Origin of the sequence: Herbaspirillum sp. C9C3, from assembly GCF_013359625.1 — a bacterium.
Classification (GTDB): domain Bacteria; phylum Pseudomonadota; class Gammaproteobacteria; order Burkholderiales; family Burkholderiaceae_D; genus Herbaspirillum.
In genome coordinates this window covers 57338-171355 of record NZ_JABFMQ010000001.1, presented here as the reverse complement: position 1 = coordinate 171355, position 114018 = coordinate 57338, and the positions used below count along the sequence as shown (strand labels likewise).

The following is a 114018-nucleotide window of genomic DNA, read 5'->3' as shown; positions in this document are numbered from 1 at the left end:
CTCTGCGCGCCGGCACGCCCCTGCGCCTGGATGCCATCCGCAACCAGCGCGTAGTGCAGCAGGGCCAGGCGGTGCGTGTGGTTTCGACGGGACCGGGTTTCCAGATCTCCACCGAAGCACGCGCCCTGACCAATGCCAACGAAGGCCAGATGGCCCAGGCCCGCACGGCAACCGGCCAGGTCGTCAGCGGCATTGCCAAGGCCGGCGGGATCCTGGAAATCAATTATTGAGCCGGCCAGGCCGGTTTCTTTATTGATATGAAGCAATTTCCCGGAGAGCAACGCCCAGGCGGAACGCAGCGGATCGCCCTGGCAGGAATGTGAAGAAAAGTACCCGAAATGCGCTGATTTCAGGTGCGGGAATGTTAAAGTTTGCCCAGAACTGGTCGATAATCCATACGACAGGCGGGTGCGCTGCGCCCCCACCCTACAAGGAATACTGCCGTGAACGTTAACGACGCCCTCAAATCCGCTGCCCTCAACACCGAGCAGACGCAGACGCAAGCCCGCACCACCGCCCAGGGCGGCGCTGCCGCCGGCAACGGCGCGGCTGCCACCGCCGCCACCTCGGACAGCGTGCGCCTGTCCAGCACCTACCAGGCGCTGGAAACCAAGGGCGACAGCAAGAGCAGCAGCTTTGACGCCAAGAAAGTGGCCGAGATCAAGGCCGCCATTGCCAATGGCACCTTCCAGATCGATCCCGAGAAGGTCGCCAATGGCCTGATCGATACCGTCAAGACCCTCATCAGCGCCCGCCCGGCCTGATCACCTTTCGTTTTTGCAGAGGATCTTTCGCATGAATCCGGCCAGCAAACTGTCCCAGGAACACGCTGCCATGTCGCGCCTGGTGGAAAAACTGACCCAGGAACAGGCTCTGCTGGCCGAAGCCACTGCGGAAGGGCTGACCGACATCATTTCCGAAAAAGCTGCCATCGTTGCTGAAATGTCCACCCTGGCTGGCAACCGTCATGCCTTGCTGGGTACGCTGGGCTACAGCGCAGATGAAGCCGGCATGCAGAAGTGGATGAATGAACAGGCCAGCGAGGCCGACCGCGATCTCTGGGCCGGCCTCTTCGAACTGGCCCAGGATGCCAAGGAACTGAACCGCGTCAATGGCCTGCTGATCGGCAAGAAGCTCTCCATCAACCAGAGCGCACTCACGATTCTGCAAGGCAAGACCGGCACTGGCAATTTCTATGGCCCCGACGGTCAGAACAGCATCAAATCCTCGGGCCGTCGACTGGGTGTGGTGTAACGCTTCCCGCTCAGGCGCGGTGACCAGCAAAAAGCCCGGCATGGCCGGGCTTTGTCGTTAACGTGTCTGCAAATGTGGCATCGGCAAATACGGCATGCTGCTCATTGTCGTACTGCGGACTCAGGCCACCCCGCTCCAGGAATGCTCGCGCAGATAGGTACGCATGCGCGAAATCGCCTGGCTGTGCAGCTGGCATACGCGCGATTCGGAGACACCCATGACCGCACCGATTTCCTTGAGGTTCATTTCCTGCTCGTAGTACAGCGCCATGAGGAGCTGCTCACGCTCGGGCAGGGCCTTGATGGAATCCACCACTGCTTCACGGAAACCGCCGTTGATCAGGCTCTGCAGCGGATCATCCTCACCCTCGCCGGTCTGATAGCGGTCCAGGAAGTGCTCATGACCGCCCTCGTCGTCGTGAAAGTCCTCGTAATAAATCAGTTGATGGCCACCACAGTCGGTCAGCAGGGCCTGGTAATCGCTCAGACTGATCTTCATGTGCTGCGCCACTTCCGCCTCCTGCGGCTGGCGGCCCAGTTGCTGCAGCAGGGTCTGCATGGCCTCTTCCACCTTGCGCGCATTCTGGCGGATGCTGCGCGGCAGCCAGTCGCTGCTGCGCAGTTCGTCGAGCATGGCGCCACGGATACGCTGCACGGCATAGGTCTCAAACTGCGCGCCATGGGTTTCCTCATAGCGGTTGACGGCGTCGAGCAGGCCCATCATGCCGGCCTGGATCAGGTCGTCCACCTCTACGCTGGGGGGCAGCTTGGCCTTGAGCTGATGCGCCAGCTTCCTGACCAGCGGCGCATGCTGCTCCAGCACGTCGTTCTTGCCCTTTTTTCCCTTGACGTTATACATGCACGTCACACTCCCAGGCTGGCACCGTCGGTGGCCATGCGGTAGCTGCTGCCGGTCGCGTCCGGGGTCGCCGTAAAGCGCTTGGAGAGGCGCTGGAACGCCAGCGCCGCCCCGGCGAAGGGAAACACGTCCATCACTGCCCGGCCCTGCCCGGTGGCCCGGCGGATATGGTCATCGGCCGGAATCGACCCCATGAAATTCAATTGCGCCGCCAGGTAACGGCTGGCAGCCTGGGCCATGTTGGCATAGACGGTGCGGGCTTCGGCTTCGGTGGCATCGTTGACGATGAGACTGAAGGGACGGCGACCGATACGGTCGCTCAGGCTCTTCAGGAGCACATAGGCCGATTTGATCGACGAGGCCGTGGTCGACACCTGAATCACGATCTCACCCATTTCCATGGTCGGCACCGGCAGCGACAGGTCGCGCGCCAGCACGCCATTGACCAGGGTGATCTCGGCCTGGCCGATCAGGCTGTCGAAGATCTCGGCCAGCCGTCCTGCGTGCGGGTCGGTGGCCGAAGGAACGCTGCGGCGGGCGATGCGCGCCATCGAAAATCCTTCCGGCAGCAGACGAGTAGCCTCGATCAAGGGACGCTCCATGCGCGCCACCTCCTGCAGCGTGGCCACGTCATGGCGCAAGCCGATGCGCGTCAACAGTCCGGTACTGGCCACGTCGCCATCCACGACCAGCACACTGTGCTTGGCCTGGGACAGCGAGGCCGCCAGGTTGATGAGCATGGCGCTCTTCTCTTCCTCGCCGAGGACGGAGAAGAAGGTAAACAGTCGCGGCACCGGCCTTTCCAGCATCCGGCGCAGTCCTGCTGCCTGGTCGATGTCGTAACTAGCCAAAGCTCACCTCGCGCAGGCCCTTGTCATTCATCGACATCGCGGTCGGCCCGATCACGCCCGGCAACTCGCCCTCCTGGAACTCGAAGGGCGCGGTTTCGCGCTTCTGCTTGAAGGCGCGGTCGGCCAGATACAGCTTGTTGGCCACGTGCAGATCTTCCGGCACGCGCTGACCATTGGCGACGTAATGCAGATTGAGCTTGTGGCGGATCACCACATCGAGCACATTGCCGATGGTGGCGGCTTCATCGAGTTTGGTGATGATGCAGCCGGCCAGACCGGAGCTGGAATAGGCATGCACTACTTCGTTCAGGGTCCCGCCGGTGGCGGTGGCGTTCAGGCACAGCAGGCGCTTGATGTCCACGCCGGCACCGGCCAGCATGGCGTCCTGCTCGGCCACCATCTGATCGCGCTGGCCCACGCCGGCGGTGTCGATCAGCACGGTGTGCTTGCCTTTCAACTCTTCCAGAGCGATGCGCAGGTCGGTCTCATCCTTGACCGAGTGCACCATCACGCCCAGGATCTTGCCGTAGATGCGCAGTTGTTCGTAACCGCCGATGCGGTAGCCGTCGGTGGTGATCAGGGCCAGCTTGCCGGAGCCGTGGCGCATCACGCAGCGCGCCGCCAGCTTGGCGGTGGTGGTGGTCTTGCCCACGCCGGTGGGGCCGACCAGGGCGAAGACGCCGCCGTTTTCGAGCAGCTCGTTTTCGTTGGCCAGGGTATTGAGGTTGCGTGCCAGCACCGACTTGACCCAGAACATGATGTCCTGCGACTTCGAGTTGGCGGGCAGGTTTTCGGTAATCAGACGCGACAGGCTGGCCGAAAAACCGGCCGCCAGCATTTCCTTGAGGACTACACCCTTGAGCGGGTCGCGCTTCTGCGTGCCGCCCCAGGAAATCTCGGCCAACTGGGTTTCCAGTACACCGCGCATGGAGCGGATTTCACTCATGACCTCGGACAGGATTTCATCATAGTCCTTGCCATCGAATTCGGGCAGCGCCGAGCGCGGGCGCATATCCTGCTCGCCGGACTCCTGCGCCTGCTGCGCCGAGGTCGCTGCCCGGCCGCCAGCGGCCTGCTCGGCGCGGCGGCTGCGCCAGACGCGGGCGTCGCTGGCCGATGCAGGTTCTGCCGCGCGCGCCGGGGTACGCGCCTGGGCGGGCTGATCCAGTAGTGGCGCGTTCTCGGGGCGTGCTGCGCGAGTGGGCTGCTGCGCCACCGGGGAGGACAGCAGGGCCGGACGCCGCGGCTGCTGGGCGCTGGGCAAGCCCGACTGCTGCTGCAGCGAAGCCGCCTGGGCACGTCCGTTCGGATCGCGCGCGCCGGTCGGCGCCACCAGGGTGGTCATGTCCTCGTTGGCCATGGCCAGGATCTCCACCCCGTCAGGAATGTTGCGGTTGGAGAGAATGACGGCATCCGGACCAAGCGCCTCGCGAACCTGGCGCCAGGCCTCGCGAGAAGAATTGGCGATAAATTTCTTGACGTTCATGCTTGCCCTCCAACTAGGCTGGTAACTTTAATCGTTTTCGACTCGGGGACTTCAGCGTGCGACAGCACGCGCAACTGCGGCATGGCGCGGCGCAAGAAGCGCGCCAGCAAGGTCCGCAGCGGTGCACCGACCAGCAGCACCGGCGCCAGGCCCATCTGTTCCTGGCGTTGCGCGGCCATCTCGGTCTGCTGTACCAGCGAATCGGCCAGGCCCGGCTCGATACCGCCGGTCTCGCCGCTGGCTTGCAGTGCCTGCATGAGCAGGCGTTCGAGCTTGGAATCGAGGGCCATGACGGCCAGCTCGTTCTCGCCCGGGAAAATCTGTTGCACGATGGCCCGGCCCAAGGCAATCCGCACAATCGCCGTGAGGTCGGTCGGGTCCTGAATGCGCGCGGCATGCTCGGCCAATGTTTCGATGATAGTGCGCATATCGCGGATATGCACCCCTTCCAGCAAGAGGTTTTGCAAGACCTTCTGCAGGGTGCCCAGCGGCAGCATCTTGGGCACCAGGTCTTCCACCAGCTTGGGGGCTTCCTTGGCCAGGTGGTCCAGCAGGCTCTGCACTTCCTGGCGGCCCAGCAGCTCGGCGGCATGGGTGGTGATGAGGTGATTGAGGTGGGTCGCCACCACGGTGCCGGCATCGACCACGGTATAACCCATGGTGGAAGCCTGTTCGCGCAGGCCGCTGTCGATCCACACGGCCGGCAGGCCGAAGGCCGGGTCCGAGGTCATCATGCCCGGCAGCGGACCGGTCACCATGCCGGGATTGATGGCCAGGTACTGGCCGGCATGTGCCTCGCCATTGCCCACTTCCACGCCCTTCAAGGTGATGCGATAGGCCGAGGGTTTCAGTTCCAGGTTGTCGCGGATATGAATCGGCGGCGACAGGAAACCGACCTCCTGGGCGAACTTCTTGCGGATACCCTTGATGCGCTTGAGCAGTTCCCCGCCCTGCCCCTTGTCCACCAGCGGAATGAGGCGATAACCCACTTCCAGGCCCAGGGTATCGACCGGCATGACGTCGTTCCAGGTGGCCTCCTCGGCCTCGGAGGGCGCGGCGGCCGAAGCCGCTGCCTGGGGCGCCGACGCAGCAGCCTCGGTCTTGGCCTTTTCGGTACGCTTGCCGATGGCATAAGCGCCGCCCCCCATGGCCGCCGCCAGCAGCAGGAAGGCAATGTGCGGCATGCCCGGGATCATGCCCATGCCGCCGATGATGATGGCGGTGATGTAGAGTACCTCCGGCTTGGCGAAGAGCTGATTGATCAGCTGTCCGCCCACGTCCTGATCGTTGGCCACGCGCGAGACCACCACACCGGCGGCCGTCGAGATGATCAGCGAGGGAATCTGCGCCACCAGGCCGTCACCGATGGCCAGCAACGTGTAGTTCTTCAGGGCTGCATCGAAGGCCAGGTCATGCTGCACCATGCCCACCACCAGGCCGCCGACGATGTTGACCACGGTCACGATGATGCCGGCGATGGCGTCACCGCGCACATACTTGGAGGCACCGTCCATGGCGCCGTAGAACTCGGACTCCTGCGCCACTTCCTTGCGGCGGGCGCGCGCCTCGGGCTCACCGATGAGGCCGGCGTTGAGGTCGGCGTCGATGGCCATCTGCTTGCCGGGCATGGCGTCCAGGGTGAAGCGTGCGCCCACTTCGGCGATACGACCGGCACCCTTGGTCACCACCATGAAGTTGATGATGGTCAGGATCACGAACACCACGATACCGACGGTGTAATTGCCACCGATGAGGAAGTGACCGAAGGCCTCGATCACCTTGCCGGCCGCATCCGGGCCGGTATGTCCTTCGGTGAGCACGATACGGGTGGAGGCCACGTTGAGCGACAGGCGCAGCATGGTCGACACCAGCAGCACCGCCGGGAAGGCGATGAAGTCCAGTGGCTTGACGGTGTAGAGCGCAGTCATCAGCACGATCACCGACAGCGAGATGTTGAAGCTGAACAGCAGATCCAGCATGAAGGCCGGCAAGGGCAGCACCATCATCGCCAGCATCATGATGATGAGGATGGGCGCCGCCAGCGCCCGACCATTCTTGATCGGGACCCAGGCCGGGATTTTCATGGTGTTGAGTTTGGTTGCCATTGTTACCGTCTGTTTCTATTCTTGGGTCCGCGCGGTTTCTTGGGCGCGGTCGCCGGATCGAGCTCTCTGGGCACGGCCAGATCGGTCGGTTCGACCGGACGATTGCCGCCGAACTGCCCATAGGTACGCAGCTGGAAGACATAGGCCAGCACTTCTGCCACGGCGGTGTAGAGCGCCTCGGGGATCTCGTCGCCGATCTCGGTATGGGTGTGCAGCGCACGCGCCAGGGGCGGCGCTTCCAGCAGCGGAACCTTGTGCTCGCGGGCCAGTTCGCGGATCTTGGCGGCGATGTCATCGGCACCTTTGGCCACGACCTTGGGCGCGCCCATCTTGCCTTCGGCGTACTTCAGGGCCACCGCATAATGGGTCGGGTTGGTGACCACCACGTCGGCAGTGGGCACTTCAGCCATCATGCGGCGACGGGCCATGGCGCGCTGCATCGCGCGGATCTTGCCCTTGATGTGCGGGTCGCCTTCGGATTCCTTGTGCTCCTGCTTGACCTCTTCGCGCGTCATGCGCAGCTTGCGGCCGTAATTCCAGATCTGGTAAGGCACATCCAGCACGGCGATGAGGATCAGCGCCGAGACCATGGTGATGAAGCTGAACCACAGCAACTGCGCCGAATGCGCGCCGGCGGTCTTGAGCGACTCCACCCCCAGCCCCAGCACGGCATCGAGCTGGCTGCGAATGGCCATCCAGGCCACGATTCCCACCAAGAGAGTCTTGAGCACGGCCTTGCCCAGTTCCACCAGCGAATTGACCGAAAACATGTTGGACAGGCCGCTGATGGGGTTGAGCTTGCTGAATTTGGGCGCCAGCGACTCGACATTGAACAGCCAGCCCCCCAGCATCAGCGGGGCCGCGATGGTCGCCAGCACCATCATGAAGGCGATGGGAATGAGCGCGATGGCCACATCCAGCAGGTGCGCGGCGAGCATGTCGAACATCACCACCGGATCGAAAGCGGCCGCCCGCTCAAAACTCATGGTCGCCACCAGCACGCGATCCAGGCTGGTGACCACCGAACCACTGAAGAGCCAGACACAGCTGCCACCAACCAGCAGCATCAAGGTCGTGGCCAATTCACGCGAACGCGGGACATCCCCCTGCTCACGGGCACGCTCAATGCGTTTGCCCGTGGCGGGTTCGGTCCGCTCCATGTCGCTGTCTTCGGCCATCCGCCGTATCCCCCTGCTAAACCGCTTTTCCTCCAGCACTGCACGCGCTGGACGGATTTCTAGAACAATAGGCTAGGATTATTGGCGAGCAAGCGCCCCGAGCATCAGGGGAATAAGGGCGAAAAGCTGCCCCATTTCGGACTAGGCAAAAACCCAAGGGTCTGCCTGCGACAAAACGCTGCGTATCGGTTCAGCAATAGATGAAGAAAGTCAAGCCGGACGGGCCCTCGCGGCCACCTGCCCGGCCCGGAAGGCAGGTCCCGCGTGGCGTACAGGCCACATCAAGACAAAACGCTCCGAAGTTGCCTCAATGGCAAGTCACGGAGCGTTTGCGGGTAAAACGGCAGGAAGAGAACGACTTCAGAAGCCCAGGCTCTCCAACAGGTCGTCCACCTGGCCCTGGTTGGCGATGACATCCTTGCCGGCCGGATCGATCTGCGGACCGTTGAGCAGGCCGGTATCTTCGCGCTTGGTCTCGGACGGGGCATAGTCCACCAGCAGTTGCACCAGTTGCGACTCCAGGTCATGCGCCAGCTTGGTGACGCGCTTGATGACCTGGCCGGTCAGGTCCTGGAAGTCCTGGGCCATCATGATGTCCAGCAGTTGCTGCTTGGTGAGGCTGCTGTCCTCGCTGGTCTGGGCCAGGAAGGCCGAAGTCTTTGCCGCCAGGGCGCGGACATCGGCTTCGGCAAAGCTGCCGGTGGCCGCTGCATCCCATTGCGCCTTGAGTTCGCTGGCACCCTCATTGATGCGCTCCTGCAGCGGACTGGCCAGTTCGGTGGCATTGAGCACGCGCTGGGCCGCCTGCTCGGTCATGCGGGCCACGTATTCCAGGCGGTCACGCGCGTCGGGCATGTCGCTGGCGGCCTTCTCCAGAAGCCGGTCGAAACCCAGACCGCGCAAGCTGTCGTGCAGGTTGCGCGTCATGTGGCCGATGCGGACCAGCACCTCGTCGTTGACCCCGGCACCCTCGCCGGAAGCGGTACGGGCAGGATTGGCAGCGTTGTCCACCTCAGCCACCTGCGGCCATCTTTTCGAAGATCTTGCCCAGCTTTTCATCCAGCGTGGCGGCGGTGAAAGGCTTGACCACGTAGCCGTTGGCACCGGCCTGGGCGGCGGCGACGATGTTCTCCTTCTTGGCTTCGGCGGTCACCATCAGCACGGGCAGCTTGGAGAGGGCCGGATCCTTGCGGATTTCCTGCAGCATGGTCAGGCCGTCCATGTTGGGCATGTTCCAGTCGGAGACGACGAAGTCGAACTGGTCGCTGCGCAGCTTCTGCAACGCCTGCACGCCATCTTCGGCCTCATCCACGTTGGTATAGCCCAATTCCTTGAGCAGGTTGCGCACGATGCGGCGCATGGTCGAAAAATCGTCGACGACTAAGAACTTGGTATTGGGACCCGACATGCTAAGACTCCATCTGAACAATTGAATTCTTGGTTATCGGCAAGTGCATGAGCCAACTTGAACCGATACCTCTTTTCACCTCAGCACGGGCTGAGCGCCCGTGCTGCCCCTCATCTGCCTCGCATTGTAGTGCAGCAAAACAAAATCGGCAGAACAATCCGCGCCGAAACCCGCTTCAGACGCGCAGTGCGCGACTTCCGTGTTCCGCCAGCCACGCCAGCACCCTGCCCGGCATGGCCTGCAGCGACAGGACTTCGTGCGCGGCACCGATGGCGATGGCTTCGCGCGGCATGCCGAAGACCACACAGGACGCTTCATCCTGGGCAAAGTTGTAGGCACCGGCATTGCGCATCTCCAGCATGCCCTGGGCACCATCCTTGCCCATGCCGGTCAGGATCACGCCCACCGCATTCTTGCCGGCACAGGTGGCGGCCGACTGGAACAGCACGTCCACCGAGGGGCGATGACGGTTCACCGGCGGTCCCTGATCGAGCTGGGTCATGTAGTTGGCGCCGCTGCGCACCAGCTTGAGGTGCGAGTGGCCCGGTGCGATATAGGCATGGCCGGGCAGCACGCGTTCATTGCCGGCCGACTCCACCACCGAGATCTTGCACAGGTTGTTCAGACGCTGGGCGAAGGAACGCGTAAAGCCCTCCGGCATATGCTGGGTGATGAGGATACCCGGGCAGTCGGAGGGCATGCGGATCAGGAATTCCTTGATGGCTTCGGTGCCGCCGGTGGAGGCGCCAATGATGATCAACTTTTCGCTACTGGTGAGCGGATTGCGAATCTGCGGCAAGGCCTCGCCGGGCGTGGCGGCCTGCTCGGCCGCGCGCGACGGACGGGCGCGTACGCGCGCCTTGGCGGCGGCGCGGATCTTCTCGGCGATCATGTCGGCATACTCCTGCATGCCGCTCTGGATCGAGATCTTGGGCTTGGTCACGAAATCGATCGCCCCCAGCTCCAGCGCGCGCAGGGTGATTTCGGAGCCGCGCTCGGTCAGCGAAGACACCATCACCACCGGCATGGGGCGCAGACGCATGAGCTTTTCCAGGAAATCCAGGCCATCCATGCGCGGCATTTCCACGTCCAGCGTGAGCACGTCCGGATTGGTCTGCTTGATCAGCTCGCGCGCAATGATCGGGTCCGGCGCCACGCCGACCACTTCCATGTCCGGCTGGCTGCTGATGATTTCGCGCATGACACTGCGGATCAGTGCCGAATCGTCGACGATAAGAACTTTAATTTTCATCACTCAGTCACTCAAACTCAATATTGCAGGTTGCCCCGGTTACGGCCGGGCAGTGCCCGCCCCACCCCGTCAGAACAGATCCACCTCGCCACCGACCGGCTTGGTGACCAGCTTGCTGGCGTAGGCTTTTTCGCGATTGACCAGCGTGTCGTTGTGCATCTGTTTCAGTTTCTTGACCAGCACCTTGCCGGTCCGCGGGAAAAAATAGACCTTGCGCGGATAGATGTCGTTGAGATCTTCCGCGACCACGCGGATGTTTTCCGCTTTAAGGTAGCGCCGCACGAATTCGGCATTGCGCTCGCCCACATTGATGGCCGAGAAGCCCCGCAGCACATTGCCTCCACCAAATACCTTGGCTTCCAGGTTCTCGCGTCGCGCGCCGGACTTGAGCACGTCGTTGATCAGCACTTCCATGGCATAGGTACCGTAACGTGCCGAGGCCGAGACCGGGCTGCCGTCGTCGCCGCCGCCGTCGGGCAGCATGAAGTGGTTCATGCCGCCGATGCCGGAGACGCGATCACGGATGCAGGCCGACACGCAGGAGCCCAGCACGGTGACGATCATCATGTCCTTGGTGGTGAAGTAGTACTCGCCCGGCAAGATCTTGGCCGCATCGCAATCGAAGGTGCGATCGTAATAGAGATTGGTGGCAATCTGCTCCGAGGCCTGGCTCATGGCTTGGTCCTTGCGACGCGCTGCGTGGCATTGAGTTCATAGACCGTCTTGCCCTTGAGCTTGAGGGCATCGGAGACATACAGGAAGTTCTCCGAATGGCCGGCGAACAGCAGGGCATGAGGCTTCATCAAGGGGACGAATCGGGACAGGATCTTGCTCTGGGTCGGTTTATCGAAATAGATCATCACGTTGCGGCAGAAGATCACGTCGAACTGACCGCTCAGGGGCCAGCCGTCGCCCAGCAGATTGAGCTGCTTGAAGGTAATCAGCTTGCGCAGTTCAGGACGCACGCGTACGTAGCCCTCATGGCTACCCTTGCCGCGCAGGAAGAATTTCTTGACCCGCTCGGGCGACATCTTCTCGATGCGCTCCATGGGGTAGACGCCATTGGCGCCGGTGGCCAGCACATTGGTATCGATGTCGGTGGCCACGATCTGTACCGGTGGCGTCATCGAGCCATAGGCTTCGCAGGCGGTCATGGCGATGGTATAGGGCTCTTCTCCGGTGGAGGCCGCCGAACACCAGATGGTCGCGGGTTCCTTCAGGGTCTTGAGGAAATCGGCCAGGATCGGGAAGTGATGCGCCTCGCGGAAGAACGAGGTCAGATTGGTGGTCAGCGCATTGGTGAAGGCTTCCCACTCGTCGGAGTCGTGGGTGCGCTCCAGCATGTCCAGGTATTGCTGGAAGGAGGTGATGCCGGTGGCCCGCAGGCGCCGCGCCAGGCGGCTGTAAACCATTTCCTGCTTGCTGTCGGCCAGCGCGATGCCGGCCCGCTGGTAGATGAGGCCACGCACACGCTCGAAATCACGGCTGTTGAAATCGAACTCCTTGCCGGATGATTCGCCCTTGCCTGGTACCGTCGGCTTCACTGTCTTTCCTTCCCTGGCGCAGCGCCCCTTGAGACGCTGCTTGCTGTCTATCGCCCGCCCTATCAGGACGGACACCCCCTTGGCGCATAATCTATCAGCCGTCTGGCGGGGTCAAGCGAATCAGCCGTGGAAATGAAACGGTTTTACCCCCCTATTGCGGCAAGTCAATCAGGGGCCGACGTGCATAGGCTTCTCAAACCTTGGAAATCCTCACCGGCCGCGCGGGACGCCCACTCCCCGGCGAGCGTGCTGCGGCCTTGCTGACCGGAGCCGCAGCCTCTGGAGCCAGTGCGGAAGACTGCGCCGGAGTATGGCTGGACCGATACCCTACCCGGAACCCGCCCCAGTGCTTGCCGTTGACGTAGATCGGCACCGACAGGTCGTGCATCACCTCGCCGGTATCGCGTCTATAGGTCTGCAACAGGAAGGGTCTGGTGTTGGCCCCGCAGCGCTTGCCGGTGCGGTCGCTGAAGATGCGCTTGGTGCGGTTGTTGACCAGGTCGGTGTCGTAGTCACCGGTCAGGGGCTGGGAGAACTTCTTGTTGTGGGTTGGAAAGTAACCGTTATTGTCGACGGCACCCGCATAGGCCAGTTGCGGCATGCTGGCCAGCAGTGCTTCCTGGATCGCCGGCAGGACGCGGTCGGTAAAACCGTCGAACTGGCTGGAATGCTTTTGTGGCGAGGTGTTGGGAATGGGCTTGTAGCTGCGGTCGAACAGGGCTGCTTCGCTGATCTGACCGGACCGGATCGAGGCCTCGAAGAGCTTGCCCACCGCCTGCGCGGCACCGCTTGCTGCCAGACGAATGGCGTCGTGTCCGCTGCGCGCACCGCCATCGATGATGGCCTCGAACACGGCCTCGGCCCGCTCCGAGAGCAGCATGGCCGACGCCGCCACGCGCGGCAGTTCGTGATCAGTCTGCAGCATGCCGTTGCGAATGTCGGTGATGGCCTCGGCGATCTCCTGGGTAGTCTGCACGTGTTCGCGCGAGGCTACCGCGATTTCCTCGATCTGTTCCTGCGACTGGCTGGCGGAACGTTCGATGCTGTTGAGCAGCCCATGCACCTTTTCCACGTTCTGCGCCGCCTCCAGCACGCGGCTGCTGAGCGAATTCATGCCCGTGGCGGCACGCTCGGCTTCTTCGGTGATGGCGCGCACCATCACGCCGATATCGTCGGTGGCTTCCTTGGTGCGCTGGGCCAGCTGGCGCACCTCCCCGGCCACCACGGCAAACCCGCGCCCCTGCTCGCCGGCACGGGCCGCTTCGATGGCCGCGTTCAAGGCCAGCAGGTTGGTGCGGGCGGCAATCTCGCTGATCACTTCGGTGATGCCATGGATGCGTCGCGACTTTTCCTGCAACTGCGCCATCATCGACGACGCCGACAAGGCATCCGTACGCGCCTGCCCGATCTGCTCCAGCCCTCGGTCGACCTCGGAACGGCCGCTGACGCTTTCGGTACGGACTTCTGCCGCAATGGCCGAGGCGCGCTCGGCATTGGCCGCAATCTGTTCGGTGGTGGTCGCGTTCTGCTCGGCACTGGCCGTGATGCGGTCGGCAGCGACCACGTCCTTGCTGATCTTGGTCTTGATGGTATCGACAAAGAAGGACGTCTCGGCCGCCCCGATCATGATGTGATCGATCTCCCCACCAATCTTGTCCACCAGTTGCCCATCCCCGGTCTGCCCGCGCCGCTGCGCCAGCGAAAACGCCAACAGGCCCAGCAGGACAGCTACGCCGCTGCAGCCTGGCGCGCTCAGCCACTGCGCCGCACCGGCAGCATGCAGCGCCAGCGCCGTTGCGCCGCCCAGCACCAGGCCCGCCATCCAGGGCAATGCGCCGCTCCATGTCCGGGCGGATGCACCGGTCTCCGTGATCTTCCCCATTCTTGTCTCCTCGCGGATTTTTCCGCTTTTCTTCACCTGATCCCACACAGGCTTGACTGCGGACGGAACACGCCGCAGTCATTAGAGGCTATAGCGGCCAGCTTACGCCTAACTGAACGACCAAATCTTCATATCCCATATTGCCACATCACAACAGGCCCGATACCTCGCGCACCGGGCACCCAACACTTTTTCTCCGGTACGACTATAATCGCCTCACTTTATAGGATAGGGGGGTATGGTATATGGCTCATCTGACACAGCACACGGATGCCCTGCTCAATCGTGTGCGTCGCATCGGTGGGCAGTTGCAGGCGCTGGAGCGCGCGCTGGAAGGTCAAGCCGACTGCGCCAGGACCTTGCACCTGGCGGCGGCCATTCGCGGTGCCGTGCACGGCCTGATGGATGAACTGATCGAATCGCATGCCCGCGAACACGTGGCCCGATCGGGTCTGAGCGACGAAGAACGCCAACAGGGGCTGGAAGAGCTCCTGGAAGCGATCCGCCGCTATGCCAAATGAGATCAAAGGAGACAGCATGAACAGCCACGCCACTTACCGCCACGACCACAACTATCTGGGCGCCAACCATGACCGCAACACCCGCCGCACACTGTGGGTGGTCGCCCTGACGGCGGTGATGATGGTGGCCGAAATCGCAGTGGGCTACCTGACCGGCTCCATGGCCCTGCTGGCTGATGGCTTCCACATGGCTACCCACACGGGGGCGCTGGCCATTGCCGCGGGCGCCTACGTGTTTGCCCGTCGGCATGCGCACGACGAGCGATTCAGCTTTGGCACCGGCAAGGTCGGCGACCTGGCCGGCTTTGCTTCGGCGCTGGTACTGGCGGTCATCGCCATCGGTATCGGCGGCGAATCGCTGTGGCGACTGGCCAGTCCCAGCGTGGTGGATTTTGGCGAGGCGATTCCGATTGCGGTCGTCGGCCTGATCGTCAACATCGTCAGTGCCCTGTTGCTGATGGAGGGGCATGGGCATGGTCAAGATCATGCCCATGAAGCGGCGCATGCACATCCCGCTCACGAGGATCACCACGGGCATGGGCACGATCATCACGGCCATCATCACGAAGGGCAGGACAACAACCTGCGTTCGGCCTATCTGCACGTGGTGGCCGACGCCCTCACTTCGGTGCTGGCCATTGCCGCTCTGCTGGCGGGGCTCTATCTGGGCTGGACCTGGCTGGATCCGTTGATGGGGGTGGTGGGCGCGGTGGTGATTGCACGTTGGTCGTGGAGCCTGTTGCGCTCCAGTGCGGCAGTGCTGCTGGACGTGACCGATGCGCAGGTGGCGACGCGGATCGAGCGGGCGCTGGCCGATGCGCCGGTGCAGATCGAGGACCTGCATGTCTGGCGCATCGGTCCTGCGGCGCGGGCGGCCATTGTCAGCGTATCGGCCAGGCAGGTCATGACGGAGGCGCAACTGCGCCAGAAACTGGCGACCGTGACCGAGCTGCGCCACCTGACACTGGAACTGCATCAAGCCCGATAAACAGGTGGCACCGGGTGCCGGGAGGGATCAAGAAAAAACAGCGGCCGAGGCCGCTGTTGTTGCGTCTGGCCCATCCGTTGGGCTCAGGTTCAGCGCCAGCCGCGATGCCAGCCGTAGCGCGGATGATGCCAGCCCCAGCCATAGTGGGCGTGATATTCCCAGACCCAGCCGGGACCGGGCGAGGCATAGGTGGGCTGCACGTACACTACGCCGGGCGGTGCCACGTAAGCCGGCTCGGCCACATAGGCCGGCCGCACCGTGGGCGGGGCCACGACGCAGCCGCTCAGGCCGAAGGCCGCGGCCAACGCCGGTATCAATACGAGGGATTTCATGGGCTTGCTCCTGATTTTGTTTGGCGGAAAGGGCCGGCGCCCGAAGGCGCCGGAACCACTTGGGGGTGGTGATCAGGTAACGAGCTCAAGCATTCGGCAGAGGACGCCAAATTGTGTGTTTGTGTAACGCGTCAAGCAACGCCGTAAAAATATACCCGAGCTCATCAGGGAACTACTCGGCCAGCATTGCTCAAATTGCCAGCAGCTTCGACGCCCGGCTCAGCGCCGCGCAGTCAAGTCAGGGCAATTGAACAAGAACCGCGAGCTGAGCATGACCCACAAAGATCACTTCCTCACCCTGGACGGTTTCCGGGGCATTGCTGCCATTCTCGTGGTTCTCCGTCATACCACTGCGTATTTCGGTGACAACCCGTTCTTTTCAAGCTATCTGGCCGTCGATCTTTTCTTTTTGCTCAGTGGCGCAGTGGTGGCGCGCTCCTACGAGCAGCGCCTCAAGACTGACATGAATCTGCCCCGGTTCATGTGGATTCGCCTGCTACGGCTCTATCCGCTGTACTTTCTCGGAATCTGCATCGGCATCTTGGCGGTACTGACCGGTTTGTCAGCCTTCCAGGGGAAACTGCCGATTGCGGCCATGGCGGGCCTGCTCATGCTGCCAGCACTGTACTCCAGCCTGCTCTTTCCACTGAATGGCCCGGCCTGGTCGCTGTCCTCGGAAATGATCGCCAACTTCATCTATGGCTGGAAAGTGCGCCGGCTCAACGACCGCGCCTTGGCGGCACTGATGCTGACTTGCTTGGCCGGAATGATTCTTTTTGTGGCCATGTCTTCACAACATAGCCTGGACGCCGGCTTCCATCGACGCACTTACCATGTCAGCCTGTTACGTGTGGGATTTTCTTTTGCGGCGGGCGTTCTGCTGTACCGCTGGCTTGTACGCGTCAACCATCGCGCCGTGCTCGGCAATGGCAGAGCGGGCCTGGCCATTATCGCGGTGACCTTGACGCTGATGGCATCACCCTCCGCTGGTATTGTCCCCTTCTACGATGTGGTGGCGGTGTGCCTCATCTTCCCGCTCCTGGTCTATGCGGGAATGCGGTACCAGCCATCGGGCAGTCTGGCCCGGATCTGCCAGTTCCTCGGCGTGATTTCCTATCCGATCTACATCGTCCATAGTCCACTGGCCGAACTGATCAGACACGCCTTCCCGATCTTCACGAGCGGTCGCCTGGTGTCCGAATTTGCCCCGTGGGCTGGAATCACGTTTCTTGCCCTCCTGATCGGGATCGCATGGGTGCTGCATTACTTCTATGACGCGCCCGTGCGCAAGGTCATCGGAGAACGAGGACGGGCATTTTCGGCATCTGCGACCAGCGGGCAGTTGAAATAAGCAGCGCGGCAAGCCGAGGCTTGGACGGGCTGATCTTTGAGGCAGCCATTCTTCTGCCAGAAGCAGACCGCGAGATCATCCACGACCACGCGCCATCGATAGCCAGAAACAAAAGCGACTAAGGAAATTCGTTGCGTCGCCCTCCTGTGTGCCAATTGCTGACGCACCTTAGTTTTCCAGGTGAGAACAGAGATGCAGCACCTAGTCTTGGCACGGGCTTCTTTCTCGCCACTCTGAGCTTGTCAGGCCCCATCACGACCTCCTCCGTCAAGACTCTTCAACTGGCAGTGCATTTGTCGTCACAATCTGACAATTAACTGACAGTTAATCAATTTGCAAGTAATATTGCGCGGCCAAGCACAACTGCGGGCACTCGGGGACGGAGTAGATTAGGGGCAACAGAATATGAACACGCGTGAGGAGCAGGGACCTGCAGTTCAGGAAGCCCAGGAGAACAAACTCATTCTTAGGGAAAGGATGAATGCCCATCCAAAGCTCGGGGTAGCATTCATTTTAACGGGCGTGACGGGCTGCACTTTGCTATCCCAAGAATTTGATCTTGCTGAAGAAATTTTCATCCTAGGAATGCTGGCTGGAAATTCGATAGCAGCGCTTGGAGCACTTCTCGTAGCCCTTTGGTTTGATGCCCAAAGGTGATGTGTGCGGCACCATTTGACCTTTCATCGAACTACGTAAATGCTCCTGGGTGAAGCTGATTGCTCAGTTTCCCAAACTTTGCAAAACACATCGATTGGCGCTAGGCGCGCTGCGCTCAAGACTTACGTCTTCCGCCAAGATACGTTCGCGCCAAGCATCCCCAAAACGCAGCGACAAGCAATCAAGAGTAAGTCCAAATAAAAAGCGGCACCACGAAATTCGTGATGCCGCTTTTTTGTGCGCCGATATTGCTGACGCCATTTCATCTGTTGGTCGGGACGGTGTGATTCGAACACACGACCCCTTGCACCCCATGCAAGTACGCTACCAGGCTGCGCTACGCCCCGACTGAAGACAAAGATTATAGAGCGCCTGTGTTATTAAATCAACTGTTTCTGCAAAACATTTTTAATCATTTATCGGGAGGACTCGCGCGCATCTGTCCGCACGCTCTCCCCTTCCACAAGACTCAAATACTCACCGCTCGCCAAAGAATTCATTGAGCAGGAAATTCTGCAATCCCTTGGTATCTTCCAGTCTGGCCGACAAGGTCACCACCCGCCCCAGCTTCTGTGAATCGAAATTGAAATCACCCTGATAGTACCGACGGATCAACGCGATCATGCTGTTGACCACCGCCAGCTGCACGTTACCGCCAAAACCGGCGTCCACCTCGATCAACTGGTTCTGGCTGCGCCGCTGGTCGGTCGTCCAGCCACGGAAGCTGTATTGCGCCACGCGCGGGCCCATGCTGATGATCTGGAAAACGCCATTGGTGCCGCGACCACGCCGATCCTGGAAGGCGATGTTGGCGCGCGCAATATCGTTGGCAGACGGGTTTTCCGCCGCCCGCGCGGCTGCATTTTCCTGGGCAGCGGCCTGCTCGGCCTCCTCGCGCTTCTGACGATTGCGGTTGATCGACGTCATGAAGTCTTCCGCCGGCGCTGCAGGCGCTGCCGCGGCTTGACTGCCGGGCGCCTGCTTCACCGGCAGCGGCGTACGCTGCGGCACAGAATGGCGCACCGCTGGCGCGCTGTGGCGCGGAGCCGGCCTGGAAACCGGCTTCTTGTGGACCGGCTCGGGCTTTTTCGGCTCCGGCACAGGCTTGGGAGGCTCAGGCTGGACCACCGGAGCCGCAGGCCTGACGAACGTGACCTGCAATGGCGCATCCGGTCGGCCGGGCGCATCAAATCTCGGGGGCGCTTCATTCAGCTTGGCGCGCACGAACATGAACAGTGCTGCGTGGACCAGCACCGACGAGGCAATGCCCAGCGCAGTGCGGCGCCGGGATCGGGAAATCACCTCTGTTCGGGTCGACGAAACGGAAAAACTCATACGGTGTGAAGACGGCTGCGGCGCAACGGCCTGCAATCAGTGCCGCAGAGCTCGGATACGAACGCCCCATGCGCCTCGTCCCGCTCTTGCCCTGTCCTGCATGCCCATCGGCAAAGGCGCCATTTTAGCCGGTTTTGTCATGGGAACCGGACAACATTGCGAACAAGCACCTCGCCCTCCCTAACGCCAGCGTCGGTGACCACCCCAACCACTGCTGTACCCAAAATAGAAGGACGAAGAGGGATAACTGTAAGCCGGGTAGGCAGGATAAGCGGGATAGCCGTAATAAGGAGAATAGACCGGCTGCGCCGGATAAACCGCCGCACCGCTGTACGGGCTTGCAGGGACTGCCACGCAACCACCGAGCAGCAGAACCGTCGGCAATGCACACGACAAGAGCGCAAGACGCGAAAGATGCTTCATATGAATGGCTCCTCAGGCGCTGCAGCGCCAACGTGACACTATCGCCCAGCGGCCCCGGCGCAGCCATCACGCTTACCCTTTGTTACGCGCTCTACCTGTCGGCATATGAACATGTCGGCAGGCAAACGGATCTTCACCAGGTGTTTTTACTGCCTATACCCGCGCAACCATAATGCAGGATCACGCAACTTATATAATGGCGCAGCAACAAGCCATGCCGCACGCCAGTGCGGCGCCATCATAAAACGAGACCTCCGCGCGCCTTGCCCTGCACGGTGCCGCGCTTCAGAACAAGCCGCTCAACATGACCATGCCAGCCTCCTCCCACCGCGCCCCCGTTGTTGTCATCGCTCCCGATTCGTTCAAAGGTTCACTCTCGGCTCAAGAGGTGGCCGCCGCCATCGGCGCGGGCATCAAGCGCGCCATCCCTGATGCCGAGGTCCGGCTATGCCCGATTGCCGATGGCGGCGAAGGCACGCTGGATGCGCTCATGCACGCCGGTGGCGAGCGCCTGACCGTAACCTGCCGCAATGCGGCAGGAGACCCCTTCACGGCGCCAGTGGGCATCCTCAACAATGGCAGTGCAGTCGTGGAATCGGCGGCCATCGTCGGCTTGACCGATGCAGCCGGCACCGCGCTGGCCGTCGATGAGCGCACCACCCTGGGGGTGGGGGATGCCATCCTCAGCCTGCTCGATCGCGGTGCCCGTCATTTCCTGGTGGCCCTGGGCGGGAGCAGCACCAATGATGGTGGCGCCGGCTTGCTGGCAGCGCTCGGCGTGAAATTCCTGGATGCTGCCGGCGAGCCTGTGCCTCCGGTTCCGGCACAGCTACAGCGCATTGCCCGGGTAGATGCTTCCTTGCTGGATCCGCGGGTGAAGCAGGCGCAATTCGTGGCCATGTCGGATGTCGACAATCCCCTCTGCGGTGAAGAAGGTGCGACCGCCGTGTTTGGTCCGCAAAAAGGCGTACAGCCGGAACAGGTGCCCGTGATCGACCGCGCCCTCGCCCATTTCGCCCGCGTGCTGGAGGCTGCACTGGGCCACCAGGCGGCCACCCGGCCGGGTGCCGGGGCTGCAGGCGGCCTGGGCTACGCCTTGCTGATGCTGGGCGCGCAATTCCACTCAGGTGCAGAGACCGTGGCCGACCACATCGGACTGGATCAGGCCCTGGCCGGTGCAGACTGGCTCATTACCGGCGAAGGCCGCAGCGACGCCCAAACCCTGCACGGCAAGGCCCCCTTCATTGCCAGCCAGCGGGCGCGTCGCGCCGGAGTTCCAACGACTCTGCTCTCCGGCGGGATCGACCGCAAGTCACTGGAAAAACTGCAGACCAGCTTCTCCGGCTGCTTTTCGATTGCCTTCGGTCCCATGAGCCTGCAAGAAGCCATTGCACAGGCGCCTGACCTGCTCAAGGACAGCGGCGAACAACTGGCGCGCCTGTGGCACGCCAGCGTCGACCAATAAGCTTGAGCCGCTCTGGCGGTACCAGGGCAGACCGACCGGTCTGCCTTGGTACCACCCACCTCCCCCTCCTCACCTCAACGCTCCCTGCCTCCATCGGGAATGCGTTCGCATCTTCCGGCCCGACGATCTAAGCCCGCTCTTCTGCGCTGAATGCCAGCGGAGAAATCAACGTACGGATGCTTTATCAATAAAACAACACCCCGCCTCTCTCAATGCAATTTGGATGTCATTCTGGCAATCCTGATACTGGTAAAGATCACTTCTATTTAGTTTTCATTTAGACATTATTTAAAATGCAATTTTAGATGTTATTTAATTAACTAAATCTGCTAAAATCGTTATCAATAAAACAAAATAATTGCCATACGGATTTCTTAGTTTCCGCAGTGCACAACTCTGCATTAGTGCCCGGCAGAAATTGTTGAAATCCTTTACTGGAGCGGGTTTCCGGCCGATGAAAAAAATCAGGAAAAGTGAATTTTCAGCCTAAATTTCATTGCTCAGCTGGGGTCAGAATGTTATAGTTCCGACATCAGCACATTTTTTGTAACATTCGTCAGAATTTGTCAGGAATCGATTGATTTCAGGCAATAAAAAGATTGGCCACGACGCAAGTGTCCGAGGGCAATCCGGCAGCAAAGTGAGTTGATCTGCTTTTGAATGGAGAGCGCCACGCGCAATCCTCATTACACATAGTTACAAACTTAAGGATTGATCCCATGAAAAAACTTCTCGCCACTTCCGCAGTTGCCCTGGCACTGTCGATGGCCGGCACTGCGGCCCACGCCACCTCCTTCGTACTGGACACCACGGGTGGCACCGCGTCCATCAGCTCGCCCAAGTACCTGGCCAACCAGTCTTTTACCGATAGCTACACCTTCACCATCTCCAGCCTGACCGACATCTCGTCGGCGGTGACGGCGACCTTCGTTTCCACCAATGGCGGCGGCCTGACCAGCTATAACCTGGTCAACACCACCACCAACGCGACCATCGCCACGGGCGTGTCGTCGAGCTCCACGGCGGGCAAGAACACCATCATCACCTTCAGCGTGGACGCCTCGCGCCTGAGCGCCGGCAACTACTCGCTCAACATCACCGGCAAGGGCACCTACGGCGGCAACCTGACCCTGACCTCGTCGGTCCCCGAAGTCTCCACCACCGCCATGATGCTGGGCGGCCTGGTCTTCGTGGGCATGATGGCGTGGCGTCGTCGCCGTGGCGAACAGAAGCTGTCGATGCCCATGGGCATGACTGCCGCCTGAGCCGCCATTCGGCCGATATGAATAAAAAAGCCCGGGCACAAAGTGCTCGGGCTTTTTTACGTCCGCGATATAGAGGCGGGACCGGCAGCGTAGCGCTACCGGATGTGCAGCCACTGCCCCTGCACAATTGCCCCCCTTGCGGACAGGTGAAGCTTTATTCCAAAAACCGCTTATGCCGGCGAATCCGCCGACGGCATTGCCACGATCCTGGCAGGCGCCCCCACTGCCGTGGCTCCGGCGGGAACGTCGTGCAATACCACCGACATTGCCCCGATCTTGCAACCATCTCCTAGATGAATCCCCCCGAGCACCTGGGCATAGGCTCCCAGTTCGACATCATCGCCAATGACCGGCGAAGGCCCGTCCGCATGGCGATTGCCGATGGTCACCCCCTGCCGCAGCGTGCAACGTGCACCGATGACCGCCTGTTCATTGACGAAGATATTGCCGAAGTGCCAGATCCGCAGTCCGGGGCCAATCCTGGCCCCCCGCGGCAGGCTGATGCCGAATGCGGTTTCAGTGAGGCGAAATACCGGCCAATAAAATACATTGTGCAACTTGCGCACCCATCCGGCCGGTCGGGCCTCGATGCGCCGCCCCCAGCGATAGACCCAGATGGCCCAGATCGATTGTTCTTTCAAGAACGGGCGGCGCAGGTTGTAGCGCTCCAGATCAGCCCTCCAGTCAGGATCCCGCGACATCCATGTTCCTTTCAAAATCGGTCATTGATCAAGCTTTTATCAGCATCAGCCGCGATCTTGTCGCCTTGTCATCATGAAGGTCAAAAACTTCACATACAGACAACAAAAACTTCGCAGCGCTTCACAACGGTTTTTTGCGTCAAAAGACGACTGTGCAGCGCAACAATATGATAAATTTGCCGAACAAGCCAGCAACTGCGAGTAATTGCGGCGAAAAATTTCCGATCGGAAAATCGTCACGGAACTTTTCGTTCAGCTTCTGATCCGTGCAGCTGGCTTCACGAAGCATCACAATTCCTCACTGTGGCACCCCAGGGATGGCACGCTGAGGAAGCGGCTCCGACTTCGATTCATGATAAGAGCAAATGCCGTCACGCCGGACCAGAAGAACGATGCAGGGAGCTTGGCCCATGGGTTCTTTGAGCGTTGTTACGAAGGCGGCTGAGACCTGAACAATCGAATCCGGGTGGCCGGCCGGCATCATCGGCAATCCCGATGAAGGCGGCGACCGGTGCTTCCGCAAGGCATTCCCTCTCATCTGAAAGCGCTTCCATGACCACGGTATCGAACTGGCCCGAGACATCCCTCTTCCTGAGCATCACCTGCATTGCCTTCATCGCCGCGCTAGTTCGCCCTCTTCTTCCTCTTGGTCTTCTTGCCCCTTGTCGCGCGCTTGATGCTGCCCAGACAGGCCGCATTGCCTCTGCGCATTGCGGTATCTGCGCGTGAGCCCCGCCATGCGCTGTATCGCCGTCATTCCCGCCCGATTCGGCTCCAGCCGCCTGCCGGGCAAACCGCTGGCCGACATCCTGGGCAAACCCATGATCCAGCACGTCTACGAGCGCGTCAAAAGCATCAATGAACTGGCCGATGTGGTGGTGGCCACCGATGATGAGCGTATTGTGGCGGCCGTGAGCTCCTTTGGTGGCAAGGCCCTGCTGACCTCGCCCGATCACCCTTCGGGCACCGACCGTCTGCGCGAGGTCATGCAGCATCATCCGGCAGACCTTTATCTGAACGTCCAGGGCGACGAGCCGCTGGTCAATCCGGCCCACCTGCGCAGCCTGCTCCAGGCCATGCTGGCAGCACCACAGGTACAGGCTGGCACGCTGTGCCACCCGATCAGTGCAAGCGAGGCCGAGAACCCCAATACCGTCAAGGTGGTGCGCAATCGCGCCGGCGACGCCCTGTATTTCAGCCGTGCCCGTATCCCGTTCGAACGCGAGTCCACCGGCAGGACGCGCTATTTCAAGCACATTGGCGTCTACGCCTATCGCGCCGAACTGCTGGCCGCCTTCCCCGGCCTGCCGCCGAGCGAACTGGAAGGTGCCGAGATGCTGGAACAGCTGCGCATCATGGATGCCGGCTGGCAGATCCGGGTGATCGAAGTCGATCACGCTGCTCCCGGCGTCGATACCCCGGCTTGCCTGGAGCGGGTGCGCGCGCTCATGTCCGGGCAGCCCGATCCGGCGCTCGAGGCCGGCAGCCTGGCCGATGTCAGGCTGGTCATCACCGACATCGATGGCGTGCTTACCGATGGCGGCATCTGGTACGACGACAGCGGCGAGTGTCTGAAGCGTTTCCATGTGCGCGATGGCATGGGCATCAAGATGCTGCAGGAAGCCGGTGTCAACGTCGCCGTCATTTCCGGGCGCGACTCGGCCACCCTGCGCCGCCGTCTGGCGGACCTGGGCATTACCGTGTTCCACCTGGGTGCCAAGGACAAGGCAGCAGCTTGCCGGGCCATCATGGAGCACTATCAGGTCGGCCCGCACGCCACCGCCATGATCGGCGACGACAGCATCGACCTGCCCGGCTTTGCCGCCTGCGGCTGGCCGGTGGCCGTGGGTGACGCACCGGATTACGTCAAACGTCACGCTCGCGTGGTGCTGGCCAAGGCCGGCGGCCACGGTGCCTTCCGTGAATTTTCCGACAGCGTATTGAACGCGCAGAACCGTTCTGCCATCTATGACAGCGTCGCTGGTTATGCCCAGGCCATGAGCCGCATGACGCAGTGAACTGCCCTACAACAAAGTGAGCACAGCATGAGAACAACCGGAATCCGGGTCTTCCACGAACAGGCGCAAGCCTTGAACATGATCGCCGAACGCCTGGCCAATGAATTCGAGCAGGCCGTCGACTTGATGTACCACACCCGGGGGCGCGTGATCGTCTCCGGCATGGGCAAGTCCGGCATCATCGGCAGCAAGATCGCGGCCACCCTCGCCTCCACGGGGACGTCCTCCTTCTTCGTGCATCCGGGCGAGGCCTATCACGGCGACCTGGGCATGTTCACCGAGGCCGATACGGCCATCCTGATCTCCTACAGCGGCGAGACCGAAGAGGTCATCCGCCTGATCCCCTCCCTGAAGCATTTCGGACTGCGCATCATCGCCATCGTCGGCAAGCGCGCTTCCACGCTGGGCAAGAACGCCGACGTGGTGCTGGATGTCTCGGTGCCGCGCGAAGCCTGCCCCAACAACCTGGCGCCCACCACTTCCACTACCGCCACGCTGGTGATGGGCGATGCGCTGGCCGTGGCGCTGATCGAAAAGCGCGATTTCAAGCCCAACGACTTCGCCCGTTTCCATCCCGGTGGCAGCCTGGGCAAGCGCCTGCTCACCCGCGTCAAGGATGTGATGCACACCCAGTTGCCGTGGGTCATGCGCGATACCGCCATCGTCGACGTGATCAGCCAGATGACCGAAGGCGGCCTGGGCATGGCGCTGGTGAGCGCCGATGGCAACCGCCAGGCGCTGTGCGGTGTGATCACCGACGGCGATTTGCGCCGTGCCCTGGCCGCGCGCAAGGACATCTATCACATCACGGCTGCCGACCTGATGAACAGCTCGCCCAAGACCGTGTCGGAAAACGAGATGTTCGTCGATGCCGAAGCCAAGATGCTGGAATTGAACATCACCGCCCTGGTCGCGCTGAACGAACAGCAGCATGTGGTGGGCGTACTCAAGCTGCTGGATGCCAAGCGGCTGTGATTGCGGCGCAAAACCACGTATTCTCCCCTCCGGGCGCCGATGCACAGGCGCCGGAATTTGAAAATAACCTCCTGCATGAGGAAACGGAACATGATCAAGATCAATGAGATTCAGGTTGGCAACGAACTGCCCTTCGTCCTTTTCGGCGGCATCAACGTCCTGGAATCCGAACAATTCGCCGTGGATGTCTGCGGTGAATACGTGCGCATCACCAAGGAACTGGGCATTCCCTATGTCTTCAAGGCGTCCTTCGACAAGGCCAACCGTTCTTCCATCAAGAGCTACCGGGGTCCCGGTCTGGAAGCCGGCCTGAAGATCTTTGAAGCCGTCAAGAAAGCCCACGGCGTGCCGGTGCTGACCGACGTGCACGAGCCCTACCAGGCCGCCGAAGTGGCCAGCGTCTGCGACGTGCTGCAACTGCCCGCCTTCCTGGCGCGCCAGACCGACCTGGTGATCGCACTGGCCAAGACCGGCAAGGTCATCAACATCAAGAAGCCGCAATTCGTCAGCCCGCCGCAGATGAAGAACATCGTCGAGAAATTCGAAGAAGGCGGCAACACCAATGTGATGCTGTGTGACCGTGGCGCGCAGTTCGGCTATGACAACCTGGTGGTGGACATGCTGGGCTTTGGCGTGATGAAGCAGGTCAGCGGCAACAAGCCGGTGATCTTTGATGTGACGCACGCGCTGCAACAGCGCGAATCCGGTGCCGCCGCATCGGGTGGACGTCGCGGCCAGGTGACCGAACTGGCCCGTGCCGGCATGGCACTGGGTCTGGCCGGTCTGTTCCTGGAGGCGCACCCGGATCCGACCAAGGCCTTGTGCGATGGTCCGAGTGCATTGCGGCTGTCGCAGCTCAAGGCGTTCCTGGAACAGGTCAAGGCCGTCGATGACCTGGTCAAGAGCCTGCCTGAGCTGGATACGCATTGAGCATGGCCGCATCGACCCAGACGCACCCGACCGCACTGCGAGGACGCCCGTGAGCGCCGCCGCCAACGCCCGCTGGATTGCCCTGACGCAGGTCGTCAAGATCGTATCCCAGCTGGTCAACATGTTTGTGTTGACCCGGCTGATCGCCCCTTCCGAATATGGTCTCATGGCCATGGCCGGGGTGGCGACCAACCTGGCCTTCGTGCTGCGCGACATGGGTACCGCTGCGGCCATCATCCAGAAAGCCGAAATCAGCGAGGCCGATACCTCCTCGGTGTTCTGGCTGAACATGGCTGGCGGAACTCTGCTGATGGTTTTGCTGTTAGCCACTGCCCCCTTGCTCGCAGGAACGTTCCACGAACCACGTCTGACCGAAGTGCTGTGGATACTGTCGTTGTCGTTCCCGATTGCGGCCAGTTCGACCGTGCACCAGGCGCTGCTGGAACGCGTTTCGCGCTTCCGGCTGGTAGCCGGAATTGAGTCCGCCTCCTCGTTGATGGCCCTGGTGATCGCCCTGGTGCTGGCCTACCGTGGCCTGGGGGTATGGAGCCTGATCGCGCAGGCGCTGCTGATGGCGGCTTGCACCACGGTGCTGATGTGGTGGTTCTCGCCCTTCCGTCCCAAGGCGGTATTTGACAGGGAGGCACTGCGCGGCGTCTTCAAGTTCAGCGGTTCCATGGCCGGTCATCAGTTGGCCAGCTACCTCTTCCGCAATGCAGACAGCTTCATCGTTGGCAAGATGCTCGGCATCACCGTACTGGGCAACTATTCGCTGGCCTACAAGCTCATGCTGTTTCCGGTCCAGAACATTTCCTGGGTCGCGGTACGCTCGCTGTTCCCCGTGATGAGCCGACGACAGGATGACAAGCCCTACATGGCCGCGCTGACGCTACGCTCCCTGAAACTGGTTTCGTTCATTTCGGCCCCGATCATGTTCGGCGTGGCCGGCGTCTCGGATCTGTTCGTCGACAGCTTCCTGGGTCCCAAGTGGTATCTGGTGGGCGGCATCCTCACCTTCCTTGCGATGGTCGGCTACGTGCAGGTCATTTCCAGCATCGCCAGCCCGGTGCTGATGGCACTGGGCAAATCCGACTGGCTGTTCCGCATGTCCATGGTGGGTACCCCACTGCACATCGTCGCCTATGTCACCGGCGCCTGGATCGATGGTGCCCGGGGCCTGGCGATAGCCTATTTGGTGGCTGCCATCATGATGGCGCTACCGGGCTTCTATCTGGCAGGCAAGGCCTTGTCGATCAGGTTTAGGGATTTCTTCCGTAGCCTGATGCCATCGGCGCTCAGCGGACTGGCCATGGCGCTGTTGCTGCAGCTTGCCCGCAAGCAGTTGCCGCAGTATTCGGGCCATCTGCTCTTCGCCATGCTGGTGGGCGGGGGCATCCTGTTCTGGGCTCTCACGGTGGGACTTTTCCAACGGCGGGAAGCGGGCGAGTTCATCCAGCTTGCCTTCCGTCGCCTCAAAAAATGAAGTCGTCCGGCGACAGAAAACCTATGGAATACCTTGCGCTGATCCGCACGTTCAACAGTCTTCCCCTGGTCGAAGAAGTCATTGGCTGCCTGCGCATGCAGACCTGCCCGCCAACGGCCATCATGGCTGTCGATAGCGGCTCCGATCCGGGGCAGGCACAGGCGCTGCGTGCGCTGGTAGATGTCTGGCTGGATGTATCGGGCCAAGCTTTCAACTACTCTCGCTCAATCAACTTGGGAGTACAGGCTGCCACGCTGGAGAACGTACTGATCATTTCCTCTCACGTGGTGTTGCGTGAGCAGGACGTCATGGAGCGCTTCTTCGCCGAGCTGGCCAGCAAGGGCGATCGTGTCGGGTCGGTCATTTCCAACAAGTCCCAGGCCTGGCTGGTGCGCCAGGTGAACAATGCCAGCTTCACCGGCGTCAACGGACTGACCAATTCGTGCAGCTTCGCGCCGACGGCCTTGCTGCGTGAATTGCCGTTCCGGGAAGAGGTGTTCGCTTCGGAAGATCAGGAATGGACCAAGCGCTTCCTGGCCATCAAGGCTGGTAGCCTGACCGTCGTCGAAACCGGCCAGATCGACTATCTCAACAAGCATTTCAGCTACAAGAAAAAATACAATGAAGAAATGGCCTTGGCCAGCTTCGTCGATACCCGCCGCAAAGGGCTACCGGCCATTCTGACGTGGCTGCTCAAGTCGATCTGGTCGATCTGCTTCCGCGGTGACAAGGCCAAGGCCGGACATCGCTTCAGGGTTGCGATGGGACTGTGCAAGGCACGCTTCAAGAAACCGGACATCAACTCCAAGTATTACTAAGCGACCTCTCCATGAAAATCGCCATCTTCGTCCTGGCCGACATGTTCGTGCCGCTCATGCTCAGTACCGGCAGTTGCCTGGAGCAGCACCATGGTCATCAGGTACGCTACCTGAACTTCCTGCCCCACGATCACAAGCTGCTGGCCAGCAATACCGACCAGCTCTACCCGCGCAATCTGGAAACGCTCGATGGCAGCAAAGAGGAGGCCAGCACCCTGTTCTCCCCGGACGAAGTGAAGGAAATGGTCGGCTTCATGCAGACCAAGCACGGCGGGAGCCTCAATGAATGGCATGGTCGCGTCAATACGGTGGCGCGCTATGTACATCGCTTCCTTGAAGAGCAACAGCCCGAGCTGTTCGTGGTCTGGAACGGGCAGGACCATATCGGACAGATCATCACCGTCTTGTGCCGTCGCCGTGGCATTACCGTGGTCTATCTGGAGAACGGCTACTTCGCCAACACCTTGCAGGCCGACCTGGGCGGGGTCAACGCTTCGGCCACACTGGCCTCCATGGACTTCGACGCGGTGCTGGCACAGGCGCGATCGCAAACAGCTGCCGTGGCGGCAGAGAAGGCGGCGCCCTCCTTGCACCTGCGTCCCCTGACCCGTACGCAACTGGCTGCGATCGCGCTGGCGCACCGCGCCAACCTGTCCTACTACGCGCAATATCCCGAGCAACGGGGCTTCAGCCGGATCAAGACCTGGAAGATCAAGCGCCAGCGCGCCGCCATCGCCAACGATGAGGCTACGCTGCCGGCGCAGTTTGCCTTCATCCCGCTCCAGGTGCACGACGATACCCAGGTGCTGCTCAATTCGAAGCTGGTGCACTCGGTGGAAGAGTTCTTCGAAACCGTCCATGCCGCGATCCGCCGCACCTGCGGACCGGACTACCCCATCATCGTCAAGGAGCACCCTGAAGACCTGGGCCGCTACGACTACAGCCAGTTGCGCCAGAAATATCCGGATGTCCTGTGGCTGCGCAAGTTCGACGTCGAACTCCTGCTGGATCGCGCCACCATGGTCTTCGTCATCAATTCATCGGTGGGCCTGCAAGCGATTCGCCGCAAGAAGCCGACGGTGGTACTGGGTGAATCGTTCTACTCCAAGCCGGAGATCGCCTTCGTGGTCAAGCGCCTGGACCAGCTCGATGCAACCGTGCAGCGCGCGGCAGCAGGTGTGGATGAGCAGATGTCCGCACGTATCGACGATTTTCTTGATGCCCTGGACCGGACTCTTTTCGTCAAAGGCACCTGGAAGCATCCCGCCTGCCTCCAGGCCGGACCGGCGCTGGCAGAAAGACTGCTGGCATTGCACGCCCGCAGCAGCAAGGCAGCCATCACGGCGCACGCAACGTCGCATCAGCGCATTGGTAACGTCTGAGACAGCGGCCCCGGCAATAAAAAAAAGGAGAGCCTGCAAGCTCTCCTTCCTTTTTTCATGGAGACTTCGCAGTCTCAGGCGCGCTTGTAGACGTCGTCAAAGCGCACGATGTCATCCTCGCCGAGATAGCTGCCCGACTGTACCTCGATCAAATGCAGCGGCAACTTGCCCGGATTCTCCAGGCGATGGGTGACCCCGATGGGCAGATAGATCGATTCGTTCTCGCTCAACAAGGTCACCTCCTCGCCACGCGTGACCAGGGCCGAGCCGCTGACCACCACCCAGTGCTCTGCCCGATGGTAGTGCATCTGCAGCGACAGCTTCTCGCCCGGCTTGACGATGATGCGCTTGACCTGGAAGCGCTCGCCCGCGTCGACACTCTCGTAGCTGCCCCAGGGACGGAAGACGCGTTTGTGATGAACGTGTTCGGTTCGCTTGGCTTGCTTCAACTTGTCGACGAAGACCTTGACGTCCTGGACCTTGTCGCGATGAGCCACCAGCACGGCATCATCCGTTTCCACCACCACCAGATCTTCCACACCCAGCACCGCGACCAGACGACTCTCCGCACGCACCATGGTGTTCTTCACCTGGTTCAGGTGCACGTCGCCACGTACCACGTTGCCATCGGCATCGGCCGGCAGCACTTCATGCAGCGCGCTCCATGAGCCCACATCGCTCCAGCCGATGCTGGCTGGCACGACGACGGCGCGGGTCGTGTTCTCCATGACGGCATAGTCGATCGACTCCGACGGCGAGGCTGCAAAGGCGGTCTCATCCAGACGGCAGAAATCGAGATCGTTGTAGGCCTTGGCCACGGCTTCCTTGACCGCCGCACCGATCAGCGGACGGTGTGTCTCCAGCTCGTTCAGGTAGTCACGCGCCTTGAAGAGGAACATGCCGCTGTTCCAGTAGTAACCGCCCTGCTGCAGGAAGCCCGTGGCCGTGGCCAGGTCCGGCTTCTCGACAAATCGCTCGACCAGGAAGTTGCCGCTTCCGGCGCTATCGGCAGCACCGCGCAGGATATAGCCGTAGCCGGTCTCGGGCTGGTTCGGCTCGATACCGAAAGTGGCCAGCGCACCTTTTTCCACAGAGGCCAGCGCACGACGCACCGCTGCATGGAAAGACAACACATCGGTGATGACGTGATCGGCAGGCAACACCAGCATCACCGCTTCCGGATCCAGTCGTTGCAGGTGCAAGGCAGCAGCGGCCACGGCGGGCGCGGTATTGCGCCCTTGGGGTTCGAGCATGATGCCCAGCGGGCGCACACCGATCTCGCGCATCTGCTCGGCGATCATGAAGCGGTGTTCATTGCCGCACACTACCAGCGGTGCCTGCACTTCCGGCCAAGTGCTCACCCGCGCAACGGTTTCCTGCAGCATGGTCTGCTCGCTGACCAGCGGAAGAAACTGCTTCGGATAGGCCGCACGCGAAAGCGGCCACAAGCGGGTGCCCGAACCACCGGAGAGGATGACGGGATAGATTTTGGGACTAGACATTAAGCACTCCTGGTTTACTGAATCGCACTGCGCGGTTTGAGACGGCGATCCCGTGCATCGTTCCATTGCTCGTCCGGCTGATCGGACGTATGTTTCATTTCACCCTCATGGGTGACGCTGTAGGCGCCATAGACAACACTGTTTTCAAAGGTCGTCCCACTGGCCACGCGAGTATATTCGAATAGTACGCTGCGAATCACCTTTGCACCGCTGCAGATATGGCTGCCATGGCCAATCCAGGCCGGGCCAACGATGGTGGAGCCTGCTGCCACGTGGGAGCCGGCGCCGATATAGACCGGACCTTCGATGGTGGTACCTTCCCATTCGATGCGGGTATTCAGGCCCACCCATACGCCCTCCTGGATCTGGGTGCCCGGCACGTACATCTGTGCTACTTCGCCCTTGAGCACGCTTTGCAGGACCGACCAGAAATCGGTGACATTGCCGATGTCGATCCAGTTGAAGAAGCGCTTCTGGGCATAGAACGGCAATTGTTTTTCCACCAGCAACGGGAACAGGTCGGCACCGATGTCGAAGAATTTGTCCTTGGGAATCAGCTCCAGTGCCGCCGGCTCCATGATGTAGATGCCGGTGCTGGCGAGGTTGGAGAGTGCTTCTTCCTGCTTGGGTTTTTCCTGGAAGGACTTGACCTTGCCATCCTTCTCGGCGACCACGATGCCGTAGCTGGAGACCTGCTCCATCGGCACTTCCTTGGTGATCACGCTCACCAGCGCGCCCTTGCGACGATGTTCGAACAAGGCCGAATGAATGTCCAGATCAATCAGGGCATCACCGCAGATGACCAGCGTGGTCTCATCGAAGAAGCCGCCGAATTCCTGGATCTTCTTCATGCCGCCGGCCGAGCCGATCGGGTCGGGGAAGACCTGTCCATCATCATCCACGTAGCCTTCGAAGGAATAACCGATGCGCGCGCCAAAGCGCTGACCTTCGCCGAAGTAATTCTCGATGCGGTCGTGCAGATAGCTGACGTTGACCATGATGTCCTGAATGCCGAACTTGACCAGGTGTTCGATCAGGTACTCCATCACCGGCTTGCCCAGGATGGGAATCATCGGCTTGGGCAGCGCATAAGTCAGGGGCCGTACGCGGGTCCCCTTGCCCGCTGCCAGAATCATTGCTTTCATGAGTACCTCTTCTATCGTCGATGTTTGAACGGAAATTGCTTCCCCTGAAGATCAGGTCACTGCCGCATTCAAGCCAGGGGATCAAGCAAATATTGTGCGCAGTGCAGCTCGAACTGCCGGCGCAGCGCAGCCGAGACACCCAGCATCGCCCACGGGCGACCGGCGGCGTGACATGCGCCGTACAACAGCATCAGGGATGCCAGAGCCGCGCTGTCGATATGAACCAATCCGGAGCAGTCCACCAACAATGAATGTGGCGAACCGGCCGCCGCCGGCAGGCGCGTACGCAGAAGCCCGATATTGGGCAATCCAATGGCCCCGGTGAGAGTCAGGATGCAGTCACCCTCCTGCTCCCGGACATCCATGATCGCCTTGTCGAACTCGATTGCAGCAGGTCCGGCCCGCCGCTGCGCCAGCACAAGTGGCATGACCCGATGGAGCAGCAAATCCAGCAGGCCGATACCGTCCTGCCAATAGCGCCGCCAAAGCTTGGGCTCCTCCTTGATGCGCCACAGCCATTCCATACCAGTCTTCTGGGCCCACACGGGCGCACGCGACACGGTTCCCGCCACGAAATTGACGACGGCGCCAAGGTGGCTGACCAACGGCACACGCAGGCGTGGCAGGTTATGCTGGATCCATGCCTGGCCCTTCTTGGCGCCCAGCGCCACCACCAGGAAGTCGGCGCCACTGGCATTGATGCGTTCCAGGGTGGACTCCTCGCTCATTTCTTCGATGCTGCCAAAGCCCGGGCTATCGAAACCCACTGCACACATGCCCGATGGCGAAGCATTGAGCTGTTCGCTGGCGCGTTGTGCCACACCCGGAGGACCACCAAAAAAATACACGCGCAAAGGCTTGCTGTGAGTCGGCTGGACAGCCTGGCGCAAGGCCTGGAAGAGGCTGGAGCCGGCCACACGCTCGTTGACTGGCAGGCCCGTCGCCCGCGCAACCCAAATCAGCGGCATACCATCGGCAATGGAAAGGTCACTCTGGATCACCGACAAGCGGAACTGCGGGTCGTCAAGGCAGGCGATGGCAAAGTTCAGGTTGGGCGTGGAAAGAAAGCAGCGTTGACCCTGAGCGGCGGCGTGCCGTGTACGTTGGACAGCCTCGGCCAGGCTGACCCGGTCGAACGGCAAACCGAGAATGCAGAATACCTCGCGGCTGAAGTCGGGAAGCATGGATACCGTTGGCTCCTGCGCGACGGCAAGGGCTGCCGAAGAGAGTTGGTGAGCATTATTCTGAATCACGTTTTGACCTTACCCACGCCACTTGGCGATTGAACAAGAATTTGAAATACAGCGGCAGCTTGCGCGCAACATAGCCGAAGGCACCCATCAGCTCACCCAATGTGATGACCTCGCGACCATATCCGCTCCATGCCAGCAACACCGCGCCTGCGATACACGCCACCAGCACGCTGGCGACCAGCACTGGCAGCACCGTGCCCAGCCCTACCCAGAACAGGGCCGTGAGCAACCATGCCGAGGCCACCAACATCACCAGCAATGCCAGCGGGGGTACGCTCAGGTCCAGTGCCAATCCGGCCAGCGCCGCACTGCCACGGCGGAGGGCGCCACCAAGCAAACGCGGCACGTAAGACTGGATGACACTCAAATGGCCATGCTCCCAACGCGTTCTCTGTGTCTCGATACCGCTATCGCTGGAAGGAAAGTAACTGTAGACCATCGCTTGCGGACAAAACAGCGCGGGCTCCCCTGCTTCAGCAAGATCCACACCCAGCTTCATGTCTTCGACGATGTGCCCGGTGGCCAGATCGGCACGGCCGATCTGCTGCCAGGTAAAGGCCATGCCGGTACCCATCAACTGACAGGGCAGACCGAGTTGATGAAATCCCAGCGGTCGTACCCAGTTCTTCACCAGCCAGGCGAACTCGGCGATCTTGCGCATCGGACCGGCACCCTCAGGCGTGTGCATCAGATAGAGCGCCTGTACCGGACGGCCGGTCCAGGCACACCGGCGCGCCAAAGTGTCGAGTGCCTGTTCACCGAGATAGCAATCGGCATCCACAATGATGACCACTTCCGGCGCATCGGCGGCCAGATGGGCTACCCCGTGGTCGAGCGCATAGCCTTTGCCACGCAATTCATCATGAAAGCGTTCTGTGACCTCTGCACCGGCAGCCCGTGCGATCTTGGCCGTCTCATCTGAACAATTGTCTGCCACCACCAACACCCGGTCGGCACTGCCCAACTGCCGGACAATGCCATGAACGACTTCGCTGATGCCGCCCGCTTCGTTATGAGCCGGCACTAGCACCGCGATTCTGGGCCGTTGCGGGCTCAGGTCAATCACGCTGGAAACACGCCGACGTGCCGAAACCACCTGCACCAGAAGCACCAGCACCGGCACCGCCAGCAGCGCCAGACCCAGCAGCAATACCACTTGCACAACCGAGATGATCATCGCCATATTCATTTCCTTTTGACTGCCACCGCAGCCAGACTCCACTCCACTACTCGCATTTAATAATGCCCTGTCGCAAGATTTCTGTCCGGCACTCGCGCCACCAAGGCTAACGCTGCCGCCTCCTTTGATGAGTATGCGGGAGCGCAGCATACATACCGCTTGCCGTGCACTACGCCCTGCCATCCTCCATTATGCGACAGTCCCAATGCCAGATGCTGCGTCGCATCAACAATATTTCTCACCCCACAGCTCGCCTCTATGAACAAGCTTGACGGAGACGAGCGTCCCTATTTGATCCATGAGACCCGTACCAGCGCACAATGATCGATATACTTTCCGCAAGCTCAAAAAAATTACTTACATTCTCGGTGATGCGTAGAACTTAATCCGTCTGCCCCGATCATCGCTAATCCACACCAACAGGAGTTGCTCATGCTACGGCCCCCCACCACACTACGACGCTTTCAACTGACCCTGGGATTGACCGCACTGCTTTCTGCGGCGCCCGGCTGGGCCCAGGAATGGGGTACGTATCTCAAGCCCTTTGCTGCCGATTCGCTCTGGAACAGTCGCCCGGTCAATCCGGTGTTTGATTCCTTCGTCATCCCTACCGACAGCTATTTCCCGACGGTGACCAACAACACCTATTCAACCGGTATCTTCCTGGCCTCGCCAGAGGATCCGCCGGTGACCATCACCGGACTGACTGGGAGCAAGGGCCTGTTCCACACCGATGACGAGAATTACCACGACATCACCATTCCTCACTGGCCCGCAGCAGCACACGCAGCGCCCGGTACGGACGGCCACGCCGACATCGTCGATCCGACCACCGGCATCGTTCACTCGCTCTTCAAGCTCAAGCAGGAAGGCACGAAGTGGACCGCCGCCATGTATGCCTGGACCAAGATCGATGGCCGCGGCTGGCCAGACCCGGGCCACTACTATCAGGGCGCACGCGCTACCGGCGTACCGGCGGCAGCGGGCATCATCCGAATCCATGAGGCTGCACAGAAGCCCCAGTACTATCCGCACGCGCTGGCGATGTCACTGACCTATTCCGGCTTGAGTCCCAACCCGGCCTACGTGTTCCCCGCTACCTCTGCAGATACCGAAGCCGCCATTCGCAACAAGGGCCGCATTCCCGAAGGAAGCCTGGTGATGCTGCCTCCGGACTTCGATACCAGCAAGATCACCAATGCAGAGGTTCGCCGCATTGCCGAGACACTCAAGCGCTATGGCGCATATATCGTCGATGCCAATATCGGCACGCCCTTCGTCATCTATGCCGAGATCGGTGCAGATGCCAACCCTTCACCCGGCGGATGGAACAATACGGTCGCCAACGAAATGCAGTCGATCCGCGCAGCACTGCGCCGGGTTGTCAGCGCGCAAAGCTGGATTGACGGCAATGGCAAGACCTTTACGCCCAACCAGAACCTGAACCTGCTCTCCATGCGGGGCAACTGGACCCAGCAATCCGGCAGCGTGCTGGGCCAGTTCAGCTCGTGGGACCAGGCCGTCGTGTTCCCCGCGACCAGCTCGACTTCCGAAGTGGTCAATTACAGCAACCGCGGCATGAACGCGGTGACCTGGGCCAAGCCGGTCAACGGTGCCACCTACAAACTGACCGCCCGCACCACCAACGGCGGCAAACTACGCATGAGCATCTACGACCAGTTGGTCGGCAAGGTAGTGTTCGACAGCGGCTACCTGGGCAATGGCGAAAGCAAGACTTTTACCTGGAGCGCCAGTTCGCCTCGCCTTGTGCTCTACGCGCAAAGCGGCGTGGGCAGCAAGTCTGCAGTTGGCGGAGAATTGCTCAAGGCTGACTGACACCGTCGGGCCGCGAACAAGCCGCAGTCTTGGACTGCGGCTTTTTTATTGCCCCGAACGGAACGGCAGCAATCCGTCTCGCTGCATCGACTGCAAGAGGTATTTCGAAGCCGCCAGGCTAATGTGCTGATCGTCGTTGTACAGATATGCACCGTCGATCTTGGCCTGGCACTGAGTTGCCGAACAAAACAGCTCAACCGGATCAAATACCGTCGCCTTCGGATGCAGCTGACGCAGTTCATTCACGGCGGCATCATAGGCTTTACGAATCTCATCATGCTCTGCCCGACTGAAGGCACACTCTCGCATCGGACCTGCGCCGAAGCGATTGACACAGGCATGCGGATCCAGCTTCAAGAACGGTACATCGGCGACGAACACCACCTGCTTGCCTTGTGCAAGAAAACTCTCGATCAGGGCCCCATAGCCCGACAAGAATGCCTCGCGCTGACTCAAGGCATGGTCGTTGACCTTGTACTGGGAAGGCAGATCGAGATTGCCCCGTGGATACGCACCGCTAATCACTACGATACGGATAGACGGGAACTGCTGGCCGACAGCAATCGCCTGTTGGGCAATCGCGGTACAGTTGTTCGACCAGCGCCGCACATTGGCCGGCTTGTAGGGTAGATTGGGATAGACACGGCAGGCATGACCGGCCACCATGATGGAAGGCAGTGCCAGCTGCCGGCTGAAGATCGCCGAATGCAGCGCCATCACATGGCTATCGCCCACGAACAGAATCTGCGGTGTTGCCGAATTGGAAAGGCAGACCTCTTCGTTGACCGGATCGAGGTGGTTGAGACGAGTGCAGCTGCCATCGGAATTGCGTGAGCCATTGAATACATCAGAACGGGCCAGGTAATCCAGCTTCTCGTTGATGGGACGTTGCGGGAATCCTCCGTTGTGATAGATGACACCACCGGCCAGTCCCACGACGACATTGACCACCAGCAGCGTCCACACGATGCGTACGCCACGGGCGTGACGCAGGGGACGCTCGATGAACAGGAAGGTGCCCCACGCCAGCAACACTGCCACCACGACCGCCAGCAGACGCCATTGCTGGGGTGCAGTCTGCCCGGCAATGATGGTCGCAAATGACAGTAGCGGCCAGTGCCAAAGATACAGCGGATAGCTGATCAGCCCGATGCCGACCATGGGCTTGCTGGCCAGCACCTTGCGATTGAACCAGGCACCCGGCCCTGCAGACAACAGCAGAAATGTCCCGACACAAGGCAGCAGTGCCCACCATCCGGGGAAACTGCGGTCGCCGTTGAGCAGTACGAACCCGGTCACCAGCAAGGCCAAGCCCATCCAGGACTGCAACTGCTTGCCGCGCGCATTGAGATCAGGACGGTGCAGATTGATGTAGGCCAGCGTCCCGCCCACCATCAGCTCCCAGAATCGTGCGAAAGGGGAATAGAAAGCAGCGGTCTGGTCATGGTCGACCAAGTGCAGATTGATGACGAAGGACACCAGCGCAATCATGCCGACAATGCGCAGGAAGCCCCACTTGCGCTTCCACACGAAGGCCAGCAGCAGCGGCCAAAAAAGATAGAACTGCTCTTCGATGGCCAGGCTCCAGAGATGCAGCAAGGGCTTGGTCTCGGCGGAGTTATCGAAGTAACCGCTTTCACGCCAGAACAGGATATTGGAAATGAACGTAGAACCACCCAGCAAATGCTTGCCCAGCTGCCCATACTCATCGGCAAAGAGAATGACGCCACCAGCCACGGCGCATACGATCATCACCGTCATCAGGGCAGGGAAAATACGCTTGACCCGGCGAACATAGAAATCGAGGATACTGAACCGCTCATGCTCGAGGTTGTTGAAAATGATCAGCGAAATCAGGAACCCAGAGATGACAAAAAAGATGTCGACGCCGATGAAGCCGCCTTTGAACCACTCCGGGAAGGCATGAAAAATCACCACCGAACCGACTGCGATCGAGCGCAGGCCGTCAATATCGGGACGATATTTTGGATGCAGCTGGGGAACGTCCGGGCCGGCCGCAGGTGCAAGCGGCGAAACACCAGGTGCGCCGTTCGCAGGGAGGATATGTTTCTGGATTGGGGCCATTTTCAGAATTTTTCGAGCAAGCGCCTTGCTAGCGGAGTCGCGCCCTGACCACCCGCAAGGGCGTATCAATGAGTCGATCCACCAACACGGCAAAGCACCAGGAAACGACCAGTGCCATCAGGATATTGAGCGGCGCATACGGGGTTAGCCCATCCACATTGTTCAGCATCACGTAGTGGGCGAGATAAATGGAATAGGAATAAATGCCGATGCGCCTGATCCAGGCTACATTGAGCCAACGAAATGGCCAGAGTTCCGGATTGGTCACGGAGTAATAGAACAGCGGCATGAGTGCGACGCCTTGCAGCGAATAACGCAAGGTCTCGCGGAATATCTCGCCGCGCACGACCAGGGTACTCAACAACAGCAGCCCGCCTGCCAAGATCGCGGTAATACGCAAGCTCGGGCTTTGCAGCTTCCGATGCCATTGCGACGTCTGCGGCAAGGTCGCCAGAATACATCCATAGAGCATGGAATCGATGCGTGTATCAGTGGCATAGTAAGTACGCTCTGTGCCCACGCCGACGCTCAGCACCAGATAACAGCGCCATGCCAGAAACACCAGGCATGCCAGGCCCAGGTACAACGGCAAGCGCTGCCGCTGCGCCTTGCGCAGTGACAGCAGCAGCAAGGCCGGGAAGAAGAAGTAGAAATGCTCCTCTACCGCCAGCGACCAAAATACACCAGTCCCCTGCGGCACCGTATGGGCGGCGTCGAAGAACAGTCCATAGTAATTGGCAAAATAAAATAGCTGCGCGAGGAAACCTGGCCAAGTGGCATAGCCTTTGAAGATGCCTAGATGGGTCAACCCATAGGTGGCAACCAACACAAGCAACAACGGCGGCGTCAAGCGCAGCAGGCGACGCAGATAGAAGTGCCTGATGTTGATGGTGGCGGTACTGGCATATTCGCGCAGCAGCAAGGTGGTGATGAGATAGCCGCTCAGGAAGAAAAAGATGGTCACGCCCAGGCCACCCGGCACGAGCTTGCCCATCCCCGCGTGGCTGGCTGCTACGATCAGGATCGCGACTGCCCGCCAGCCATCCAGGGAGGCGATATCCTGGTGCTTGGTATGCACCATGCTCATACTGCGGTCTCCGATGCGGGGCGATGCGCGCTCGTCGGAACTGAGAATAGTTGAGCCAGCTTGGTCGCCTCGGTATCAATGGAGTGTCTTGCTACCGCTCGCACATGTGCGTTCTCTCCCATACGCTGCAGTTGTTCAGGCGTGGCGCTCAGGCAGGCTTGCATTGACTCCACCAGACGCCCGATGTCGCCGGCGGGAAAGAGCCAGCCATTCTGCCCATCCAGAACCAGTTCAGGGATGCCGGCGATGAAGGTGGTCAATACCGGACGGCGCAGCGCCATGGCCTCCATCACAACCACCGGCAGACCTTCTGCAAAGCTGGGCAAGACCATGGCACGTGCCGCCAGCAATTCCTCCCGGACCTGGCGACTGCTGATCCAACCTGTGATGCGGATCTTGCCCTGCAAGCCGTAATGCGCAATACGCTCTTCGATCTGCGCGCGCATCTCACCGTCGCCAGCCAGCACCAGTTCAAATTCGATACCCTTGCGTGACAACTCGGCTGCAGCCTCTACCAGCAGCAGTTGTCCTTTCTGCTCGCAGAGGCGGCCCACGCAGACCAGACGCGCTGCCGACTGTGGCTGCAGCGGCGCATCCGCATAGAAGCCGCGATCCAGGCCGCAATGCACGATCGCCACCTTGGACCAGGCGCTCTGTTCCACCCAGCGATACAACTGGCTTTGACAGAAGGAGGTAATGGCAACCGTAAATGCGGAACGGCGGATCTTTTCATCCAGCCCCAAGGCCAACGGCTTGTCAAACTCCTCGGGACCGTGCACCGTAAAACTGTAGGGAGCCCCCCCCAGGCAGTGGGCCAGCATGACGATCTCGGTGGAATTGGTTCCGAAGTGCGCGTGGATATGGGTAGCGCCAAATGCACGTGTCCATTCCACCACCTGTGCGGCCTCCATGAGGTAGACCAGGTGATAGATCAGGCCGCGTTCACCGCGCCGAGCCATCTTGAAGGCCAACCCCAAGGCGGAGAGAAAGCCCTTGGGATTGATCACCATCTGGCGGATCAGGGGTGCCAGCAAGCCGCCAACGCCCTTCTTGAGGATGTAGCGGGTGCGGTCGCGTTCGCTGCGGTCGTCGTCATCGACAATCTCGGCATCCCATCCGCGCAGCGCGATGCGATCAATGTCAAAGCCTTGCGCTTCGACCGCCGCGATTTCGCGGCGGATGAAGCTGTGACTGACTTTCGGATACTGATTGATGAAGTAGGCGATTTTTTTTGTCATGGCTGCGTTGGGTGAGCAATATCCTTCCCGCCTTGTCTGCGGGAAGAAGACGATGGAGCTATCCTCGATACGGCCGTTTCAGGCTGACGTCGAGCGGGAAAGTGACGACGATTCCCGACGCTGATTCTTTTTCACGATAGATTCCTGTCGACCCTCTTCACTATTGAGATAGAGCGACCAGCCCATCCCCATCACCAGCCAGAAATACCAGTTGAAGGCCAGATAGGACAGCATGTTGTCAGAGGCTGAAACGACGAGATATTCGATCAGGGTACAGATGAGAATGACGCCGCCCAGAGAGTCATGTTTCTGATAGCGGATCAATACCCGCAACACCTGGTAGAAGATGGCAAGGTAGGCCACCATGCCTACCACCCCGGTATCAAAGAACCACTGAACGAACACGCTGTGTGCGCCCCAATTGACCCCGCCAGCCAGCGGGAAGAATAACGGCGAATAGAAAGGAAATGCTTCAACACCGTAGCCGAACAGATAGCGTGAGGGGCTCATCCAGTTCAGCCCGGAACTCCAGAGATAGGTCCGCCATGCAAAGGAATTGAGCTTGGCATAAGTGGTTACGGTATTACCGCTGTCGAGCTGCAGGATACGCTCCTGCACGCTGGGGACCAACATCGCGAGCGTCGCCAGTACCAGCATGTAGACCAGATAGCGCCGTTCATACTTGATCCCATACAGCAGGAAGATCAGGAAACAGGCCACCCAAGCACTACGCGTCTGGGTCAGCAGGAGCAATACAAATAAAACGCCAAGATAACCCGCCAGCGTAAAGCGCTGGAATTGGTCCAACTTAAATTGAGCACTCTTGATGACATAGAGTCCAAGCGCGATGACCAGCGTCAGATAGAACGCGAAGATGTTTGGATGACCAAATGTACTTTGCAGTCGGAAACCGCTGAGGCCACCGCGCGCATTCAAGACTGTGCTTATGATTCCGTAGGTGGCAGGAATGAGTGACGATGCAACCACCAGCAGAATCATGGAGCGGAATTGCTCTGGTGTGCGTACCACATAGAAAGCACACACAAAGACTGCGAAATACGAGCACAGGCCCAGGACGATCTTCAGTGCCGCGCCTCTGTCAGGTGAGACCACCATTCCAATTGTTGCGATGCCCAGCAATATCAGCCAAGGCATCCACGCCTTGCGAGGAAGAAGTTTGGGCTTTTCAACCACGAAGAGAAAGGCGATCAGTATGATCAAGGCGTTGATCGCACCGCCCAGGCCCAGGGAAAATCCACCGCCAGATCCTACCCGTGTGGACTCGAGAACAATATCACCAGAGGCGCGCAACAACAGTACGCACAGCAGCAACAAGCGTTTGTTGAACAGGAACAGTCCTCCCAGCAGCAGCAATACCGGCAACGCCGCCAACTTGGCAAAGCTGCCATCGAGCGCAGCTGCCATTACCGGGAGCACCAAACCGAATACCACCGCGATTGCGCAGGCGACGAGCAAAAGTACGATCTGTGAAGATTGCAGGTTGATTCTTCTCATCATTTTTCCTCGGTCAGTATGACCGCAATTTTCACCTTTCAAACAGCCGCAATATCCCTGCTCGGTGAGCACGGCGTAGCTTGGGCGATCAAGACAGACGGTGTTTCGCCCCTGTCCATTCGATACAAGCCCATCCCGCACCACCGCGAATCATCGATATACGCTGGCTTGGGCTTACGTGGGAGTCAGTAATCCCGGATGCGTGTCGTGCATGACGCGGTCCAGATCCTTCAAGAATTGTTCTTGCAACGCAAAGGCATGCGCCTGGTCGTCCGGATCCTGCAAGAGGCTTGATGCACGGACCAGAATGCCATCCGATACGCGTCCGCTCATGCCGTCCTTGAATATCTTCCACCGTGCGGCCAGTCCACCGCTGGGAAAACCATCACCAATGCGCACCCAGTAACTGACCGCCTCTTGCCGCCCCTTGTTGCTGGCAACAAAACGTGAACCGACGATCTGCGGCCCGTCAGCGCGTGTCTGCATGGTCATCGGACGCCCATCTGTCAGGGTGAAACCCTGGGCCACGTAGCACACCTCCGGCAGGTGGATCTTGACGTCCTGACTCTGCTCGGCGGCATAGGCCAGTGCCAGCATGACCATTTCGCCTTGCCGGTTGACGTAGGTCCGACCAAGCACATCATCGTAGGGCTGATCCGCATTGCGTCCAGTTCCATCGTCCAACCCGACATTGACCTGCAAGAACGGCGACGGCACCTCGCGCCACTGGCCGAACTGCGTCGGCACGATCAACGAGAACTTGGCAGTCTTCACTACCGGCGTCATATGCGGAACCAGCATCCCTGCCACCACCACAGACAAAGCCATGACAATTGCTACCGGAATGGCCAGCCGGATATTCATGGTGAATTTTTCGCGGCCACTGTTGTGCGTGGCCGAGCGGGCCCGCTGTACCGCAACCGGGACTGCATGCCCTCGGAAGTTGGCATAACGTACCGCGATCCAGCGGAGCAATCCATCCAGCGCGATGATCAGGCCCAGCGCTACCAGAAACAGCAGCATGCCGGCAAAACCGTGGAGGAATCCCTGTCCGGCGGCATCGCCCATGTAGAAGGTAATGAGCGCGAGCACCATCACCCGCACCGTGTTGGCGGTAAAGGAAATGGGAACGATCAGCACTGCCAGCAGCACATTGCGCAGCAGTGATTGATGGCGCACCAGATTCATGTAAAGCAGGCCCAGCGCCTCCAGGGTGAATAGTGAATTCAGCCCAGCACAAGCATCGGCAACCAGCAGCTGATACGGCCCGATGTAGAGAATGACGCCACTGCGGGCGACCGGGTATCCCAGCAGGCGCAACACATGCTCCGACACGTAGGACACGCCAATCTTGAGTGGCTGCGTGAGCAGGTCCACGACCGATGCCGGCAGAGGCACCATGAAGAGCATGAAGAAGAATGCAAACCACAGACGGCTGCAGGTACGAACCCCGAACTGCAGCAGCACGATCCCCATCAGGATCGGAATGAGCGAACCGGCCTCCATGAACAGCACGGTCTGAGAGCGACCCAGCACAAAGCACAGCAGGCCCAGCGCCAAGAAGAAAATCCCGGGCACCGGCGCCGGTCGGCGCTCGATGAGCCCCTCCTCCAGCAATTGCCTGACGCGCACGAACATGTAGCAGCAGGCCACGGCCAGGACAATAGGACCGTGTGCGTTACGTTCGGTCCCCCACGCACCGTGAAAGAGGTCGATGAAACTGGGGATGTACATCGCCGCCAGGCCCGCCGCCATGACGATCCAAGGTATGCCGGAGAAACGTTGCTCAGACGTCGGACGGAAGGTATCGGCGGTCATCGGACTCTTTCTGGCGGTTCAAGAAGGCTCAGAACTCGTTGACGACACTGCCGACAACTGCGACATGCGCACTGGTCATATGTTCGGCCAGGGTACGTACTGCCGAAATATGGGTGACGTGAGTACGCACTACCATCAGGCTGGCGCCAGCGCGTGCGGAAATCATGTTGCCGTCGGCGTATTGGGTGCCGGACGGGGTATCTATCAGGATGACATCGAAATCCTGAGCGAAGTCCGTGAGCATCTGCGTAAAATTGGGGCGCCCCAGCAGTTCTTGTGGGTTGGGCGGCGTCGGGCCAGCGGGCAAGACCGTCAGGTCGAGCAGGTCCGGCACACGCTGCAAGGCATCGGCCACGGTGCAACGACCGGCAATTACGCCGGACAATCCGTTGCGATTATCCAGACCGAACAGCTCATGCTGGCAAGGCTTGCGCATATCGGCATCGATCAGCAGGGTACGCTCACCGAGCTGCGAGAACACCACCGCCAGGTTGGAAGCGATGAAGCTGCGCCCTTCCCCGCTCTCCGGGCTGACGATAGCCAATGCCTTGTGCTTGGCATCGACATCGAACCAGCGCACCATCAACTGGCTGCGCAGCGCGCGCAGTGCCTCAACCTGCTTGCTGAAGGGATTGTAGGCAGCGACCACCTTCTCACTGACCTTGCTTTCCCCCTTGAGCAGGTAGGGATAGTCGAATTGGCGTGACAGTGCCTGGTCAATATCGGACTGGCTCAGCAAGCCCAACTGGATTGCAGCATCTCCGAAGCGCAGACCACGCTCGCGCTGCAAGCGCAGAATGCGCTCGGCGTTCTCGGGGGAGAGCTTGCCGCTATCCACCAGAATCGCACCGATGGAACGGTTCGGCAGGGATGCACCTTCATTGAAGGTCAACGTTGCAGTAGTCATGTTATTCCCGGGAAATCATATTTTTATTGACGGTAGAAGCTGAGTGGCATCAGGCCGGCTTGGAACGTCCGAAACCGAAGCGTCGACGACTGCTTGCTGTGGCAGGCCCGGAAATGGCACCCAGTACCGGCAGTCCCAGCTCCTCCACCAGATCATGTTCGGAACGCACGCGACGATTGGTCAGCTCCAGACCCAGTGCCGCCATCACACCCAGAATGGTGCCGACGAAGATCGCCAAAACCAGATTGACCAGGATGCGCGGGCTGGAGGGATATGGCGGCGGCACGGCAGCCGACAGCAGTGAAATGTCCGACTGGTTCGACTGTCCTTCCAGGTTGGTCTGGGCGAAACGCTGGCTAGTGAGCTCGTAGGCGCGCTGGGCACTCTCCAGCTCACGGCTCAGCACCGCGAGTTCATCGCGCGTACGATTCATCTCCAGCACTTTGCGCTTTTGCGCTTCAAATTCAGCACGGATCTCTGCTTCGCGTTTTGCCAGAATCGTTGCATTGCTGCCCACTGACGCCGAAATGGAACTGGTCGCAGCGGCCAGTTGCGCACGCAAGCCATCTCGCTCGGCCTTGGCTGCCTGATAATCCGGGTGGTTCACGCCCAAACGCTTGGCGGCTTGTTCGAAGCGAGCTTCAGAGGCGGCCAGATTGGACTTGAGCGTCTGAATGAGCGCATTGGCATTGACATCGGGCGACTCGCCCGCTCCGCCACCAGCGGCCTGACGGCGACGCGATTCGGCTTCAGACAGCGCCGCTTGGGCCATCACCAGTTGCGTCGACAGATCGTTGAGGCGATTGGTCTCCACATCGGTACGATTATCGATGTTGGTGATGCCATGCTCTTCCTGATACTTCGACAGCTTGACCTGTGCCTGCTCATAGGCGTCGCGCAAGACCTTTACCTGATCATTGAAGTAGGAAGATGCCTTGCGCGTGGGATCGAGCTTGAGCTGCATGCTCACCTTCTGGTAAGCCGCTGCAAAGGCGTTGGCAACCAGTGCGGCAAATTGCGGATCTTCGGCCTTGAAGGTGATATCGATGACACTGCTTTCCTTGGATGCAACGGCATCGAGCTTGTGCAGCAAAATTCCGGCGAGCCAGTTGCGAATATCGAGGTCGCCATGATTATCGGCATTGTAGGCATCCTTGACTTCTTGCTGGTCAGCCAGTTTGAGGCTGTCGACGACGGCCAGAGCCACCGACGGGCTATTGATGATGGCTACCTGCGTCGGCATGAATCCGGGCAATGCCTGCGGTGAAACGACCAGGCCGGTGACCGGATCCGATGCCTTGTAGTTGAGCACGACGGAGGACGTTGCCCGGTATTGCTTGGGCAACACCAGACTGACCACGAGCGCCACTGCCACCGTAATCGAGAGAATGAGCAAGATGATCTTGCGATGCGCCTGAAGGATCAGAATAAATTGAGATAGATTCATGGGGTCACGCCTCCTGGTTGGCGTTGTACGCTAGCTAAAATAAAAATCACGGGGCCGCCGTTACCGCGGCCGACAATGTCAGAACCAGCTTTCCTTGACGTAGACGATGTCATCGGCCTGCAGCAGATCATCTTTCTTGACCGGGATTTCCTGCAGGTTGCCATCCGCATCGCGGCGCTTGACCGTGAGGCCGCGCTCGGTACCACGCTGCGTCAGACCACCGCCCACCGACAATGCCTGCAGAACGGTCGTACCGCGTTCCAGCTTGTAGACACCGGGACGCTGCACTTCGCCGTAAATGTAAAAACGCAGGGCGCGCTCAACATAGACAACGTCGTTGGCGACGACTTCGGGCAGGGTCGTGGTATCGCCGTTGTGCGTGATGGCATAGATGTCGACCAGTTGCTTGGTCACGCCTCCCTTGCCATCGTTGTGCACGATGGTGACGGCGTCACCACCATCGGGGGTAACGCCTCCCGCCAGGGCAATGACATCGGCGACATTGCGCCGTCCGTCCAGCGAATAGCGTCCAGGCTTGGTCACCTGCCCCAGCACCGAGACCATCTGACTTTGCGGAACAGTAACCAGAATGTTGACCTGCGGATTGTTCAGGTAACCGCCATTCTTGAGCAGACCTGCGATCTTGCTCTCCGCCTGGGCAGTAGAGAGCCCGCCGATCTTGACCTCGCCCACCAGCGGATAACTGATCACACCCGCCTCACTGATACGGGTTTCCAGAGTCAAGTCATCGCTGCCATACACCTTGACGCGAATCACGTCACCGGCGCCCAGCAGGATGTCATCGGCCTTGGCATACAAACTCCAGCTGGCAAGCATCAGGCCAATCAACAGGAACACAATTTTTCTCGTCATTGTCATTACTCCGCATCACATCAGGTTCTTGGTTCAGGCGTGAAGACGCCCGTTGTTCGTTCAGACTTGTTTATTTGAATCCAGCTACACCACGCGAGATCACGTCCTTGTTCACACTCTCGGGATCCTTGGCCTGGTCTTTCCCAGTAGAGGCCTCTGCGCCATTGGTCGGTGCAGAAAGATCCGCGAAGGACTTGGCCTGCTCCGAGTATTCGATCTTGGCCTCACCCTTGAGACGCTCCACCAGCTGCTCAGATGCCTGATTCTGCTTCTGGGTCACCAGGTACTGGATGATCTGGGGCGTTGCCACCGCCAGAGACAAGGGTGCATTCTTCACATCCTGCAGGGACGTCAGGATCGCCGTCTGACCTTCCAGCACGACGAACAGGGCACCACGGTCCATCGTCTTGAGACTGGTATTCATCTGCGGCGGCAGATCGGCCGAAGTCTTGACCACCTGTTGCCGCGCGTACTGGATGCGATGCGAATCCAGCCACGCTGCGACCTCATCCATGCGCTTGCCCGGTTGATTCATCAGCGCATTGAGCTCGGGCGTCAGATTGTTGCGCGCGATGACCAGTTGACCAAATTCATATTGCTTGCGCTGCGCAAACCAGTCCGGGTTCTTGCGGTAGAGATCCTCGATCTCCTGATCCAGCGGCCGAGTGGGCGCCTTCACCTTGCTCGCCACATAGCTCTGCGCCAGTACCAGGTTACGTGCTCGCTCCATATCGGCCAGCACTGCCGGATCGGTATCCAGCTTGTCCTTCTTGGCAGCATTGACCAGCAATTGTCGTGCCACCAGGCCCTCGAGCAACTGCTTGGTGACCTGGCTGCCACCTGTCTTCGCCAGTTCGTTGTTGACCTGGTGAATGGTAATTTCCTGCCCGTCCACATTGGCCACCACCTGGCTGGAGGAGGCCGACTTCTTCTCGCCACACGCCACCAGCGTCAGCAGCAGCATGGCCGATACGAGCGCCTTTGCTGCCATTGGATGATGCCGCCGAACTGCTTCCTTCCCGATTTTCATTTGTGCAAGCTTTCTTTTTCTGTGTCCCTTGTTGCCAGCGGCAATGGCTGGTTCGCGTGGCCTTTACCCTGGTGCAGGGCAGAACCGTCAGTAAGCGTTGTCGCGCTTGATCACCATGCGCACGGTCTGGAAGATGATCCACAGATCAAAGACCAGCGACCAGCGGCGCAGATATTCCAGGTCGAATTCGATACGGGCTTTCATCTTGTCGAGGGTCTCGGTCTCGCCACGCAGACCATTGACCTGCGCCCAACCAGTAATACCCGGTTTGACCTTGTGACGCAGCATGTAACCCTTGATCTGCTTGCGATAGAGCTCGTTGTGAGCCACCGCGTGCGGACGCGGGCCGACGATGCTCATGCGTCCCTGCAGCACATTGAAGAACTGTGGCAATTCATCCAGGGAACTGGATCGCAGGAAACCACCGATCTTGGTCAGCCGCATATCGCCCTTGGTAGCCTGAGTGACCTTGCCACCGTCTTCCATGACAGTCATCGAGCGGAATTTGTAGACCACGATCTCTTCGCCATCCAGACCGTAGCGGCGCTGCTTGAAGATGATCGGACCAGGAGAGGTCAGCTTGACGCAGATGGCAATGACCATCATCACCGGCAGCAACATCAGGAGGATGCAGGACGCCAGAATCAGGTCACTGACGCGCTTGACGACATTGTTGGTCCCGGTAAAGGGGGTCTCGCAGATGGCCATCACGGCCATGCCGCCAACGTAATCAAAGCGAGCCTGGATCAGATTGAAGATGTAGATGTCCGGGATGAAGTAGATCGAGGCAGTGGTGTCCTGCAACTCGTCGATCATCTGCAGCACGCGAGGCTGCGCGGAGATCGGCATGCTGATGTAGACCATGTTGATGTTGTTCTCACGCACGTAGGCCGCCACTTCCGACATCTTGCCGTGCAAGGGCGTGTAGGTGCCAGGCGGCTGACGATTGAGCTCGCGGTCATCGAAAAACCCCATCAGCTTGATCATCAGGGAGGGATACTTCTCCATGCGATCGGCCAGTTTCAATGCGGCCGGGTTGACACCGATGATGATGGCCTTGCGCACTTCACCCTTGGTATGCAGGTCACGCATCACGCGCGACTGCACATGCTGGGAAATGATCAGGCCAACAGGCGTGGTGACGACCCAGAAAAAAATCGCACGCAGGGAAAAGTGCTGGTAGAACTCGCAGATGTAGGCCACCACAACCAGCACCGCGGCCACGGCAATCCAGTCCAGTACCGGCGCGAAAGCCGATACGCCTTTCGGATTGCGGCGCAGACGACGCTCGTGGAATTCCGTAAAAAAATAGGAAGACAGGAAAAAGGCCATGATTGCCAGCACCCAGTAGTCTCCACTGAAGAAATGACCACTCAACCGGACCAGCACCCATAAATAAGCCACGATCAACGCCGGCTCGACAAAGCGCTTGAATACCATGGTCATGGCATTGGGCTTGACGTTGGCCAATGGCAAGCCATCATGCAGGTCGCTCATTTTCGGTGCCTCAGAATTCATAGCGCGATGTCAGAGAAATGCCGTTGGACAAATAACTAAAGCTGTTCAGATTGGACTGCAGATTCTCGCGATAGACCGCCAGCATCAGAGACAAGGAGGTCGTAGGCGAATAGGTCAAGCTCAGGCTGGCCTTTTCGTAGGTATCGCGACGATTGGAAGGCGTCACGCCAGTGATGATCGCTGCACCGTTGTAGTTGCGACGCTCGTAGTCCACCAGCCCGTCTACGCGTAGCTTCGCCGTCGGCAAATAAGTGGCGGCCAGACTGGCGCCAGTGGTCAACGCAAAATTGGCATCGACATCATTGACGCCACCGATTTCACGCCACAGGTTCGCTTTGAAACCAGTCTTGGCGGTTGCCGCCCAGTCACCGATGAGGCGAGCATTGAACCCGCGATAACCAGACCCGCTCGCCGCCGAATTGCGTTCACGCTGGGTGACACCACCGAGAAATTGCAACTTGGTCTTGGCGCTGTACAACCAGACGATCTTGGCCTTGTAGTCCTCCTGGGTGAAGGAGTTGTTGATCGTACTGGTGCCGATCACGGAATCAAACGGATAGTTGCCCGTCGTCCTGCGCACCTGTACGCCAGCAATACTGCCGCTGCGGGGGGTGTAATCGAGACCAAGCTCCGCGATGTTCTGCGTGAAGTTATTGGACTGCTGCGTCTGCAAGTCATACCCGAGCCCGAACCTCGATGCCTGTGCGCGCACCGTCCAGTCAGGATGCAGTTGCCAGGCCAGGTTGAAATACTTGGTACTCATCGTTCGGATGTTGGGCTCAAGCGACCGGAAATTCTGGAAGGGCGTCAGCGATCTCGAATAGACATAACCGAGATTGCCGGAGAGGCGCTCTCCAAGCACCCAGCCCCAATCGGCTTTCAGATCACGCGAGTCATTGTTGAACTGACTGAAATGATCAAAGGTATTCTTGGTCGCGCTTGCATCCAACTGGATATGCTGCTGACTGAGCATTTTGTCGATACGAATTCCGCCCTGCCGACTCTGCACGTTGTCCGACAGCTGGGGCGATCCCAACGCCGTGCGCGCAGCATCCGGACCACTCAAGCGCAACAAATTATCGTCATGCAAATACGAATACTGCACATACGGAACAACCACCTGACCGGGGTCTGCCGCGTATGCAAGAGGGCAAGCTGCCGACACCATCAGAGCGCATATTCGCACCCGGGCCTTGCGCTTGCTGCTATTGCGAAACTGCCGTGGCATCACGAATCAGAGCCCTTTCTTTTTTAGTTTTACTTTTGAAACAATGGCAATGTTTGGCGTCTGTATTGCTGCGTCGCAACACACGAAAATTTACTAGTAATCATGCAGCATTTTTGAAATTTAGGCAAAAAAATATGTACAACATTGCCACCCAGAAAAGAATGCGACAAGGATACGCGCCCCTGAATTCGCGGCAATCAGACAAGCGAGCATGGCCTTGTAGGACAAACGGCAAATTTGTAATTTGGCAACAAAATCGCAAAATCACATAAACTATTTATATCGCATTGCAACAAAAACTGAACGTTTATCTTGCGACAAGAGTCACAGCGCTTTCTCCACGCCTCCCGAGCCGCTAATATGGCCTGCCGGGATCTCTTGCGCCCCTCCCTCTTCTTTCATCTGATTCAATGAACTGGCACACCCTCACCTTCCTCGGCGACAGCACCATGACCATTCCGGGTGCCTGCATCCTGGCACTCTGGCTGGGGGTCAATCGCATGTGGCGTCAGATGTTCGCCTGGCTGCTCGCTTTCGGCACCGCGATGATGATCGTGGTCATCAGCAAGCTGCTTTTCATGGGCTGGGATATCAGCTTGCCGATGCTCAACTTCACCGGCTTGAGCGGCCATACCGCCTCTTCCAGCGCTCTTTATCTGTCGATTGCCCTGCTGCTCACCCAGGACACCACTGGCCTGCGTCGCGCCCTGGTACTGACACTGACCGCGCTCCTGGTCACCTCGGTGGGACTGTCACGTCTGATGATCAAGGTCCACTCCGAATCCGAAGTCCTGCTCGGCCTGCTGGTCGGCGCCGGCGCAGCCTGGGGCTTTGGCCTGTCACTACGGCAGTCGGCGCCACCCTTGCGTCATCTGCTGTTGCCCCTGGGCCTGGCGGCGGCCCTGATGATGACCGGCTTCAACAAGCCGGCGCCGACCCAGAGCTTCCTGCAGGAACTGGCCAAGCAGCTCTCCGGCCGCGCCGAGGTCTACATGCGCCATGAAGCGCTCTGATTCCCTTTCCCGCTTCCATGAAAAATGCCGTTCAGCATGGCGCTGAACGGCATTCTCGGTCACGCCCGCGCGAGCGCTCCCTGGCTCAAGCGGCCAGCATGGCCGGCGCAGCAAGGCGACGACGGCGCAACGCGGCTACTCCCACCACCACGATCAGGCCGGCCACCATCAATAGATACTCTTCTGGCTCGGGCACAGGAGCCACGGCAGAGAGGTTGCCGGTGAAGGACTGCAGGTGCAGTTCGCCATTCTGGGTGAGGCTGCTGACGAAGACGCCGCCTTCGATATTCTGGTTGTTGGTCAGGCTGGCGTGGGTCGCGAGAATGGAGCCGCCAAACTGGTTGTTGATGGTCAGGCTGGTCGCGTTGTAGAAGTTCCAGAGGATGGAGCTGCCCAGCGACTGTGCCTGTCCGCCCAGGAAGTTGGCACCGATGACCGCAGAACTGACGCTGGAATTGATGATGATGGTGCTGGCACCGTTGGCGGCAAAAGAAAACTCGCCCGCCGAAAACACCGAGGCGCTGGTGGTGTTATCCAGATTGAATACCGCTACCCCGTTGCTGTTGGCCACAGCCGTGAAGGTGGCCTTGTTGCCGGTGATCGACACCGTGCTGTTGCCGGTGGCACTCTTGAGCGTATTGGACAAGGTACCGAGCGTGCTGCCGAAATTGGTCGACGTCGCGGCATCCGCATTGGTCTGCATCAGCGTGCTGGGCGTGGAGGGGCGGCCACCGTTGAAGTTGGTCCCGCTGGTGCTGCCCGTCACATAGGCCGATCCATTGAGATTGCTGTTGCTCACCGCACCGGCGATATAGCTCGATCCGCTGTTGACGGTCGAATTGGTGAAGGAGCCACCGATATAGGAGCCCAGTCCGTTTACATGCACGTTGCTCGCACTGCCCATCACGGTCAGGCCGGCATAGCTCGAGGCCGGCGTACTGCCGACATGCTGCACGTAATCCCCGCCCGTGAGCGATCCTCCGATCCAGGCCCGACCATCCACGTGGGAGTTGGAGCTGGCGTCGCCCAGCACCACCAGATTGAACTGCTGCAGCGCCTCGGCACCGGTGAGCGACACCGTCGCCGCCTGAGCGGCAGCGCTGACACCGAGCGACAGGAAAGGCAGGACCGCAAAACCAGCCAGGACCGACTTCGAAAGACGTGACATGGAAAGTTACCCCTATAACGGATGCCGCCTGTACGTCGGGTCAGGGGGCAGCAGTGAATTGATGGCGCCAACAGACGCAAATCGACACAAATTGTTGTAAAGTTTTTATTAATTTTATGCTAACAGTTGTCGATTGATCAAGTAAAAATCTCGTCAATTCACGAACGTCATTTTTTTGCCACATTGATAATAATCAAGCTTCTGTCCACGCGCGTTGCGATCACGGCAGTCGCCTGGACATGTAGCGTGCATCGCCGCCATAGCTCGCCAGGCTGTCCTGCCCGTGCAGCAGCGCCTGGGTGTCCTCGACAAATCCGGCCGACTGCCAATAGGTGCTGGAGGCATGCACCGCGACCAGGGTAGCCCTGGGCAATCCTGCCCGTCTGCACAGTTGCAGCAATTGTTCCACCAGCGCACGCCCCAAGCCCGAGCCGCGCGCAGAGGGCAGCAGCGCAACGTCGTGCAGATGCAGACAATCAGCGGCCGGATCCAGGGCTTGCAACAGGGTGTTGAGCGCGGGAGGAACGCCATGACGGCCAGGGTGCATGAAGGCATAGCCGATGACTTCCTCGCCCTCGCCCGCCAGGGCGCTACGCACGGCAATCAGACAGCCGGGCGCAAACAGGGCCAGCCGTTCCGCAAAAACTTCTTCTGCTTCGAAGTAGCCGACGTGAACATCGGCGGCAATCGCCATCACGCGAGGCAGATCAGTCGCGCGCATGGGGCGCCATTGGTAATGACTCATGGAGTTCTCCTTGCTGATGGGACTCTGAAATGAAAACGCCACACGGCGACCCATGAGGGCCAGCGTGTGGCGCGTAAATAATGAAACAGCGGGATCGATGCCAGACTGGCAGCCTTGGTGAACCCGGTGAGATCCAGCGACCCCGGCCCGGCAACTATCCGTGCATGTCGATCAGGCGGTCGCCCCCGGCTTCAGGGTTTCCAGTACCGCCTGCAACTCCGCACGCAGTGCATCGATGGCCGCCTCATCCAGGCTGATGAGGGGACGCTGCGGCTCCTGCGGTTGTTCAGCTTCATGCGTTCCATCGAGCTTGTTGCGGGCACCGCTGATGGTGAAGCCCTGCTCATACAGCAGCTCGCGGATGCGGCGGATCAGCAGGACTTCGTGGTGCTGGTAATAGCGCCGGTTACCGCGTCGCTTGACCGGTTTGAGCTGGGTGAATTCCTGCTCCCAGTAGCGCAGCACATGCGGCTTCACGCCACACAGTTCACTGACCTCACCGATGGTGAAATAACGCTTGGCCGGGATGGGCGGCAAGACGATGGCCGCCGGTTTGTTGACACGATCGTTCATAAATTAGACGGACATTTCAACGGGGCTGCCGCTGGAGAGTTCCACCATTTCCTTCAATTTCTGGCTGGCATGGAAGGTCACGACGCGCCGCGCGGTGATCGGGATCTCCTCGCCAGTCTTGGGATTGCGACCAGGCCGTTGCGGCTTGTCGCGCAGCTGGAAGTTACCGAAGCCGGACAGCTTGACGGCCTCGCCACGTTCGAGCGCGTTGCGAATCTCGTCGAAGAAGGTTTCTACCATGTCCTTGGCTTCGCGCTTGTTCAGACCGACCTGCTCGAACAAAAGTTCGGCCAGCTCGGCCTTGGTCAGCGTGGGCAGGTTCTTGTCGGCCTGCGAACGTGCCTGCGACTCCAGCACGGCACGATGCAGGTCGGCGTCCAGCACGGATTGAAATTCGTTCGAATTCACGTTGTTCATGGCGATGAATGACTGGGCCTCAACCGATTCCGGTCTGTAATTATTTTCGCTCTCGGACATCACATCAGGCACGCAGTCTGGCGCCGAGCTTGGCGCTCGCAGCGGCCACCAGTGCATTCACCGCAAGGTCAACCTTGTCATCCTGAAGGGTGTTTTGAGTATCTTGCAAGGTGCAGCGGAACGCAAGGCTTTTTTCGTCCGCTTCCAATCCCTTTCCTTGATATTCATCAAATAAAACAAGGGCTTGCAAGATGGTGCAGTCCGGATTGGCCTGCTTTTCAGCCGCGAAAACGTCCAGCAATTGCTGGGCGCCGACCGACTGCTTCACCACCAGCGCGATATCACGGCTGACTGCCGGGAACTTGGAGATTTCCATGTAGGACGGCAGGTCACGCTGCTGCAGTGCCTCGGCGTCCACCTCGAAGACCACGGGAGCCAGCGGCAGGTCGTACTTCTGCTGCCACTTGGGATGCAGTTCACCAATCACGCCGACGATCTTCTCGCCCAGCAGTACGTGCGCAGTGCGTCCCGGATGCAGGGCCGGATGTTCGGCCTTGACGAAACGCAGCGCGCGCGGCGCGAACAGTGCCTCCAGGTCGGCCTTGACGTCGAAGTAGTCGACGTTGCGGGTCGGCTGGCCCCACTGCTCGTCGGCCACCGGACCATAAGCCAGCGCAGCCACGCGCTTGGGCTGCTCGAAACCGGCGACAGCCAGCGGACCATCGCTGATGGCGGCGTTCTTGTGGAACACGGCACCCGCTTCGAAGACGCGGATACGCGCCGCCTTGCGGTTGACGTTGTAGCGTGCATTGGCGACCAGGCCGGCGATGAGCGACGAACGCATCACGCTCATCTGGCTGGCGATCGGATTCAACAGCTTGATGGGATCGGTGTTGCCGGCGAAGTCGGCTTCCCAGGCGCTTTCCACGAAGCTGAAGTTGACCACTTCCTGGTAGTCCTGATCGGCCAGCAGGCGACGGATGGCGAACAGCGAACGCGTGTTCTCCGGCGCGATGTGCATGGCATTGGCGGCCACCGGCGGCAGCGCCGGAATGTTCTCGAAACCGTAGACGCGCGCGACTTCCTCGATCAGGTCTTCCTCAATCTCGATGTCGAAGCGATAGGACGGCGGGGTCACCGAGAACAGGCCAGGCTGGTAGTCGAACGTCAGCCCAAGGCGCTTGAAGATGTCCGAGACCATCTCGTCAGTGATCTCCACGCCGATCACCTTGGCCGCGCGTGCGGTGCGCAGGGAAACCGGTTCGCGCTTGGGCAGGTTGACGATCTGGTCGTCCACCGGGCCCACGCGGGTATCGGGCGTACCGCAGATTTCCAGCAGCAGCGCCGTGATGCGCTCGATATGATCGACCACGGTGGCGAAGTCCACGCCTCGCTCGAAACGATGCGCGGCATCGGTCGAGAAGTTGTAGCGGCGGGCACGACCCTGGATCGCCTGCGGGAACCAGAACGCGGCTTCCAGGTAGATGTTGGTGGTATCCAGCGAGACCGCAGTGGCGTCGCCACCCATGATGCCGGCCAGGGATTCGATATCCTTGTCGTCGGAGATCACGCCGACCCACTCATCGACTTCCACGGTATTGCCGTTGAGGAGCTTCAGGGATTCACCCTTGCGGCCCCAGCGCACGTCCAGGCCGCCATGGATCTTGTCGAGATCGAACACGTGCGAGGGACGACCCAGTTCCAGCATCACGTAATTGGAGATATCGACCAGCGCCGAGATCGAACGCTGGCCGCTGCGCTCGAGGCGCTGCTTCATCCACTGCGGGGTGGCGGCCTTGGCGTTGAGGCCACGGATCACGCGACCGGCAAAACGGCCGCACAGCTCGGGCGCGGAAATGCGCACCGGCAGCTTCTCATCCAGATTGACGGCGGCAGCCTGATAGACCGGCGCCTTCAGGGGCGTACCGGTCAGGGCCGACACTTCACGTGCCACGCCCAGCACCGACAGGCAATCCGCCTTGTTGGGAGTCAGCTTGATGGTGAACTTCAGGTCGTTCAGTTGCAGGTAGTCGCGGAAATTCTGGCCGACCGGTGCATCGTCGGGCAGCTCCAGCAGGCCACCATGATCTTCCGACAGCTTCAGTTCGCGGGCCGAGCACAGCATGCCCTGCGACTCCACGCCGCGCAGCTTGCCAACCTTGATCTCGAAAGGCTTGCCATCGGCACCCGGCGGCAGCACGGCGCCGACCATGGCGCAAGGCACCTTGAGACCAGGGCGCACATTGGGCGCGCCGCAGACGATGTTGAGGATGGTGCCGGTATGAACATTGACGCGGCATACGTTCAGGCGGTCCGCATCCGGGTGCTTGGAGACTTCCAGCACTTCGCCCACCACCACGTTGGTGAAGGGAGGCGCAACCGGTTCGACTTCCTCGACTTCCAGGCCGGACATGGTCAGCAGGTGCGACAGTTCATCCGAGGTCATGGTCGGATTGACCATGGTACGCAGCCAGTTTTCAGAGAATTGCATGATTCAGACTTTCAGCTATCGGCTATGAGCTATGAGCCGGAGGCACGCCGCGACAGCGCGGCGCCCTGCGTGATCGAATTAATTGAATTGCTTCAGGAAGCGCAGGTCGCCTTCGTAGAACAGGCGCAGGTCGTTGATCCCGTAACGCAGCATGGTCAGGCGCTCCAGGCCCGAGCCGAACGCGAAACCGATGTACTGCTCAGGGTCCAGGCCCATGTTGCGCACCACCGTCGGGTGCACCTGGCCAGCGCCGGAGACTTCCAGCCAGCGCCCCTTCAGGGGACCGCTGCCGAAGGCGATGTCGATCTCGGCCGAAGGTTCGGTGAAGGGGAAATACGAGGGACGGAAGCGCACCTGCAGGTCGTCGGTCTCGAAGAAGGCCTTGACGAAGTTGAGGTACACGCCCTTGAGGTCGGCGAAGCTGATGTCCTCGGCGATCCACAGGCCTTCGACCTGGTGGAACATCGGCGAATGGGTGGCATCGCTGTCGACGCGATAGGTGCGGCCCGGTGCGATGACCTTGATGGGCGGCTTGTTCATGCGGGCGTAGCGCACCTGCATCGGGCTGGTGTGGGTACGCAGCAGCAGCGGCTTGCCCTGGGTGTCGTTGCCTTCGATGTAGAAGGTGTCCTGCATCGAGCGCGCCGGGTGGTTCTCGGGGCTGTTCAATGCGGTGAAATTGGTCCAGTCGGTCTCGATCTCGGGACCGTCGGCGACATCAAAACCGATGGAGCGGAAGATTTCCTCGACGCGCTGCCAGGAGCGCATCACGGGGTGGATGCCGCCCACGCCACGACCGCGGCCCGGCAAGGTGACATCGATGGCTTCCGCATTCAGGCGCGCCTGCATCTGGGCATTGGCCAGTGCATCGCGACGTGCGGTCAGCGCGGTTTCGATCTGCTCTTTGGCGACGTTGATGATCGCCCCTTGTACCTTGCGCTCTTCCGGCGCCAGCTTGCCCAGTCCCTTCATCTGCTCGGTGATCTGACCGGTCTTGCCGAGGTACTTGGCCTTGGCGTTTTCCAGTGCGGCGGCGTCGGGCGCGGCGGCGAAATCAGCCTGCGCCTGCGTGACCAGTTGGCCCAGGAGTTGGTCTAGGGGATTCATGCGGTAAGTCTCGCTCCAATCGAAAATCCGACGACGAAGTCGAAAAGAAGGGATTCACGGAAGGTGAATCAAAAAAATCCACGAAACCGTGGATCAAAAACATACGGGGCATCGGTGTATCACCTCTGCCCCGCAGGATTTTGCAGCGCCGGCTGCTCGTCTGACTTGCGTCCGATGTTGCGGCCGGCTACCGCAAACACGCTGTCGATTTAGGCGGCAGCGATGTTGGCCTTCACCTGGTTGACGATGGCAGCGAAAGCAGCCTTGTCGGTGACAGCCATATCGGCCAGGACCTTACGATCCAGTTCGATCGCAGCCTTCTTCAGGCCGTTCATGAACACGCTGTAGGTCACGCCGTGCGAACGCGCAGCGGCGTTGATACGGGCAATCCACAGTGCGCGGAACACGCGCTTCTTGTTACGACGGTCACGGTACGCGTACTGACCAGCGCGCATGACTGCTTGCTTGGCGATACGGTAGACGTTTTTACGACGGCCGCGGTAACCCTTGGCGAGTGCGAGGACTTTCTTGTGGCGGGCACGTGCTGTTACCCCACGTTTGACTCTAGGCATAGTAGCTCCTTAGTGTATTGGTGAGGTTAAGCGAACGGCAGCATCGCGCGAACGGAATTCAGGTTCGTCTCATGGACGCCCTCGGTACCGCGCAGTTGACGCTTGTTCTTGGTGGTCTTCTTGGTCAGGATGTGACGCTTGAAGGCTTGACCGCGCTTGACGGTACCGCCCGGGCGGACGCGAAAACGCTTCTTCGCGCTGCTCTTCGATTTCATCTTAGGCATAGCAACTCTGTCCTTTCGGACAGCTCCATTTTTTGATGATTGCAGGTGGCAGCACGCTCGCTGCTCTTGGATGCCTGCTCTCACTTATTTGACAGCGGGTGAACCCGCTGCTTTTGCCTGGCACAGTCGCCTGCACCCTGCAAATCCTTTGTCGGCCCTACGCTGCCGCAATGACTGCGGCATGGACGACACCGGGGAGATGTCGTCCCGATACGGCTAACTGCTTGAAACCAGGAAAACCGAAAAAGATATAAACGATTTATTTCTTTTTCTTGGGCGCCAGCACCATGATCATCTGGCGACCTTCCATCTTGGGAAACTGCTCGACCTGGCCATACGGCTCCAGATCAGCCTTCAGGCGCTCCAGCACGCGCATGCCGATTTCCTGGTGAGCCATTTCACGACCGCGGAAACGCAACGTGATCTTGGTCTTGTCACCCTCTTCCAGGAACTTCGTCAGGTTGCGCAGCTTGATGTTGTAATCGCCATCATCGGTACCCGGGCGGAACTTGACTTCCTTGACCTGGATGACCTTCTGCTTGAGCTTGGCCTCGTGCGCCTTCTTCTGCTCCTGGTACTTGAACTTGCCGTAATCCATCAGACGGCAGACAGGAGGTTGCGCGGTGGGCGCAATCTCGACCAGATCGACTTCAGCCTCTTCAGAAAGACGTAAGGCTTCAGCCAGGCTGACGATGCCCAGAGGCTCGTTTTCAACACCCGAAAGGCGCACTTCCGGCGCAGTGATCTCGCGGTTGAGGCGATGCGACTTGTCAGTAGCTATTGCAGTTTCCTTTTAAAATCCAATGAATTAAGCCGTGCTCTTGCGCTGGGAGGAAGCCCCAGGCTTCCCCATCTCAGGCTTTGGCAGCCACCTCATCCTTGAGGCGTTCCACCAAGGTGTCGATGGACATGACGCCCAGATCGACATTGCCCCGCGCACGCACGGCCACAGTGTTGGCATCCCGTTCTTTATCGCCGACAACCAGGATATAGGGCGGCTTCTGAATGGAATGCTGCCGTATTTTATAGGTAATCTTCTCGTTGCGCAAATCGGTCTCGACCCTAAACCCTTGTTTTTTCAGCGTTTGTGCAACGTTCTGCACATAATCCGCCTGTGCGTCGGAAATATTCAGGATGACAACTTGCGTTGGCGCCAACCAAAGCGGCATCGCGCCGGCGTGGTTTTCGATCAGGATGGCGATGAAGCGCTCCAGCGAGCCGACGATGGCCCGGTGCAACATCACGGGCACCTTGCGGTTGTTGTCTTCCGTGACATATTCCGCGCCCAGGCGCGCCGGCATGGAGAAGTCCACCTGCATGGTGCCGCACTGCCAGGAACGGCCGATGGAATCCTTCAGGTGGTATTCGATCTTCGGGCCATAGAAGGCGCCCTCGCCCGGCAGCTCTTCCCATTCCGAACCGGAGGCGCGGATGGCTTCGCGCAGGGCGTTCTCGGCCTTGTCCCAGACTTCCTCGGCGCCGATGCGTTTTTCCGGACGCAGGGCCAGCTTCACGGCCACGTCCTTGAAGCCGAAGCAGTCATAGACTTCACGCACCACGCGGTTGAAGGCGGCGACTTCTTCCTGGATCTGGTCTTCGGTACAGAAGATGTGGCCGTCATCCTGGGTAAAGCCGCGCACGCGCATCATTCCGTGGAGAGCACCGGAGGGCTCGTTACGGTGGCACTGGCCGAATTCGCCGTAGCGCAGCGGCAGGTCGCGGTAGCTGTGCAGGCCGGAATTGAAGATCTGGATGTGGCCCGGGCAGTTCATGGGCTTCAACGCATAGGCGCGGTTTTCCGACTCGGTCGTGAACATATTTTCACGATAGTTTTCCCAGTGGCCGGTCTTTTCCCACAGCGAGCGATCCAGGATCTGCGGCGCCTTCACCTCCTGGTAGCCGTTGTCCTGGTAGACGCGGCGCATGTACTGCTCCACCTGCTGCCAGATGGTCCAGCCCTTGGGATGCCAGAAGATCAGACCCGGCGCCTCGTCCTGGAAGTGGAACAAGTCCAGCGCGCGACCCAGCTTGCGGTGGTCGCGCTTTTCGGCCTCTTCCAGCATGTGCAGGTAGGCTTCCTGATCTTCCTTCTTGGCCCAGGCAGTACCGTAGACACGCTGCAGCATCTCGTTGTTGGAATCGCCACGCCAGTAGGCGCCAGCCAGCTTCATCAGCTTGAACACCTTCAGCTTGCCGGTCGAGGGCACGTGCGGGCCACGGCAGAGGTCGGTGAAGTTTCCTTCAGTGTAGAGCGAGACGTCCTCGTTCTGCGGAATGGAGGCGATGATCTCGGCCTTGTAGTCTTCGCCGATGGACTTGAAGTACGCCACGGCCTCATCACGCGGCAGCACCTTGCGGGTGACCAGCTCATCCTTCTTGGCCAGCTCGGCCATCTTCTTCTCGATGGCTTGCAGGTCTTCGGGGGTGAAGGGGCGCTTGTACGAGAAGTCGTAATAAAAGCCGTTGTCGATGACCGGACCGATGGTCACTTGCGCCTCCGGGAACAGCTCTTTGACCGCGTAGGCCAGCAAGTGGGCGGTGGAGTGGCGAATCACTTCCAGGCCGTCCGGATCCTTGTCGGTGATGATGGCGAGGTCAGCATCCTTGTCGATCAGATAAGAGGTATCGACCAGCTTGCCATCGACGCGACCAGCCAGGGCCGCCTTGGCCAGGCCGGTGCCGATGTTGGCGGCAACCTGCGCCACCGTGACCGGGTTGTCGAACTGGCGTTGCGAACCATCGGGAAGACGAACTGAAACCATTGTGCACTCCATGTCGGCAGCCTTGCTGCCTTGCCTGTTGAGGGTAATGTCGAAAAGACGGACGAAAAAAAACGCGGACCAGCCGCGCTTTTTCAAAGGACGAAAAAGAACCCGACTAGCGTCGCGTGAAAACCTCGGTGGTAGTTCGCGGTGTCATAACCGGTTTGCCTTTCTCGCTCTTACAGATGAGGGGTATGCAGTCTCGGGATCGCTGCCAGCAAGGACAGACCAGACCGAAGGCCCGCATTATAGCAAACTTTGCCCGAACATCGGCAGGCGTCCCGTACAGCACCATCCTGCATCCCGGACTACGCGGCGCTGTCAGGCCAACGTGCCAGGCGCAAACAGCGATGATCAACAAGCTTCTTCACTTCGAGCAACATCGAGATGAAGTCCAACGCCAAAAACCGAAACGGCATCCGGGCATGCCGCAGCCAAGCTCAAGCAAGCGGACTCGCCCACTCCTCAGGCATTTGCCATCGAGGCACGCCGTGCCAGGATCTTCTCGATCTTTTCTTTCAGGGTAGCGGCCGTAAAGGGCTTGACGATATAGCCATCAGCACCCGACTGTGCGGCCACGACGATGTTTTCCTTCTTGGCCTCGGCCGTGATCATCAACACCGGCAGATGCGCCAGCGAGGGCGTGGCGCGGATCTTCTTGAGCAGGGTCAAGCCATCCATGCCCGGCATGTTCCAGTCGGTCAGCACGAAGGTCACCGGCAAGGCGCCCGCCTCCAGGATTTTCAGTGCCGAAGAGCCATCATCGGCTTCCACCATCTTGGTGTACTCAAGCTCCTTCAGCAGGCCACTGACAATGCGACGCATCGTCGAAAAGTCGTCAACCACGAGGAAATACTGATCATCTGCTGCCATAGGAAAATTCGCTGAACCGTAAAAATGAGGATTGGAGATGTTGCTGCCGAAAAAATTCGACGCAAGTGTAAAGCATTTTGAGATGCTTCCGCGAAACATCTGCCCCATTGCTTCAGTCAGGGCGCATTTTTGCGGCGGCATTTGACCCGCAGCAACGCCATGGGGCGGCGGCAAGAGCAACGGAAGGAACGGGAAGAAATGAAACAATGAAAAAGCCGGCGCAGAAAAACAAAAAGGAAGCCGCCAATGCGCTTCCTTTTGTGAATTTCTGCGGTTTGCTTCACCCAACCCTCTTGCTCCATCAGGAAGCAAACGAATTGGTAGGCACGATTGGACTCGAACCAACGACCCCTACCATGTCAAGGTAGTGCTCTAACCAGCTGAGCTACGCGCCTATCGAAGATTACAGAACTTGATAAAACAAAAAAGGAAGCCGAGAACGCGCCTCCTTTTCTTTGCTTCGCCCAACCCCACCATCCCGAACGGAACCGGAAGAATTGGTAGGCACGATTGGACTCGAACCAACGACCCCTACCATGTCAAGGTAGTGCTCTAACCAGCTGAGCTACGCGCCTAACGAAGAAGCGAGAGTATAGGAGGCTTTTCAAAATTTGCCAAGGGGTAAATGATGAAAATGATAAAAAATTAAAAATAGTCCGCCTGTTTCACCAAGCATCCGGCCACCCTCCCCGCCATCCTCTCGCCATTCCTGCTGCCCGGCGAACTACTGCCGCTTGGCCTCGATCACGCCCTTGACCTCGCGAATGACCGTCAAGGCCTTCTGCAACTGCTCGGTCGACCCGATCTCGGCGGTGAAGGCCATGCGTGCATGGCCCTTCACGCTTTGCGTACTGACCCCGATCACATTGATCTTGTCGCGCAGGAAGATATCCGAGATATCCCGCAGCAGACCCTGGCGATCACTGGCCAGCACGAAGATATCGACCGGATACACCGTATCGCGCGCCGGTGCCCCCCAGGTGGTCTGGATGACGCGCTCGGGCGCATGCAGGCTCATCTCGGCGAAATTCTTGCAATTGACCCGATGGATGGAAACGCCCTTGCCACGTGTGACGAAACCAGCGATCACATCCGGCGGGGCCGGCTTGCAGCAGCGGGCCAGCTGGGTCAGCAGACCATCGGTCCCCACCACCAGCACCCCCGACTTGGCGCCCTGGACGATGCTGGAGGCGCGGCTCTTGCGGGTGATCAGGGCTTCGTCGTCGATCTCCGGCTTCTTTTCCTCGCCTTCGTGCAGCGCCTGCTCGACGTGCCGCAGGCTGAATTCTTCCTTGGCCAGCGCCAGGCAGAGATCATCGACCTTGTCGAAACCCAGCTTCTGCGCCAGCTCTTCGAGATTGACGGCGGTCTTGCCTTCGCGCTGCAAGGTCTTTTCCAGCAGGCCACGGCCTACCGACAAGGTTTCCTGCTGCTCGATGGCATTGAACCAGGCGCGAATCTTGGAGCGCGTACGCGAACTGGCGGCATAGCCGGCACCCAGCCAGTCGCGCGAAGGACCCACGCCAGCGCCACTCTTGGCGGTGATGATTTCCACCGTCTGGCCGTTCTTGAGGGGGGTGTTCAGCGGCACCATCACACCATCCACCCGCGCGCCGCGGCAGCGGTGGCCGACGTCGCTGTGCAGGTGATAGGCAAAGTCGATGGGCGTGGCGCCGCTGGGCAGTTCGATCACCCGCGCCTGCGGCGTGAGCACGTAGATGCGCTCGTCCAGCGTGGCCGACTTGAGCTTCTGCACCCAGTCGCGACGGACTTCTTCCTGATCCACCACGGCATCGGTGACTTCATTCTTCCAGGCCAGCAGCTGACGCAGCCAGGCGATTTTCTCGTCATATTTCTGCGCCGAGAAATTCGATCCACCGCTTTCCTTGTAGCGCCAGTGCGCCGCCACCCCGTATTCGGCGAAGTGGTGCATCTCGTGCGTACGGATCTGCACTTCCAGCGCCCGGCCATCCTCGGCCATGACTACCGTGTGCAGCGACTGGTAGCCGTTCTGCTTGGGACGCGAGATGTAGTCATCGAACTCTTCCGGAATCGGCGTCCAGATGTTGTGCACGATGCCCAGCACCGAATAGCAAGTCTTCACATCGTCGACGATGACACGGAAGGCGCGCACATCATAGAGCTCGGAAAAATCGATGGACTTGCCGCGCATCTTGTTCCAGATGCTGTAGATGTGCTTGGGTCGCCCGCTGACTTCGGCGCGGATGTCCTGCGCCGCCATCTCGGCGCGCAGGCGCGCAATCGCGTTGGCGACGAAGGCTTCGCGCTCCAGGCGCTTTTCTTCCAGCATCCTGGCGATGCGCTTGTAGGTCGCCGGCTCCAGGAAGCGGAATGACAGGTCTTCCAGCTCCCACTTCAACTGCCAGATGCCCAGCCGGTTGGCCAGCGGCGCGTAGAGGTCAAAGGTCTGGCGTGCGTACTGCGCGCTGGCTTCGTTCTCTTGCTTGGTCTCGGCAAAGTAGCGCAAGGTCGCCACGCGCGAGGCCAGGCGCACCAGCACCGCGCGCATGTCGGTGGCCATGGCCAGCAGCATCTTGCGCAAGGTTTCGACCTGGGCGGCGGCCTGCTGGGCGGCGTTCTTGCCGCGCAGGACTTCCTGGTGCTGGGGCTGGAAGCTCAGGCTGTGAAAGCGCATCAACTGGCGCACATTGCCCACCAGCTCGGCAATTTCCTTGCCGAAGCGTTCTTCCAGCTTTTCGTCCAGCTCGGGATGCAGCATCTGCGCCTCGAAAGCCAGGCCGGCGATGCGGGTGGCGGCATCGACGTTAAGCGCAGTGAGCACGGTGGCTACCGAGACGGCGAACTGCAGCGCATTCTGCCCGGACAGGATCTGCCTGTCGGCATAGAGCGGCTCGAGTTCGGCCAGTGCCTGCTCGACCCGCGCGACATCGTCAGGGCCGAGACCGGCGGTAATGGCTGCCAGGCCCTCGCCCTGGGTACTTGCTACCGAAACCATACCTGCTTACTTCTGGGCCGCGACGATGATGATTTCCACCAGCAGTTCGGGACGGGCCAGCTTGGCTTCAACAGTGGCGCGCGGCGGCGCGTTGCCGGGCGCGACCCACTCATCCCAGACCGCGTTCATGCCGGCAAAATCCTTCACATCGGACAGGAAGATCTGGCACGAAAGGATCTTGGTCTTGTCGCTGCCGGCCTCGGCCAGCAGACGATCGATATGGCCCAGCACTTCGCGGGTCTGGCCTTCGATGTTCTGGGTGGCGTCTTCGGCGATCTGGCCGGCCAGGTAGACGGTACCGTTGTGGATGGCGACTTCGGAGAGACGCTTGCCGACGTGCAGACGTTGTACGGACATGAAATTTCCTTCGTAGTAAAACCCGGCGCCCGACGGCGCCGGCAATGACAAAAATGGATGCGATGCGTGCGGGGCGACGGCTCAGCCCAGCAGGAACTGCCGCGCCACCTCGATCTGCGGGGCGTGCATGAAGGTTGGTGCGTGGCCCACATCGGGCAACTCCACCAGCTTGGCCTTGGGGCCGCGACGCGTCATCTCCTGCGCCACTTCCGGCAGCAGCAGGTCGGACTGGGCGCCGCGTACCAGCAGGGTCGGACAGGCGATGGCGTCATAGGCCGCCCACAGCATCTGCTCGGCCGCCGTGGCGGCTTGCGGCGTGGTCAGCTTGAAGGGGACCGCCAGACCCAGGTCGTAGTGGCGCACCCACTTGCCCTCTTCATTCTGGCGCAGCACGTCCTTGGCCAGCTTGTGCCATTCTTCATCACTGTGCTGACCGAAGCTGGCCGAAATGGTCCGGATATACTGGGCGGCTTCCTCGAAGGTATCGAAGCGCACGTCCTGGCCGATGTAGTCGCCGATACGCGCCAGCGCGGCACCGTTGATGGACGGACCGATGTCGTTGAGCACCAGGCGGCGGATGGGGTTGCCCGGCAGCGAGGCCAGGCCCATGCCGATCAGACCGCCCATGGAGGTGCCGAACCAGTCGACGATCTCGGCGTCGGCGCGCGCCAGCAGGGTCACCATGTCGCTCACGTACTGCGGCACGGTATAGAACTGCGGATTGGCCAGCCGCCCGGAACGACCGCGTCCGACCACATCGGGGCAGATCACCCGGTAGGTATCGCACAGCTCGCGCGCCATGCGGTCGAAATCGTCGGAGACCCGGGTGACGCCATGCACGCACACCAGTACATTGGGATTGCGCGCATCGCCCCACTCCTTGTAGGCCATGGTGTGCAGGCCGGCGGGAGAAATGCACTGCACTGTCTTGACTACGGCTTCAGTCATGGTGAGGGCTTTCCAGATGAACGAAGCCGTCATTCTACCCTTTCAGGACAGCTTGTCGGCTGGAAATGGCAAGCCGGAACAGGAGGGAATGCTGTCTGGCCAGTGCAAACAGGCGATCGGACATCGCTGTTGCCGCTTCAAGAAAAATTCAGAATTTTCCGCAGGAAAAAACAAATGATGCAGCACAAGTCGCTGCTATAATGCGTCCCTTTTCCGGCGGCCCTCGCCGGCATCCCTCATGCCTGAGTGGTGAAATTGGTAGACACAGCGGACTTAAAATCCGCCGCTTACCCGGAAGGGGGCGTGCCGGTTCGACCCCGGCCTCAGGCACCAGACACCGCCAATCATTCTTCTTCAGGCTCAGACCACCGCAGGCGAGTTTCCTGGACGAGCCGAGTGACTCAGCGCTTGAGCAACTCCAAGGCATCCTCGGCCACACTCCGCAGATTGGTAATGGTGGCGTTGAGCGCGGCCAGTTCGGCCGGTGTGGGCGGCTGGTCCATGCCGTTCTTGACCAGCGAAGCCTTGATGATGGTCGCGGCCATCTGCCACGCAGCCTTATTGTGTGCGTCCACCAACTCTCGCTGGATGCGCTCCAATTCCGCTTTCTGATTTTTATCCATGTTCCTTGACGAGGCCGGTTGCGAATTTGCCAGGCATCCCCGGCAGATTCATGATCGTCCCGATGGAAGACCACTCCCTTAGTTGGCCTAACATTACTTTCAGTCAGGCAATTCGACAAGTGATTTTACCTTCCTGATGATGACCTGCGCGTGTCTTCGTTTGCTGTTCTCATCAGGTGATAGGTCATCTGTTACCGATCTTTACCATCCGCCCAAACCCTGCGCTTCGTGAATCCTTTACAATTCACGCCACCCTTCACCGTTGCTGGAGATCCGCTGCATGCCGCGCCTGCGCTTTTCTATCCCGTTTCTCGTCATCACCACCGCCACTCTGGGCCTGACCGCCTGCACCACTGGCAAGACCGCCTTCTATCATCAGGAGGAATTCAGCGATACCAGCGCCTTCTCGCGCAGCTTCCCCGGCAGCGAGAAAGCGGTCTGCGAAGCGGCCCGGCGCGCACTGCTGGGCCAGGGCTATGTGATCAGCAAGTCTTCCGACAACACTCTGGATGGCAACAAGAGCTTCCAACCGGCCAGCGACAAGCACATGGAAATCGCCTTCCACGTGGTCTGCGCCTCCAATGGCAACGGCAAGAGCTCGACCATGTTCGCCAGCGCCACCCAGGATGGCTACGGTATCAAGAAGAGCAACAGCTCGGCCAGCCTGGGTGTGAGCGTACTGGGCTCGGTCTCGATGCCCTTCGCCGCCAGCGATGATTCGATGGTGCGCGTCTCCAGCGAAACCATCCGCTCGCCGGATTTCTATGACCGCTTCTTCGGGGCGGCCGAACGCTATCTGCTGGTGGATGTCGATGACGACACCGCGCCCGCCAAGAAATAAGGCATCAGCCGCTCCGGCACGCCATCGGTGCCGGGATGAACGCAAAAATGGCGGCCGAAGCCGCCATTTTTCTTGCCTGCTGCCCGGGAATCAACGCCCCCAGTAGCCGTAGCCCGGGGGCGGCGGCGGACGGTGCCAGTGGCGGTGATGGCCACGAGGGTAGCCACGCTCCACATACACCGGCGCCGGTGCGTAATAAACCGGTGCCGGACGCACGTAGACCGGTGCCGGGCGCACATACACCGGCGGTGGCGCGTACACGGGCGCCGGCTGCACGTACACAGGCTGCGGAGCCACGTAAGCGGGCACGCCGATATTGACGCCGATGGACACATGTCCGGCCATGGCCGGTGCTGCGGACAGACCGGCAAGCGCAGCAAACACAGCCATGCCGGCCATCAGGGAAATCGACTTTTTCACGATAGCTCCTCGTTGTTCTGAATGACGTAGCGTGACTATATCCGCCGATTCCTGACAACTCTAGGCGAAAGCCGTAAGGGTTGTAAGCAAATGCTTCACAAACGTTAAGCGCAATGTGAAGAATGCTTAGATCCCCTGCCCTACCGAGTCCAGCATGCCTCGCGCGATCTCGCGCTCGCCCATGATGACGTGCTGGGCGCCATGCTTTTCCAGGTGTTCGATCTCGGCATCGGAGTGGGCGCGCGCCACCACCTTCAGTGCGGCATTGAGTTCCAGTGCATTCTCGATCACCTGGCCGGCTTCGAAGACTTCGGGAATCGCCACCAGCAGCCAGCGCGCCCGCTCCACGGCGGCGGCCTGCAACAGTTCGCTCTGGGCGGCATTGCCGTACAGCGCCGGCACGCCATCCTGGCGCAGTGCATCGAGATGCTCACGCTGCGCCTCGATCACCACGAAGGGCTTGCCCTGCGCACGCAACTGCTCACCGATCCCCCGACCGACGCGGCCATAACCGACCAGCACCACGTGATCTTGCAGATCGACCGTGGGCGGCACGTCCTGCACGTCGGCGGGCTCGGCCTGGCGCGCCTCGTAGCGGTCCAGCAGCGAGAACAGCAGCGGATTGATCAGGATCGACAGGATGGCGCCCCCGAGGATCAGATCGCGCGCCATCGGCGAGAGCAGGTCCAGCGACAGGCCGAGTGTGGCCAGGATGAAAGAAAATTCACCAATCTGCGCCAGGCTGGCCGAAATGGTCAGCGCCGTCGAATTCGGGTGACCGAATGCGCGCACGATCAGCCAGGCGGCGGCCGACTTGCCGACCACGATGATGAGCACCGTCGCCAGCACCAGCAGGGGCTCGCGCACCAGGATCGAGGGATCGAACAGCATGCCCACGGAGACGAAAAACAGCACCGAGAAGGCATCACGCAGGGGCAGCGATTCTTCGGCGGCGCGGTGGCTCAGTTCGGATTCGGAGAGGATCATGCCGGCAAAGAAGGCGCCCAGTGCAAAGGACACGCCAAACACGTAAGCCGATCCCAGCGCAAAGCCCAGTGCAATGGCCAGCACGGCCAGGCGGAACAGTTCACGCGAGCCGGTATCGGCGATGCGTTCCAGAATCCACGGAATGACGCGACGTCCGACGATGAGCATCACCGCCACGAAGGCCACCACCTTGCCCAGCGTCAGCCCCAGGGTCAGCAGCACGGCGTTGCCGGAAAGCGCCTCGCCCTTGCCCCCCAGGATGCCGGAGAGCGCAGGAATGAGCACCAGCGCCAGCACCATGGCGATATCCTCGACGATCAGCCAGCCCACGGCAATGCGGCCGCGCTGGGTTTCGACCAGGCGACGTTCCTGCAGCGCCTTCAACAGCACCACGGTACTGGCCACCGACAGCGCCAGGCCAAACAGGAAGCCCTCACCGAACGGCCAGCCCAGCAGCCAGCCCAGGCCCATGCCGAGCAAGGTGGCGATGGCGATCTGCGCCACTGCACCTGGAATGGCGATGTTCTTGACCGACAGCAGGTCCTTCAGGGAAAAGTGCAGACCGACGCCGAACATCAGCAGAATCACCCCGATCTCGGCCAGTTCCTGGGCCAGGTCGGCGTCGCCCACGAAGCCGGGCGTGAAGGGGCCGATGGCGATACCGGCTACCAGATAGCCGATCAGGGGCGGCATCTTCAGACGATGGGCCAGGGTCCCGAAGATGAAGGCCAGGACCAGGCCGGCGACAATGGTGGCGATCAGGGGAGTGTGATGGGGCATCAGTCAGGATTCCTTTCTAAGGTGGATGAATTTGTTGGAGATGACTGTGTCACTGGCTGCCGGACGGCTTCCTGCCTGCGCGCAAACTCAGGCAGGAAGCTTCACAAAGACTAACACGCGCATGAATACGCGGGCATGACAGCCACGCAGGCGCCGCCGCTGGCGGGCCGCACTTGGCGCGGTGCGCTCCGCCAGCATGGCATCAACGTGCAGCCTGCAGGGCGGCGATGCGCGACTCCAGCGGCGGGTGGCTGGAGAACAGGCCCAGCCACGACTCACGGCCGGAAATGCCGGAGGCCTGCAGGTTCTGCGGCAGGCCATCGGACTGCAGGCCACCCAGGCGGCGCAGCGCGTTCATCATCGGCACCTTGCTGCCCATCAGGGCTGCGGCACCGGCGTCGGCGCGGTATTCGCGCTGGCGCGAGAAGTACATGACGATGATGCTGGCCAGGATGCCGAAGACGATTTCACAGACGAACACGGTCACCATGTAGCCGATGCCGGGGCCGCTGTTCTCTTCGTTGTTGCGGCGCAAAAAAGAGTCGACGAAGTAGCCGACGATGCGCGCGAAGAACATCACGAAGGTATTGACCACGCCCTGGATCAGGGTCAGCGTGACCATGTCGCCGTTGGCGATGTGGGCCACTTCATGGGCCAGCACGGCTTCCACTTCTTCCTTGGTCATGCCTTGCAGCAGGCCGGTGGACACCGCCACCAGCGAATTGCTCTTGCTGGCGCCGGTGGCAAAGGCATTGGGCGGGCCGTCATAGACCGCCACTTCCGGCATGGGCAGCTGGGCGCGGGTGGCCAGGGTCTGGACAGTCTGCAGCAGCCACAGCTCGGTGGAATTCTGCGGCTGCTCGATCACGCGCGCGCCGGTGGACCACTTGGCGATGGTCTTGGACATGAACAGCGAAATGAAGGAACCGCCAAACCCCATCAGGCCGCAAAACACCAGCAGCATGCCGAAGTTGAGACCGTTGGCTGTGAGGTAGCGGTTCACACCGAGCAGACTGGCGGTGAAGCTCAAGACCAGCATCACGGCCAGGTTGGTGACGAGGAACAGAACAATGCGTTTCATGGTTTTTCCTGGTGAACGAAAAGGTGCCGTGCACGTCCGGCGGCACGGCGGGTCAGACAATGGGAAGCAATGATGGAAATGGCGCGATGGCGTACAAGGGTGCCGCCGCGTCTGCGTCCTGCCCTGCGGCAGTGGCGCACCAGGGAAGGCTCAGGCCAATGGAGGAGGGCGCAACTGGTCGTGCAGGTAGGACGACCAGTTCAGGCTTGCCGCAAAGGCGTGGGGAAACGGAAACCAGTGCAGTCCGGGCGTGGCGATGGGCGCCGGCAAGGCCGGATCTTCCAGCTCGCCCTGAGCGGTGGGCTGGTCATCGTCGTCGGTACCGGACGGAAGTTCATCGGCCGGTGCGATAGCGGCACCAAGGAGATCTGCCGCAGCGTGCCAGGAACTGGCAGCCGCCGCCGGACAGACCTGTTCGCCGACATGTCCGCCCCCCTGCGATGCTGCGGGAAGCGATACCTGCAACTGCTCGCGCAACTGTTCACGCAGCTGTGGCTCTCCCGTGGCTGCCAGCAATTGCAGCGGTATCAGCAGAGTCAGCAGCAGGAGCAGCAGTCGGCGCATCAAACCCATCGTGAAGGAAAAAGTAAAAACAAGGTGCATCGCCCGGCAGCATCCGCCCCCCGTTCGCCAGGCTCTTGTCAGCATGAACGGATGCGCATTATACGCAAAATCGCCGCCCCGCCCTGCCAGCCGGTTCCCCCCGGAAACCAAGCCATACGGCAAGTTATCCACAAAAGCTGTGAACAAGCCTGTTGATAAGCACGCCGACTGTTTCTGACATGCTTGCTCAGCAAGGGTTTCCTATAAATTGCTCTTGTTTTACACAAAAGTGAAGAAATTTCCTCAGTACCTGCCCGCCGACGGGCTCAATCGGCGGCCACTACCTTGTTGCGGCCACCCAGCTTGGCGCGGTAGAGCGCCGCATCGGCGGCCGCCATGAGCAGGCGTCCATCCGCGTCGCTTTGTACCAGACGGGTGCACACCCCGATGCTGATGGTTACACGGTGCGCCACCAGAGACTTGGCATGCGGCTCGGCCAGCGCATGTACGGTCTGGCGCAGCGATTCGCCCACCTCGGCCGCCTGGCCGGGCGACAGGCCTTCCATGAGCAGGATGAATTCTTCCCCTCCGTAACGCGCCAGCAGATCGCCCGGGCGCTGCAACTGACCCTGCAAGGCGGCCGCCACGCGCTTGAGCACCTGGTCGCCAGGTCCATGACCGTAATGATCGTTGTACTGTTTGAAGAAATCGACATCCACCATGAACAGCGACAAGGTCCCGCCCGCCTGCCCCATGCGCTGCAAGGTCCGGGCGTAGTGTTCATCGAAATGGCGGCGATTGTGAATGCCCGTCAGACCGTCGGTGCCGACCTGGCGCTTGAGCACGTCGGAGTGCGACTGCAGCATCTTCTCGCGGCGCACGGAGTTGCTGGCGTCGCTGATCTGGACCAGGCACAGGCGTTCTCCTCGTGCGTTATCCAGCGCAGTGAGCACCACCGATTGCACCATGCGCGCCGGTGTGGCGGTGGTGACATGATCCGGGTAGAGCGGCAGCGGTGCCCGATGCAGGGCGCTGGAGAGCACCGCCGGCAAGCCATAGCCCAGGGTGCTGTCGACGGCCCGCAGCAGCGCCGGCGAGATGCGCTCCGCGAACACCTGGTCCAGACGCGCACCCAGTGCCTGTTGCGTCGATACGCGGCTATGGCGCGCCACCCAGGCGTTCCAGAGCAGGATGTGCAGTCCGGCATCGAGCATGATCAAGCCGCCGTGGAGCTGATCGAGCACCTCCTCGGCGCTGAAGCGCGGTACCACGGCAGTGCTCATGCCAGACCGATCTTGCCCAGGTAGCGCTGCACGTGCCCCACCAATGCGTGCAGCGAGGTGGAACTGAGCAGGAAGATGAGGTGACCATCGGTCTGGTGCTTCTCGATCACCAGATCGATGTGCAGCACCAGCACGAAGCTGTCCTCGCCCTGCGCGCCGGCCAGACGCATCGAGATGTCCTCGGAGGACGACACCAGGTATTGCGGCAAGGCGCTGTTGAGCGTGATCTCCAGCATGTCGGCCATGGCCGAGAGGCAGGCATTGAGGATGATGTTGCCCAGCTCGCACATGGCTTCGCGCTCGAACTCGGCCAGATCCTCCAGGCTCATCTGCGAGCCCATCATGTCGCGCACGATGGACAGCGCACGATCCTCGGTAAAGAGCAGTACCGCCTCCGCATCGAAGGGGCCATCGAAGTTCTGGCTCACCGTGGCAAAGCGTCCGCGCGAGCGCGGCAGCACCCGTTCGTCGATGGCTCCGGTACGCAGCACTTCCACCGAGGGGACCGACAGCCGCACCTCGTCGCCGACGATTTCGGACAGGCTCTGTGCCGCCCGTCCGGCACCGACGTTGAAGATCTCGGTGAGAGCGTCGCGCTCGATTTCGTTGAGAATGCTCACGACTGGCCCCGGAAATGCTGCAGCGCCTGGCCGATCGATTTTTCCGTGACCGGCTTGGCCACGAACAGGGCGCCCAGCTGCTGGGCGCGGGTCTGCACTGCTTCCTGGATATTGGCCGAGAAGATCGCGATGCGCACCGCCGGATGCGCTTGCAGGATATGGGCAGCCGCATCGGTGCCGAGCATGCCGGGCATGTTGATGTCCATCGTGCAGTAGTCGGGCACCCGTTGCTGCACCAGGGCGATGGCCTCCTCGCCCGTTCCCGCTTCCATCACCTGCCAGTCAGGATGCACGGCCAGGACATTGGCCTTGATCACCATGCGCGACACCTTGCTGTCATCGACGATGAGGAGGGTCTTGCCGCTGTCATTGCTTGCCATCTTGATTCACCTTGAACATCAAAAATCTGAAAAATGCTGACATGTTGTCATTTGTTAAAAATGATAAATCAAAAGCAACATGCTTCGTATGAGGGAATTCCTGATACGAAGCAATCTGCATCATGAAAAGCATGAAAAAAGACCTGGAGGCCTCTGCCTCGTGGCCCCTAGCGGGTGGAGGTGGAGGTGGAGGTGGCGCAGGCGTCCAGCGCAAGCAGGCGGGCATGGGCAATCTCGCCGCGATGGGCTGCGGCGTGCAGGGCGATCTCCCGGAAAGCGTCTGCATCGGGCCGGGTAGCCGCGCCCTGCTCTGCACGCCATGCGACACAGGCGTGCAGCATGCGGACGGTGCCGGCGTGACAGACCACAACGGCGCCGTCGGCCGATGTCGCCAGCAGGTCATTGAAGGCTGCCCACATGCGCTGCGCAACGGCGGTCAAGGTCTCGCCACCGCCGGGCGGGTAGCCGGCAAGGTCGGCATTCCATGCCTCCACTTCAGCCCAGGGAATATCGTCCCAGAGGCGCAGCTCCCACTGGCCGAAATCCATTTCCTGCAGGCGCGAATCCAGCCTCGGGGCAGGCTGCCCGACTGCCGTAGCCAGTGCCTGTGCCAGGCGCGCACAGCGCTGCAGCGGGCTGCTGACCCAGGGCCAGTCGCGCGGCAGGGCCCGCACCTGAGGCAGCAGTTGTGCCACGCTCTGCGCCAGCGCGTCGGGAGCGACGGCGATGTCGCTGCGCCCATAGCAGGTGCGCTTGTCCAGCTGCGGCTGAGGGTGGCGAATCAAATGCAGCTGCATGGATCAGGCACGCCACCAGGACGGCAGCGTGGCCAGCGCGCCCAGATAAAAGGCCGTTTCACTCAATTGCTGGACCGCGCCCAGGCCGTCTCCGGTATAGCCCCCCAGGCGCCGCTGGAATCGCCAGGCCAGCCAGGCTGCCGCCATCACCGCCAGCAGCACACCGGCAACGATGCGTTGCCAGGACATCATGCCCAGCACGATCACGCCCATCACCGGCAGCACCGCAAACACGGTCGCCAGCAGAAATTCACCATGACGCATCTGCTGCGCCAGTGGCTTGACCTTGCCCTCTTCCCGCACGTAATCCATACGCCAGATCAGGCAGGTGGCCAACCAGCGTGACAGCGGATGCGCCATGCCCAATACCGCCAGCACCTGCAACGGCAGCAGCGCCTGCAAGGCCGCCAGCTTGGTCAGCAACAGCGCGATGATGCCGATCACGCCATAACTGCCCAGGCGCGAATCGCGCATGATCTCCAGCGCACGCTCACGGCTGACCGCACCGCCGAGGCCATCGCAGACATCGGCGAAGCCGTCCTCATGGAACGCTCCGGTGAGCCAGATACCGGCGACGGTGGACAGCAGCACTGCCACCGGCTGCGGCCAGAGCTGCGCCGCCAGCAGATACACCAGGGCGCAGGCCCAGGCCACGATCCAGCCGACCAGCGGGAAGTAGCGCGTGGCATGCTGCAGCCAGTGCGGCTGAAAGCCCACCCAGCGCGGGATAGGGAGCCGTGTGAAGAATTGCAGCGCCGTGAAGAACAGACGCAGCTGGTACAGCAGCCCTGTGCTGTGCGGTGGTGGCGATGAGGTGAACTCTTTTTCAGACATGCTTTTCGCTGACGCTGGCCGAGGAAAAGGTCGCCATGCGTTCCAGGAAATTGACCGCAGCACGCAGCAGCGGCAAGGCCAGGGCGGCACCGGTGCCCTCGCCCAGGCGCAGGTCCAGCTGCATGAGCGGCGTGGCGCCCAGGTACTGCAGCATGCGGCGGTGGCCGGCTTCGTCGGAGCAATGCGAGAACACGCAGTACTCCAACACCGCCGGCTGCAAGGCGGCCGCCACCAGCAGCGCCGAGCTCACGATGAAGCCGTCGATGAGCAACACCTTGCGCCGCCGTGCAGCAGCGAGCATGGCGCCGGTCATGAAGGCGATCTCGAAACCGCCCAGTGCCGCCAGACGTTCCAGCGGTGCGCTCGCCCGGCCATGCAGGTGCAGCGCACGGGTGACGGCATCGGCCTTGCGGGCGATACCCCGGGCATCCAGGCCGGTACCGGCCCCTACGCATTCTTGCACCGGCACAGAGGTAAAGGCAGCCATCAGCGCGGCCGCCGCAGTGGTATTGCCGATCCCCATTTCCCCGAAGCCCAGCACATCCGTTTGCAGCGCCTCGGCAAACTGCATCCCGGCCTGCAGCGCAGAGGCGCATTGCTGCGCCGTCATGGCGGGGGACTGGCAGAAGTTGGCGGTACCGGGCGCGATCTTGCGATCAAGCAGGCCGTCGCGCACGCCGAAATCGTGATTGACGCCGGTATCGACGATGTAGAGCGCGCATTCGTTCTGACGTGCAAAGACATTGATCGCCGCGCCACCGGCAAGGAAGTTCTCGACCATCTGCCAGGTCACGCTTTGCGGATAGGCCGAGATACCCTCCGCAGTCACGCCGTGGTCGCCGGCGCACACCACGATGGCGCTCTGGCGCAGCACGGGATGATCGCTACCCTGGATCAGGCCGATCTGGCGTGCCAGGCGTTCCAGCGCACCGAGGCTGCCCAGGGGTTTGGTCTTGTCATTGATGCGCGCCTCCAGACGGCACGCCAGGGTGGCATCGAAGGGAGAGGCAATGGCGGGAATCTGCATGTAAGGACGCTCGGCGCGCGGGGCGCGGCAGGATCAAGGGAGCGTCAGTATACGAGATCGCCGCTGCCTGCGGCACGGCGGCCACAAGAAAGGGAGCCCGCAGGCTCCCTTGGCTCCCTTGGCTCCCTTGGCTCCCTTTCTTGCCGGTGATCGCAGCCGCCCCGCTTCAGGCCCTGGCAGCGGCCTTGTCGAGTACGCCGAAGATGGTCGAGGCCAGTTCGTTGGCTTCGAACTTGGCGACATAGGCATCGCCCCCCACGCTCTTGACGTGGTCCTCGTTGGCCGAACCGGAGAGCGAAGAGTGGATGATGACGGGGATGTTCTTCAGGAAATCCTCGCGCTTGATGTTGCGCGTGAGCGTGAAACCATCCATTTCCGGCATTTCCAGGTCGGTCAGTACGAAGGAGATCTTGTCGGCAATCGGCTTGCCCTCGGCGCGTGCTTCCCTGGCCAGCTTTTGTATCTTTTCCCAGGCGTCCTTGCCGGTGACGTGCATCTCGAACGGGATTTCCATGGCCCGCAGGCCCTGCTCGATGAGCGAGCGCGCCACCTTGGAGTCATCGGCAGCGATGGCCACAGCGCCGGGGCGCAGGCCGTGGCCGGTGCTCTTTGCCAGCTGCTCCATCTTCATGTCGCGGTCGCTGGGCATGATCTCATGCAGGATCTGCTCCACGTCCAGCACCTGGGCCAGGCGACTGGTGTCCTTGTCCTGATCCAGGCGCGCGATGCTGGTGACGAAGGCACCACCGCTACTGGTTTCGGCTGACAGGACCTGACTCCATTCCAGGCGCACGATCTCGTCCACCGATTCGACTGCAAAGGCCTGGGTACTGCGCGCATATTCGGTGACCAGCAGGATGTTCAGTCCGGTCTTGGGTACACAGCCCACCACCGCCGGCAGGTCGATCACCGAAATGATCTGGCCGCGGATGTTGACCATGCCCAGCATCGGCGATTGCGTGCCCGCCGCCTTGGTCACCGGCGGCATGGGAACGATTTCACGGATCTTGAAAACGTTGATGCCGAACAGCTCGGAACGCTCGCCGTGAGGATCCGCCCCCAGACGGAACAACAACAGCTCGAATTTGTTGGATGCGGTGAGATTGGTTCTTTCATCAATCTCTTTTTGAAAATTGTCCATGCCCCTTCCCCCCCGGATACAAATAATTTAGACAGGCAAACCCTGCCTCAGCAATGTAGTGGGGAAAGATGGCCGTGGCAATCAGGCAATCACTGATAGCCGACATTTTTGACCTTGGGCAATGGACCACATGCCGAAATACCACGCTTGCCCGCCGCAGGGAAGACGCTGCGTTTCGCCTGATCGAGGCAGTGCCCGGATGGTGCGCTCAAGGCTGTGCAAGAGTACGGGGCAATGACAGGGGTACAGCACAATGGAATGGGGTGCCGAAATGAAAAGAGGAAGCCCGAAGGCTTCCTCTTTCAATTTGGAGCGGGAGAAGAGTCTCGAACTCTCGACCTATACCTTGGCAAGGTATCGCTCTACCAACTGAGCTACTCCCGCATGGGACTTTTACATCGACTGCAACAGACTGCCGAAGCGGTCTGGTTTGAAACTGGAGCGGGAGAAGAGTCTCGAACTCTCGACCTATACCTTGGCAAGGTATCGCTCTACCAACTGAGCTACTCCCGCATGGGAACTTACACTTTACTGCTGCAGGAAGCCGAAGCTGCCTGCCTTGAATCTGGAGCGGGAGAAGAGTCTCGAACTCTCGACCTATACCTTGGCAAGGTATCGCTCTACCAACTGAGCTACTCCCGCATGGAGCGTTTTGGAGGCGGGGGTCGGGATCGAACCGGCGTAGACGGCTTTGCAGGCCGCTGCATAACCACTTTGCTACCCCGCCTTGGGGACACGCATACTACCTAAAACACGTGTTGTTTGCAAACATCTTTTTTGACTTTTCTCGACTTGCGTCGCCGCCAAATTTTCAATGCTCGCTCACCTATCACAATAAAAAAAGGAAGCTTTGTTAGGCTTCCTTTTTTCCAAGTAACCTGGAGCGGGAGAAGAGTCTCGAACTCTCGACCTATACCTTGGCAAGGTATCGCTCTACCAACTGAGCTACTCCCGCATCGAAAACAGAACGCTATTATAAGGCGGCGTTGGTATTTGTCAACTATCGATCTTAATTATTTAATTATTTTTTTCCTGTGGCTGGCATCGGCTTCCTTGATCATGGGCATGGCGCGACGCAGGTAGTACAGCATCGACCACACCGTCAGCACCGCCGCCACCAGCAGCAGCAGGCTACCCCACAGACGGGTATCGATGAAGCCGAACAGGCTGTCGTAGTACAGCAGCATGGGGATGGCGATCATTTGCGCAGTGGTCTTGATCTTGCCCAGCGAACTGACCGCCACCGACTTGGAGGCGCCGATCTGCGCCATCCATTCGCGCAGCGCCGAGATGGCAATCTCGCGACCGATGATGATGAAGGCGATCACCGGATGCACGCGGTCCAGATGGACCAGCACCAGCAAGGCGCCAGTGACCATGAGCTTGTCGGCCACCGGATCGAGGAAGGCGCCGAAGGCGGAGGTCTGGTTCCAGCGGCGCGCCAGGAAACCATCGAACCAGTCGGTCGCGGCGGCCACCACGAAGATGGCCGTGGCGGCAATGCCCTGTTCGTAACGGTTCAGGCCGATCTCGGGCAGGTAGTAGACCCCGACGACCAGAGGAATGAGTGCCACCCGCAACCAGGTCAGCAGAATCGGAATATTGAAAGGCATACGTCTAGGAGGGTTGGAGCGGCGTACACGAAAAAAAATTTACCGAATAGTAGCAGAGTCATCCCCTGCTGCGCCCGCCTTTACGTCAGCGCGCGCATCGACGCAGTGACGGATGCACGTCATTCAATGCAGTTGCCGGTAGATTTCCTCGGCCAGCTGGCGCGAGATACCTTCTACCGAAGCCAGGTCATCCACGCTGGCATCGACCACCCCGCGCAGACCGCCAAAGCGCACCAGCAGGCGCTGGCGGCGCTTGGCACCGATGCCCTCGATCTCTTCCAGACGCGACGTCTGGCGCGCCTTGGCGCGCTTGGCACGCATGCCGGTGATGGCAAACCGGTGCGCCTCGTCGCGGATCTGTGCGATCAGCATCAGCGCGGCAGATTCCTTGCCCAGCTCCTTGGGAGCGCGACCATCGGCGAAGACCAGGGTTTCCAGTCCCACCTTGCGCCCCTCCCCCTTGGCCACGCCGACGATAAGGCTGATGTCCAGGCCCAGCTCGGTCAGCACCTGGCGGGCCATTTCCACCTGTCCTTTGCCACCGTCGATGAGCACGATGTCCGGCATCACGCCCTCGCCATTGGCGACCTTTTCATAGCGCCGCGTGAGCACCTGACGCATGGCAGCGTAGTCATCGCCGGGCGTGATGTCGTTGATGTTGTAGCGACGGTATTCGCCGTTCTGCATCGCATGGTGATGGAACACCACGCACGAGGCTTGCGTGGCTTCACCTTGGGTGTGGCTGATGTCGAAGCATTCGGCGCGCAGTTCGTCCAGGTCTTCGCGTTCCAGCTCCAGCACCTCGGCCAGTGCGCGGGTGCGTGCCTGTTGCGAGCCCTGTTCGGAGAGCAGCCGCGCCAGTGCGATCCCGGCGCCTTTGGTGGCCATCTCCAGCCATTGGCGACGCTGGCCCTGCGGCTGGAAGGTCAGCGTGATGCGATGGCCGCACTGCTCCATCAGGGCCATCATCAACGCCGGATCATCGAATTCGGTGCCGACGATGAGCGAGCCGGGAATGAACTTGTCGATGTAGTGCTGGGCCAGGAAGGCTTTCAGGACTTCGACCTCGATGCTGTCCTCGGCGGTGTCCATCGCATCGTCCACATGCGTGGGGAAATAGGCGCGGTCGCCCAGATGTCGGCCGCCGCGTACCATCGCCAGGTTCACACAGGCGCGCCCCCCCTGCACCACCACGGCGATGATGTCGATGTCGGCGTCGCTCACCGTCTCCATGCTCTGCTGGTGCAGCACGCTGGAGAGCGAGCCGATCTGGTCGCGCACGGCGGCGGCCTGCTCGAACTTGAGGTCGGCGGCGAAGGCGTGCATCTTCTGCTCCAGCGCTTCCATGACTTCGCTCTGGCGGCCACGCAGGAACTTGGAGGCGTTCTCCACATCGAGCGCGTAATCCTCGCGGCTGACCAGATTCACGCAGGGGCCGCTGCAGCGATGGATCTGGTGCAGCAGGCAGGGCCGCGTACGATTGGTGAAGACAGTGTCTTCGCAGGTGCGCAGCAGGAATACCTTCTGCAGGATCTGGATCGATTCCTTCACCGCCCCGGCATTGGGGAAAGGACCGAAGTACTGGTTGCGCTTGTCCACCGCACCACGATAGTAGGCCATGCGCGGGAAGGCATGGCCGGTGATCTTCAGGTAGGGGTAGGACTTGTCGTCGCGAAAGAGGATGTTGAAGCGCGGACGCAGCGTCTTGATGAGATTGTTTTCCAGCAGCAGCGCTTCGGCTTCGCTGCGGGTGACCGTGGTTTCCAGCCGGGCGATGCGCTCGACCATCATGGCGATGCGCGGGCTGGTCAGGGTCTTCTGGAAATAGCTGGAAACACGCTTCTTGAGGTCGCGCGCCTTGCCCACGTAGAGCACGTTGTCTTCGGCGTCGAAATAGCGATACACGCCCGGCAGGTGTGGCAGCCGGGCGACCGTCTCCAGCACGACCTCGCGCGGATCGGGGAGCGGGGAAGCAGGAATGTCGGACATGAACGAATGCGAAAGACTTACAGCGGCTGTACCAGCGCGCGCGCCGCCAGATAGCGCGGCTCAGCCTGCAGCGCCTCCCACGTCAGCGCCTCGCCGCAGGGCAGCAAGGTAGCGCGACGCGCAGCAGACGCCGCATCCGTGCCGCCCTTGAGGCCGGCCAGAATGGCATCGGCCTTCTCGGGTGAATTGCAGATCAGGGCCACGTCGCAGCCAGCATCCAGTGCTGCTTGCGCCGCCTCCAGCGGACCACCGGCGACACTGGCGCCGTGCATGCTCAGGTCGTCGCTGAAAATCACGCCCTGGAAGGCGAAGCGCTCGCGCAGCATGGACAGCCACACCTTGGAGAAACCGGCCGGCTGGACATCCACCTTGGGATAGATGACGTGGGCCGGCATCACGGCCGCCAGACTCATGCCCAGCCAGTCATACGGGGTGGCATCGTCACCCAGGATATCGTCCAGCGGACGTTCATCCACCGGAATGGCCACGTGCGAATCTGCCGTGACGAAACCATGGCCGGGGAAATGCTTGCCGCAATTGGCCATGCCCGCCAGCGCCAGACCGTGATTGAGGCTCTTGGCCATGAGCGTGACCACGCGCGGATCGCGATGGAAGGAACGGTCGCCGATCACGCTGGAGACGCCGTAATCCAGATCGAGCACCGGCGTGAACGACAGGTCAACGCCACAGGCGCGCAGTTCAGCGGCCAGCACGAAGCCGGTGGCCGTGGCCACCTTGGTGGCTTGCAGCACGTCGCGATCCCACAACTGGCCGAGCTGGCCCATGGCCGGCACACGCGTAAAACCGTCGGTGCGGAAGCGCTGCACGCGGCCGCCTTCGTGGTCGACCGCGATCAGAATGCCGGGGCGAGTCTGGCGGATCGCGCTGGTCAACGCGACCAGTTGCGCACGGTTTTCGTAATTGCGGGCAAACAGGATCACCCCGCCGGTCAGCGGGTGCTGGATACGTGCGATGTCGGCCGCATCCAGCCGGGTGCCGACCACATCCAGCATCACCGGACCGAGCGGCTTGACGGTTTGATTCATGACTTCTCCACGATGACAAAGGCGACGGCGTATTCCACCTCGTCGGTGACGGAGACCTGGGCGCTCAGGCCCTGCTCTTCCATCCATTGTTGCAAGGCGCCGCTGCACACCACCACCGGTTTGCCGCTGGGCGCGTTGAGAACCTGCATGGCGCGCCAGGTCATGGGCATGCGCATGCCCATGCCGATGGCCTTGGAAAAGGCTTCCTTGGCGGCGAAACGGGTAGCCAGGAAGCGGATGCCACGGGCCTCCACCTTGGCCTTGCGGCGCAGGTATTTTTCCATTTCCTGCGGGCCCAGGATCCTGGCGGCGAAGCGGTCGCCGTGGCGTTGCAGGGTGGCCTGCAGGCGGGAAATCTGAAGGATGTCGGTACCGATGCCGTAGATCATGCAGCGCGCCTCAGCCCCGGGCCTTGAGCGCGTCCAGGCGCGCCTTGACCATGATGGCCTTCATCTCGGAGACCGCATTGCGCCAGCCGACGAAGACCGCATGGGCGACCACGGCATGGCCAATGTTGAGTTCGGCAATCTCGGGGATGGCGGCGATGGCCTGGACGTTTGTGTAGTGCAGACCGTGACCGGCATTGACCTTCAGGCCCAGCTTCACGCCCGCCTGCACGGCGATGCGGATGCGTTCCAGCTCTTCCTGCTGCTCGCGCTCGCTGGTGGCGTCCGCATAACGGCCTGTATGAAGTTCGATGACAGGTGCGCCCGATTCTGCGGCGGCCTGGATCTGCTCGACATCCGGATCGATGAACAAAGAGACCCGAATGCGCTCCTGCTGCAACTGGACGATCGCCGCCTGCACATCGGCAAAATGGCCGCGCACGTCGAGGCCGCCTTCGGTGGTGACTTCGGTGCGCTTTTCCGGCACCAGGCAGACATCCTGCGGCTGGATGCCACAGGCGAAATCGATCATCTCTTTCGTGACAGCGGCTTCCAGGTTCATGCGCGTCTGCAGCAGCGGGCGGATGGCCTTGACGTCTTCATCGCGGATGTGGCGACGGTCTTCGCGCAGGTGCAGAGTGATGGCATCGGCCCCGGCTTCCTCGGCTTCCAGCGCCGCGCGGATGGGGTCGGGATAACGCGTGCCGCGGGCATTGCGCAGGGTGGCGACGTGATCGATGTTGATGCCCAGGTCGATGGCCGGGCCGGCAGGCTGCAGGAAACTCATGGTGTCAGGAAGCTTCGTTTGAATGATGTCGGGATGTGATCAAGGCTGCACGTGAAGAACCGTGCAGCCTATGTCGGATTGTAGCGGCTCGGGATCGCACGCGGGGGCAGACGGGATCAAGTGGCGGCATGTTCTGGCCGGCGGCAGGCAGGCCGCCCGCGCCATCACAGCTGCATCAGGTCGATCAGGATCTGGCGCGTGTTGAGCTGCGCACCGCCCAGGTGATGCGACAGCAGGTAGCGCATCAGGAACTTGCTTTGCAACTGCGTGGTGGGGTCGCTGTAGTCCTCGCGCTCCATGTCCAGCAAGGTCTTGCCGGAGACCTTGGGCGCGCGGTCGGAAATGCGCTCCGGACGGGTACCCTGCTCGGGATCGACGACGTAGATACCGTCAGGCTGGACGGTCTTGCCGCTGACCACGCAATGGCTCCAGTTGCCGGCTACCCCGGTCTGCTTCAGGAGGAGGCGTTCGAACTGGCGCAGCACGATGGGGGCATTCTCGCCGTGGGCCAACTTGTTGAGGGTAGCCACGTAATGGTCGAACAGCGCCGGGTGCGCATCTTCGCGCGCCAGCAGCTTGACCAGCAGTTCATTGAGGTAGAAACCGCACAGCAGTGCCGATTTCTCCAGTGGCAGCAGGCCCCCGACCCATTCGGCATCGGTCAGCGTACGCACCTCGGACTTGCCGCTCCACGACAGCGAAAGCGGCTGGAAGGTCTGCAAGGCACCGCGCAGCTTGGAGTGCGGACGCTTGGCCCCCTTGGCCACCAGCGCCACGCGACCATGGTCGCGCGAGAAAACGTCGATGATGAGACTGGTTTCCTTGTAGGGATAGCTGTGCAGCACGAAGCCCGGCTGCGCCAATACCTTGTGCTCCTTCTCCGGCACGGCGCGGCTGCGCGCGCGCGGTGCCGCCGGTTTGCGCGCCGGCGCCCTGGCAGGCGCCTGCGGCACTGCCGGATCAACAACCTGGCTGGCCAGCGGGGATTCGTTGAGCATGGTGGTCATGGATATCCGTCCTGAAAGCGTGAAGCCACGTCGTTGAGGCGCGGCGTAATGCCATGATGATGCAGGAATTCAGCGCAGCCTGCAGAGGGCCGCACGCCGGCTCATTCGTAGCCGTAGGCGCGCAGGCCGGCTTCGTTGTCAGCCCAGCCCGATTTGACCTTGACCCAGATCTCCAGATAGACCGGGCCGCCGAAGAGGCGCTCCATGTCCAGCCGCGACTGGGTGGAGATTTCCTTGAGTCGCGCGCCCTTCTGGCCGATCACCATGGCCTTGTGGGTGTCGCGCTCGACCAGGATGGCGGCGAAGATGCGGCGCAGGTTGCCTTCCTGTTCGAATTTCTCGATGAGCACCGTGCTGGTGTAGGGCAATTCTTCGCCGACGAAGCGGAACACCTTCTCGCGCACGATTTCGGAGGCCAGGAATTTCTCGCTGCGGTCGGTGATGTCGTCTTCATCGAACATCGGCGGATTCTGCGGCAGCAGTCTGCGTACCTCTTCCTGCAGGCGGTCCAGCTGGAAACGCTGCTTGGCCGAGACCGGCACCACGGCGGCAAAATCATGGTGCGAAGCCACTTCGCGGGCGAAGGGCATGAGCGTGGTCTTGTCCTTGTTGCGGTCGGCCTTGTTCAACACAAGGATGCAGGGCACGTTGGCCGGCAGGAGATCGAGCACCTGCTTGTCGGCCGGGCCGAAGGTACCGGCTTCGATCACGAACAGGATCACGTCGGCTGCCGTCAGGGTATTGGTGACGGTGCGATTCAGGGTCTTGTTGAGCGCGTTGCTGTGGCGGGTCTGGAAGCCCGGCGTATCCACATAGACATACTGGGTATTCTCGATGGTCTGGATGCCGGTGATGCGGTGGCGCGTGGTCTGGGCCTTGCGCGAGGTGATGCTGACCTTGGCGCCGACCAGTACGTTCATCAGGGTCGACTTGCCGACGTTGGGACGACCGACGATGGCGATGTAGCCGCAACGGTAATCGTCATCAGGGGTCTGCGCCGACGCGTCGTCGGCCATGGGGGAGTCTGTCATGCTGTTCTGGATTGCGAGGCGGATGAAGCCGCCGAAATGGGTTCTGCTGCGACCGTTTCAGTGCGGTCGCCGGTATTCTTGCCGTCGTTGCGGGCCGTGACCGGCGCGCCCTTCTGCTCCTTGGTTTCCTTCGGCTCCTTCACCGGCTTGGCCGGCTTGCTGCCATTGACCGTCGAGGCCTCGGAACGATTGCCCTTGCCGCTGTCGTGCTCCGGCGCATCCGGCTGAATGGTGGCAATGCCGGCCAGCTTCAACTGGGTGGTGCGGGTACGCGGCTTGCGGCCGGCCGAAGGGGTCTTGGCCAGCGCCAGTTGCACCGCTTCCAGGGCCAGCTTGGCGGCGGCCTGTTCACCGGCACGGCGGCTGCCGCCGGTACCGAAGACCTGAATGTCCAGCTTGGGGACCAGGCATTCGATCTCGAATTCCTGGCTGTGGGCGGCGCCGTGCGTGGCGATGACGTTGTACTGCGGCAGCGGAATCTTTTTGCCCTGAAGAAATTCCTGCAACAGGGTCTTGGCATCCTTGCCCAGGGTCTTGGGATCCACGTGTTCCAGCACGGGGACGTAGAGCGAGCGGATCACCGCACGTGCCGCCTCGAAGCCGGAATCGAGGAAGATGGCGCCAAAGAGCGCTTCCAGGGTATCGGCGAGGATGGAGGGACGGCGGAAACCGCCCGACTTCAGCTCGCCCTCGCCCAGGCGCAGGAACTGCGACAGCTCCAGCCGCTGGGCGATTTCATACAGGGATTGCTGCTTGACCAGATTGGCACGCAGGCGCGAGAGATCGCCTTCGTCGATCTTGTCGTAACGTTCGAAGAGCAGCGAGGCCACCACGCAGTTCAGCACCGAATCGCCGAGGAATTCCAGCCGCTCGTTATGCAAGGCGCTATGGCTACGGTGGGTCAAGGCCTGCTGCAGGAGCGAAGCATCCTTGAAATTGTGGCCTAGCCGTTGTTGCAAGAGTTGAGGATCCATTTTTTCATCCGTCATTCAGTCTGCCGCCCCGATACGCGCAGCGGCGCGTGGATCGGGGATTACCAGCCTGACCAGTCAGCGGGATCGGTTCAAAGCAAAGCTGAAAACTGCTCCGGGTCTGCCTCCACAATGCGAAGTTGCCAGTTGGAAACCGCGAAAACTACGAAAGCTGCTGGACCAGGATGCGGCGCACTTTTAGTGGAAGCTGCCGATCCGCTTGATATCGCCCAGGTTCATCCAGACAAAGAAGGCCTTGCCGACGATGTTCTGGTCCGGTACGAAGCCCCAGTAACGACTGTCGAGGCTGTTGTCCCGGTTGTCTCCCATCATGAAATACTCGCCGGGCGGCACCGTGCAGGCGAAACCTTCGGCGTTGTAGGTGCACAGCTCGTGATGCGGGAAGGCATCGGGATTGGGCACGAAGTTGGGAGCACGCTCATCGGTCAGAATCTTGTGTTCCACGCCGGTCAGGTTTTCCTGCCACTGCTTATAGTACGTCAGATTTTCGTCGTCCAGATAATCCGGCAGCGCTTTATAAGAAATTTGTTCACCATTCACCGTTAAGCGCTTGTTTTCATAGACTATTTTATCACCGGGCACGCCCACCACGCGCTTGATGTAGTCCACCGACGGATCCTTGGGGTACTTGAAGACCATGACATCGCCGCGCTGCGGCTGGCCCACGTCGATGATCTTCTTGTTGATGATGGGCAGGCGGATACCGTAGGTGAATTTGTTCACCAGGATCAGGTCGCCCACCTGCAGGGTCGGCACCATCGAGCTGGACGGGATCTTGAACGGCTCATACAGGAAAGAGCGCAGGCAGAACACCAGCGCGATCACCGGGAAGAAGCTGCCCGAATACTCGATCCAGGCCGGCTGCTTCAGATGATGGGCCTGCAAGTCGGCACGGCTGGCGGCGACGCTGCCATCGCGCTTGATGCCTTGCGCCTCGTCGCGCGCCACGCGGGCGTCGAACTCGGCCAGGGCGGCATCGGCACGGGCGCGGCGCTGCTTGGCAAGGAAGAAGGTGTCTGCGAACCAGATGACGCCGGTCACCAGCATCAGGACGAACAGAATGAGTGCGAAGTTGCCCAACAAAGCCTGCATGTTATTTATCTTCCACTTGTAAGATTGCCAGGAATGCTTCCTGCGGGATTTCGACCGAGCCCACCTGCTTCATGCGCTTCTTGCCGGCCTTCTGCTTTTCGAGCAGCTTGCGCTTGCGCGAGATGTCACCGCCATAGCACTTGGCCAGCACGTTCTTGCGCATGGCCTTGACGTTTTCACGCGAGATGATGGTGGCACCGATGGCCGCTTGAATGGCCACGTCGAACATCTGGCGCGGGATCAGTTCACGCATCTTCGCCGCCACCTGGCGACCGCGGATCTGGGCCGCGGCACGGTGCACGATGATGGCCAGCGCATCGACCTTCTCGCTGTTGATCAGCATGTCGACCTTGACCACGTCTGCCGCGCGGTATTCCTTGAACTCGTAGTCCATGGAAGCGTAGCCGCGCGAGGTGGACTTGAGGCGATCGAAGAAGTCCAGCACGATTTCGGCCATCGGCATTTCGTAGGTCAGCTGCACCTGCTTGCCGTGGTAGCTCATGTTCATCTGGATGCCGCGTTTCTGCGTGCACAGGGTGATGACCGAGCCCACGTATTCCTGCGGCATGTACAGGTTGACGGTGACGATGGGTTCGCGAATCTCTTCGATCTTGGAGACTTCCGGCATCTTCGACGGGTTGTCCACCATCAGCATGGTACCGTCGCGTTGCTGCACTTCATACACCACCGTCGGCGCGGTAGTGATCAGGTCCATGTCGAACTCGCGCTCCAGGCGTTCCTGCACGATTTCCATGTGCAACAGGCCCAGGAAGCCGCAGCGGAAACCGAAGCCCAGCGCCTGCGACACTTCCGGTTCATACATCAGCGCAGCGTCGTTGAGTTTGAGCTTTTCCAGCGAGTCGCGCAGGGCGTCGTACTGGTTGGCTTCCACCGGGAACAGACCCGCAAACACCTGCGGCTGCACTTCCTTGAAACCCGGTAGCGGTGCCGCGGCCGGCTTGCCGGCCACGGTGATGGTGTCGCCCACGCGCGCGGACTTCAGTTCCTTGATGCCGGCGATGACGAAACCGACCTGCCCTGCCGTCAAGGCTTCACGCGATTGCGACTTGGGCGTGAACACGCCAATGCTTTCGGTCAGGTACTGGGTTTCGGTGGCCATCAACAGGATCTTGTCCTTGGGACGCAGGGTGCCATTGACGATGCGCACCAGCATGACCACCCCGACGTAGTTGTCGAACCAGGAATCGATGATCAGCGCCTGCAACGGCGCATCCGGATCGCCCTTGGGCGCCGGCACCTTGGCCACGATGGCTTCCAGCACCTCTTCCACACCCAGGCCGGTCTTGGCCGAGCAGGGGGTGGCGTCGGCCGCATCGATGCCGATGACGTCCTCGATCTCGCTCTTGGCGTTGTCCGGATCAGCGGAGGGCAGGTCGATCTTGTTCAAGACCGGCACCACTTCCACGCCCAGGTCCAGGGCGGTGTAGCAGTTGGCCACGGTCTGCGCTTCCACGCCTTGCGAAGCGTCCACCACCAGCAGTGCGCCTTCGCAGGCCGACAGCGAACGCGAGACTTCATAGCTGAAGTCGACGTGACCCGGGGTATCGATCAGATTGAGGTTGTAGATCTGGCCATCCTTGGCCTTGTAGGACAGGGCTGCGGTCTGGGCCTTGATGGTGATGCCGCGCTCGCGCTCGATATCCATCGAATCCAGCACCTGGGCTTCCATCTCGCGGTTGGACAAGCCCCCGCACAACTGGATGATGCGGTCGGCGAGCGTGGACTTGCCGTGATCGATGTGGGCGATGATCGAGAAATTACGGATATTGTTCATTAACAGACTGGAAACGATGAAAAAAGGCGCTCTGTAGCGGGCCTTGCCCAGCCGAGCGCCTTTGCAACAGCTTATTCGACCCGGCATTTTACCGGAATTCACCGGGACAAGCCCGACTTTCCGGTGGCGGGCCGCGCGTCCTGAGACCGGGACTTATTTCATTTCGACAACAAATGCCTGAAGCCGGGCCAGATCGAGATGGTAATGACACAACTCCACCCACTGGCCATCGCCACCCTGCCCCATCAGCACCGGCACCAGTTCGTCATAGCGGGCGACCAGCGCCTCGTCGGCATCGACATCGATCATCTCGATACTGGCGGGCGTCGCTCCCAGGGCCTGGCGCAGGGCATCGCGCAGGTCTTCGCACAGATGGCAGTAGCTGCGCGAATAGATGATGAAGTGCAAGGGATGAGGGGTGGTCATAGGCTCATATGAAAGTTTTTTCCTCGGCACGGCGGATCGCCAAGGAAAAAGGCTGCGGTCCCGAGGAACCGCAGCCTTCATGCTGAAGTTTCTGGCAATTTTTCGGGAAGACTTCCCGCCTCAGTTGCCGCCGTTCGGACGCAGCGGCACGAACTGCGAGGCGTCGCCACGGCGCACCAGCACGGCCGCGCGCTTCTTGGCATCGAGCTTGGCCACCAGCTGGGCGAACTGCTTGCTGTCGTTGATATCGACTTCGTTGAGACGCTGGATCACGTCGCCCGGACGGATGCCGGCTGCGGCAGCTGCACCGCTGACGGCTTCCACCAGCACGCCATTATCGACCTTCAGGTCCTTCTTCTGCGCGTCGCTCAGATCGCTCACCACCAGGCCCAGGGCATTGGGGGCATTGTCGGGCTTGGCCTTCTTTTCCTCGGCCTGCTTGGGCTTGTCGGCTTCCAGCTCGACCACGGTCACGGTGACATCGCGGGCACTGCCCTTGCGCCAGATATTGACGGTCGCCTTGGCACCCGGCTTGGTGGAGCCGACCATGCGCGGCAGGTCGCTGGGACGCTCGATGGTCGCACCGTTGTACTTCAGGATGATGTCACCCGCTTCCAGACCGGCCTTCTCTGCCGGGCCACCGGCTTCCACCCGCTGTACCAGGGCGCCCTGGGCGCGCGCCAGGCCCAGCGATTCGGCCACATCCTTGGTCACTTCGCCGATCTGCACGCCGATACGGCCACGTGTCACGCGCCCGCTGGTCTTCAACTGGTCGGCCACGCGCAATGCTTCATCGATGGGCACCGCAAAGGAGATGCCCATGAAACCACCGGAACGGCTGTAGATCTGCGAATTGATGCCGATCACTTCGCCCTTCAGGTTGATCAGCGGACCACCCGAGTTGCCGGGATTGACCGCCACGTCGGTCTGGATCAGCGGCAGGTAGTCGCCGGTATCGCGCGCCTTGGCCGAGACGATGCCGGCCGTGACGGTGTTTTCCAGGCCGAAGGGCGAGCCGATGGCCAGCACCCATTCACCCACGCGGATCTTGTCGGAGTCCCCCATGTTCAGGCGCGGCAGATTGCTGCCATCGATCTTGAGCACGGCGACATCGGTACGCGCATCCGAGCCGACGATCCTGGCCTTGAATTCACGTTTGTCGGTCAGGGTCACATAGACCTCGCTGGCACCATCGACCACGTGCGCATTGGTCATGATGAAACCGTCGGCCGAGATGATGAAGCCGGAACCCACGCCACGCGGCACTTCTTCCTGCTGGCCCTGACCGCCCTGCTTGCCGTTGCCGCGCGGGGTGCCCGGCTGCTGCTGGCGCGGAATGGGGATGCCGAAGAAGCGGCGGAAGAATTCCTGCATTTCCGGATCATCCATGCCACCCTGCCCCTGCGCATTCTGGCGCACGCGCTCGGTGGTACGGATGTTCACCACGGCCGGGCCGGTGCGCTCGACGATGTCGGCGAAATCAGGCAGCGCCGCCACCGCAGGCGAGGCCACCGGGGGCGCCGCCTGCACGGCCGGGGCAGCAGCAAGGACGGAAGCGGCCAGCATGGTGCTGACCAGGGTGTTCTTCATGGAAATCATTGCAACGGTCTCTTTTATTTGGATTTCAGTTCAATGGAATTGGCCACCTGACTGATCGCAGCGGCGGGGACTTCTCCCACGACGGTCAGCCAGTAATCGCCCTGGCGACGCCCCAGGATATTCATGGCGCCCTGCTGCATCGTACCCTCTTCGCGGCCCTGACTGCCCGGCTCGATGAAGACCGAAATGGCGGCCAGCCCGTCAGAAAACACGATCTGCAAGACCTCGCGCTCGGACGGACGATTCTGGGCCGGTGCCGCACCAGGCTCACCGCTATCGGAAATCATGCGCCGTACCTGCTGGATCTTGCGAAAGCCGGGCGGCGGCGCGACCTGCCAGGCCGACAAATCGGCCGGGACCATGGCCTCTTTCTCGATGCGCCAGCCGCGCGTGTCCTTGTAAGTGGGGTTGACCCGGGCGCGATCAATGGCCCCGATGTCGATCTGGGTGAAGGCAATCTGTTCGATCACCTCGCCCCGGCCATCCAGCGTCTGCGCGCGCAACAGCAGGCCGGTGGCCTGGTCGGCGCAGAATCGATAACCGTAGCGCAGCTTGTCGCGCGGGGCCAGCACGATGGCCCGGCAACTGCGACCGGCCACGCGCTCGTCGCCATCGGAGGCAAGCCGGTAGAAGCGCGCCAACTCTTCCGGGCGGGCATCGATGATGGCCGGGAAGGTGTCGCGCGTGACCCGCCGCTCCCTGCGCACGATGCGCTGGTCGGGATCGTAACTGGCCACCTGCTCGTTGTCGCGCACGAATTCGCGCGGCTTGCCGTCGAGCAATTCGAGTTTTTCCAGCTCACTCTTGCCGACCACCACGTGAGTGACCCGCGAACTGCGCATCTGCGCGGCCTGCTGGTAGACGAAACTGCCGGAATAATTGAGTCGCCGGGCGGCAGACTGCATTTTTTGCAGTTGCGCCAGCAATTCGGAAGAAGTGGAGGCTTCGCTGACCACAGTTGCTGAAACGCCATCCGCCGCTTCAGCGGATGGCGCCAAGGAGAACCCCAACAACGTGGTCAGCAAGCACAGTACGCCGTACAGACGCCCCGTCAGAGACATCTTACTTGTCTGCGTCCGAGGAGAAGGCTGCGGAACGGGCGTATTGCGCCGAACTGTAGGAAGGCGAGAAACGCTGATGGGCAAACAGGTAGTCGTCGATGCGCGGATCGCGCTTGACTTCACCCTGCTGCGCCAGCGAGCTCAGCTGGTTCACGTTCTGCGGATTGCCATTGGTCTCGGCGACGGTGGCAATGGCCGAGGGCACGTTGACCGGCACCGAAGCCACCTGCGCCACCGGAGCGGCCATCTTGGCATCGGCCGTCACCACCGCCTGCTGCGGCATGGCCACGAACACCGCTGCCACGGCCGCTGCCGCCGCGGCAGCACTGGGCATGAGCAAACGCACCAGGCGACCGGGACGGCTTGCGCGGTGGTCACCATTGGCGGCAACCTTGGCCGTGACCACCGGCTGGACGGCTGGCGCAGCCACGGACGGCTGGGCCGCCGCAGCCTGAGGCGCGACGATGGTCGGCTCCGCATCGAGCAAGGCGCTCATCCTGGCCGAGAAGCCGGCACTCAGGGAGACATCCATCTCCTCCGAACGCAGCACCTCGCCGATGCGATGGTAATCCTCCCATGCGTCCCGGGCGTCCCTGGAAGAACGCAGGGCCGCGAAGGCAAGGGTCATTTCTTCAGAACCCAGCTCACCATCGGCGAGGGCTGAGATCTGTTCTTTGGTCGTTACTTTGGTATCCATGTGCAGTCACCCGGCAAATATCTTAGTTCCATACCCGCTTTATTATTTTCTTTTTAACAACAGGCTTGTGGCCTCATCACCAGCGCTTGTCCGCCGCCGTATCCAGCAGTGGACGCAACTTCTCGGCAATTGCTTCCCGCGCGCGGAAAATACGGCTGCGCACGGTGCCGATCGGACAATTCATCGCATCTGCAATCTCGTCGTAGCTCAACCCCTCGATCTCGCGCAACGTGATGGCAGTACGTAATTCTTCCGGCAATGCCTCCATTGCCACATTGACCGTCTGAGCAATCTGCTTGGTGGCCAACATCGACTCTGGAGTGTTGATGTCCCTCAGATGGTCTGCATCGTCAAAAGTTTCAGCTTCTTCTGCATCTGCTTCTGTCGAAGTTGGCGCCCTGCGCCCCATGGTGACCAAATAGTTCTTTGCAGTGTTGATACCGATACGGTAAAGCCAGGTATAGAAGGCAGAATCCCCACGGAATTGCGGCAGCGCACGATAGGCCTTGATGAAGGCTTCCTGCACCACGTCTTCGGCTTCGGCCTGGTCACGCACCAGGCGCGACACCAGGCGCATCAGCTTGCGTTGATACTTGACTACCAATAGCTCGAACGCCTTCTTGTCGCCACGCTGGACGCGCTCAACAAGCTGTTGGTCAATTTCGCGTTCTGTCGTCAAACCGGGTTCCTTGTTTTTTATGGCCGTGTTGTTTTATCGTCATTGCCTCGTGCAGATGCTTCCAGCTCGGCAATTTTCAAGCCCGTCAGCCTTATTTTTCCAGCAGCCTTGCCTTGGCGGTATTGTGACTGATCAGCCAACGACATGCCACGGAAAGTGCACGGAATGTATCTTCGGAGACCGAATCCGTCAGGATGGGGATGGTGCGCGTCCTGCCGTTTTCCAGGCGCAGGCGCAGAAACAGCATTCCTGGCCAGATGGTACTGCCGGCCAGCAGCTGGGCCAGGCCAGCTTTCATGACTTGCGGCTTGGCGCGCGCCGAGGGAAGCAGGTGCTCCACCACACGGATCTGCCCGGTGCCGGAGATATGCAGCCAGATGACCTTGCGGTCCCGCAACACCAGCACCAGCGCGAGGGCGGCGGCCAGCACGCAGGCCACGGCCAGGGCGATGCGCAACACCCAGGAGAGCGAACCCGGCATCCCGAAGGCCAGCGCGACACCAGTGAGCGCCACGCACAGACAGGCGAGGACAGTGACCAACAAAAGCAGGCGGGAAGGTTTGATATCCGCGGAAACTGCGATCGACATGAGATACCCGGAGCAAGGAGCGCCATCCATACAATGAGCGCCGTTAAAACGACAAACCCGGCTTCCGAAGAAGCCGGGTCTTGCATTTTACATCTTGCCGATGACCAGGGTACCGTTGGTGCCGCCGAACCCGAAGGAGTTCTTGACGGCAATATCGATCTTCATGTCCCGCGCCTGGTTGGCGCAGTAATCCAGATCGCACTCCGGATCCTGGTTGAAGATGTTCATCGTCGGCGGCGACACCTGATTGTGCACTGCCAGCACGGTCAACACCGTTTCCAGGCCACCGGCACCACCCAGCAGGTGACCGGTCATGGATTTGGTCGAATTGACAACCATCTTGTAGGCATGGTCGCCGAATGCGGCCTTGATCGCGTCGGATTCGTTCTTGTCGCCCAGCGGGGTCGACGTACCGTGCGCGTTCAGGTACTGCACTTCATCCGGATTGACGCCGGCGTCGCGCAGTGCATTGAGCACGCAGCGGCGCGGACCATCCAGGTTGGGCGCAGTCATGTGGTAGGCATCGCCGCTCATACCGAAGCCGAGCAGTTCTGCATAGATCTTGGCGCCACGGGCCTTGGCGTGTTCGTACTCTTCGAGCACCATCACGCCGGCACCCTCGCCCAGCACGAAGCCGTCGCGATCCTTGTCCCAGGGGCGGGACGCGGTCGCAGGATCATCGTTGCGGGTCGACAGTGCGCGCGCCGAAGCAAAACCACCGATGCCCAGCGGCGAAACGCTGGATTCGGCGCCGCCGGCCACCATTACGTCCGCATCACCGTACATGATCATGCGTGCGGCAGAGCCGATGCAATGCAGGCCGGTGGTGCAGGCGGTGACGATGGCCAGGTTGGGGCCCTTCAGACCGAACTTGATGGACAAGTTGCCCGAGATCATGTTGATGATCGAGGCCGGAATGAAGAAGGGACTGATGCGGCGCGGACCACGGTTGGTCAGTTCGGCGTGGGTTTCTTCGATCAGCGGCAAGCCGCCAATGCCCGAACCGATCATGACGCCAATGCGCTCGGCATTCTCATCGGTCACCGTCAATCCACTGTCCTGCATGGCCTGGATACCGGCGGCCATGCCATAGTGAATGAAGGTATCCATATGACGCGCTTCCTTGGCGGGGATGTAATCCTCGATATTGAAGCCCTTGACTTCACCGGCGAAGTGCGTGGTGAAGGGGGTTGCGTCGAACTTGGTGACGGTAGCGATGCCGGACTTGCCTTCCTTGATGGCACTCCACGTATCGGCGACGTTGTTGCCGACAGGCGAGATACATCCCAGGCCGGTAATGACTACACGACGTTCACGAGTACGGCTCAAGCAATTCTCCTGAAACTTTGACCAAAACCCTTATCAGGCCTTGACTTGCGACTTTGCGTAGTCGATCGCCTGTTGCACGGTGGTGATCTTTTCAGCTTGTTCGTCGGGGATTTCCATTTCGAACTCATCTTCCAGTGCCATGACCAGCTCGACGGTGTCCAGCGAGTCGGCGCCCAGGTCGTCCACGAACGACGATTCGTTCTTGATGTCGGCTTCGGCGACGCCCAGTTGCTCAGCGACGATCTTCTTCACGCGTTGTTCGATATCGGACATAGTGTTCCTCCAGAGGGATGATAGGTTACAAAAGTGCGCGCATTTTAGCAGGTTTGCGCGCGGAAAATTTACTTTTAACTATTCCTGGCAAGATTGTGCCAAGTCCAGCTTAACTGCAAACAAAAGTCGTCAAAAGGACTTGAATCAAGCCCTCAAGACTTACTTAACCCATGTACATGCCGCCATTGACATTGAGCGTCGTACCGGTGATGTAGGCCGCTTGCGGGGAGGCCAGGAAGGCCACCGCATAGGCGATTTCCTCTGCGGCGCCCAGGCGCCCCAGCGGGATCTGCTGCAGGATGGCGGCGGACTGCTGTTCGTTCAGCGCCTTGGTCATGTCGGTATCGATGAAACCGGGCGCGACGCAGTTCACGGTGATGTTGCGGCTGCCGATCTCGCGCGCCAGCGCGCGGCTCATGCCAGCCACGCCGGCCTTGGCGGCAGCATAGTTCATCTGGCCGGGGTTGCCGGCCTCGCCCACCACGGAAGTGATGTTGATGATGCGGCCGGTACGGGCCTTCATCATGCCGCGCAGCACGGCGCGCGACAGTCGGCCGACGGCGGTCAGGTTGGTGGCGATGACGCTGTCCCACTCCTCGTCCTTCATGCGCATGGCCAGTTGGTCCTGGGTGATGCCGGCATTGTTGACCAGGATGGAGAGTGCGCCAAATTCCTTCTGCACCTGCTCCACGAGGGCCACGCTGGCTTCTGCGTCGTTGACGTTCAAGACCGCTCCGCGACCGGCTTCCGGTCCCAATGCTGCCAGGTACTCGCTGATGGCGGCCGCACCCGATTCCGAGGTGGCCGTACCGACCACCTTGGCGCCCTGCTTTGCCAGCTCGGTAGCGATGGCTCGGCCAATACCGCGCGACGCGCCGGTCACCAGGGCAACCTGGCCTTGCAGATTCTGTGCACTCATTTCAGCAACTCCAATACTTTGTTCAGGGATTCCTGGTCGACGATGGCCTCACCCACCAGATCGCCATTGATGCGCTTGGTCAGGCCGGTCAACACCTTGCCCGGACCGCATTCGATCAGGTGGGTGACGCCGTCGGCGCCCATCTTCTGCACCGTCTCGACCCAGCGCACGGGCGCGGCCGCCTGGCGCACCAGGGCATCCTTGATGGCAGCCGGATCATTGACCACGGCCACGTCGACGTTGTTGATCAGCGGGATCTGCGGGGCGGAAAACGCCACGTTGGCCAGATACGCTTGCAGGCGATCCGAAGCGGGCTTCAAGAGCGAGGAGTGGAACGGCGCCGACACCGGCAGCGGCAATGCGCGCTTGGCACCCTTGGCCTTGGCGATGTCGCAGGCACGACCGACAGCAGCCTTGTGGCCGGCGATCACGACTTGTGCGGGGGCGTTGAAATTGACGGCTTCGACCACTTCACCTTGTGCCGCTTCGGCGCAGGCCGCACGCACATCCTCATCGGACAGGCCGAGAATGGCCGCCATGCCGCCCTGCCCGACCGGCACGGCTTCCTGCATGGCTTGCGCGCGGAAGCGCACCAGCGGCACCGCATCCTTGAAGGCGATCACGCCAGCGGCGACCAGCGCCGAGTATTCGCCCAGGCTGTGGCCGGCGACCAGTGCCGGTGCCTTGCCGCCTGCGGCCAGCCAGGCGCGATAGAAGGCCACGGCAGCCGTCAGCATGACGGGCTGGGTGTTGGTGGTCAGGTCCAGGTCTTCCTTGGGACCTTCAGCGATGAGCTTGCCCAGGTCGAATTGCAGTGCGTCGGAAGCTTCAGCGACGGTCTGGCGAACGACTTCATTGTCGGCGAAGCCATTGAGCATCCCGATGGCCTGCGAACCCTGGCCCGGGAAAACGAAAGCAAATGTTGTCATGCTTGGATGTAGGTAAATTGGATGAAAATGCAGGAAATCGATGAAGCCAGTGAACGAAAGGACTGCATCAGCAGCCCCTCCCTGCCCGCTTTACATGCGCACCAGCACGGCGCCCCAGGTGAAGCCGCCGCCGACGCCTTCCATCATGACGGTGTGGCCCGGCTGGATGCGACCATCGCGCACCGCCTGGTCCAGCGCCAAGGGAATCGAGGCTGCCGAGGTATTGCCGTGTTCGGCCACGGTGACCACCATCTTTTCCAGCGGCAGGCCCATCTTCTTGGCCGTGCCCTGCATGATGCGGATATTGGCCTGGTGCGGCACCAGCCAGTCGACCTCGGTGGATTGCATCCGGGCCGCTTCCAGCGCTTCGCGCGCCACCTTGTCCAGCAGCGAAACGGCCAGCTTGAAGACCGCCGGGCCGTCCATGTACAGGTAGGCGCTGCCAGCGACGGTGCCATTGTTGACACTGCCCGGCACGCACAGGATGTGGCCATGGCTGCCATCGGCGTGCAGCTTGGTCGCCAGCACGCCTGGCTCCTGCGAGGCGCTCATGACGATGGCGCCGGCGCCGTCGCCGAAGAGCACACAGGTAGTGCGATCCTTGAAATCCAGAATGCGCGAGAACACTTCGGCGCCTATGACCAGGACGTTCTTGTGAGCACCCGATTTGATGAAGCTGTCTGCCACCGACATGGCGTAGACGAAACCGCTGCAGACGGCCTGCACATCCATGGCCGGCGCGCCATTGGTGATGCCCAGCTTGCGCTGGACCACACAGGCGGTGCTCGGGAAGCCACCCAGGTGATCCGGGGTGGAGGTGGCCATGATGATCAGGTCGATGTCATTGGGCTGCATGCCGGCCGCTTCCAGGGCGCGCTGCGCCGCCTGCAGGGCGAGGTCGCTGGAGAGCTGGTCCGGTTCGGCATAGTGGCGCGCGGAAATGCCGCTGCGCGTGACGATCCATTCGTCCGAGGTCTCGATGCCCTGCTCGGCCAGCTGCGCGGCCAGCTCATGGTTGGTCACGCGCTTGGCCGGCAGGTAGCTGCCGGTGCCGACGATTTTGCTGTAAGTGGTCATGCCGTCTTCTTGCTCTGTTAGTTCGGTTGATCCAGGGAGACCGGTGCCGGCTCGAAAGCCTTGGCAGCGGCCTCGGCCGTGCGCCCCTGCTCCTGGGGCATCAGCTCCGCCATGCTGGCGGCAATACGGGCGAGCACATCATACTTGGCCGCGTCATAGGCGCGGCGGATGGCCCATTCGAAAGCATAGACATCGGCCCCGCCGTGGCTCTTGAAGACCAGGCCCTTCAGGCCCAGCAAACTGGCGCCATTGTAGCGGGAAGGGTTGAGGCGGCGCGACAGTGCCTTGATGGCGCCATAGGCAATCAGGGCGCCGAGCTTGTTGATCAAGCCCTTCTTGAATTCGCTGGTGAGCACCTGCTTGACGAAGCGCCCCAGCCCTTCGGAGGCTTTCAGGGTCACGTTGCCCACGAAACCATCGCACACCACCAGGTCGGTCGTGCCTTCGAAGATGTCATTGCCTTCCACGTTGCCGTAGAAGTTGAGAATACCCTTCTCATGATCGGCGCGCAGCAGGCCGGCGGTCGCCTTGACCAGCTCGTTGCCCTTCATGTCTTCCTCACCCACGTTCAGCAGGCCCACGGTCGGCTTGGCCTTGCCTTCCATGACCGCCACCAGGGCCGAGCCCATGAGTGCAAATTGATGTAAATGCTGTGGCTCGCAGTCGACGTTGGCGCCGAGGTCGAGCATATAGGTGGGGCCATCCTTCTGGTTGGGCAGGATGGTGCAGATGGCCGGACGGTCCACGCCCGGCAGGGTTTTCAATACGTAGCGCGAGACCGCCATGAGGGCGCCGGTGTTACCGGCCGAGACGGCGGCGTGGGCCTGCCCTTCCTTGACCAGGGTCACGGCCACGCGCAGGGAAGAATCCTTCTTGCGGCGCAGGGCGACCTCGATCGGGTCGTCCATGGTCACCACTTCGGTGGCGTTGTGAATGCGGATGCGGGTTTCGCCGGCCAGCTTGTATTTCTTCAGCAGCGGCTGCAGCACGGCTTCCTGGCCGACCAGGATCAGCTCTGCATCAGGTTGGCGCTTGAGGAAGGAGGCAGCGGCCGGGAGCGTGACTGACGGGCCATGATCGCCACCCATGCAGTCGATTGAAATTTTGATGGTCATCGATTTGATTCTGAGCCTTGCCAGCCCACATTATGAGGCAGATTGGAGAGCCTTCAAAATCGCACACTAGGTCAGCGCGCCAGATGAAGCTTCACGCAAGCAGGCAGGCGGGTCCGCTGACAGATGCCGCGGACATAAAAAAGCGGCGCAAAATGAACCTCCTGAAACAGAAGCTCATTGCGCCGCTTTTCTCCAAAAACAGCAAGCTCAATGAATGAGATTACTCGTCGTTCTTGGTCTTCAACACCTTGCGACCACGGTAGAAACCGTTGGGGCTGATGTGGTGACGCAGGTGGGTTTCACCAGTCGTCGGCTCCACAGCCAGCGGGGGTGCAGTCAGAAAGTCGTGTGCACGGTGCATACCGCGCTTGGACGGGGTCTTTTTGTTCTGTTGAACGGCCATGATTACTCCTAAACCTTACTTAAGATTGAAAATTTTAACACATAGGATTCCCGTTTTAGGTAAACCCGCTGTGCCGCTGCCCGGCCTTTGCCAGACATTCCCCAACAATACTTGTTACTGCTTTAACTTCTTCAGTACCTCAAACGGGGAAGCCCGTTCAGCACCTTTGGCCTCGGCCGCCACGCTACCATCCGGACAGACGTCATGCTTGGGCGCCACCGGCAAGGCCAGCAACGCTTCGTCTTCGATCAGGTAGTTCACGTCGAAGGCGGCTGATCCGACGATGACATCGATCTCGTCATCGTCCAGCAGTTCTTCGATGGTGTCGGCTTGCGCCTCATCTTTTGCCAATACCAGCAGCGACTTCGAATCAATCTCGAAATTCAATGCCGTCAGGCAACGCTGACAGATCAGATTAACTGCACCCGACACTGCCAGACTGAGTTGAGCATGCCCCAGCTTGTCGATATCGCCGGACAGAGCCCAGTGAATCGTGCCGGAACGGTCAACCGTCTCTTGCGCCAGACGACCTAATTCAGCAACCGGAATCTCACCCTGCGCCTGCTGTTTCAGCCTGCAGAATTCGAACGCGTCGATAACAAATGCATTCATAGCCAAAGCAGAATCCGGAAAACCTGCGATGATAACAGAAAATTTCCTTACCAGTCAAAGCCTTAGCGCGCCACCTGCGTTTGACGCGCAAAAAAATTCGCCTCGGGAGGCAATAAAGCCGCTTGGGCGAGGTTTTTCGGCCAAAATCCGGGTTTTACTTGCCAACAACATCACACTCACCGCTGCCGATATGTCGCAAAATCACACCAACCTCTCGCCACTACGGCTCATCCTCGGCTCCAGTTCGGTCTATCGCAAAGAACTGCTGAGCCGCCTCGGCCTGCCCTTCGAGAGCATGGCACCGGACATCGACGAAACCCCGCAACCTGGCGAAACACCCGAAGCCACCGCCCTGCGCCTGGCACGCGACAAGGCCGCCGCCATTGCTGCGCGCGTCGGCCCGGCCCTGGTGATCGGCTCGGACCAGGTCGCCACGCTGGACGGCCTGCAAATCGGCAAGCCCGGCAACCACGCCAATGCCTTAAAACAATTACAACTGATGCGCGGGCGCGAAGTCATTTTTCACACGGCGCTGTGCCTGTGGGATAGCCGCCAGCGTGATGCTGCTGCGGCGGCGCAAGTAGTTAATGTGCAGACGCTGGTACGCTTCCGCGATCTGGATGACACCGAGCTGGATGCCTATCTGAAGATCGAGCAACCCTACGACTGTGCCGGCAGCGCCAAGAACGAAGGCCTGGGCATTGCCATTCTGGAGAGCATCCGCAGCGACGATCCCACCGCCCTCACCGGGCTGCCCCTGATCACCCTGACCAGCATGCTGCGACGGGCCGGCGTGAGCTTCTTCGCCGCCGCTGACGCGGCTCAGTAATTGCAGCTCAGTAATTGCGGCGCGGGTAACCTTCGGCCAGGATGCGCTGCCAGACCACTTCGCGCTGCTCCTTGTCCATGAACACCCATTGCGCCACCTCATCGACGGTACGGCCGCAGCCGCGGCAGACATCGTCGAAGGTGGTGGAGCACACGGCCACGCAAGGCGTGTCGGGGCGCTCGGGCGCGGATGAGACGGCGGACGGCGAAAGAGAGCTGGAAGACATTGAGCGAATCTGAATAGGGAAGATGAAGCATGGGACAAGCGAATTGCCCGGCATCCGGAAAAAACCTTCACTTGCAAAGGCTGCGAGTCCCCCATCTTACCAAGAACCGGTGACGCCCCCCCCCCTGCTGATCGAAGGGATAGGCAAAGCCGCCCCCCCCTTGAGCTCCACGCCCGAATCAACAGACAAAAAAAAGCCCGCGACCATGAGGTGCGGGCTTGAATCCAATTTCTTAAGGAGGAGATTGGAGGAGACAGGTGCAACTATAGCGATGCACCCCGACGGAGTCTGCTTTATTGTGGCAATAGCAGATATTCACGCCTCTCATATCTCACCTCCGAACTGTGCCACAACGGCACCACCCCTGCGCCCCTTCGCCCCTTCACGCTGCGAACCAGACACCTTGCGCAGCAGAGGTCACCGGCCTGGGCGGATTGCCGCCCTTGCGGTCACAGGCTTGCAGCAACAGCAGAGCGGATACCAGCAAAATCAGCGCATTCGTTCTCATCACAGCCTCCCGGAATGAATTCTCTTGCACAGAATGCCACCTTCCGCCTGCCCTGCCCGCCTGTCAAGCCGATCAGGCGGCGCTGCGCAGGCTGCCCAGTACGCCAGATGCCGGTACGGCACGCGCGGCATCCAGGTTTTTCTCGTAGAGCGCGGCGATCATGTCCGACTGGGTCAGCATGCCAGCCAGCTTGCCGTCGGCCTGCACGACCGGAATCTGATGCAGCCCATCGGCCATGCGCGGCACCAGCTCCAGCAAGGGCGTATCGACCCGGGCGGTGATGACCGGTCGACTCATGATCTGCCCCACGACTTCGGGCTTGTCCGAATGGGAGAACGGCACCCGGTGCAACAAGCGGCGCAATTGCGCCGCCAGCCCGGTGTGCACTTCCACACCGGCATGGTCGAGGAAGTCGGTACGACTGACGATGCCGATCACATGCCGGCCGCGATCGAGTACGGGCAAGGCGCGCAGTCGGTGCTGCTGCAACAGGCGCCAGGCCTCGTCCAGACCGGTGGCGAACTCCACCGCCACCACGTCGCGCGACATCACGGCCGCACACAGGGTCTGACCGAAGCGGCGGTGATAGGCCCGCATCTCGGTTTGCAGGAAGATCTCTTCCAGGTCGTCGCGGCCGATGTCGAGCACCTGATTGAAATTCTTCAATACCTCGTCCAGATCGTCAGGCGAGAACCCCAGCCGTGTCATCGGCAATTCATCCCACGTCTGGTGCGGATGGGGCGCAGCGCTATGCTGGGCATGCGGATAGCGGCGCCCGCTGGCATTGTTGTAGAACAGGGCCGCAGCCAGCAGCAGCGCCGAATTGAGCAGCACCGGCGAAAGCACGAAGGCATAGCCCATGTCATGCACTACCGGCCCGCCCAGCACCGCGGTCAGGGCGACCGCCCCGCTGGGCGGGTGGATGCAGCGCAGCACGAACATGCCGCCGATGGCCAAGGCAATGGCCAGCGCCGCCGCCAAGGCCGGTTCCTGCACCAGCTTCGCGCAGGTCACGCCGATGAGCGCCGCCCACAGGTTGCCGCCCATGATCGACCAGGGCTGCGCCAGAGGACTGGAGGGGACCGCAAAGAGCAGCACCGCCGACGCCCCCATCGGCGCGATCAGCCAGATGGTGTGTGCTTCGTGCGGCAGCAGCGCATAGCTGATCAGGCCGACCAGCAGAATGCCGAACAGACTGCCGGCACACGCACGCATGCGCTCGAAGCGATCGACGTTGGACTTGGCAGGAATAAAACTTTTCAACCACAGCAAGATAGAATCGGGCATATCCGTTCCGTGACGACGGTTCTCAACACGGCGCGTGGCGTGACAGCGCCCGCACCAACACCGCAATTACATCACAAGATGATATATATGTCCTGCTTACCGCTCTCCGTTCCCCCTCACTGCCCAGGCTTGTTCCGATGAGCGCCGCGCCCCGCCTGCAAAAGGATGATTTCGAGGCCCTGTCGGAATTTCGCTACCAATTGCGCCGTTTCCTGCGCTTTTCGGAAGATGCCGCCCAAAGCGAAGGGCTCACGCCGCTGCAATACCTGTTGCTGCTGCACATCAAGGGTTATCCCGGTCGCGACTGGGCCAGCATCAGCGAACTGGCCGAGCGCCTGCAGGCCCAGCATCATGGCGTGGTGGCGCTGGTAACGCGCTGCGTGAAAGCCGGACTGGTCACGCGCACCCCGGACGACCGCGACAAGCGCCTGGTCCAGGTGCGCCTGACCGCGCTGGGCGAGCAATACCTGCATCGCCTGGCGCAGTTGCACCGCGATGAATTGCAGTCGCTGTCAGGCGTGTTCCAGGTATCGTACATCTCGGCCTTCAACGACCGCGACTGACCCGGTGGCCGAGTCGGCGCAAGCGGGCTTGTGGATGTCCGCAGCCCGATCGGGGCAAGCTGCTGTTATGCTGGCGACAATTTCTCATCTCGTGCTCCAATGACCCGCAAAACTGCCCCCGCCGCCGCGCCCGTTCGCGCCATCACCAAGGAAGACGTGGCGCGCGCCGCCGGGGTGTCGCACATCACGGTTTCGCGGGTCATCAATACGCCTGAAAAGGTCTCCCCCGCTACGCGCGAACGGGTCGAAGCCTTCATCAGCAGCATGGGCTACATTCCCAACATGCTGGCCGGCGGGCTGGCCTCGCGCCGCACGCGCATCGTGGCGGCCATCGTGCCGACCATCAGCCATTCGATCTTTGCCGAGACCGTGCGCGGCCTGTCCGAGCAACTGAGCCTGCAGGGCTACCAGTTGCTGCTGGGACAGACCAATTATTCGGAAGAAGCGGAAACCGGCCTGGTGGAAGCCTTCATCGGCCGCCGCGTCGATGGCCTGGTGCTGACCGGCGTGCAGCATTCGCTGCGCACGCGCCAGCGCCTCAAGGCGGCCGGCATTCCGGTGGTGGAAACCTGGGACTGGAGCACGCAGCCCATCGACATGCTGGTGGGCTTTGACAACCACGCCGCCGGGCAGGCCATGGGCGAGTATCTGGTCCGCAAGGGCTATCGCCGCATGGCCTTCGTGGGCGGCGACGACCCCCGCGGCCTGGCGCGTTTTGCCGGCATGCGTGCTGCCCTGCTGGCGCAGGGCACGCCCGAGCCGGTGCACCTGGTGGTGCCGATAGGCAGCTTCCTGCAGGCCGGGCGCGAAACCCTCGGTCGCCTCCTGGCCTTGCAACCTGACATCGAGGCCGCTTTCTTCAGCAACGACGTCATGGCCGCCGGCGCCGCGCTGGAATGCGCGCGACGCGGCATCGCGGTACCGCAGCGCATGGCGCTGGCCGGTTTTGCCAATCTGGAGATCGCAACCGAAGTCCTGCCCGCGCTCACCACGGTGCAGATCAGTGCGCACCAGATTGGCCTGACGGCGGCCGAGATGCTGCTCACCCGCTTCGACGGCCAGCCAGTCCCGCAGCCCGCCTGCGACCTCGGCTATTGCATCCTGGAACGCGACAGCGCCTGAGGCTCAGGGCTCTTCCAGCTCTTCGCCCGCCAGTTCGACCCGATTGCGCCCCAGACGCTTGGCCCGATAGAGGGCGATATCGGCACGCTTGGTCAGTCGGTCCAGCGCCTCGCCAGCGGTCAGGGCCGCCACACCGAAACTGGCCGTGACCGTGATCCGCCGCTCCTGCTCGACCTCGAACACGCGCGCCTGCAGCGCCGCGCGCAGCTTCTCGGCCACGGCGGCGGCCTGCACCAGGTCGGATTCGGGCAGCAGGATGATGAATTCCTCGCCGCCGTAGCGCGCCAGCACATCGACCTTGCGCAGCGACTGCGCCACGCACTGGCTCACCCCGATCAGGATGGCATCGCCGGCCTGGTGGCCGTAGGTATCGTTGATACGCTTGAAGTGGTCGATATCGAACAGCACCACCGACACCGCCCGTCCGTAACGCCGCGCCACACCCAACTGCTGGTCGGCATGGGTATAGAAGGCGCGCCGGTTCAGCACACCAGTCAGGAAATCGGTGTTGGAAGAAGCCTGCAATTGCGTGATCAGAGCCTCACGCTCCCTGGCCAGGCTGTTGCGCTCACCCATGCGCTGCTTGAGCACGTGCAAGGCGCGCATCATGGCGCCGATTTCATCCTGATGGCGCGCCTGCGGAATCTCCTGCTCCAGCTTGCCCTCCACCAGGCCCGCGACCAGATCGGTGGCCTGCACCAGCGGACGCACCACGCGTCGCGCGATAAGCACCATGAGCATCTGGAAGAACAGGCAGGCCAGCAAAGTCAGGCTTACCACCAGGATCAGCAGGTCGCGGGCACGGGTGCTGTGGCGCTCGGCCTGCTCCAGCAGATCACTCATGAGCAGGTCGCGCAGATCGGTGATGGACGCCATCTGGGGGACGTAGAATTTGAGAAGATCGTCGGGCGTGACGCCATATTCACCGGCCTTGAGCCCGATCTGCAGCAAAAAATCGAGGAACTGGAAGCCGCTGTCGAAATATTCCTTTTCCACCCTGTCCACGGCCGAGGCGAATGCGGGATCGCGACTGTAACTGGCCACCTGCCCGGCAATGAAGGTCCGCAGCAACTCGATGCGCCCGTAGAGACGCCCGATCTCGATGACTTCATCCTGGGTCAGCTGGCGATGCGCGATCAGGGGTGCGACGAAACGGGATCCCACCTGACCGGCATATTCGCGCAGGCTGGCGACCGCGCGCACGGCCGAGAGGCCATCACGCAGCAAGGGATCGGCCCGGTCAGCCTCGTTGCTCAGATCGCTGACCACGCGCACCATCAGCGGCAGCAGATCGACCATGCTGCTCACGGCGGCCACCACCAGCACGTCGCTGCGATCTTGCGGCGCCAAATGCGCCACCCGGTCGACATTGGCGCGCGCCGGGCCCAGTCCCTGCTGGACCAGGCGCACCTTGTCCAAGGCCCATGACTGGCGCAGCCGCGGATCGGCCTCCAGCGCCGTGCGCAACTGACTGAGAGCCGCATCGCTCTGGGTACGGGCATTGGCCAGCCTGGCCTGCAGTGGCGCCGCAAGGGGCGCTCCCGCTCCCATGGCGGCATTGGCCGGGCCGCGCTCGGCGGAAATCTTTTCCATGGCCAGCAGAGCCAGGCGCAGCTTGCGCAGGGCCGGCACACTGTTGGCACCGCTGCGATAGGTATTCCACTCCATCCAGACCAGCGCTAGCGCGAACGCCAGAAACAGCGTCAGCAAGGCAATCGAGATCAGACGGAACAGACGATTCAGGGACATGATGAGCCCGCCATGAAAAGCAAACGCAGATACATGAGACGAATATATCAAGCTGCAGCCAAGGACGGCGCGGCCAGATCGCGAGCGGGAAGAAATGTTGACCAGACTATCGCGGCGACGCCACGAAACCGGGAAAGCCCTCCCGGCAGATGGGACGAGCCTGGTGCGCACACGATGTTCTCCCCCTCGAAAAACATCCACTACGCAGGAAATGACAGTCGCGGCAACGCAATGCGCCCCGCGCGGAACCGACGGGCAAAAAAATAAGGCCCTGACAAAATCAGAGCCTTATCTCTACAACTGCTACAACCTGCAAGCCAACTGGCGGAGAGGGTGGGATTCGAACCCACGGTACGGGAAACCGTACGCCTGATTTCGAGTCAGGTACATTCGACCACTCTGCCACCTCTCCGGTCAACTTCGGTCGTTTCACTGCGTGGTGCAGCGAAGACAGCGACTATAGCAGAACTATTTTCAGAGTGAAACTATTTTTTAAAAAAATTCAAAAAAATTATCTTCCCGTCATTGCTTCTGCCGCCGGACAGACTAAAGGAAGCAAAGTTCACACATAAAAGCATAAAGCTGAATTGCTTATCATCATCTTGTCATAAATCACTTCTAGCATCCGTAAACTATTTCGCCTTGCTTTGTCGTTCTTTGACTCTTTCGAACCCGGATTCAGCCAGATGGCTCCCCTTTCCAGCCCAATCTTTCCGCTCGGCGCCGAAGTCGTCGACCTGATCGCCGGCGCCTCCGGCGCGGCCCTGCGCGGCGCCGATGACCCGATGTTGTCGCTGCTGCACGAGATCATCGCGCAACGCAAGCTGTCAGCCTTGTTCCAGCCCATCGTACGCATGCGCAACGGCGAAATCCTGGGCTATGAAGGTTTGATCCGCGGCCCCTCCAATACCCCGCTGCATTCGCCCCTGGCGCTGTTCAAGGTAGCGCGCGCACACAATCTGTCGGTACAGATGGAGTACCTGTGTCGCCACATCGTGATGACCCGCTTCGCGCAACTGGGTCTGCCGGGCAACCTGTTTCTCAACGTCTCGCCGGGTGCGCTCATGCAGCCCGAGGCGATCCAGGGCGAAACCCTGCGCTACCTGGAAAAGCTGGGCGTCAATCCGCAGCGCATCATCATTGAGCTCACCGAGAACGAGCCGACCTACGACTATGCCCTGCTGCGCAATGCCGCCATGCACTACCGCGACATGGGTTTCCAGATTGCCATCGACGATCTGGGTGAAGGTTTCTCCAGCCTGCGCCTGTGGTCGGAGCTGCAGCCGGAATACGTCAAGGTGGACATGCACTTCGTGCAGGGCATCAACCACGATCCCATGAAGCTGCAGTTCGTGCGCTCGATCCAGGAGATCGCCGAGAAGTCCGGTTCCATCGTCATCGCCGAAGGCATCGAATCGCAGGCCGAGCTGCTGACCATCCGCGATCTGGGCATCGCCTGCGGCCAGGGCTATCACATCTCGCGTCCGCTACCGGAGCCGCCGGTGTCGATCTCGGACGACGTCACCAAGACCCTGCGGCGCGACAAGGTACCGCTGGCGGCCAACAAGTATGGCCCCGGCAAGCGCAGCGCCACGGTCGCCAAGCTGCTGCGCGAGACCCAGTACGTGAGCCCGGAGGTCACCAATGACACGGCTTACGACATGTTCGTCAACGATCCGCAGTTGCAGGCCCTGCCGGTGGTCAGCAATGGCCTGCCGATCGGGCTCATCAACCGCTACAGCATGGTCGAACGTTTCGCCCGCCTGTACGGGCGCGAACTGTATGGCAAGAAGTCCTGCGCCTTCTTCATGGACCCCAACCCCATCCTGACCGAGCAGGACACCAGCCTGCAAGAGCTCTCCAACCTGCTGGTGCATGCCGAATCGCACCACCTCTCCAACGGCTTCATCATCACCGACCGCGGCCAGTACGTGGGACTGGGCACCGGCCACGATCTGCTGCGCGAAATCACGCAGATGCAGATCGACGCCGCGCGTCACGCCAATCCGCTCACACAATTGCCGGGCAACGTGCCCATCAACGATCACATCGAATACCTGCTGCAGAGCGGCGTGGAGTTCTGCATCTGCTACTGTGACCTGGACCACTTCAAGCCTTTCAACGACGTCTACGGCTACCGCAAGGGCGACGACATGATCCAGACCACCGGCCGCGTGCTGCAGCAGGCCTGCGACCCCAACCTGGACTTCATCGGTCACATCGGCGGGGACGATTTCCTGATCCTGTTCCAGAGCGAAGACTGGGAAAAACGCTGCCGCGCCATCCTCGACGGCTTCGAGGTTCAGGCGCGCGCCTTCTACTATGACGAAGACGTACAGCGCAACGGCTACTACACCGAGGACCGCCAGGGCAATCGCGTCTTCCATCCGCTGGTGTCGCTGTCGCTGGGGGCGGTCAAGATCGAGCCTTCGCAATACTCCTCGCCGCACCAGATCGCTTCAGCCGCCACCCGCGCCAAGAAGGAAGCCAAGAAAATCCAGGGCAACAGCCTGTTCATCGAGCGCCGCATCCCCACCACCTTCTCCTGGGCACTCAAGGACGCCTAGCCAGCGCCATCAAGAAAACGTTTTCGCAAACCTTGCGACGATAAAAAAACGGCTGTCTCTCGCGAGACAGCCGTCTTCATTTCCTGCACCGTCAAACTGAATCAGGCGCCCGGTACCAGCTTGATCACGCCGCCCATGTAGGGCTGCAGCACCTCGGGGATATCCACGCTGCCATCGGCCTGCTGGTAGTTTTCCAGCACCGCCACCAGGGTACGGCCTACGGCCAGGCCCGAACCGTTCAGGGTGTGCAGCAGTTCCGGCTTGCCCTGGGCATTGCGGAAGCGGGCCTGCATGCGGCGTGCCTGGAAGGCTTCGCAATTGGAGACCGAGGAGATTTCACGATAGGTGTTCTGCGCCGGCAGCCAGACTTCGATGTCATAGGTCTTGGCTGCACCAAAGCCCATGTCGCCGGTGCACAGGGTGATGACGCGATACGGCAGGCCGAGCTTCTTCAGAATGGTTTCGGCATGGCCCAGCATCTCGTCCAGCGCTTCGTAAGACTTCTCGGGATGCACGATCTGCACCATTTCCACCTTGTCGAACTGGTGCTGGCGGATCATCCCGCGCGTGTCGCGGCCGTAGGAACCGGCTTCCGAGCGGAAGCAAGGCGAGTGGGCAGTGAACTTCATCGGCAGCGCATCCCCGGCGACGATTTCATCCCGCACGAAGTTGGTCAGCGGCACTTCAGCGGTCGGGATCAGGTACAGCGCGGCATTCTCGGCCTCGCCTTCCTGACCGCCCTTCTTGGCCGCGAACAGATCGGCCTCGAACTTGGGCAGCTGGCCGGTGCCGCGCAGGCTGTCGGCGTTGACGATGTAGGGGGTGTAACACTCGGTATAGCCATGCTCCATGGTGTGGGTGTTGAGCATGAACTGCGCCAGCGCGCGATGCAGGCGGGCGATACCGCCCTTCAAGACGGCAAAGCGCGAACCGGTCAGCTTGGTCGCGGTATCGAAGTCCAGGCCCAGCGGTGCGCCGACGTCGACGTGATCCTTGATCTCGAAATCAAAGTTGCGGGGCGTACCGACCTTGCGCAACTCGACGTTGCCGCTTTCGTCATTGCCGACGGGCACGGATTCGTGCGGCAGGTTGGGCACCGCCTGCAGGAACAGGGTCATCTGCTGCTGCACTTCTTCCAGACGGGTGGCGGAGGCTTTCAACTCGTCGCCGATACCGTTGACCTCGGCCATCACGGCGGAGGCGTCCTCGCCCTTGCCCTTGAGCATGCCGATCTGCTTGGACAGCGTATTGCGCTTGCCCTGCAGTTCTTCGGTACGGGTCTGGATCTGCTTGCGCTCGGCTTCCAGCGCATTGAAGCCGGCCACGTCCAGGACGAACTTGCGGGCCGCCAGGCGGGCTGCGACGTTCTCGATGTCTTTACGGAGGAGTTGAATGTCGATCATGGGAAGAAATTACGATAGATTTGGTGCTCGAAACCGCGATTGTACCAAGTCGCGCGCCCGCTACGGGCTTCCCGTGCACCCCCGCCACAATAAAATGCGCCGGCCCCGGTAGCCGCCAGCGCCCATGCGGGTTACCATGCGGCCCATTGCAGCCCTCTTCAGCCTTCTTCAGCCTTCTTGAGACCCGATTGCCCATGTCCGTCCAGCCCGAATCCCGTCCGCCACGCGAAGTTCCTGTCCTGTTCTCCCTGCTGGGCCTGGTGGCCGCCTTTGCCCTGGGCTTGTGGGCCGGCATCCATTACATGTCCAACGAGGCCAGCCTGTTCTATGGGCTGATCGCGGGCCTGTCCTTCGGCGCCGCCTTCGCCTTCGGCCAGCAGATCAAGAACCGCTTGGTGCCGCCCAAGGTCCGCAAGACCGACTGGAAGGTGCAGGCACCGGGTGCGGCCGAGCTCTCGCCGACACGACTGGCCGCGCAGCAGGCACGCAAGATCAGCGTGGAATTCGACGACGAGGAAATCCGCACCATGGTGCGCGGGACCAAGCGCGAAGGCATAGCCTGGCGTGAAGTGGACGACGTGACCATCCGCATCAGCGAGGATGCCCTGCC

The 114018-nt window shown here is 60.9% G+C and carries 108 protein-coding genes and 10 tRNA genes (2 of these 118 only partly in view); 25 read left to right on the top strand and 93 right to left on the bottom strand.

Annotated elements, in window-relative coordinates; all coding sequences use genetic code 11:
- The 3 genes from flgA to HNO82_RS00820 all read left to right on the top strand — a co-directional run.
- Positions 1-230, top strand: the 3' portion of a protein-coding gene (gene flgA / locus HNO82_RS00830; protein ID WP_175342438.1) for a flagellar basal body P-ring formation chaperone FlgA. The gene continues 544 nt to the left of window position 1, outside the view; the window shows 230 of its 774 coding nt (coding positions 545-774); its start codon lies off the left edge, out of view; the stop codon is at positions 228-230.
- A gap of 213 nt (positions 231-443) precedes the next feature.
- Complete coding sequence (gene flgM / locus HNO82_RS00825; protein ID WP_175342437.1) at positions 444-764, top strand: flagellar biosynthesis anti-sigma factor FlgM; 321 nt, start codon at positions 444-446, stop codon at positions 762-764.
- A gap of 31 nt (positions 765-795) precedes the next feature.
- Positions 796-1254, top strand: coding sequence for a flagella synthesis protein FlgN (locus HNO82_RS00820; RefSeq protein ID WP_175342436.1), 459 nt, complete (start codon positions 796-798; stop codon positions 1252-1254).
- A gap of 120 nt (positions 1255-1374) precedes the next feature.
- On the opposite strand, the gene HNO82_RS00815 is transcribed toward HNO82_RS00820, so the two are convergent.
- The 11 genes from HNO82_RS00815 to HNO82_RS00765 all read right to left on the bottom strand — a co-directional run bounded on the left by HNO82_RS00815 (position 1375) and on the right by HNO82_RS00765 (position 13818).
- Positions 1375-2112, bottom strand: a complete 738-nt coding sequence (locus tag HNO82_RS00815) for an RNA polymerase sigma factor FliA (RefSeq protein WP_175342435.1) — start codon at positions 2110-2112, stop codon at positions 1375-1377.
- Positions 2113-2117: 5 nt separating this feature from the next.
- Entirely contained in the window at positions 2118-2921 is an 804-nt protein-coding gene (locus HNO82_RS00810) for a MinD/ParA family ATP-binding protein (RefSeq protein ID WP_008328129.1), read from the bottom strand.
- Between the two features lie 34 nt (positions 2922-2955).
- The gene (flhF, locus tag HNO82_RS00805) at positions 2956-4449 is read right to left on the bottom strand and encodes a flagellar biosynthesis GTPase FlhF (protein WP_008328127.1); all 1494 of its coding nucleotides are present in this window, start codon (positions 4447-4449) and stop codon (positions 2956-2958) included.
- A complete protein-coding gene (gene flhA, locus HNO82_RS00800) occupies positions 4446-6554 on the bottom strand; it encodes a flagellar biosynthesis protein FlhA (protein WP_175342434.1) in 2109 nt (702 codons plus the stop codon). The genes flhF and flhA overlap by 4 nt, the downstream gene beginning before the upstream one ends.
- 2 nt (positions 6555-6556) lie before the next feature.
- Complete coding sequence (gene flhB, locus HNO82_RS00795; protein ID WP_008328122.1) at positions 6557-7732, bottom strand: flagellar biosynthesis protein FlhB; 1176 nt, start codon at positions 7730-7732, stop codon at positions 6557-6559.
- A gap of 360 nt (positions 7733-8092) precedes the next feature.
- A complete protein-coding gene (gene cheZ / locus HNO82_RS00790) occupies positions 8093-8752 on the bottom strand; it encodes a protein phosphatase CheZ (RefSeq protein WP_008328120.1) in 660 nt (219 codons plus the stop codon).
- Positions 8745-9140, bottom strand: a complete 396-nt coding sequence (gene cheY / locus HNO82_RS00785; protein ID WP_006712751.1) for a chemotaxis response regulator CheY — start codon at positions 9138-9140, stop codon at positions 8745-8747. Before cheY ends, cheZ begins: the two co-directional genes overlap by 8 nt.
- Before the next feature lie 175 nt (positions 9141-9315).
- Positions 9316-10392, bottom strand: a complete 1077-nt coding sequence (locus HNO82_RS00780; protein ID WP_217509766.1) for a protein-glutamate methylesterase/protein-glutamine glutaminase — start codon at positions 10390-10392, stop codon at positions 9316-9318.
- Positions 10393-10461: 69 nt separating this feature from the next.
- Entirely contained in the window at positions 10462-11067 is a 606-nt protein-coding gene (gene cheD / locus HNO82_RS00775) for a chemoreceptor glutamine deamidase CheD (protein ID WP_008328106.1), read from the bottom strand.
- On the bottom strand, positions 11064-11936 hold the full coding sequence (locus tag HNO82_RS00770) for a CheR family methyltransferase (protein ID WP_008328105.1): 873 nt from the start codon (positions 11934-11936) through the stop codon (positions 11064-11066). The genes cheD and HNO82_RS00770 overlap by 4 nt, the downstream gene beginning before the upstream one ends.
- A gap of 193 nt (positions 11937-12129) precedes the next feature.
- A complete protein-coding gene (locus HNO82_RS00765) occupies positions 12130-13818 on the bottom strand; it encodes a methyl-accepting chemotaxis protein (protein ID WP_249776902.1) in 1689 nt (562 codons plus the stop codon).
- A gap of 245 nt (positions 13819-14063) precedes the next feature.
- Here HNO82_RS00765 and HNO82_RS00760 point away from each other — a divergent pair, with 245 nt between their 5' ends.
- Positions 14064-14339 (top strand): metal/formaldehyde-sensitive transcriptional repressor, encoded by a 276-nt coding sequence (locus HNO82_RS00760; RefSeq protein WP_008328095.1) that lies wholly within the window; start codon positions 14064-14066, stop codon positions 14337-14339.
- Positions 14340-14355: 16 nt separating this feature from the next.
- Positions 14356-15327 carry a CDF family Co(II)/Ni(II) efflux transporter DmeF gene (gene dmeF, locus HNO82_RS00755; protein WP_175342432.1) on the top strand — a complete coding sequence of 324 codons (972 nt, stop codon included), beginning with the start codon at positions 14356-14358 and terminating at the stop codon, positions 15325-15327.
- An 89-nt stretch (positions 15328-15416) separates the two neighbouring features.
- Here dmeF and HNO82_RS00750 read toward each other — a convergent pair whose 3' ends face one another.
- A complete protein-coding gene (locus HNO82_RS00750) occupies positions 15417-15659 on the bottom strand; it encodes a hypothetical protein (protein WP_034350226.1) in 243 nt (80 codons plus the stop codon).
- A gap of 271 nt (positions 15660-15930) precedes the next feature.
- Between HNO82_RS00750 and HNO82_RS00745 the strand changes: the two genes are divergently transcribed.
- Together HNO82_RS00745 and HNO82_RS00740 are read left to right on the top strand one after the other, a co-directional pair.
- Positions 15931-17010 (top strand): acyltransferase family protein, encoded by a 1080-nt coding sequence (locus HNO82_RS00745; RefSeq protein WP_249776901.1) that lies wholly within the window; start codon positions 15931-15933, stop codon positions 17008-17010.
- A 405-nt stretch (positions 17011-17415) separates the two neighbouring features.
- Entirely contained in the window at positions 17416-17667 is a 252-nt protein-coding gene (locus HNO82_RS00740) for a hypothetical protein (protein WP_175342430.1), read from the top strand.
- Between the two features lie 270 nt (positions 17668-17937).
- Here the strand turns inward: HNO82_RS00740 and HNO82_RS00735 are convergent.
- A tRNA-Pro gene (locus HNO82_RS00735) sits at positions 17938-18014 on the bottom strand.
- Positions 18015-18144: 130 nt separating this feature from the next.
- The gene (locus HNO82_RS00730; protein WP_249776900.1) at positions 18145-19038 is read right to left on the bottom strand and encodes a hypothetical protein; all 894 of its coding nucleotides are present in this window, start codon (positions 19036-19038) and stop codon (positions 18145-18147) included.
- Between the two features lie 697 nt (positions 19039-19735).
- Between HNO82_RS00730 and HNO82_RS00725 the strand changes: the two genes are divergently transcribed.
- Together HNO82_RS00725 and HNO82_RS00720 are read left to right on the top strand one after the other, a co-directional pair.
- Positions 19736-20890, top strand: coding sequence for a glycerate kinase (locus tag HNO82_RS00725; RefSeq protein ID WP_175342605.1), 1155 nt, complete (start codon positions 19736-19738; stop codon positions 20888-20890).
- Positions 20891-21609: 719 nt separating this feature from the next.
- A complete protein-coding gene (locus HNO82_RS00720; RefSeq protein ID WP_008328086.1) occupies positions 21610-22155 on the top strand; it encodes an FxDxF family PEP-CTERM protein in 546 nt (181 codons plus the stop codon).
- A 170-nt stretch (positions 22156-22325) separates the two neighbouring features.
- Here HNO82_RS00720 and HNO82_RS00715 read toward each other — a convergent pair whose 3' ends face one another.
- Positions 22326-22856 carry a serine O-acetyltransferase gene (locus HNO82_RS00715; protein WP_175342429.1) on the bottom strand — a complete coding sequence of 177 codons (531 nt, stop codon included), beginning with the start codon at positions 22854-22856 and terminating at the stop codon, positions 22326-22328.
- A 737-nt stretch (positions 22857-23593) separates the two neighbouring features.
- On the opposite strand from HNO82_RS00715, the gene kdsB reads away from it, so the two are divergent.
- From kdsB to HNO82_RS00685, 6 genes are all read left to right on the top strand, one after another.
- Complete coding sequence (gene kdsB, locus HNO82_RS00710) at positions 23594-24874, top strand: 3-deoxy-manno-octulosonate cytidylyltransferase (protein WP_175342428.1); 1281 nt, start codon at positions 23594-23596, stop codon at positions 24872-24874.
- Between the two features lie 27 nt (positions 24875-24901).
- Positions 24902-25849 (top strand): KpsF/GutQ family sugar-phosphate isomerase, encoded by a 948-nt coding sequence (locus tag HNO82_RS00705; protein ID WP_008328080.1) that lies wholly within the window; start codon positions 24902-24904, stop codon positions 25847-25849.
- A 90-nt stretch (positions 25850-25939) separates the two neighbouring features.
- Positions 25940-26779 carry a 3-deoxy-8-phosphooctulonate synthase gene (kdsA, locus tag HNO82_RS00700; RefSeq protein WP_008328078.1) on the top strand — a complete coding sequence of 280 codons (840 nt, stop codon included), beginning with the start codon at positions 25940-25942 and terminating at the stop codon, positions 26777-26779.
- A gap of 49 nt (positions 26780-26828) precedes the next feature.
- The gene (locus tag HNO82_RS00695) at positions 26829-28262 is read left to right on the top strand and encodes a lipopolysaccharide biosynthesis protein (protein ID WP_175342427.1); all 1434 of its coding nucleotides are present in this window, start codon (positions 26829-26831) and stop codon (positions 28260-28262) included.
- Positions 28263-28285: 23 nt separating this feature from the next.
- Positions 28286-29080 (top strand): glycosyltransferase family 2 protein, encoded by a 795-nt coding sequence (locus HNO82_RS00690; protein WP_175342426.1) that lies wholly within the window; start codon positions 28286-28288, stop codon positions 29078-29080.
- 11 nt (positions 29081-29091) lie between these two features.
- On the top strand, positions 29092-30462 hold the full coding sequence (locus HNO82_RS00685; protein WP_175342425.1) for a capsular polysaccharide export protein, LipB/KpsS family: 1371 nt from the start codon (positions 29092-29094) through the stop codon (positions 30460-30462).
- A 74-nt stretch (positions 30463-30536) separates the two neighbouring features.
- Here the strand turns inward: HNO82_RS00685 and HNO82_RS00680 are convergent, their stop codons facing one another.
- The 4 genes from HNO82_RS00680 to HNO82_RS00665 form a co-directional block, all read right to left on the bottom strand.
- Positions 30537-31964: a mannose-1-phosphate guanylyltransferase/mannose-6-phosphate isomerase gene (locus HNO82_RS00680; RefSeq protein WP_175342424.1), complete on the bottom strand. Its 1428-nt coding sequence runs from the start codon at positions 31962-31964 to the stop codon at positions 30537-30539.
- Positions 31965-31978: 14 nt separating this feature from the next.
- A complete protein-coding gene (locus HNO82_RS00675; protein WP_175342604.1) occupies positions 31979-33100 on the bottom strand; it encodes a nucleotidyltransferase family protein in 1122 nt (373 codons plus the stop codon).
- Positions 33101-33177: 77 nt separating this feature from the next.
- Entirely contained in the window at positions 33178-34293 is a 1116-nt protein-coding gene (locus HNO82_RS00670) for a WecB/TagA/CpsF family glycosyltransferase (protein WP_175342423.1), read from the bottom strand.
- Between the two features lie 55 nt (positions 34294-34348).
- Positions 34349-35545: a glycosyltransferase family 2 protein gene (locus HNO82_RS00665; protein ID WP_488927352.1), complete on the bottom strand. Its 1197-nt coding sequence runs from the start codon at positions 35543-35545 to the stop codon at positions 34349-34351.
- A gap of 429 nt (positions 35546-35974) precedes the next feature.
- On the opposite strand from HNO82_RS00665, the gene HNO82_RS00660 reads away from it, so the two are divergent.
- A complete protein-coding gene (locus tag HNO82_RS00660; protein WP_249776899.1) occupies positions 35975-37378 on the top strand; it encodes an Atrophin-1 multi-domain protein in 1404 nt (467 codons plus the stop codon).
- Positions 37379-37423: 45 nt separating this feature from the next.
- On the opposite strand, the gene HNO82_RS00655 is transcribed toward HNO82_RS00660, so the two are convergent.
- The 11 genes from HNO82_RS00655 to epsL form a co-directional block, all read right to left on the bottom strand.
- A complete protein-coding gene (locus HNO82_RS00655; RefSeq protein WP_249776898.1) occupies positions 37424-39463 on the bottom strand; it encodes an acyltransferase family protein in 2040 nt (679 codons plus the stop codon).
- A gap of 28 nt (positions 39464-39491) precedes the next feature.
- Positions 39492-40544, bottom strand: a complete 1053-nt coding sequence (locus tag HNO82_RS00650; RefSeq protein WP_249776897.1) for an acyltransferase family protein — start codon at positions 40542-40544, stop codon at positions 39492-39494.
- Positions 40545-40546: 2 nt separating this feature from the next.
- Positions 40547-41788 (bottom strand): glycosyltransferase family 4 protein, encoded by a 1242-nt coding sequence (locus tag HNO82_RS00645; protein ID WP_175342421.1) that lies wholly within the window; start codon positions 41786-41788, stop codon positions 40547-40549.
- Between the two features lie 78 nt (positions 41789-41866).
- Positions 41867-43303 (bottom strand): O-antigen ligase family protein, encoded by a 1437-nt coding sequence (locus HNO82_RS00640; RefSeq protein WP_175342420.1) that lies wholly within the window; start codon positions 43301-43303, stop codon positions 41867-41869.
- Between the two features lie 174 nt (positions 43304-43477).
- Positions 43478-45121 carry an exosortase B gene (gene xrtB, locus HNO82_RS00635; protein ID WP_175342419.1) on the bottom strand — a complete coding sequence of 548 codons (1644 nt, stop codon included), beginning with the start codon at positions 45119-45121 and terminating at the stop codon, positions 43478-43480.
- A gap of 28 nt (positions 45122-45149) precedes the next feature.
- Entirely contained in the window at positions 45150-46028 is an 879-nt protein-coding gene (gene epsG / locus HNO82_RS00630; RefSeq protein ID WP_008328052.1) for a chain length determinant protein tyrosine kinase EpsG, read from the bottom strand.
- Positions 46029-46077: 49 nt separating this feature from the next.
- Positions 46078-47475: a chain length determinant protein EpsF gene (epsF, locus tag HNO82_RS00625; RefSeq protein ID WP_008328051.1), complete on the bottom strand. Its 1398-nt coding sequence runs from the start codon at positions 47473-47475 to the stop codon at positions 46078-46080.
- 78 nt (positions 47476-47553) lie between these two features.
- Positions 47554-48348, bottom strand: a complete 795-nt coding sequence (epsE, locus tag HNO82_RS00620) for a polysaccharide export protein EpsE (RefSeq protein WP_008328050.1) — start codon at positions 48346-48348, stop codon at positions 47554-47556.
- A gap of 70 nt (positions 48349-48418) precedes the next feature.
- Complete coding sequence (locus HNO82_RS00615; RefSeq protein WP_249776896.1) at positions 48419-49339, bottom strand: EpsD family peptidyl-prolyl cis-trans isomerase; 921 nt, start codon at positions 49337-49339, stop codon at positions 48419-48421.
- Between the two features lie 126 nt (positions 49340-49465).
- Positions 49466-50875, bottom strand: a complete 1410-nt coding sequence (locus HNO82_RS00610; RefSeq protein ID WP_008328048.1) for an undecaprenyl-phosphate glucose phosphotransferase — start codon at positions 50873-50875, stop codon at positions 49466-49468.
- Positions 50876-50885: 10 nt separating this feature from the next.
- Positions 50886-52064, bottom strand: coding sequence for an XrtB/PEP-CTERM-associated polysaccharide biosynthesis outer membrane protein EpsL (gene epsL / locus HNO82_RS00605; RefSeq protein WP_237713528.1), 1179 nt, complete (start codon positions 52062-52064; stop codon positions 50886-50888).
- Positions 52065-52534: 470 nt separating this feature from the next.
- On the opposite strand from epsL, the gene HNO82_RS00600 reads away from it, so the two are divergent.
- Positions 52535-53137: a phosphatase PAP2 family protein gene (locus HNO82_RS00600; RefSeq protein WP_175342417.1), complete on the top strand. Its 603-nt coding sequence runs from the start codon at positions 52535-52537 to the stop codon at positions 53135-53137.
- A gap of 85 nt (positions 53138-53222) precedes the next feature.
- Here the strand turns inward: HNO82_RS00600 and HNO82_RS00595 are convergent, their stop codons facing one another.
- The 16 genes from HNO82_RS00595 to HNO82_RS00520 all read right to left on the bottom strand — a co-directional run bounded on the left by HNO82_RS00595 (position 53223) and on the right by HNO82_RS00520 (position 68351).
- A complete protein-coding gene (locus tag HNO82_RS00595) occupies positions 53223-54305 on the bottom strand; it encodes a choice-of-anchor A family protein (protein ID WP_175342416.1) in 1083 nt (360 codons plus the stop codon).
- A 220-nt stretch (positions 54306-54525) separates the two neighbouring features.
- Positions 54526-55050 carry a GNAT family N-acetyltransferase gene (locus HNO82_RS00590; protein WP_175342415.1) on the bottom strand — a complete coding sequence of 175 codons (525 nt, stop codon included), beginning with the start codon at positions 55048-55050 and terminating at the stop codon, positions 54526-54528.
- Between the two features lie 171 nt (positions 55051-55221).
- Positions 55222-55623 carry a MerR family transcriptional regulator gene (locus HNO82_RS00585; RefSeq protein ID WP_008328037.1) on the bottom strand — a complete coding sequence of 134 codons (402 nt, stop codon included), beginning with the start codon at positions 55621-55623 and terminating at the stop codon, positions 55222-55224.
- A gap of 3 nt (positions 55624-55626) precedes the next feature.
- Positions 55627-56040: an integration host factor subunit alpha gene (locus tag HNO82_RS00580; RefSeq protein ID WP_026051953.1), complete on the bottom strand. Its 414-nt coding sequence runs from the start codon at positions 56038-56040 to the stop codon at positions 55627-55629.
- 64 nt (positions 56041-56104) lie between these two features.
- Positions 56105-58531 (bottom strand): phenylalanine--tRNA ligase subunit beta, encoded by a 2427-nt coding sequence (pheT, locus tag HNO82_RS00575; protein WP_175342414.1) that lies wholly within the window; start codon positions 58529-58531, stop codon positions 56105-56107.
- A gap of 78 nt (positions 58532-58609) precedes the next feature.
- On the bottom strand, positions 58610-59638 hold the full coding sequence (gene pheS, locus HNO82_RS00570; RefSeq protein ID WP_034331543.1) for a phenylalanine--tRNA ligase subunit alpha: 1029 nt from the start codon (positions 59636-59638) through the stop codon (positions 58610-58612).
- 209 nt (positions 59639-59847) lie between these two features.
- A complete protein-coding gene (gene rplT / locus HNO82_RS00565; protein ID WP_006712690.1) occupies positions 59848-60210 on the bottom strand; it encodes a 50S ribosomal protein L20 in 363 nt (120 codons plus the stop codon).
- A 26-nt stretch (positions 60211-60236) separates the two neighbouring features.
- The gene (rpmI, locus tag HNO82_RS00560; protein WP_006712688.1) at positions 60237-60434 is read right to left on the bottom strand and encodes a 50S ribosomal protein L35; all 198 of its coding nucleotides are present in this window, start codon (positions 60432-60434) and stop codon (positions 60237-60239) included.
- 259 nt (positions 60435-60693) lie between these two features.
- Complete coding sequence (infC, locus tag HNO82_RS00555; RefSeq protein ID WP_075258054.1) at positions 60694-61215, bottom strand: translation initiation factor IF-3; 522 nt, start codon at positions 61213-61215, stop codon at positions 60694-60696.
- A gap of 73 nt (positions 61216-61288) precedes the next feature.
- Positions 61289-63196 (bottom strand): threonine--tRNA ligase, encoded by a 1908-nt coding sequence (gene thrS, locus HNO82_RS00550; protein ID WP_175342413.1) that lies wholly within the window; start codon positions 63194-63196, stop codon positions 61289-61291.
- Positions 63197-63661: 465 nt separating this feature from the next.
- Positions 63662-64069: a response regulator gene (locus tag HNO82_RS00545; protein WP_008328027.1), complete on the bottom strand. Its 408-nt coding sequence runs from the start codon at positions 64067-64069 to the stop codon at positions 63662-63664.
- A gap of 318 nt (positions 64070-64387) precedes the next feature.
- A tRNA-Val gene (locus HNO82_RS00540) sits at positions 64388-64464 on the bottom strand.
- A gap of 103 nt (positions 64465-64567) precedes the next feature.
- A tRNA-Val gene (locus HNO82_RS00535) sits at positions 64568-64644 on the bottom strand.
- A 149-nt stretch (positions 64645-64793) separates the two neighbouring features.
- Complete coding sequence (locus tag HNO82_RS00530) at positions 64794-67046, bottom strand: RelA/SpoT family protein (protein WP_175342412.1); 2253 nt, start codon at positions 67044-67046, stop codon at positions 64794-64796.
- Positions 67047-67052: 6 nt separating this feature from the next.
- Complete coding sequence (locus tag HNO82_RS00525; protein ID WP_008328017.1) at positions 67053-67403, bottom strand: RidA family protein; 351 nt, start codon at positions 67401-67403, stop codon at positions 67053-67055.
- 81 nt (positions 67404-67484) lie between these two features.
- The gene (locus HNO82_RS00520; RefSeq protein WP_008328013.1) at positions 67485-68351 is read right to left on the bottom strand and encodes an alpha/beta fold hydrolase; all 867 of its coding nucleotides are present in this window, start codon (positions 68349-68351) and stop codon (positions 67485-67487) included.
- Positions 68352-68367: 16 nt separating this feature from the next.
- Between HNO82_RS00520 and HNO82_RS00515 the strand changes: the two genes are divergently transcribed.
- Together HNO82_RS00515 and HNO82_RS00510 are read left to right on the top strand one after the other, a co-directional pair.
- Positions 68368-68529 (top strand): hypothetical protein, encoded by a 162-nt coding sequence (locus HNO82_RS00515; protein ID WP_157174202.1) that lies wholly within the window; start codon positions 68368-68370, stop codon positions 68527-68529.
- Between the two features lie 62 nt (positions 68530-68591).
- A tRNA-Leu gene (locus HNO82_RS00510) sits at positions 68592-68684 on the top strand.
- 68 nt (positions 68685-68752) lie between these two features.
- On the opposite strand, the gene HNO82_RS00505 is transcribed toward HNO82_RS00510, so the two are convergent.
- Positions 68753-68926, bottom strand: coding sequence for a hypothetical protein (locus HNO82_RS00505; protein ID WP_237713527.1), 174 nt, complete (start codon positions 68924-68926; stop codon positions 68753-68755).
- 328 nt (positions 68927-69254) lie between these two features.
- Between HNO82_RS00505 and HNO82_RS00500 the strand changes: the two genes are divergently transcribed.
- Positions 69255-69815, top strand: a complete 561-nt coding sequence (locus HNO82_RS00500) for a DUF2242 domain-containing protein (RefSeq protein WP_034350206.1) — start codon at positions 69255-69257, stop codon at positions 69813-69815.
- A 90-nt stretch (positions 69816-69905) separates the two neighbouring features.
- Here HNO82_RS00500 and HNO82_RS00495 read toward each other — a convergent pair whose 3' ends face one another.
- The 40 genes from HNO82_RS00495 to HNO82_RS00300 all read right to left on the bottom strand — a co-directional run bounded on the left by HNO82_RS00495 (position 69906) and on the right by HNO82_RS00300 (position 103154).
- Positions 69906-70235 carry a hypothetical protein gene (locus HNO82_RS00495; protein WP_175342411.1) on the bottom strand — a complete coding sequence of 110 codons (330 nt, stop codon included), beginning with the start codon at positions 70233-70235 and terminating at the stop codon, positions 69906-69908.
- A 126-nt stretch (positions 70236-70361) separates the two neighbouring features.
- Positions 70362-72002, bottom strand: a complete 1641-nt coding sequence (gene ybaL, locus HNO82_RS00490; RefSeq protein WP_008328008.1) for a YbaL family putative K(+) efflux transporter — start codon at positions 72000-72002, stop codon at positions 70362-70364.
- Between the two features lie 202 nt (positions 72003-72204).
- On the bottom strand, positions 72205-73083 hold the full coding sequence (gene htpX / locus HNO82_RS00485; protein ID WP_008328006.1) for a protease HtpX: 879 nt from the start codon (positions 73081-73083) through the stop codon (positions 72205-72207).
- A gap of 150 nt (positions 73084-73233) precedes the next feature.
- The gene (locus tag HNO82_RS00480) at positions 73234-73647 is read right to left on the bottom strand and encodes a hypothetical protein (RefSeq protein ID WP_249776895.1); all 414 of its coding nucleotides are present in this window, start codon (positions 73645-73647) and stop codon (positions 73234-73236) included.
- Positions 73648-73952: 305 nt separating this feature from the next.
- Entirely contained in the window at positions 73953-74909 is a 957-nt protein-coding gene (locus HNO82_RS00475) for a sensor domain-containing diguanylate cyclase (RefSeq protein ID WP_175342409.1), read from the bottom strand.
- Positions 74906-75529 (bottom strand): chemotaxis protein CheC, encoded by a 624-nt coding sequence (locus HNO82_RS00470; RefSeq protein WP_175342408.1) that lies wholly within the window; start codon positions 75527-75529, stop codon positions 74906-74908. Before HNO82_RS00470 ends, HNO82_RS00475 begins: the two co-directional genes overlap by 4 nt.
- Positions 75526-75909: a response regulator gene (locus tag HNO82_RS00465; RefSeq protein ID WP_008327999.1), complete on the bottom strand. Its 384-nt coding sequence runs from the start codon at positions 75907-75909 to the stop codon at positions 75526-75528. Before HNO82_RS00465 ends, HNO82_RS00470 begins: the two co-directional genes overlap by 4 nt.
- A 167-nt stretch (positions 75910-76076) precedes the next feature.
- Positions 76077-76706 carry a histidine phosphatase family protein gene (locus tag HNO82_RS00460; protein WP_175342407.1) on the bottom strand — a complete coding sequence of 210 codons (630 nt, stop codon included), beginning with the start codon at positions 76704-76706 and terminating at the stop codon, positions 76077-76079.
- Between the two features lie 3 nt (positions 76707-76709).
- Positions 76710-77540, bottom strand: a complete 831-nt coding sequence (locus tag HNO82_RS00455) for an adenosylcobinamide-GDP ribazoletransferase (RefSeq protein ID WP_175342406.1) — start codon at positions 77538-77540, stop codon at positions 76710-76712.
- Positions 77533-78567, bottom strand: coding sequence for a nicotinate-nucleotide--dimethylbenzimidazole phosphoribosyltransferase (gene cobT, locus HNO82_RS00450; RefSeq protein ID WP_175342405.1), 1035 nt, complete (start codon positions 78565-78567; stop codon positions 77533-77535). Before cobT ends, HNO82_RS00455 begins: the two co-directional genes overlap by 8 nt.
- A 166-nt stretch (positions 78568-78733) precedes the next feature.
- Entirely contained in the window at positions 78734-79708 is a 975-nt protein-coding gene (locus HNO82_RS00445) for a chemotaxis protein (RefSeq protein WP_008327994.1), read from the bottom strand.
- A 308-nt stretch (positions 79709-80016) separates the two neighbouring features.
- A tRNA-Gly gene (locus HNO82_RS00440) sits at positions 80017-80092 on the bottom strand.
- A 53-nt stretch (positions 80093-80145) separates the two neighbouring features.
- A tRNA-Gly gene (locus HNO82_RS00435) sits at positions 80146-80221 on the bottom strand.
- A 53-nt stretch (positions 80222-80274) separates the two neighbouring features.
- A tRNA-Gly gene (locus tag HNO82_RS00430) sits at positions 80275-80350 on the bottom strand.
- Positions 80351-80361: 11 nt separating this feature from the next.
- Positions 80362-80435 (bottom strand) — tRNA-Cys (locus HNO82_RS00425).
- A 152-nt stretch (positions 80436-80587) separates the two neighbouring features.
- A tRNA-Gly gene (locus HNO82_RS00420) sits at positions 80588-80663 on the bottom strand.
- 58 nt (positions 80664-80721) lie between these two features.
- A complete protein-coding gene (gene pgsA / locus HNO82_RS00415) occupies positions 80722-81321 on the bottom strand; it encodes a CDP-diacylglycerol--glycerol-3-phosphate 3-phosphatidyltransferase (RefSeq protein WP_175342404.1) in 600 nt (199 codons plus the stop codon).
- Positions 81322-81444: 123 nt separating this feature from the next.
- Positions 81445-83310: an excinuclease ABC subunit UvrC gene (uvrC, locus tag HNO82_RS00410; RefSeq protein ID WP_008327990.1), complete on the bottom strand. Its 1866-nt coding sequence runs from the start codon at positions 83308-83310 to the stop codon at positions 81445-81447.
- A gap of 17 nt (positions 83311-83327) precedes the next feature.
- Positions 83328-84356, bottom strand: a complete 1029-nt coding sequence (gene nagZ / locus HNO82_RS00405) for a beta-N-acetylhexosaminidase (RefSeq protein WP_175342403.1) — start codon at positions 84354-84356, stop codon at positions 83328-83330.
- Positions 84353-84745, bottom strand: coding sequence for a holo-ACP synthase (acpS, locus tag HNO82_RS00400; RefSeq protein ID WP_008327987.1), 393 nt, complete (start codon positions 84743-84745; stop codon positions 84353-84355). Before acpS ends, nagZ begins: the two co-directional genes overlap by 4 nt.
- A gap of 10 nt (positions 84746-84755) precedes the next feature.
- Positions 84756-85529 (bottom strand): pyridoxine 5'-phosphate synthase, encoded by a 774-nt coding sequence (pdxJ, locus tag HNO82_RS00395; protein WP_175342402.1) that lies wholly within the window; start codon positions 85527-85529, stop codon positions 84756-84758.
- Between the two features lie 164 nt (positions 85530-85693).
- Positions 85694-86536 carry a DNA repair protein RecO gene (gene recO / locus HNO82_RS00390; RefSeq protein WP_175342401.1) on the bottom strand — a complete coding sequence of 281 codons (843 nt, stop codon included), beginning with the start codon at positions 86534-86536 and terminating at the stop codon, positions 85694-85696.
- Positions 86537-86637: 101 nt separating this feature from the next.
- On the bottom strand, positions 86638-87567 hold the full coding sequence (gene era, locus HNO82_RS00385) for a GTPase Era (protein ID WP_034350203.1): 930 nt from the start codon (positions 87565-87567) through the stop codon (positions 86638-86640).
- On the bottom strand, positions 87564-88541 hold the full coding sequence (rnc, locus tag HNO82_RS00380) for a ribonuclease III (RefSeq protein ID WP_034350201.1): 978 nt from the start codon (positions 88539-88541) through the stop codon (positions 87564-87566). The genes era and rnc overlap by 4 nt, the downstream gene beginning before the upstream one ends.
- Positions 88542-88736: 195 nt before the next feature.
- Positions 88737-89651, bottom strand: a complete 915-nt coding sequence (gene lepB, locus HNO82_RS00375; RefSeq protein ID WP_008327982.1) for a signal peptidase I — start codon at positions 89649-89651, stop codon at positions 88737-88739.
- Between the two features lies 1 nt (position 89652).
- The gene (gene lepA / locus HNO82_RS00370; RefSeq protein WP_175342400.1) at positions 89653-91446 is read right to left on the bottom strand and encodes a translation elongation factor 4; all 1794 of its coding nucleotides are present in this window, start codon (positions 91444-91446) and stop codon (positions 89653-89655) included.
- 153 nt (positions 91447-91599) lie between these two features.
- Complete coding sequence (locus HNO82_RS00365) at positions 91600-91872, bottom strand: glutaredoxin family protein (RefSeq protein WP_008327979.1); 273 nt, start codon at positions 91870-91872, stop codon at positions 91600-91602.
- Positions 91873-91992: 120 nt separating this feature from the next.
- On the bottom strand, positions 91993-93471 hold the full coding sequence (locus HNO82_RS00360) for a DegQ family serine endoprotease (protein WP_175342399.1): 1479 nt from the start codon (positions 93469-93471) through the stop codon (positions 91993-91995).
- Between the two features lie 14 nt (positions 93472-93485).
- The gene (locus HNO82_RS00355) at positions 93486-94532 is read right to left on the bottom strand and encodes a MucB/RseB C-terminal domain-containing protein (RefSeq protein WP_034350198.1); all 1047 of its coding nucleotides are present in this window, start codon (positions 94530-94532) and stop codon (positions 93486-93488) included.
- Between the two features lies 1 nt (position 94533).
- A complete protein-coding gene (locus HNO82_RS00350; RefSeq protein WP_175342398.1) occupies positions 94534-95229 on the bottom strand; it encodes a sigma-E factor negative regulatory protein in 696 nt (231 codons plus the stop codon).
- Positions 95230-95305: 76 nt separating this feature from the next.
- Positions 95306-95908 carry an RNA polymerase sigma factor RpoE gene (gene rpoE, locus HNO82_RS00345; RefSeq protein WP_006463502.1) on the bottom strand — a complete coding sequence of 201 codons (603 nt, stop codon included), beginning with the start codon at positions 95906-95908 and terminating at the stop codon, positions 95306-95308.
- Positions 95909-95999: 91 nt separating this feature from the next.
- Positions 96000-96497 carry a protein YgfX gene (locus HNO82_RS00340; protein ID WP_175342397.1) on the bottom strand — a complete coding sequence of 166 codons (498 nt, stop codon included), beginning with the start codon at positions 96495-96497 and terminating at the stop codon, positions 96000-96002.
- A gap of 87 nt (positions 96498-96584) precedes the next feature.
- On the bottom strand, positions 96585-97826 hold the full coding sequence (gene fabF / locus HNO82_RS00335) for a beta-ketoacyl-ACP synthase II (RefSeq protein ID WP_008327974.1): 1242 nt from the start codon (positions 97824-97826) through the stop codon (positions 96585-96587).
- 33 nt (positions 97827-97859) lie between these two features.
- Positions 97860-98099 carry an acyl carrier protein gene (acpP, locus tag HNO82_RS00330; RefSeq protein ID WP_006463505.1) on the bottom strand — a complete coding sequence of 80 codons (240 nt, stop codon included), beginning with the start codon at positions 98097-98099 and terminating at the stop codon, positions 97860-97862.
- 163 nt (positions 98100-98262) lie between these two features.
- Positions 98263-99018, bottom strand: coding sequence for a 3-oxoacyl-ACP reductase FabG (fabG, locus tag HNO82_RS00325; protein ID WP_088753657.1), 756 nt, complete (start codon positions 99016-99018; stop codon positions 98263-98265).
- Positions 99015-99947, bottom strand: coding sequence for an ACP S-malonyltransferase (fabD, locus tag HNO82_RS00320; RefSeq protein ID WP_145602580.1), 933 nt, complete (start codon positions 99945-99947; stop codon positions 99015-99017). The genes fabG and fabD overlap by 4 nt, the downstream gene beginning before the upstream one ends.
- A 90-nt stretch (positions 99948-100037) precedes the next feature.
- A complete protein-coding gene (locus tag HNO82_RS00315; RefSeq protein ID WP_088753655.1) occupies positions 100038-101024 on the bottom strand; it encodes a beta-ketoacyl-ACP synthase III in 987 nt (328 codons plus the stop codon).
- Positions 101025-101041: 17 nt separating this feature from the next.
- The gene (gene plsX / locus HNO82_RS00310) at positions 101042-102139 is read right to left on the bottom strand and encodes a phosphate acyltransferase PlsX (RefSeq protein WP_008327966.1); all 1098 of its coding nucleotides are present in this window, start codon (positions 102137-102139) and stop codon (positions 101042-101044) included.
- A gap of 220 nt (positions 102140-102359) precedes the next feature.
- The gene (rpmF, locus tag HNO82_RS00305) at positions 102360-102542 is read right to left on the bottom strand and encodes a 50S ribosomal protein L32 (RefSeq protein ID WP_006463510.1); all 183 of its coding nucleotides are present in this window, start codon (positions 102540-102542) and stop codon (positions 102360-102362) included.
- A 114-nt stretch (positions 102543-102656) separates the two neighbouring features.
- Positions 102657-103154, bottom strand: a complete 498-nt coding sequence (locus tag HNO82_RS00300) for a YceD family protein (protein ID WP_217509765.1) — start codon at positions 103152-103154, stop codon at positions 102657-102659.
- Positions 103155-103344: 190 nt separating this feature from the next.
- Here HNO82_RS00300 and HNO82_RS00295 point away from each other — a divergent pair, with 190 nt between their 5' ends.
- A complete protein-coding gene (locus HNO82_RS00295) occupies positions 103345-103983 on the top strand; it encodes a Maf-like protein (protein ID WP_175342396.1) in 639 nt (212 codons plus the stop codon).
- Positions 103984-103990: 7 nt separating this feature from the next.
- Here HNO82_RS00295 and HNO82_RS00290 read toward each other — a convergent pair whose 3' ends face one another.
- From HNO82_RS00290 to HNO82_RS00285, 3 genes are all read right to left on the bottom strand, one after another.
- Positions 103991-104209: a DUF1289 domain-containing protein gene (locus tag HNO82_RS00290; RefSeq protein ID WP_034350195.1), complete on the bottom strand. Its 219-nt coding sequence runs from the start codon at positions 104207-104209 to the stop codon at positions 103991-103993.
- Positions 104210-104591: 382 nt separating this feature from the next.
- Entirely contained in the window at positions 104592-104717 is a 126-nt protein-coding gene (locus HNO82_RS22335) for a hypothetical protein (protein WP_008327951.1), read from the bottom strand.
- 72 nt (positions 104718-104789) lie between these two features.
- Entirely contained in the window at positions 104790-106004 is a 1215-nt protein-coding gene (locus tag HNO82_RS00285; RefSeq protein WP_175342395.1) for an HPP family protein, read from the bottom strand.
- 137 nt (positions 106005-106141) lie between these two features.
- On the opposite strand from HNO82_RS00285, the gene HNO82_RS00280 reads away from it, so the two are divergent.
- Complete coding sequence (locus HNO82_RS00280; RefSeq protein ID WP_008327948.1) at positions 106142-106567, top strand: MarR family winged helix-turn-helix transcriptional regulator; 426 nt, start codon at positions 106142-106144, stop codon at positions 106565-106567.
- A 99-nt stretch (positions 106568-106666) separates the two neighbouring features.
- Entirely contained in the window at positions 106667-107689 is a 1023-nt protein-coding gene (locus HNO82_RS00275) for a LacI family DNA-binding transcriptional regulator (protein WP_175342394.1), read from the top strand.
- A 3-nt stretch (positions 107690-107692) separates the two neighbouring features.
- Here HNO82_RS00275 and HNO82_RS00270 read toward each other — a convergent pair whose 3' ends face one another.
- Both HNO82_RS00270 and HNO82_RS00265 read right to left on the bottom strand, forming a co-directional pair.
- Positions 107693-109438 (bottom strand): GGDEF domain-containing protein, encoded by a 1746-nt coding sequence (locus tag HNO82_RS00270; protein WP_175342393.1) that lies wholly within the window; start codon positions 109436-109438, stop codon positions 107693-107695.
- A gap of 322 nt (positions 109439-109760) precedes the next feature.
- Positions 109761-109850, bottom strand: a tRNA-Ser gene (locus HNO82_RS00265).
- A 274-nt stretch (positions 109851-110124) separates the two neighbouring features.
- Here HNO82_RS00265 and HNO82_RS00260 point away from each other — a divergent pair.
- Positions 110125-112005, top strand: a complete 1881-nt coding sequence (locus HNO82_RS00260) for a GGDEF domain-containing protein (protein WP_008327944.1) — start codon at positions 110125-110127, stop codon at positions 112003-112005.
- 101 nt (positions 112006-112106) lie between these two features.
- Here the strand turns inward: HNO82_RS00260 and serS are convergent, their stop codons facing one another.
- On the bottom strand, positions 112107-113408 hold the full coding sequence (gene serS, locus HNO82_RS00255; protein ID WP_175342392.1) for a serine--tRNA ligase: 1302 nt from the start codon (positions 113406-113408) through the stop codon (positions 112107-112109).
- 194 nt (positions 113409-113602) lie between these two features.
- Here serS and HNO82_RS00250 point away from each other — a divergent pair, with 194 nt between their 5' ends.
- On the top strand, positions 113603-114018 hold the 5' portion of the coding sequence (locus tag HNO82_RS00250; protein ID WP_008327940.1) for a hypothetical protein. It continues 208 nt past the right edge of the window; only the first 416 of its 624 coding nucleotides appear in the window; its start codon is at positions 113603-113605; its stop codon lies off the right edge, out of view.

Bases quoted from the DNA above. Each gene is read 5' to 3' on its own strand.
- HNO82_RS00820 (WP_175342436.1), top strand. From the start codon at position 796: ATGAATCCGGCCAGCAAACTGTCCCAGGAACACGCTGCCATGTCGCGC.
- HNO82_RS00815 (WP_175342435.1), bottom strand. From the start codon at position 2,112: ATGTATAACGTCAAGGGAAAAAAGGGCAAGAACGACGTGCTGGAGCAG.
- HNO82_RS00810 (WP_008328129.1), bottom strand. From the start codon at position 2,921: ATGCTGGAAAGGCCGGTGCCGCGACTGTTTACCTTCTTCTCCGTCCTC.
- flhF (WP_008328127.1), bottom strand. From the start codon at position 4,449: ATGAACGTCAAGAAATTTATCGCCAATTCTTCTCGCGAGGCCTGGCGC.
- flhA (WP_175342434.1), bottom strand. From the start codon at position 6,554: ATGGCAACCAAACTCAACACCATGAAAATCCCGGCCTGGGTCCCGATC.
- flhB (WP_008328122.1), bottom strand. From the start codon at position 7,732: ATGGCCGAAGACAGCGACATGGAGCGGACCGAACCCGCCACGGGCAAA.
- cheY (WP_006712751.1), bottom strand. From the start codon at position 9,140: ATGTCGGGTCCCAATACCAAGTTCTTAGTCGTCGACGATTTTTCGACC.
- HNO82_RS00780 (WP_217509766.1), bottom strand. From the start codon at position 10,392: ATGAAAATTAAAGTTCTTATCGTCGACGATTCGGCACTGATCCGCAGT.
- cheD (WP_008328106.1), bottom strand. From the start codon at position 11,067: ATGAGCCAGGCCTCGGAGCAGATTGCCACCAATCTCTATTACGATCGC.
- HNO82_RS00765 (WP_249776902.1), bottom strand. From the start codon at position 13,818: ATGGGGAAGATCACGGAGACCGGTGCATCCGCCCGGACATGGAGCGGC.
- HNO82_RS00760 (WP_008328095.1), top strand. From the start codon at position 14,064: ATGGCTCATCTGACACAGCACACGGATGCCCTGCTCAATCGTGTGCGT.
- dmeF (WP_175342432.1), top strand. From the start codon at position 14,356: ATGAACAGCCACGCCACTTACCGCCACGACCACAACTATCTGGGCGCC.
- HNO82_RS00750 (WP_034350226.1), bottom strand. From the start codon at position 15,659: ATGAAATCCCTCGTATTGATACCGGCGTTGGCCGCGGCCTTCGGCCTG.
- HNO82_RS00745 (WP_249776901.1), top strand. From the start codon at position 15,931: ATGACCCACAAAGATCACTTCCTCACCCTGGACGGTTTCCGGGGCATT.
- HNO82_RS00740 (WP_175342430.1), top strand. From the start codon at position 17,416: ATGAACACGCGTGAGGAGCAGGGACCTGCAGTTCAGGAAGCCCAGGAG.
- HNO82_RS00725 (WP_175342605.1), top strand. From the start codon at position 19,736: ATGCCAGCCTCCTCCCACCGCGCCCCCGTTGTTGTCATCGCTCCCGAT.
- HNO82_RS00720 (WP_008328086.1), top strand. From the start codon at position 21,610: ATGAAAAAACTTCTCGCCACTTCCGCAGTTGCCCTGGCACTGTCGATG.
- HNO82_RS00715 (WP_175342429.1), bottom strand. From the start codon at position 22,856: ATGTCGCGGGATCCTGACTGGAGGGCTGATCTGGAGCGCTACAACCTG.
- kdsB (WP_175342428.1), top strand. From the start codon at position 23,594: ATGCGCTGTATCGCCGTCATTCCCGCCCGATTCGGCTCCAGCCGCCTG.
- HNO82_RS00705 (WP_008328080.1), top strand. From the start codon at position 24,902: ATGAGAACAACCGGAATCCGGGTCTTCCACGAACAGGCGCAAGCCTTG.
- kdsA (WP_008328078.1), top strand. From the start codon at position 25,940: ATGATCAAGATCAATGAGATTCAGGTTGGCAACGAACTGCCCTTCGTC.
- HNO82_RS00690 (WP_175342426.1), top strand. From the start codon at position 28,286: ATGGAATACCTTGCGCTGATCCGCACGTTCAACAGTCTTCCCCTGGTC.
- HNO82_RS00685 (WP_175342425.1), top strand. From the start codon at position 29,092: ATGAAAATCGCCATCTTCGTCCTGGCCGACATGTTCGTGCCGCTCATG.
- HNO82_RS00680 (WP_175342424.1), bottom strand. From the start codon at position 31,964: ATGTCTAGTCCCAAAATCTATCCCGTCATCCTCTCCGGTGGTTCGGGC.
- HNO82_RS00675 (WP_175342604.1), bottom strand. From the start codon at position 33,100: ATGATTCTGGCAGCGGGCAAGGGGACCCGCGTACGGCCCCTGACTTAT.
- HNO82_RS00670 (WP_175342423.1), bottom strand. From the start codon at position 34,293: ATGCTTCCCGACTTCAGCCGCGAGGTATTCTGCATTCTCGGTTTGCCG.
- HNO82_RS00665 (WP_488927352.1), bottom strand. From the start codon at position 35,545: ATGGCGATGATCATCTCGGTTGTGCAAGTGGTATTGCTGCTGGGTCTG.
- HNO82_RS00660 (WP_249776899.1), top strand. From the start codon at position 35,975: ATGCTACGGCCCCCCACCACACTACGACGCTTTCAACTGACCCTGGGA.
- HNO82_RS00655 (WP_249776898.1), bottom strand. From the start codon at position 39,463: ATGGCCCCAATCCAGAAACATATCCTCCCTGCGAACGGCGCACCTGGT.
- HNO82_RS00650 (WP_249776897.1), bottom strand. From the start codon at position 40,544: ATGGTGCATACCAAGCACCAGGATATCGCCTCCCTGGATGGCTGGCGG.
- HNO82_RS00645 (WP_175342421.1), bottom strand. From the start codon at position 41,788: ATGACAAAAAAAATCGCCTACTTCATCAATCAGTATCCGAAAGTCAGT.
- HNO82_RS00640 (WP_175342420.1), bottom strand. From the start codon at position 43,303: ATGAGAAGAATCAACCTGCAATCTTCACAGATCGTACTTTTGCTCGTC.
- xrtB (WP_175342419.1), bottom strand. From the start codon at position 45,121: ATGACCGCCGATACCTTCCGTCCGACGTCTGAGCAACGTTTCTCCGGC.
- epsG (WP_008328052.1), bottom strand. From the start codon at position 46,028: ATGACTACTGCAACGTTGACCTTCAATGAAGGTGCATCCCTGCCGAAC.
- epsF (WP_008328051.1), bottom strand. From the start codon at position 47,475: ATGAATCTATCTCAATTTATTCTGATCCTTCAGGCGCATCGCAAGATC.
- epsE (WP_008328050.1), bottom strand. From the start codon at position 48,348: ATGACGAGAAAAATTGTGTTCCTGTTGATTGGCCTGATGCTTGCCAGC.
- HNO82_RS00615 (WP_249776896.1), bottom strand. From the start codon at position 49,339: ATGGCAGCAAAGGCGCTCGTATCGGCCATGCTGCTGCTGACGCTGGTG.
- HNO82_RS00610 (WP_008328048.1), bottom strand. From the start codon at position 50,875: ATGAGCGACCTGCATGATGGCTTGCCATTGGCCAACGTCAAGCCCAAT.
- epsL (WP_237713528.1), bottom strand. From the start codon at position 52,064: ATGGTGTCGGCAGCTTGCCCTCTTGCATACGCGGCAGACCCCGGTCAG.
- HNO82_RS00600 (WP_175342417.1), top strand. From the start codon at position 52,535: ATGAACTGGCACACCCTCACCTTCCTCGGCGACAGCACCATGACCATT.
- HNO82_RS00595 (WP_175342416.1), bottom strand. From the start codon at position 54,305: ATGTCACGTCTTTCGAAGTCGGTCCTGGCTGGTTTTGCGGTCCTGCCT.
- HNO82_RS00590 (WP_175342415.1), bottom strand. From the start codon at position 55,050: ATGAGTCATTACCAATGGCGCCCCATGCGCGCGACTGATCTGCCTCGC.
- HNO82_RS00585 (WP_008328037.1), bottom strand. From the start codon at position 55,623: ATGAACGATCGTGTCAACAAACCGGCGGCCATCGTCTTGCCGCCCATC.
- HNO82_RS00580 (WP_026051953.1), bottom strand. From the start codon at position 56,040: ATGAACAACGTGAATTCGAACGAATTTCAATCCGTGCTGGACGCCGAC.
- pheT (WP_175342414.1), bottom strand. From the start codon at position 58,531: ATGCAATTCTCTGAAAACTGGCTGCGTACCATGGTCAATCCGACCATG.
- pheS (WP_034331543.1), bottom strand. From the start codon at position 59,638: ATGAATCCCCTAGACCAACTCCTGGGCCAACTGGTCACGCAGGCGCAG.
- rplT (WP_006712690.1), bottom strand. From the start codon at position 60,210: ATGCCTAGAGTCAAACGTGGGGTAACAGCACGTGCCCGCCACAAGAAA.
- rpmI (WP_006712688.1), bottom strand. From the start codon at position 60,434: ATGCCTAAGATGAAATCGAAGAGCAGCGCGAAGAAGCGTTTTCGCGTC.
- thrS (WP_175342413.1), bottom strand. From the start codon at position 63,196: ATGGTTTCAGTTCGTCTTCCCGATGGTTCGCAACGCCAGTTCGACAAC.
- HNO82_RS00545 (WP_008328027.1), bottom strand. From the start codon at position 64,069: ATGGCAGCAGATGATCAGTATTTCCTCGTGGTTGACGACTTTTCGACG.
- HNO82_RS00530 (WP_175342412.1), bottom strand. From the start codon at position 67,046: ATGGTTTCGGTAGCAAGTACCCAGGGCGAGGGCCTGGCAGCCATTACC.
- HNO82_RS00525 (WP_008328017.1), bottom strand. From the start codon at position 67,403: ATGTCCGTACAACGTCTGCACGTCGGCAAGCGTCTCTCCGAAGTCGCC.
- HNO82_RS00520 (WP_008328013.1), bottom strand. From the start codon at position 68,351: ATGACTGAAGCCGTAGTCAAGACAGTGCAGTGCATTTCTCCCGCCGGC.
- HNO82_RS00515 (WP_157174202.1), top strand. From the start codon at position 68,368: ATGAACGAAGCCGTCATTCTACCCTTTCAGGACAGCTTGTCGGCTGGA.
- HNO82_RS00500 (WP_034350206.1), top strand. From the start codon at position 69,255: ATGCCGCGCCTGCGCTTTTCTATCCCGTTTCTCGTCATCACCACCGCC.
- ybaL (WP_008328008.1), bottom strand. From the start codon at position 72,002: ATGCCCCATCACACTCCCCTGATCGCCACCATTGTCGCCGGCCTGGTC.
- htpX (WP_008328006.1), bottom strand. From the start codon at position 73,083: ATGAAACGCATTGTTCTGTTCCTCGTCACCAACCTGGCCGTGATGCTG.
- HNO82_RS00480 (WP_249776895.1), bottom strand. From the start codon at position 73,647: ATGCGCCGACTGCTGCTCCTGCTGCTGACTCTGCTGATACCGCTGCAA.
- HNO82_RS00475 (WP_175342409.1), bottom strand. From the start codon at position 74,909: ATGAGCACTGCCGTGGTACCGCGCTTCAGCGCCGAGGAGGTGCTCGAT.
- HNO82_RS00465 (WP_008327999.1), bottom strand. From the start codon at position 75,909: ATGGCAAGCAATGACAGCGGCAAGACCCTCCTCATCGTCGATGACAGC.
- HNO82_RS00460 (WP_175342407.1), bottom strand. From the start codon at position 76,706: ATGCAGCTGCATTTGATTCGCCACCCTCAGCCGCAGCTGGACAAGCGC.
- HNO82_RS00455 (WP_175342406.1), bottom strand. From the start codon at position 77,540: ATGTCTGAAAAAGAGTTCACCTCATCGCCACCACCGCACAGCACAGGG.
- cobT (WP_175342405.1), bottom strand. From the start codon at position 78,567: ATGCAGATTCCCGCCATTGCCTCTCCCTTCGATGCCACCCTGGCGTGC.
- HNO82_RS00445 (WP_008327994.1), bottom strand. From the start codon at position 79,708: ATGGACAATTTTCAAAAAGAGATTGATGAAAGAACCAATCTCACCGCA.
- pgsA (WP_175342404.1), bottom strand. From the start codon at position 81,321: ATGCCTTTCAATATTCCGATTCTGCTGACCTGGTTGCGGGTGGCACTC.
- uvrC (WP_008327990.1), bottom strand. From the start codon at position 83,310: ATGTCCGACATTCCTGCTTCCCCGCTCCCCGATCCGCGCGAGGTCGTG.
- nagZ (WP_175342403.1), bottom strand. From the start codon at position 84,356: ATGAATCAAACCGTCAAGCCGCTCGGTCCGGTGATGCTGGATGTGGTC.
- acpS (WP_008327987.1), bottom strand. From the start codon at position 84,745: ATGATCTACGGCATCGGTACCGACATCCTTCAGATTTCCCGCCTGCAG.
- pdxJ (WP_175342402.1), bottom strand. From the start codon at position 85,529: ATGAGTTTCCTGCAGCCTGCCGGCCCGGCCATCGACCTGGGCATCAAC.
- recO (WP_175342401.1), bottom strand. From the start codon at position 86,536: ATGACCACCATGCTCAACGAATCCCCGCTGGCCAGCCAGGTTGTTGAT.
- era (WP_034350203.1), bottom strand. From the start codon at position 87,567: ATGACAGACTCCCCCATGGCCGACGACGCGTCGGCGCAGACCCCTGAT.
- rnc (WP_034350201.1), bottom strand. From the start codon at position 88,541: ATGGATCCTCAACTCTTGCAACAACGGCTAGGCCACAATTTCAAGGAT.
- lepB (WP_008327982.1), bottom strand. From the start codon at position 89,651: ATGCAGGCTTTGTTGGGCAACTTCGCACTCATTCTGTTCGTCCTGATG.
- lepA (WP_175342400.1), bottom strand. From the start codon at position 91,446: ATGAACAATATCCGTAATTTCTCGATCATCGCCCACATCGATCACGGC.
- HNO82_RS00365 (WP_008327979.1), bottom strand. From the start codon at position 91,872: ATGACCACCCCTCATCCCTTGCACTTCATCATCTATTCGCGCAGCTAC.
- HNO82_RS00360 (WP_175342399.1), bottom strand. From the start codon at position 93,471: ATGATTTCCATGAAGAACACCCTGGTCAGCACCATGCTGGCCGCTTCC.
- HNO82_RS00355 (WP_034350198.1), bottom strand. From the start codon at position 94,532: ATGTCTCTGACGGGGCGTCTGTACGGCGTACTGTGCTTGCTGACCACG.
- HNO82_RS00350 (WP_175342398.1), bottom strand. From the start codon at position 95,229: ATGGATACCAAAGTAACGACCAAAGAACAGATCTCAGCCCTCGCCGAT.
- HNO82_RS00340 (WP_175342397.1), bottom strand. From the start codon at position 96,497: ATGTCGATCGCAGTTTCCGCGGATATCAAACCTTCCCGCCTGCTTTTG.
- acpP (WP_006463505.1), bottom strand. From the start codon at position 98,099: ATGTCCGATATCGAACAACGCGTGAAGAAGATCGTCGCTGAGCAACTG.
- fabG (WP_088753657.1), bottom strand. From the start codon at position 99,018: ATGAGTGCACAGAATCTGCAAGGCCAGGTTGCCCTGGTGACCGGCGCG.
- fabD (WP_145602580.1), bottom strand. From the start codon at position 99,947: ATGACAACATTTGCTTTCGTTTTCCCGGGCCAGGGTTCGCAGGCCATC.
- HNO82_RS00315 (WP_088753655.1), bottom strand. From the start codon at position 101,024: ATGACCACTTACAGCAAAATCGTCGGCACCGGCAGCTACCTGCCGGCC.
- plsX (WP_008327966.1), bottom strand. From the start codon at position 102,139: ATGACCATCAAAATTTCAATCGACTGCATGGGTGGCGATCATGGCCCG.
- rpmF (WP_006463510.1), bottom strand. From the start codon at position 102,542: ATGGCCGTTCAACAGAACAAAAAGACCCCGTCCAAGCGCGGTATGCAC.
- HNO82_RS00300 (WP_217509765.1), bottom strand. From the start codon at position 103,154: ATGAATGCATTTGTTATCGACGCGTTCGAATTCTGCAGGCTGAAACAG.
- HNO82_RS00295 (WP_175342396.1), top strand. From the start codon at position 103,345: ATGTCGCAAAATCACACCAACCTCTCGCCACTACGGCTCATCCTCGGC.
- HNO82_RS00290 (WP_034350195.1), bottom strand. From the start codon at position 104,209: ATGTCTTCCAGCTCTCTTTCGCCGTCCGCCGTCTCATCCGCGCCCGAG.
- HNO82_RS22335 (WP_008327951.1), bottom strand. From the start codon at position 104,717: ATGAGAACGAATGCGCTGATTTTGCTGGTATCCGCTCTGCTGTTGCTG.
- HNO82_RS00285 (WP_175342395.1), bottom strand. From the start codon at position 106,004: ATGCCCGATTCTATCTTGCTGTGGTTGAAAAGTTTTATTCCTGCCAAG.
- HNO82_RS00280 (WP_008327948.1), top strand. From the start codon at position 106,142: ATGAGCGCCGCGCCCCGCCTGCAAAAGGATGATTTCGAGGCCCTGTCG.
- HNO82_RS00275 (WP_175342394.1), top strand. From the start codon at position 106,667: ATGACCCGCAAAACTGCCCCCGCCGCCGCGCCCGTTCGCGCCATCACC.
- HNO82_RS00270 (WP_175342393.1), bottom strand. From the start codon at position 109,438: ATGTCCCTGAATCGTCTGTTCCGTCTGATCTCGATTGCCTTGCTGACG.
- HNO82_RS00260 (WP_008327944.1), top strand. From the start codon at position 110,125: ATGGCTCCCCTTTCCAGCCCAATCTTTCCGCTCGGCGCCGAAGTCGTC.
- serS (WP_175342392.1), bottom strand. From the start codon at position 113,408: ATGATCGACATTCAACTCCTCCGTAAAGACATCGAGAACGTCGCAGCC.